105 protein-coding genes, 2 tRNA genes and 1 other RNA gene (2 of these 108 only partly in view) are annotated in these 115343 nt (G+C 55.0%); 55 read left to right on the plus strand and 53 right to left on the minus strand.

Translation table 11 applies throughout. The annotated features are described in order from the left end of the window. Together ACMWKA_RS06245 and ACMWKA_RS06250 are read right to left on the minus strand one after the other, a co-directional pair. On the minus strand, window positions 1-5574 hold the 5' portion of the coding sequence (locus ACMWKA_RS06245; RefSeq protein ID WP_414760080.1) for a hemagglutinin repeat-containing protein. Its footprint begins 4503 nt before the window's first position; 5574 of the gene's 10077 nt are visible here — the first part of the coding sequence; its start codon is at window positions 5572-5574; the stop codon falls past the left edge of the window. A 9-nt stretch (window positions 5575-5583) separates the two neighbouring features. After that, window positions 5584-7218 (minus strand): ShlB/FhaC/HecB family hemolysin secretion/activation protein, encoded by a 1635-nt coding sequence (locus ACMWKA_RS06250; RefSeq protein WP_414760098.1) that lies wholly within the window; start codon window positions 7216-7218, stop codon window positions 5584-5586. A gap of 299 nt (window positions 7219-7517) precedes the next feature. Between ACMWKA_RS06250 and ACMWKA_RS06255 the strand changes: the two genes are divergently transcribed. Further along, window positions 7518-8687 (plus strand): DNA repair ATPase, encoded by a 1170-nt coding sequence (locus ACMWKA_RS06255; protein WP_013098822.1) that lies wholly within the window; start codon window positions 7518-7520, stop codon window positions 8685-8687. On the opposite strand, the gene ACMWKA_RS06260 is transcribed toward ACMWKA_RS06255, so the two are convergent. Then, on the minus strand, window positions 8688-9452 hold the full coding sequence (locus ACMWKA_RS06260; protein ID WP_248048332.1) for a siderophore-interacting protein: 765 nt from the start codon (window positions 9450-9452) through the stop codon (window positions 8688-8690). A 146-nt stretch (window positions 9453-9598) separates the two neighbouring features. On the opposite strand from ACMWKA_RS06260, the gene ACMWKA_RS06265 reads away from it, so the two are divergent. Next, window positions 9599-10093: a PadR family transcriptional regulator gene (locus ACMWKA_RS06265; protein ID WP_148791225.1), complete on the plus strand. Its 495-nt coding sequence runs from the start codon at window positions 9599-9601 to the stop codon at window positions 10091-10093. On the opposite strand, the gene ACMWKA_RS06270 is transcribed toward ACMWKA_RS06265, so the two are convergent. Together ACMWKA_RS06270 and ACMWKA_RS06275 are read right to left on the minus strand one after the other, a co-directional pair. Further along, entirely contained in the window at window positions 10090-11649 is a 1560-nt protein-coding gene (locus tag ACMWKA_RS06270; RefSeq protein ID WP_013098825.1) for a methyl-accepting chemotaxis protein, read from the minus strand. The two genes, ACMWKA_RS06265 and ACMWKA_RS06270, sit on opposite strands and share 4 nt — an antisense overlap. A 336-nt stretch (window positions 11650-11985) precedes the next feature. Further along, window positions 11986-13506, minus strand: coding sequence for a methyl-accepting chemotaxis protein (locus tag ACMWKA_RS06275; protein ID WP_414760081.1), 1521 nt, complete (start codon window positions 13504-13506; stop codon window positions 11986-11988). Between the two features lie 434 nt (window positions 13507-13940). On the opposite strand from ACMWKA_RS06275, the gene ygjG reads away from it, so the two are divergent. Beyond that, window positions 13941-15320, plus strand: a complete 1380-nt coding sequence (gene ygjG, locus ACMWKA_RS06280; protein ID WP_058678728.1) for a putrescine aminotransferase — start codon at window positions 13941-13943, stop codon at window positions 15318-15320. Between the two features lie 74 nt (window positions 15321-15394). On the opposite strand, the gene ACMWKA_RS06285 is transcribed toward ygjG, so the two are convergent. Continuing rightward, window positions 15395-15997, minus strand: coding sequence for a helix-turn-helix domain-containing protein (locus ACMWKA_RS06285; RefSeq protein ID WP_058678727.1), 603 nt, complete (start codon window positions 15995-15997; stop codon window positions 15395-15397). Between the two features lie 42 nt (window positions 15998-16039). Between ACMWKA_RS06285 and ACMWKA_RS06290 the strand changes: the two genes are divergently transcribed. From ACMWKA_RS06290 to pagP, 10 genes are all read left to right on the plus strand, one after another. After that, window positions 16040-16726, plus strand: coding sequence for a B3/4 domain-containing protein (locus ACMWKA_RS06290; protein WP_013098829.1), 687 nt, complete (start codon window positions 16040-16042; stop codon window positions 16724-16726). Window positions 16727-16737: 11 nt separating this feature from the next. Further along, a complete protein-coding gene (locus ACMWKA_RS06295; RefSeq protein WP_100168128.1) occupies window positions 16738-17586 on the plus strand; it encodes a dihydrodipicolinate synthase family protein in 849 nt (282 codons plus the stop codon). Between the two features lie 232 nt (window positions 17587-17818). Continuing rightward, the gene (locus ACMWKA_RS06300) at window positions 17819-18544 is read left to right on the plus strand and encodes a winged helix-turn-helix domain-containing protein (RefSeq protein ID WP_023622408.1); all 726 of its coding nucleotides are present in this window, start codon (window positions 17819-17821) and stop codon (window positions 18542-18544) included. After that, complete coding sequence (locus tag ACMWKA_RS06305; protein WP_038985752.1) at window positions 18507-19007, plus strand: hypothetical protein; 501 nt, start codon at window positions 18507-18509, stop codon at window positions 19005-19007. Before ACMWKA_RS06300 ends, ACMWKA_RS06305 begins: the two co-directional genes overlap by 38 nt. A 440-nt stretch (window positions 19008-19447) precedes the next feature. Continuing rightward, entirely contained in the window at window positions 19448-20125 is a 678-nt protein-coding gene (locus tag ACMWKA_RS06310; protein ID WP_038420666.1) for a winged helix-turn-helix domain-containing protein, read from the plus strand. A gap of 120 nt (window positions 20126-20245) precedes the next feature. Beyond that, window positions 20246-21685, plus strand: coding sequence for a basic amino acid/polyamine antiporter (locus tag ACMWKA_RS06315; protein ID WP_100168129.1), 1440 nt, complete (start codon window positions 20246-20248; stop codon window positions 21683-21685). Window positions 21686-21706: 21 nt separating this feature from the next. Next, window positions 21707-22969 (plus strand): arginine deiminase, encoded by a 1263-nt coding sequence (locus tag ACMWKA_RS06320; RefSeq protein ID WP_045293622.1) that lies wholly within the window; start codon window positions 21707-21709, stop codon window positions 22967-22969. A gap of 9 nt (window positions 22970-22978) precedes the next feature. Then, the gene (locus tag ACMWKA_RS06325) at window positions 22979-23449 is read left to right on the plus strand and encodes a glycine zipper 2TM domain-containing protein (protein WP_038420668.1); all 471 of its coding nucleotides are present in this window, start codon (window positions 22979-22981) and stop codon (window positions 23447-23449) included. A 126-nt stretch (window positions 23450-23575) separates the two neighbouring features. Continuing rightward, a complete protein-coding gene (locus ACMWKA_RS06330; protein WP_029883828.1) occupies window positions 23576-23953 on the plus strand; it encodes a zinc metalloprotease HtpX family protein in 378 nt (125 codons plus the stop codon). Between the two features lie 155 nt (window positions 23954-24108). Beyond that, complete coding sequence (pagP, locus tag ACMWKA_RS06335; RefSeq protein ID WP_020689405.1) at window positions 24109-24750, plus strand: lipid IV(A) palmitoyltransferase PagP; 642 nt, start codon at window positions 24109-24111, stop codon at window positions 24748-24750. A gap of 171 nt (window positions 24751-24921) precedes the next feature. On the opposite strand, the gene ACMWKA_RS06340 is transcribed toward pagP, so the two are convergent. Then, window positions 24922-25467 carry a YfaZ family outer membrane protein gene (locus ACMWKA_RS06340; RefSeq protein ID WP_100168130.1) on the minus strand — a complete coding sequence of 182 codons (546 nt, stop codon included), beginning with the start codon at window positions 25465-25467 and terminating at the stop codon, window positions 24922-24924. 246 nt (window positions 25468-25713) lie between these two features. On the opposite strand from ACMWKA_RS06340, the gene ACMWKA_RS06345 reads away from it, so the two are divergent. The 3 genes from ACMWKA_RS06345 to ACMWKA_RS06355 all read left to right on the plus strand — a co-directional run bounded on the left by ACMWKA_RS06345 (window position 25714) and on the right by ACMWKA_RS06355 (window position 27834). Then, window positions 25714-25971, plus strand: a complete 258-nt coding sequence (locus ACMWKA_RS06345) for a hypothetical protein (RefSeq protein ID WP_023622126.1) — start codon at window positions 25714-25716, stop codon at window positions 25969-25971. 12 nt (window positions 25972-25983) lie between these two features. Continuing rightward, window positions 25984-26277, plus strand: coding sequence for a hypothetical protein (locus ACMWKA_RS06350; protein ID WP_020689402.1), 294 nt, complete (start codon window positions 25984-25986; stop codon window positions 26275-26277). Window positions 26278-26385: 108 nt separating this feature from the next. Then, entirely contained in the window at window positions 26386-27834 is a 1449-nt protein-coding gene (locus ACMWKA_RS06355) for an alpha/beta hydrolase (protein ID WP_414760082.1), read from the plus strand. 139 nt (window positions 27835-27973) lie between these two features. Here the strand turns inward: ACMWKA_RS06355 and lsrG are convergent, their stop codons facing one another. Genes lsrG through lsrA form a run of 6 tightly spaced genes read right to left on the minus strand, consistent with a single transcriptional unit; the run spans window position 27974 to window position 33659 of the window. Next, window positions 27974-28267: a (4S)-4-hydroxy-5-phosphonooxypentane-2,3-dione isomerase gene (gene lsrG / locus ACMWKA_RS06360; RefSeq protein WP_013098845.1), complete on the minus strand. Its 294-nt coding sequence runs from the start codon at window positions 28265-28267 to the stop codon at window positions 27974-27976. After that, window positions 28264-29151, minus strand: a complete 888-nt coding sequence (gene lsrF, locus ACMWKA_RS06365; RefSeq protein WP_029883832.1) for a 3-hydroxy-5-phosphonooxypentane-2,4-dione thiolase — start codon at window positions 29149-29151, stop codon at window positions 28264-28266. Before lsrF ends, lsrG begins: the two co-directional genes overlap by 4 nt. An 11-nt stretch (window positions 29152-29162) precedes the next feature. After that, window positions 29163-30164, minus strand: a complete 1002-nt coding sequence (gene lsrB / locus ACMWKA_RS06370; protein WP_316371718.1) for an autoinducer 2 ABC transporter substrate-binding protein LsrB — start codon at window positions 30162-30164, stop codon at window positions 29163-29165. A 1-nt stretch (window position 30165) separates the two neighbouring features. Further along, entirely contained in the window at window positions 30166-31143 is a 978-nt protein-coding gene (lsrD, locus tag ACMWKA_RS06375) for an autoinducer 2 ABC transporter permease LsrD (protein WP_316371716.1), read from the minus strand. Continuing rightward, entirely contained in the window at window positions 31144-32175 is a 1032-nt protein-coding gene (gene lsrC, locus ACMWKA_RS06380) for an autoinducer 2 ABC transporter permease LsrC (RefSeq protein ID WP_129327523.1), read from the minus strand. Next, window positions 32172-33659 carry an autoinducer 2 ABC transporter ATP-binding protein LsrA gene (lsrA, locus tag ACMWKA_RS06385; protein ID WP_129327549.1) on the minus strand — a complete coding sequence of 496 codons (1488 nt, stop codon included), beginning with the start codon at window positions 33657-33659 and terminating at the stop codon, window positions 32172-32174. Before lsrA ends, lsrC begins: the two co-directional genes overlap by 4 nt. A gap of 215 nt (window positions 33660-33874) precedes the next feature. Between lsrA and lsrR the strand changes: the two genes are divergently transcribed. After that, window positions 33875-34843: a transcriptional regulator LsrR gene (lsrR, locus tag ACMWKA_RS06390; protein WP_013098851.1), complete on the plus strand. Its 969-nt coding sequence runs from the start codon at window positions 33875-33877 to the stop codon at window positions 34841-34843. 35 nt (window positions 34844-34878) lie between these two features. After that, window positions 34879-36471 (plus strand): autoinducer-2 kinase, encoded by a 1593-nt coding sequence (gene lsrK, locus ACMWKA_RS06395; RefSeq protein WP_094084852.1) that lies wholly within the window; start codon window positions 34879-34881, stop codon window positions 36469-36471. 87 nt (window positions 36472-36558) lie between these two features. Here the strand turns inward: lsrK and ACMWKA_RS06400 are convergent, their stop codons facing one another. Beyond that, entirely contained in the window at window positions 36559-37713 is a 1155-nt protein-coding gene (locus ACMWKA_RS06400; RefSeq protein WP_414760083.1) for an IS481 family transposase, read from the minus strand. Between the two features lie 213 nt (window positions 37714-37926). Here ACMWKA_RS06400 and ACMWKA_RS06405 point away from each other — a divergent pair, with 213 nt between their 5' ends. Next, window positions 37927-39948: an FAD-dependent oxidoreductase gene (locus ACMWKA_RS06405; protein WP_414760084.1), complete on the plus strand. Its 2022-nt coding sequence runs from the start codon at window positions 37927-37929 to the stop codon at window positions 39946-39948. Here ACMWKA_RS06405 and rlmG read toward each other — a convergent pair. Beyond that, window positions 39945-41081, minus strand: a complete 1137-nt coding sequence (gene rlmG / locus ACMWKA_RS06410) for a 23S rRNA (guanine(1835)-N(2))-methyltransferase RlmG (RefSeq protein ID WP_013098854.1) — start codon at window positions 41079-41081, stop codon at window positions 39945-39947. The two genes, ACMWKA_RS06405 and rlmG, sit on opposite strands and share 4 nt — an antisense overlap. Before the next feature lie 84 nt (window positions 41082-41165). Between rlmG and ACMWKA_RS06415 the strand changes: the two genes are divergently transcribed. The 4 genes from ACMWKA_RS06415 (at window position 41166) to sstT (ending at window position 45407) form a co-directional block, all read left to right on the plus strand. After that, on the plus strand, window positions 41166-41669 hold the full coding sequence (locus ACMWKA_RS06415; protein WP_013098855.1) for a YgjP-like metallopeptidase domain-containing protein: 504 nt from the start codon (window positions 41166-41168) through the stop codon (window positions 41667-41669). Between the two features lie 70 nt (window positions 41670-41739). Next, the gene (locus ACMWKA_RS06420) at window positions 41740-42738 is read left to right on the plus strand and encodes a Gfo/Idh/MocA family protein (protein ID WP_013098856.1); all 999 of its coding nucleotides are present in this window, start codon (window positions 41740-41742) and stop codon (window positions 42736-42738) included. Window positions 42739-42989: 251 nt separating this feature from the next. Continuing rightward, window positions 42990-43955 carry a TerC family protein gene (locus ACMWKA_RS06425; protein ID WP_013098857.1) on the plus strand — a complete coding sequence of 322 codons (966 nt, stop codon included), beginning with the start codon at window positions 42990-42992 and terminating at the stop codon, window positions 43953-43955. A 210-nt stretch (window positions 43956-44165) separates the two neighbouring features. Continuing rightward, window positions 44166-45407, plus strand: coding sequence for a serine/threonine transporter SstT (gene sstT, locus ACMWKA_RS06430; protein ID WP_038985779.1), 1242 nt, complete (start codon window positions 44166-44168; stop codon window positions 45405-45407). Between the two features lie 93 nt (window positions 45408-45500). On the opposite strand, the gene ACMWKA_RS06435 is transcribed toward sstT, so the two are convergent. After that, window positions 45501-46988, minus strand: coding sequence for a UxaA family hydrolase (locus tag ACMWKA_RS06435; RefSeq protein ID WP_013098859.1), 1488 nt, complete (start codon window positions 46986-46988; stop codon window positions 45501-45503). Between the two features lie 17 nt (window positions 46989-47005). Continuing rightward, the gene (gene uxaC / locus ACMWKA_RS06440; RefSeq protein WP_040021980.1) at window positions 47006-48418 is read right to left on the minus strand and encodes a glucuronate isomerase; all 1413 of its coding nucleotides are present in this window, start codon (window positions 48416-48418) and stop codon (window positions 47006-47008) included. Window positions 48419-48891: 473 nt separating this feature from the next. On the opposite strand from uxaC, the gene ACMWKA_RS06445 reads away from it, so the two are divergent. The 11 genes from ACMWKA_RS06445 to ACMWKA_RS06495 all read left to right on the plus strand — a co-directional run bounded on the left by ACMWKA_RS06445 (window position 48892) and on the right by ACMWKA_RS06495 (window position 56216). Next, complete coding sequence (locus ACMWKA_RS06445) at window positions 48892-50190, plus strand: MFS transporter (protein WP_029883511.1); 1299 nt, start codon at window positions 48892-48894, stop codon at window positions 50188-50190. Window positions 50191-50331: 141 nt separating this feature from the next. Further along, entirely contained in the window at window positions 50332-51108 is a 777-nt protein-coding gene (exuR, locus tag ACMWKA_RS06450) for a transcriptional regulator ExuR (protein ID WP_013098862.1), read from the plus strand. Window positions 51109-51451: 343 nt separating this feature from the next. Continuing rightward, entirely contained in the window at window positions 51452-52114 is a 663-nt protein-coding gene (yqjA, locus tag ACMWKA_RS06455) for a DedA family general envelope maintenance protein YqjA (protein WP_013098863.1), read from the plus strand. A 2-nt stretch (window positions 52115-52116) separates the two neighbouring features. Then, window positions 52117-52500: an EnvZ/OmpR regulon moderator MzrA gene (gene mzrA / locus ACMWKA_RS06460; protein ID WP_020689389.1), complete on the plus strand. Its 384-nt coding sequence runs from the start codon at window positions 52117-52119 to the stop codon at window positions 52498-52500. 142 nt (window positions 52501-52642) lie between these two features. Then, window positions 52643-53011: a DUF1090 domain-containing protein gene (locus ACMWKA_RS06465; protein WP_020689388.1), complete on the plus strand. Its 369-nt coding sequence runs from the start codon at window positions 52643-52645 to the stop codon at window positions 53009-53011. Between the two features lie 29 nt (window positions 53012-53040). Further along, a complete protein-coding gene (locus ACMWKA_RS06470; protein WP_013098866.1) occupies window positions 53041-53346 on the plus strand; it encodes a DUF883 family protein in 306 nt (101 codons plus the stop codon). Window position 53347: 1 nt separating this feature from the next. Further along, window positions 53348-53746, plus strand: a complete 399-nt coding sequence (locus ACMWKA_RS06475) for a phage holin family protein (protein WP_013098867.1) — start codon at window positions 53348-53350, stop codon at window positions 53744-53746. Continuing rightward, a complete protein-coding gene (locus ACMWKA_RS06480; RefSeq protein WP_013098868.1) occupies window positions 53743-54039 on the plus strand; it encodes a YqjK-like family protein in 297 nt (98 codons plus the stop codon). Before ACMWKA_RS06475 ends, ACMWKA_RS06480 begins: the two co-directional genes overlap by 4 nt. A 254-nt stretch (window positions 54040-54293) precedes the next feature. Next, window positions 54294-54686 carry a DoxX family protein gene (locus ACMWKA_RS06485; protein ID WP_013098869.1) on the plus strand — a complete coding sequence of 131 codons (393 nt, stop codon included), beginning with the start codon at window positions 54294-54296 and terminating at the stop codon, window positions 54684-54686. A 72-nt stretch (window positions 54687-54758) separates the two neighbouring features. Further along, entirely contained in the window at window positions 54759-55745 is a 987-nt protein-coding gene (locus tag ACMWKA_RS06490; RefSeq protein WP_029883513.1) for a glutathione S-transferase family protein, read from the plus strand. A gap of 105 nt (window positions 55746-55850) precedes the next feature. Continuing rightward, a complete protein-coding gene (locus tag ACMWKA_RS06495; protein WP_013098871.1) occupies window positions 55851-56216 on the plus strand; it encodes a DUF805 domain-containing protein in 366 nt (121 codons plus the stop codon). Window positions 56217-56257: 41 nt separating this feature from the next. Here the strand turns inward: ACMWKA_RS06495 and ACMWKA_RS06500 are convergent, their stop codons facing one another. Then, on the minus strand, window positions 56258-57160 hold the full coding sequence (locus tag ACMWKA_RS06500; protein WP_014885334.1) for a LysR family transcriptional regulator: 903 nt from the start codon (window positions 57158-57160) through the stop codon (window positions 56258-56260). A gap of 104 nt (window positions 57161-57264) precedes the next feature. On the opposite strand from ACMWKA_RS06500, the gene ACMWKA_RS06505 reads away from it, so the two are divergent. Further along, window positions 57265-57966, plus strand: coding sequence for a pirin family protein (locus tag ACMWKA_RS06505; RefSeq protein WP_013098873.1), 702 nt, complete (start codon window positions 57265-57267; stop codon window positions 57964-57966). 62 nt (window positions 57967-58028) lie between these two features. On the opposite strand, the gene ACMWKA_RS06510 is transcribed toward ACMWKA_RS06505, so the two are convergent. The 11 genes from ACMWKA_RS06510 to garL form a co-directional block, all read right to left on the minus strand. Next, window positions 58029-59330, minus strand: a complete 1302-nt coding sequence (locus ACMWKA_RS06510) for a serine dehydratase subunit alpha family protein (RefSeq protein WP_040021972.1) — start codon at window positions 59328-59330, stop codon at window positions 58029-58031. Window positions 59331-59351: 21 nt separating this feature from the next. Beyond that, window positions 59352-60683: an amino acid permease gene (locus ACMWKA_RS06515; protein WP_062935278.1), complete on the minus strand. Its 1332-nt coding sequence runs from the start codon at window positions 60681-60683 to the stop codon at window positions 59352-59354. A gap of 260 nt (window positions 60684-60943) precedes the next feature. Further along, complete coding sequence (locus tag ACMWKA_RS06520; protein WP_150057404.1) at window positions 60944-61354, minus strand: Spy/CpxP family protein refolding chaperone; 411 nt, start codon at window positions 61352-61354, stop codon at window positions 60944-60946. Between the two features lie 152 nt (window positions 61355-61506). Next, on the minus strand, window positions 61507-63801 hold the full coding sequence (gene pflB, locus ACMWKA_RS06525) for a formate C-acetyltransferase (RefSeq protein WP_250181747.1): 2295 nt from the start codon (window positions 63799-63801) through the stop codon (window positions 61507-61509). 15 nt (window positions 63802-63816) lie between these two features. Further along, a complete protein-coding gene (tdcD, locus tag ACMWKA_RS06530) occupies window positions 63817-65025 on the minus strand; it encodes a propionate kinase (RefSeq protein WP_062935276.1) in 1209 nt (402 codons plus the stop codon). Between the two features lie 30 nt (window positions 65026-65055). After that, the gene (tdcC, locus tag ACMWKA_RS06535; RefSeq protein WP_414760085.1) at window positions 65056-66387 is read right to left on the minus strand and encodes a threonine/serine transporter TdcC; all 1332 of its coding nucleotides are present in this window, start codon (window positions 66385-66387) and stop codon (window positions 65056-65058) included. A 9-nt stretch (window positions 66388-66396) separates the two neighbouring features. Beyond that, entirely contained in the window at window positions 66397-67386 is a 990-nt protein-coding gene (gene tdcB / locus ACMWKA_RS06540; RefSeq protein WP_038983796.1) for a bifunctional threonine ammonia-lyase/L-serine ammonia-lyase TdcB, read from the minus strand. 119 nt (window positions 67387-67505) lie between these two features. Next, the gene (gene tdcA / locus ACMWKA_RS06545; protein ID WP_038420683.1) at window positions 67506-68426 is read right to left on the minus strand and encodes a transcriptional regulator TdcA; all 921 of its coding nucleotides are present in this window, start codon (window positions 68424-68426) and stop codon (window positions 67506-67508) included. 786 nt (window positions 68427-69212) lie between these two features. Beyond that, window positions 69213-69591, minus strand: an RNA gene (gene rnpB, locus ACMWKA_RS06550) — RNase P RNA component class A. Window positions 69592-69650: 59 nt separating this feature from the next. After that, entirely contained in the window at window positions 69651-70541 is an 891-nt protein-coding gene (gene garR, locus ACMWKA_RS06555; RefSeq protein WP_063427179.1) for a 2-hydroxy-3-oxopropionate reductase, read from the minus strand. Window positions 70542-70563: 22 nt separating this feature from the next. After that, window positions 70564-71334 carry a 2-dehydro-3-deoxyglucarate aldolase gene (gene garL / locus ACMWKA_RS06560; protein WP_013098883.1) on the minus strand — a complete coding sequence of 257 codons (771 nt, stop codon included), beginning with the start codon at window positions 71332-71334 and terminating at the stop codon, window positions 70564-70566. 352 nt (window positions 71335-71686) lie between these two features. On the opposite strand from garL, the gene garD reads away from it, so the two are divergent. Then, the gene (garD, locus tag ACMWKA_RS06565) at window positions 71687-73258 is read left to right on the plus strand and encodes a galactarate dehydratase (RefSeq protein ID WP_048972747.1); all 1572 of its coding nucleotides are present in this window, start codon (window positions 71687-71689) and stop codon (window positions 73256-73258) included. A 94-nt stretch (window positions 73259-73352) separates the two neighbouring features. Here the strand turns inward: garD and ACMWKA_RS06570 are convergent, their stop codons facing one another. Continuing rightward, a complete protein-coding gene (locus ACMWKA_RS06570) occupies window positions 73353-74162 on the minus strand; it encodes a DeoR family transcriptional regulator (RefSeq protein ID WP_013098886.1) in 810 nt (269 codons plus the stop codon). Window positions 74163-74401: 239 nt separating this feature from the next. Between ACMWKA_RS06570 and kbaZ the strand changes: the two genes are divergently transcribed. From kbaZ to ACMWKA_RS06615, 9 genes are all read left to right on the plus strand, one after another. Continuing rightward, the gene (gene kbaZ / locus ACMWKA_RS06575) at window positions 74402-75709 is read left to right on the plus strand and encodes a tagatose-bisphosphate aldolase subunit KbaZ (RefSeq protein WP_149896664.1); all 1308 of its coding nucleotides are present in this window, start codon (window positions 74402-74404) and stop codon (window positions 75707-75709) included. A 19-nt stretch (window positions 75710-75728) separates the two neighbouring features. Then, window positions 75729-76202, plus strand: coding sequence for a PTS N-acetylgalactosamine transporter subunit IIB (agaV, locus tag ACMWKA_RS06580; RefSeq protein ID WP_013098888.1), 474 nt, complete (start codon window positions 75729-75731; stop codon window positions 76200-76202). A gap of 10 nt (window positions 76203-76212) precedes the next feature. Continuing rightward, window positions 76213-76992, plus strand: a complete 780-nt coding sequence (gene agaW / locus ACMWKA_RS06585) for a PTS N-acetylgalactosamine transporter subunit IIC (RefSeq protein WP_013098889.1) — start codon at window positions 76213-76215, stop codon at window positions 76990-76992. Continuing rightward, window positions 76982-77860, plus strand: coding sequence for a PTS N-acetylgalactosamine transporter subunit IID (gene agaE, locus ACMWKA_RS06590; protein WP_013098890.1), 879 nt, complete (start codon window positions 76982-76984; stop codon window positions 77858-77860). The genes agaW and agaE overlap by 11 nt, the downstream gene beginning before the upstream one ends. 16 nt (window positions 77861-77876) lie before the next feature. Beyond that, window positions 77877-78311 (plus strand): PTS galactosamine/N-acetylgalactosamine transporter subunit IIA, encoded by a 435-nt coding sequence (agaF, locus tag ACMWKA_RS06595; RefSeq protein WP_095908328.1) that lies wholly within the window; start codon window positions 77877-77879, stop codon window positions 78309-78311. Then, window positions 78308-79441, plus strand: coding sequence for an N-acetylglucosamine-6-phosphate deacetylase (nagA, locus tag ACMWKA_RS06600; RefSeq protein ID WP_414760086.1), 1134 nt, complete (start codon window positions 78308-78310; stop codon window positions 79439-79441). Before agaF ends, nagA begins: the two co-directional genes overlap by 4 nt. A 247-nt stretch (window positions 79442-79688) precedes the next feature. Next, complete coding sequence (locus ACMWKA_RS06605) at window positions 79689-80837, plus strand: SIS domain-containing protein (protein ID WP_045293584.1); 1149 nt, start codon at window positions 79689-79691, stop codon at window positions 80835-80837. 12 nt (window positions 80838-80849) lie between these two features. Beyond that, window positions 80850-81722: a tagatose-bisphosphate aldolase subunit KbaY gene (gene kbaY / locus ACMWKA_RS06610; RefSeq protein WP_013098894.1), complete on the plus strand. Its 873-nt coding sequence runs from the start codon at window positions 80850-80852 to the stop codon at window positions 81720-81722. A gap of 20 nt (window positions 81723-81742) precedes the next feature. Next, the gene (locus ACMWKA_RS06615) at window positions 81743-83632 is read left to right on the plus strand and encodes an enterotoxin (protein WP_414760099.1); all 1890 of its coding nucleotides are present in this window, start codon (window positions 81743-81745) and stop codon (window positions 83630-83632) included. 53 nt (window positions 83633-83685) lie between these two features. Here ACMWKA_RS06615 and rsmI read toward each other — a convergent pair whose 3' ends face one another. After that, window positions 83686-84549, minus strand: coding sequence for a 16S rRNA (cytidine(1402)-2'-O)-methyltransferase (gene rsmI / locus ACMWKA_RS06620; protein ID WP_013098896.1), 864 nt, complete (start codon window positions 84547-84549; stop codon window positions 83686-83688). A gap of 62 nt (window positions 84550-84611) precedes the next feature. Between rsmI and ACMWKA_RS06625 the strand changes: the two genes are divergently transcribed. Genes ACMWKA_RS06625 through dolP form a run of 4 tightly spaced genes read left to right on the plus strand, consistent with a single transcriptional unit; the run spans window position 84612 to window position 88321 of the window. Then, window positions 84612-86771: a penicillin-binding protein activator gene (locus ACMWKA_RS06625; RefSeq protein ID WP_013098897.1), complete on the plus strand. Its 2160-nt coding sequence runs from the start codon at window positions 84612-84614 to the stop codon at window positions 86769-86771. Beyond that, window positions 86729-87124 (plus strand): YraN family protein, encoded by a 396-nt coding sequence (locus tag ACMWKA_RS06630; RefSeq protein WP_013098898.1) that lies wholly within the window; start codon window positions 86729-86731, stop codon window positions 87122-87124. The genes ACMWKA_RS06625 and ACMWKA_RS06630 overlap by 43 nt, the downstream gene beginning before the upstream one ends. 21 nt (window positions 87125-87145) lie before the next feature. Next, a complete protein-coding gene (gene diaA, locus ACMWKA_RS06635; RefSeq protein ID WP_003861754.1) occupies window positions 87146-87736 on the plus strand; it encodes a DnaA initiator-associating protein DiaA in 591 nt (196 codons plus the stop codon). A 9-nt stretch (window positions 87737-87745) separates the two neighbouring features. Then, the gene (dolP, locus tag ACMWKA_RS06640; protein WP_013098899.1) at window positions 87746-88321 is read left to right on the plus strand and encodes a division/outer membrane stress-associated lipid-binding lipoprotein; all 576 of its coding nucleotides are present in this window, start codon (window positions 87746-87748) and stop codon (window positions 88319-88321) included. Between the two features lie 49 nt (window positions 88322-88370). Here dolP and ACMWKA_RS06645 read toward each other — a convergent pair whose 3' ends face one another. Beyond that, window positions 88371-89408, minus strand: coding sequence for a permease (locus tag ACMWKA_RS06645; RefSeq protein WP_044157663.1), 1038 nt, complete (start codon window positions 89406-89408; stop codon window positions 88371-88373). Between the two features lie 40 nt (window positions 89409-89448). After that, a complete protein-coding gene (locus ACMWKA_RS06650; RefSeq protein WP_148791213.1) occupies window positions 89449-90093 on the minus strand; it encodes an NAD(P)H-binding protein in 645 nt (214 codons plus the stop codon). Window positions 90094-90221: 128 nt separating this feature from the next. Here ACMWKA_RS06650 and ACMWKA_RS06655 point away from each other — a divergent pair, with 128 nt between their 5' ends. Continuing rightward, window positions 90222-90740: a type 1 glutamine amidotransferase domain-containing protein gene (locus ACMWKA_RS06655; RefSeq protein WP_013098902.1), complete on the plus strand. Its 519-nt coding sequence runs from the start codon at window positions 90222-90224 to the stop codon at window positions 90738-90740. Here ACMWKA_RS06655 and ACMWKA_RS06660 read toward each other — a convergent pair. Further along, complete coding sequence (locus ACMWKA_RS06660) at window positions 90720-91154, minus strand: YhbP family protein (protein ID WP_284957328.1); 435 nt, start codon at window positions 91152-91154, stop codon at window positions 90720-90722. The genes ACMWKA_RS06655 and ACMWKA_RS06660 overlap by 21 nt on opposite strands. A 14-nt stretch (window positions 91155-91168) precedes the next feature. Here ACMWKA_RS06660 and ACMWKA_RS06665 point away from each other — a divergent pair, with 14 nt between their 5' ends. Further along, window positions 91169-91498 (plus strand): GIY-YIG nuclease family protein, encoded by a 330-nt coding sequence (locus tag ACMWKA_RS06665; protein ID WP_020687335.1) that lies wholly within the window; start codon window positions 91169-91171, stop codon window positions 91496-91498. Here ACMWKA_RS06665 and ACMWKA_RS06670 read toward each other — a convergent pair. Further along, entirely contained in the window at window positions 91485-91988 is a 504-nt protein-coding gene (locus tag ACMWKA_RS06670; protein WP_095908333.1) for a GNAT family N-acetyltransferase, read from the minus strand. The genes ACMWKA_RS06665 and ACMWKA_RS06670 overlap by 14 nt on opposite strands. After that, the gene (ubiT, locus tag ACMWKA_RS06675) at window positions 91982-92506 is read right to left on the minus strand and encodes a ubiquinone anaerobic biosynthesis accessory factor UbiT (protein WP_038420959.1); all 525 of its coding nucleotides are present in this window, start codon (window positions 92504-92506) and stop codon (window positions 91982-91984) included. Before ubiT ends, ACMWKA_RS06670 begins: the two co-directional genes overlap by 7 nt. A gap of 211 nt (window positions 92507-92717) precedes the next feature. Between ubiT and ubiU the strand changes: the two genes are divergently transcribed. The 3 genes from ubiU (at window position 92718) to ACMWKA_RS06690 (ending at window position 95685) form a co-directional block, all read left to right on the plus strand. Next, window positions 92718-93713 carry a ubiquinone anaerobic biosynthesis protein UbiU gene (gene ubiU, locus ACMWKA_RS06680; protein ID WP_062857462.1) on the plus strand — a complete coding sequence of 332 codons (996 nt, stop codon included), beginning with the start codon at window positions 92718-92720 and terminating at the stop codon, window positions 93711-93713. A 7-nt stretch (window positions 93714-93720) separates the two neighbouring features. Further along, entirely contained in the window at window positions 93721-94599 is an 879-nt protein-coding gene (locus ACMWKA_RS06685) for a U32 family peptidase (protein ID WP_095908334.1), read from the plus strand. Between the two features lie 78 nt (window positions 94600-94677). Continuing rightward, the gene (locus tag ACMWKA_RS06690) at window positions 94678-95685 is read left to right on the plus strand and encodes a luciferase-like monooxygenase (RefSeq protein ID WP_414760087.1); all 1008 of its coding nucleotides are present in this window, start codon (window positions 94678-94680) and stop codon (window positions 95683-95685) included. 85 nt (window positions 95686-95770) lie between these two features. Here the strand turns inward: ACMWKA_RS06690 and mtr are convergent, their stop codons facing one another. The 12 genes from mtr to ACMWKA_RS06750 form a co-directional block, all read right to left on the minus strand. After that, the gene (gene mtr / locus ACMWKA_RS06695; protein ID WP_038420695.1) at window positions 95771-97015 is read right to left on the minus strand and encodes a tryptophan permease; all 1245 of its coding nucleotides are present in this window, start codon (window positions 97013-97015) and stop codon (window positions 95771-95773) included. 141 nt (window positions 97016-97156) lie between these two features. After that, window positions 97157-99052 carry a DEAD/DEAH family ATP-dependent RNA helicase gene (locus ACMWKA_RS06700; RefSeq protein ID WP_013098911.1) on the minus strand — a complete coding sequence of 632 codons (1896 nt, stop codon included), beginning with the start codon at window positions 99050-99052 and terminating at the stop codon, window positions 97157-97159. After that, window positions 99045-99125 (minus strand): protein YrbN, encoded by an 81-nt coding sequence (gene yrbN / locus ACMWKA_RS06705; protein ID WP_097533792.1) that lies wholly within the window; start codon window positions 99123-99125, stop codon window positions 99045-99047. The genes ACMWKA_RS06700 and yrbN overlap by 8 nt, the downstream gene beginning before the upstream one ends. Before the next feature lie 108 nt (window positions 99126-99233). Next, window positions 99234-100118, minus strand: coding sequence for a lipoprotein NlpI (gene nlpI / locus ACMWKA_RS06710; protein WP_013098912.1), 885 nt, complete (start codon window positions 100116-100118; stop codon window positions 99234-99236). A 108-nt stretch (window positions 100119-100226) separates the two neighbouring features. Beyond that, window positions 100227-102365: a polyribonucleotide nucleotidyltransferase gene (pnp, locus tag ACMWKA_RS06715; protein ID WP_013098913.1), complete on the minus strand. Its 2139-nt coding sequence runs from the start codon at window positions 102363-102365 to the stop codon at window positions 100227-100229. 242 nt (window positions 102366-102607) lie between these two features. Continuing rightward, window positions 102608-102877 (minus strand): 30S ribosomal protein S15, encoded by a 270-nt coding sequence (rpsO, locus tag ACMWKA_RS06720; protein WP_013098914.1) that lies wholly within the window; start codon window positions 102875-102877, stop codon window positions 102608-102610. 156 nt (window positions 102878-103033) lie between these two features. Continuing rightward, the gene (gene truB / locus ACMWKA_RS06725; protein ID WP_057071237.1) at window positions 103034-103984 is read right to left on the minus strand and encodes a tRNA pseudouridine(55) synthase TruB; all 951 of its coding nucleotides are present in this window, start codon (window positions 103982-103984) and stop codon (window positions 103034-103036) included. Next, window positions 103984-104388, minus strand: a complete 405-nt coding sequence (rbfA, locus tag ACMWKA_RS06730) for a 30S ribosome-binding factor RbfA (protein ID WP_003024988.1) — start codon at window positions 104386-104388, stop codon at window positions 103984-103986. Before rbfA ends, truB begins: the two co-directional genes overlap by 1 nt. A gap of 102 nt (window positions 104389-104490) precedes the next feature. After that, complete coding sequence (gene infB, locus ACMWKA_RS06735) at window positions 104491-107181, minus strand: translation initiation factor IF-2 (protein WP_013098916.1); 2691 nt, start codon at window positions 107179-107181, stop codon at window positions 104491-104493. Window positions 107182-107205: 24 nt separating this feature from the next. Continuing rightward, window positions 107206-108708: a transcription termination factor NusA gene (gene nusA / locus ACMWKA_RS06740; protein ID WP_013098917.1), complete on the minus strand. Its 1503-nt coding sequence runs from the start codon at window positions 108706-108708 to the stop codon at window positions 107206-107208. A 28-nt stretch (window positions 108709-108736) separates the two neighbouring features. Continuing rightward, window positions 108737-109189 carry a ribosome maturation factor RimP gene (gene rimP, locus ACMWKA_RS06745; RefSeq protein WP_014833432.1) on the minus strand — a complete coding sequence of 151 codons (453 nt, stop codon included), beginning with the start codon at window positions 109187-109189 and terminating at the stop codon, window positions 108737-108739. 207 nt (window positions 109190-109396) lie between these two features. After that, window positions 109397-109473 (minus strand) — tRNA-Met (locus tag ACMWKA_RS06750). Window positions 109474-109759: 286 nt separating this feature from the next. On the opposite strand from ACMWKA_RS06750, the gene argG reads away from it, so the two are divergent. Further along, window positions 109760-111106: an argininosuccinate synthase gene (argG, locus tag ACMWKA_RS06755; protein ID WP_029883387.1), complete on the plus strand. Its 1347-nt coding sequence runs from the start codon at window positions 109760-109762 to the stop codon at window positions 111104-111106. Between the two features lie 182 nt (window positions 111107-111288). Here the strand turns inward: argG and ACMWKA_RS06760 are convergent. The 5 genes from ACMWKA_RS06760 to ftsH all read right to left on the minus strand — a co-directional run. Further along, window positions 111289-111375: transfer RNA gene (locus tag ACMWKA_RS06760), tRNA-Leu, on the minus strand. A 9-nt stretch (window positions 111376-111384) separates the two neighbouring features. Beyond that, complete coding sequence (secG, locus tag ACMWKA_RS06765) at window positions 111385-111717, minus strand: preprotein translocase subunit SecG (protein ID WP_003861803.1); 333 nt, start codon at window positions 111715-111717, stop codon at window positions 111385-111387. A 223-nt stretch (window positions 111718-111940) separates the two neighbouring features. Further along, window positions 111941-113278 carry a phosphoglucosamine mutase gene (gene glmM / locus ACMWKA_RS06770; RefSeq protein WP_013098919.1) on the minus strand — a complete coding sequence of 446 codons (1338 nt, stop codon included), beginning with the start codon at window positions 113276-113278 and terminating at the stop codon, window positions 111941-111943. Further along, window positions 113271-114119 carry a dihydropteroate synthase gene (gene folP / locus ACMWKA_RS06775; protein ID WP_020687345.1) on the minus strand — a complete coding sequence of 283 codons (849 nt, stop codon included), beginning with the start codon at window positions 114117-114119 and terminating at the stop codon, window positions 113271-113273. The genes glmM and folP overlap by 8 nt, the downstream gene beginning before the upstream one ends. Window positions 114120-114217: 98 nt before the next feature. Continuing rightward, window positions 114218-115343: the 3' portion of an ATP-dependent zinc metalloprotease FtsH gene (gene ftsH / locus ACMWKA_RS06780; protein ID WP_013098921.1), read on the minus strand. The gene runs 809 nt beyond the window's last position; 1126 of the gene's 1935 nt are visible here — the last part of the coding sequence; its start codon lies off the right edge, out of view — the gene reads right to left on this strand; its stop codon occupies window positions 114218-114220.

The following is a 115343-nucleotide window of genomic DNA, read 5'->3' on the forward strand; positions in this document are numbered from 1 at the left end:
GTTCAGGCCGAGCCTGTCCAGGAAATAGGCCGAGCCAAGGAACTGGTTCCGATCGGTATACGCGCTGTTGGTTTCACGCGGTGTGGCACCGGGTGTTATGCCAAGCAGGTCATACAGTCCATTAAACAGGCTGTCGTCCATGTTGCCGAGGTCATCGAGCTTTGGGTTCACCGTAATCAGATACGGGCTATCGGGATCGGTGGAGGGAACAAAATAGCCGTTGTTGCCGGACGGCAGTGGATAGTTACCGCTGCTGCCGTTTTGGTCGGAGAGCGATGAACCGCCGGAGATATCTTTCAGGGCGTCACTCACCGCATCACGCCATTGCGGGGTGGTGATGTCCTGCGCATCCGCTTCGACAAGGGACTGCGCCTGCTCGCCGCTGGTAATGGACTGGTTGCTGAGCGGGGTCAGCGTAGGGGCGGCAATCGTATTGCTAAAGCCATCCGTGTTGGCGGTGACGAGAGTGTTGCTGATGTCGTTGGTGAAGGTGGCGTGAATATTACCGCCTGCCTGAATAACGGCACGGTAACTCGTTGCTGTTCCCTCGGTTGCAGTGTATCTCTCGCCAGTAGCAAGGTACCGGATGTTATCGTGCACATCCCCTGTTTTTGCCGGGTTAGGCTTCATGCTTCCCAGGCGTCCCTGCGTCTGGGATACATCATAGTGGTAAACCTGATAAGTGATCCGCTTACCCGATTCCCATGACTGATTGTTTAATACGCTCCCGCTTAACGTGGCGTCACGTTGCGCAAGAATAAAACTCGCCTGATTATCAAGTTCTCCCGCAGTAATAAAGAGATCGCGCCCGGAGGCGATCCTGGCGGCTTTGCCCGTCGCGTTTACCCGAACTTCAGACTCAAGAACGGCAAAAGCTTTTTCATAGTATGCTTCGTAAGGTGTCGCCCAGGATTCCGGTTTGAAACCAGGGGCTCCAGTACCACTGCCACCGAAATCTGTCACAAACCAATCATATTCCTCACGGGGCAACCAGCCTGCTGGGATCAACGCTTCCGTCATTGTTACCCACGGCAACGAAGTCACCGCCTGCTCAGGCAGCACTTCCACATCCAACTGCTCCCATTTATTGCTCAGCAGCCCTGTTGCGACGGTCAAATCACCCTTCTGCGTCTCAATATTCCCGGACGTATTCACCACTTCACTGTTCGCTGCACCCGCCGCATTTTTCTGCATCCACAGGCTATTCCCTGCCAGAATATCGCCGTAGACGTTATGAATACGGTCGGCAAAGAGCTGCATATTATTCGCGGCATAAATCAGTGCGGTATTGAGCAAGGTGCCCACAGCATTCATCGTCAGGCTGCCAGCCGTACCGGTAAAGCCATTTACGGTTATGTCACTCAGGCTGTTAAATACCACGTCGCCGCCTGCCGAGAGGCTACCGGCTGCATTGAGCACAATACGTTGCGCGCTGAACGTGCTATCCCCCTTACCTGCAGTGAACTGGCCGTTGTTGGTTAATACTCCACCCGTGCTCAGAACAAGGCTGTTTCCCTGTAAGGTGCCATTATTGGTGATATCCCCCTGAGCGGTGAGAGACAGGGTGTTGCTGGCGGCGAGCGTTCCACTGAACTCAAGCGCATTTAACAGATGAAGCGTGACGTCTCCCAGCGCCACAATCTGCCCGGCGTTTTTCAGCGTGCCGCTGTTGAGCGTGAGGTTACCCGCGCTGAACAACTTACCGCTGATGGTATGGGTAATCTCATCGCCCTTCACCGTAAGCGAACGGGTACCGAGAGCCGTACCGCTGTTACTCAGTTTTTGATAATTAACCAGCAGGTCTGCGCCCTGCAGCATGCCGTCGTTGGTCAGCGTCGTTCCCCGTAGCTCAGCGTTGTCAGTGGCGAGTATCCGCCCACTATTTGCCGCGTTCACCACATCCAGCAGCAACCTCACCGCCTGAACCAGACCACTGCTGCTGTTCTCCAGCTCCGGTGCGGTCAGCGTGAGCTTGCCACCGGAAAGCATTTTGCCGTCGTTCTGTACGCGGGTGGTGGCCTTCACCGAAGATTCCCCACCGCCCTGCAGCGTGCCCTGATTGTTCAGCGTGGCTGTCGATACCGTCAGCGCATTCTCGCTCAGCAGCACACCGCTGGCGGTATTGTTCAGCGCGCCCGAGGCATTCAGCGTCAGCGCTTCTCCCTGAAGCCGTCCGCTGTTAATGAGTTGCCCGGCGGTAATCGTGGTCGCTTTCCCCTGGATTTGCCCGGCATTCGTTGCATTGTCCGCATCAAGCGTCAGCGCGCCTGCGCTGAGCAGTTTTCCTCCGGCCTGGTTATTCAGCTGCGTTAGGGCAACCGAAAGCGCATCAACGCCGGCGATCTCACCGCTGTTGTTCAGGGTACTGCCCCCCAGCGTGAGGTGTTTTGCAATCCACTGCCCGCTGTTTGCCAGCGTCAGTGCTGAGAACGCCAGTTCTCCATTAGAGGTGATTTTGCTGCCCGTTGTCCCGGTAAGGGTGCTGTCGATTTGCGCATCCAGTAAATTTTCTGCCTGGATCGCACCGCCGTTCGTAAGCGCCTGCGCATGAATAAGTACCCGTTTCCCCTGCCATTGTCCTGCGTTACGCAGATCGCCGCCAGTCACGGACAACTCGCCCGCAGTCAGCAACGATCCCGACGCGTCATTCACCAGCGTCAGTAATGGCGCCGCCATCTCCAGGCGGGCGGCCAGCGTCAGGGCGGCAATCCCGGTCAGCGTTCCGCTGTTCGTGATGGTGTCCTGATGCGCGGTGACGCGATTCCCCTGAAGCGTACCGCTGTTGCGCAGCGTCTTTCCGTTAAGCGAAAGGTCACCGGCCGACAACATAGTGCCGCTGTTAACGGTATTGACCGCATTCAGCGTCCCGTTGCCCTGGCTCATCAGTTCGCCGGTATTGCTGAGCGTTCCAGCGGTCGTAACGTCAAGTGAGCCGGTCGCGAGGGAACTTCCGCGGTTAGTCCAGTCGTGGGAACGGATGCTGACATCCTGTCCCTGGAGCTGCCCTGCGGTAGCCAGCGTGGTACCTGAAAGGCCGAGCGCTCCCCCCGTCAGCGTGCGGGAGCCTGTCAGTAAATTCAGGATTCCGGCGGTCAGTGATAATGCGCTATCGCCCTGTAACAGACCGGCACTTTCCAGGCGTTCGGCATTCAGCGTCAGGGTGTTGCCCACCATGCTGCCCGCACTGGACACTGACTGTGCCGTGATGCGGTTTGCTCCTTGAGCCAGCAGCATCCCCTCCGCGCTGTTCTTCAGCGTCTCGTAATCAATTGCCAGTGAAGTCCCGCTCAGCTCGCCGCTGTTGGTCAGATTTGAACCAGAGAGGGAAAGCGCCGCGTCGCTGGTGATAATACCGGCGTTGTTCAGTTCAGAGAGGGAAAGTGACAGTGCCGACGGGCTGTACAGCACGCCGCTGCTGCGGTTATCCAGCAGACGGGTAACCAGCGACAGCGTTTGTCCGGCGTGGATCAGACCACCGTTAATGACCTCAGGGCTGTCGATTGCAAGCGAGGAGGCCGTCAGGGTTCCACTGTTGCTGAGATGGCCGGTTTCAACCTTAAGCCCTGAAGCTGATGATTTTCCCGTGTGGTTGAGACTGCTGTCAGCCTTCAACGTCATGTTGCCTTTGGCAGCCTGAGTTCCTTCAAGTTTTGCGTTTTGCACGGCCACGCCGACGCTGTTGCCCTGTGTCTGTGCCGTGGCCGTGGTGTTGAGGCTGCGGCCCTGCACGGTAACGGCGCCACCGGCACTGGTTTCACCTGCAAGCGTGGTATCGGTGTTGTTCAGCGCCACATCCCCGTCGCTGTGGGTCACTGACGTTGCGCTGGCGGTGAACGTCTTCCCTGAGGTGGTGAGCCCCCGGACACCGGAAAGCGTACCGCTGTTGACGATTTGCGCCGCGTTCAGCGTAAGCGTGTCATCGCTGATAAGCGTGCCGCTGTTGTTCAGATTGCCGCTCGCGGTTACGGTGGTTTTCCCTTTCGCGCCGGTCTCACCGGAAAGCGTGGCATTGTCTGCGCGGATATCCAGCGTGGAGGCGCTCTTCAGCGCGCCGGAGCTGGTGATATCCGTCCCGGAGACGGTCAGGCTGTTGCCCTGAACTGTGCCGGTATTGCTGAATATACCGGTGTTAATCCGGGTATCCGCCACGGCGGCTAATGCGCCATGGTTCGCGAGGCTACCCGCGCTGACGGCGAGAGATTGTCCGGCGGTTGTGCTGCCTTTCAGTTGGCTGTGGCCAGACGTGGTAAGCGTGATGTTCCCGCTGGCATTTGTTGTGCTGCGGCTCTCCTGCGTCAGCGTCTGCGCGTTGAGGGCAATCTCGGAAGCACTGAGATTTCCCTGCTGCACCAGCTCGCCTCCCTTGACCAACAGCTGCTGACCCGCCACAACAGAACCGTTAAGCGCCGCGTTTTTCTCAGCATTTACGGCAAGATGACGACCCGCGCTTGCCTGGGCATCTACGCTCTGGATCAGGGTGGTCGCGGCAAGCGTAGCGTCATTTGCCGCCGTGAACGCACCGCCGTTTTGCGTCAGCGTGCCGCGGGTTGTTAACTGAAGGTTGTTATCGGCGGCAACGTGAGCCTGGTCAAGCGTCAGCGCCGTCTGGCCGGAGACCGTGACGTTGCCACCCGCTTTATGGTCCCCGCGTAACGTTACGTCCGCTGCGCTGACCGTGGTGCTGCCGCTGGCAAGGGTGTTTTTCAGCACCACTTTTCCCGCACTGCTGAGCGCAATATCCCCCTGTCGCGCGTTAAGGTTGCCCAGGTTTACGCCCACCCCCGTTTCACTGGAGACCAGACGGATCCGGTTGGCATACATGCCGCCCAGCGCGCCGGTGTCTACCGCGACCTTCGGGGCTGTACCTTCACCTTTTAACGCACTGACGCTGCCATCCGCCGCTACGCGGTTCGCCCCTGCAACGACACGTAAATCTTTCGCATGCAGTTGCGCGTTGATCTCCGTCGCACGGGAGATGATCGACACCGCATCGCTCTGCGAGCCATTGAGGCCCGCGCCCTCGATGGTGACCGCCCCCTGGGTTACATCAAGAGATTGCAGCTTACCGCTGGCATCAAGCACCGGTTTACCCGTGGTGAGGGTCACATTCGGCGTGTTGATAAATCCGCAGCCGTTACAGGTGATACCGTAGGGATTCGCCACGATGACGTTCGCCGCCTTGCCGGCCACTTCGGTATAGCCCTGCAAATTTGAGCGGTTAGCGCCGGTGACTTCGTTGATGATGCCTTTGGCTTCCTGCCCGGCCTTCAGGTTGGGGTTATTCTGGATAAGCCCGCCAAGCTGAGTCTGGTTAAGCTGCCCGGTCGCGTTATTGAGGATCAGCCCCTCTTTCCCGACGTTGTAGTCGTTGTATTTGTTATGGGAAATACCGGACTGGTTCGGCGTGGCGATGTTCACCACCGGCACGCCGTTAGCCGCCTTATCCATCTGCGTATTGCCGGACGGGGTGATGGATGCCGCCACCGCAGGTAACAGCGGCTGCGTCGCCAGCAGAACGCTCAGTAACGCGCTCAGCGCGCGCTGTGAAAAACGAACCTGATCCTGTTTCATCATCCCTGTCCCTTAGAAAGCCACTGATACGCGGTAGTAAATCGTGAGGTGATCCGGTGCCAGCCAATCCGGATACGCCATCGGTGTGCCAACGGTAAACTGGCTTGAATAGCCGCGATGAGCCGTCGTCAGACCAAACGCGGCGCCCCACAGTGTGCCGGAGGCGTAACGGTCAAATCCGTCCTTCTTCAGCCAGCCACCGTCAACTGCCGCCAGCAGGCCGACATCCCCCACCCACGGCAGCGTAAAGAGCGAATAATTGAGTTCATTTCGCCAGTAACCGCCGTTATCACCGGAGAGGTACTGCTCTTTGAAGCCGCGCACGGAGGCCTCTCCCCCCAGCGTCAGGCGCTCGCTGCCGTACAGCCGGTCCGGCGACCACTGAAAATAGACGCTGGTCAACCACCACAGCCCGTCAGCAACCGGGCGCTGAAAACTGCCGTTGACGCTCCATTTGCGGAACTCGGCTTTCGGCACATCGCCATGTTTGTCGTTATCATCTTCGGCGCCAAACCACGGCACACCCTGAGTGAAGGTCGGGTTCAGGGTCGCCACGCCGGAGGCAATTTTTTGCGTGTGGTTAAGGCCCAGGGAGAAACTTGAAAGTTTGCGGCTGCTGGTAGCCAGCAGAACATCGTCGAGATAGTTATGGTTGATGCGGTGGGTGATGCCCGCCGACAAGCCGGTTTTGATATCGCCATTGCGGAACAGGACCCAGGAGCCATTCAGACGGTAGGTTTCGGTGTCGCCCGTCGAACGCCAGAGCCAGCCGTTATTATCGATGGTGCTGAGGTAGTTGCTCCAGCTGTAGCTGTAGTCCAGCAAGCCGTAGCCATAAGGCACGCTGACCCCGGCGGCAAAATTCTGAGCATCATGGCTGTTCGAAAAATCGCTGCTGCGCCCGCCGCTGATAAACCACTTATCCGCCAGCCCCAGCAGGTTATTGCCGTACAGCGCGCCATTGAGTTGTCCGGTACCGGTACTCTTTTGCCCGCTGTTATCGAAACTCACTGAACCGCTGAGCGGGAATTCAGGCGAAGCCGTCAGATTGACGATTGAATAGCCCTGTCTGTCGCCGGGCAAAATTTCTATTTCAACCGGCGTCTGGCGCACGCGATTAAGCTGCTCCATGCCCTGTTCGATATCGCGCAGGTTAAGAATTTTCCCTTCGAGGCCGGGGAAGGTCATGCTCAGCGTGCGGGCGGGAACCCCTTCAAGCCGGATTTGCTGGAGTTTACCTTCCAGTACCGCGAGATGCAGTACGCCACCAGAGAGATCCTGCTCGGTTAAAAATGCGCGGCTGGTGATATACCCCCGGCTGATATACCAGTCAGAGACGGCGTTGGTCAGGGCGTTGAGACGCGCCATATCAAGACACTGGTTCACCCACGGCGCAACCAGGCGATCTTTGGCTAACGGAGAAAGAAGGGTGGTACCCGTCAGCTCAATGCGCGAGATAACAAAACAGGGACCTTGCGGAGTCGCGGCACTGTCGGGCTGAACAGGACGCGGTAATACCACGCTGCGCTCCAGCTCTTCACGCTGGCGCTGGTTTTCATCCAGCAGCTGCTGCTGTTGCTGCTGAATAGTATTACGGTCGGCCGGAGACAGGGGGGCCGCCTGCGCAGCACCTGCCAGCAAGGCCATGCCAGCCAGCACCTGTAGTATCGACGTTTTCCCTGACATCACTGCCACTCCTTGCTAAAAGTCCGTTTTCAGACTTGCCTGTCAAAAAACGCGCAACTTATGTCAAAAAGTAAACAGTGTAAATACACACATTTAATTTAAGGTCTATTTTGCTGCATTTTCAGAATTTAGCGGGTGACACTGCGTAAATCTAAAGAAATCCCCCATCGCGCCGATCATCATCCGTGTGTATTATTTCCTGTAGCGTTTCCAACAACTAACCTTAACTCAAATACTTAAGCGCCAAAGCGAAAGGCATCATGAGCACACCGATCAAACGGCTAGAAATCATTAAAAATGCCATTGAACTGGAAGATGACGACATCATTCAGAGCCAGCTAACCCGGCTGAAAAATGAAGCGTTTGACGATGAGCTACAGGCAATCGTCGTGGCGCTTGAGCAGAAAAACTACACTGCGGCCATCGCCGCGATCGTCGCGTGGCTACAGAGCCAGCGTGCCGTGACGCCATGGCGCGATCCGCAGGTCGCCGCGAGCAAACTGGAACTGAAAGCGCTGGAAGAGCGACTGCGCGATCTGATTGACCGCCGTAACGCGCGCGTACAGCAGCTTGATGAGTTCAACGATCTCTATTTCTCCCGCCTGGGCCCGCTGATGCAGCAGATCCTCGCCCTGCGTAAAACGCTGGCCGAGCTGAACCTGCGCCGCCAGCAGGCTGAGGCGCGTCGTCGCGAGGAAGACTACCGCCGCTGTCAGCGCTACATGGCCCAGGCCGTGGAGGTGCTGGCAACACTCACCCAGCGCTGGCGCGAACTTCCTGCCGATTCCGTACAGGCAGCCGAGGCGCGTAAGCATCTGCAGCAGCAAAGTAACCTGATTGCCAACCTGCTTGCCGAGGCGCTGGAGCTGGAGAGCGGCTTAACGCGTGAGGAAGAGCCTGCGCGTCAGGCGCGTGACGAGGCCAACGAAGAGTACGAGAAATACCGCGAGCAGCATCAGGATGCCGAAGTGCGTCTGCGTAAAGGGAAAGATCTTTCACAGGAGGATCGGGACGAGCTGAAACGGCTCTGGCGGCAGGCGAGCAAGCTGTGTCACCCGGATCTAGTGGCGGACGATTTGAAAGAAGAAGCCAACGCGATGATGGTGCAGCTCAACCAGGCTAAACAGCGTGGAGACGTCAAAGCCATTCGTTCTCTGGTGGCGCGCCTGCAGCAGGGCTTCGAGCCGCTGATGGCCAGCGACAGGCTGAACGATCTGGAGCGCATCCGCAAAAAAATGGCTCAGGTTCGCGAGCAGATCGACACCTTAGTGAACGAGCTGGCAGAACTGGAGAAAGAAGAATCCTGGCTGCTGGTGTCGTCGCTCAGCAATATGGAAGCGTACTTCGCTCAGCAGGAAAAGGCGCTGAACGAGGTCCGCGCCTCGCTCGAACATCAGGTGAGCGAAGCGCAGCTCGATTCAGCAGCGTAATTATTTCGCGTGCCAGTACGCGCTGGCACGCACCAGCTGCTGATCGATAGCCTCAGTCTCAAACAGTCGGCTCAGGTTTTTAACCACCTTCCCTTCCCCGGTCAGCCAGATAAAGTAATCTTCCGCCGGAACGTTCAGCGACGCCAGCAGCTCAGCCACCGCCTGCTCGCTGTGGCCGATCACCCAGGTGATGTTGAACGCGCTCAGGTGCGCCAGATAATCCTTGTATGATTCATCCCCGACGGTGACTACCGCGTGAATTTCCGGGCGTTTCGGCAAGCTGGCGATGCCTTCCAGGCGGCGACGCAACGCCGGCATCCCGGACTCATCGCACACATACAGCTGCCAGGCGTAATCCTCCGGTACCACCAGCGAACCGCGCGGGCCACCAATCGTCAGCCTGTCGCCCACTTTCGCCTCTAGCGCCCACTGGCTGGCAACGCCACCGTCATGCAGGAAGAAATCGAGCGCCAGCTCATGCTTCGCGGCGTCGTACAGCGGCGTGTAATCCCGGCTTTGCGGGCGCACGCCGTCGCCCCAGTCAATGCCCTCGTCGGTGACCACCGGTGGCACAAACGTCGTTCCCGGGGCCGGGAAAAACACTTTGGTGTGATCGTCGAAACCGCGGGAGCTAAAGCCCTCCAGCGCCTCGCCGCCTAAAACTATGCGCTGAAAACCAGCGCTTACGCGCTCAACACGGAGCACGGTCAGTTCACGAAAACGCAGTTCGTTACGCACGCGTTGTGGATAGCGGGTGGTTGCCATGTTAAGACCCTTCTCAGGTGAATACGATATATCTAAATTGATTTTAAATGATAATGATTGCTAATCAGCAAGAATGCAAGATCTTTTAGATTGCATCTGAATATATCTTAGATATAGTTTAGATATATCAATTTACGAGGCACACTATGCGACACGAACATGATGGCGGCGGACGTCGACCACGCTTTTTTGGTCACGGCGATCTGCGGCTGGTGATTCTGGATATTCTGACCCGCAACGCGAGCCACGGTTACGAGCTGATCAAAGAGATTGAGAACCTGACCCAGGGGAACTACACCCCGAGTCCTGGCGTGATTTACCCGACGCTGGATTATCTTCAGGATCAGGCGTTTATCACCATTACGGAAGAAGAGAATGGGCGTAAGCGCATTGCCATCAATGCGGCAGGACAGCAGTGGCTGGAGGAAAACCAGGAACAGCTTGAGCAGATTCAGGCGCGTATCAAAGCCCGCACGGTTGGTTTCCAGCTACGCAAAAACCCGCAGATGAAGCGGGCACTGGATAACTTCAAAGCGGTGTTAGATCTGAAGGTGAATCAGGGAGCGCTCAGCGACGCGCAGCTTAAGCAGATCGTTGGCGTGATCGACCGCGCGGCGCTGGAGATCTCCCAGCTGGATTAAGCCGGTGCGTGCGCGCTCACGCGGAAGACGCGTACCAGCTCTTTCAGGTGCATCGCCTGCTCGTTGAGGGAGGCCGCCGCGGCAACAGACTCCTCCACCAGCGCGGAGTTTTGCTGGGTGGTGGCATCAATCAGGCCAATCGCGCTGTTAATCTGCGAGATCCCCTCTGTCTGCTCGTGGCTGGCCTGGCGGATCTCACGCAGGATCACATCCATCTCTTCCACGTTGCCCACCATGCCATTGATAAGCTCGCTCGCCTTCTCGACCAGATTCATCCCGTCCTGCGTCTGGCTGGTGGAGCTTTCAATCAGCTCACGGATCTCACTGGCTGACGAAGCACTCTTCTGCGCGAGCTGGCGCACTTCACCAGCCACCACCGCAAAGCCACGACCGTGCTCGCCCGCCCGGGCCGCTTCCACCGCCGCGTTCAGCGCCAGAATATTGGTCTGGAAGGCAATGGCATCGATCAGGTCGATGATGTCGGACATCCGGTTCGAGGTCTCGTTAATCAGGCGCATTTTGCTGGTCACCTGCTTCATCATCTCACCGTTGTTTTTGACCACCTTCGCAGCATCTGCCGACAGGTTGGTCGCTTCTCCGGTATGCGAAGCGGTGTTTTTCACCGTCGCGGTGATCTGCTCCATCGAGGCGGCGGTCTGCTCCACAGAGCTGGCCTGCTCTTCCGTGCGCGCAGCCAGATCCTGGTTCCCGGCGACAATCTGCGCGGCGGCGCTGGAGATATTCTCCGAGCCGGTCTGCACCTGCTGCACAATGTCCAGCAGACGCGTTTTCATCTCCATCAGGGCATGCAGCAACAGGCCGGTTTCGTCTTTACCGTGCGAGGTGATACTGCCGGTGAGATCGCCATCCGCAATCGCCGCCGCAAAATCCACGGCCTGGCCCAGCGGACGGGTAATGGAACGTACGATAAACCAGCCAATCAGGCTGCCTGCCGCCACGCTGAAGAGAGTAATGAGGATGAGCAGCAGACGGTTGCTCCTGAAATCACTTTCCACCTGCACCCCGGCGTTCTGCATCTCAGTGTTCTGAATCGCAATCAGCTGCTGCACTTTGGCTTTATAGGCCTGCTGCAGTTTGAGGGTGTTAGTCATCATCTCCTGAAGCGCCCCGGCGCGATCGTGATTCTGCACCGCCTGCAAAATACGATAGCGCGAGTCCAGATACTGCTGGCGCACGCCGCGTATCTCGGCGAGCACCTGCTGCGATTGCTGATCCTGCAGTACGTTGTTCAGCTCACCGAGGAGCACCGTGATGTGCTCGCTAATCTCTTTAAGATGCTGCTGCGACTGCGCCGTGTACGTTCCCTGTTCATCCAGCAGCATGAGCTGCTGAGTGCTAATAAATTCCTGGAAGTTATCGATTAACTGGTTCGCTTTTACCGTGGTTGGATAATCACTGGTAATAATGGATTGCATCCCGTTGTTTGCCCGGTTCAGACTCATTAAAGACAAACTCGCGCTCACCACCATCAGGACAATAAAGAATCCAAACGCCAGAAATAATTTCGTGCCGATTTTTACGTCATGTAAGAACATATTTACTCCATCGATGTGATTATTTCTCAGACGATCACCGTTATCGGTAACGAAACCGCTAACTTTATGACTTTGATCGTTTTTTTATTTCATAACCATCACAATGGATAGGCAGAGGCTATTAATATAGCCGTATCGATCGTTACTCAACCACCAGACGGGGCATTTATGAAATAGCATCGGGGAAAAATGACTTAGGCAGGGATAAATAACTGAGGTACTTTCTTTAGTTACTTAATATAAAATTAACAATAAATCGCAAGAATAATTACAAATGAAGCGACGAAAGCCGTTTACGCCTGGCAGAATAAACGGCTTTTCTGGAACATTACAGACTCAATGGAGAACCGTCACTGCATCCTGAAGACGTCCGGCCCGGTGTTTTACCATCGCGGAGATCTGCGCACTCTCTTCAACCATATCGGCGTTTTTCTGCGTGATGCTGTCCAGTTCAGCCACCGCGCGGGTTAACTCCGAAAGCCCGGTAGCCTGTTCAGAGGTGGCATGGCTAATCTGCGCGATCAGCTGCGTGACGTTTTTCACCTGCTCAACGATATCATCCATGGTGCGTCCTGCGGCGTGTACCTGCTCGGAGCCGGACTGTACCTTGCTGGCGCTGGCATCAATCAGCTTACGGATATCGTTGGCGGCATTAGCGCTGCGGCTGGCAAGATGACGAACTTCCCCTGCCACCACCGCAAAGCCTTTGCCCTGCTCACCGGCTCGTGCCGCTTCTACCGCCGCATTCAGGGCGAGGATATTGGTCTGGAAGGCAATATCGTTGATCAGGGTGGTAATGGAGCCGATACGCTGGGTACTGTCGGCGATATCGTCCATGGTTTTGACTACCGTCTGCATCGCGTTCCCGCCTTTGGTCGCCGCACTGCTGGCGGCTACGGAGAGCTTATCGACCTCGGTGGCGGTTTCAGAGTTACTCTGAACGGAGGCCGCCATCTGGTTCATCGTCGCCACGGTCTGCTGCACGTTTGCAACGGTCTGACGCGTGCGGTCGTTCAGATCCTCATTACCCTGCGCCAGCTTGTCGCTGCCGTCGCGCACGCTCACCACCTGGCTTGATACGTCATTGATTAGCCAGCGACACATCAGCCCCAGTTGCCCCACCGCGCGAAGGGTCAGCCCCAGTTCGTCGCTGCGGTTCAGGTGCTGCACGCTATTGCGCTCGCCGGTTGCCACCTTCAGCGCCTGTCGCGCCACGTTCTCTACCGGGCGGACAATCTGCTGTTCAAACAACAACGTGCCCAGCAGCATCATTATCGCTGCTGCGGCCAACGACACCCAGCCTGCTGAGGTTGCCACAAGCGTAGCGGCGAGCGCGCCAAAGAGCACCGCCATCACGCCGCGTACCTGCCAGCGCAGCGGCATTGCCGGTAGCTTTCCGAACCAGCCCTGACGCACCACCAGCCCTTTATGGATCCGTTTAGTACAGCGTCCGGCATTCAGGGCCTTATAGAGTGGCTCAACGGTGGCGATCTCTTCTGCCGTCGCTTTGGTGCGAATCGACATATAGCCGGTGACCTTCCCGTGGCGCACCATCGGCACCGCGTTGGCGCGCACCCAGTAGTGATCGCCATTTTTACGGCGGTTTTTGACAATTCCGCTCCACGGCTCGCCCTGTTGCAGGGTGTACCACATATCGGCAAAAGCGGCTTTAGGCATATCAGGATGGCGCACCAGATTATGCGGCTGACCCATCAGCTCATTAAGATGATATCCACTCACCTGAACAAAGGTGTCGTTAGCATGAGTCAGATAGCTGTGGACGTCTGTGGTAGACATTAAGGTGGTGTCATCGTCCAGAAGATATTCATTCTGGGTGACATAGGTTGGAGAGGACATCGTGAGCATCCCTTGCAGGTTATTTGAATGTTAATTTTGTGGTTTATTGTTTTTTCGGCGGTAAACAATTTATCTTTAGTTGTTAAACTTGATGGAGATCGCAGATTTCACTTAAACCTCACTTTTTGTGAGATTTTATAATTGATTGATTTTAAATACTTTCACAATGAAATTACCTGCAAAGGATGATCTGTTAACGCCCACTTAAGTCGCACCGCCTGCCCCCCCCTGGTGCAATTGACCCCATCCACGTCTTCCTGCCCCCGTTTTCCGTACCGCTAAATCCCGTCTGGAAAACATCGGCATGATTAAATATTGCGCAACATTATTTTAACCTGGTGTTTATCCCGATTTTCGTTAAGTCCGCTGAAGTGGCGTAATCCCTGCAATACTTAACGCAGTATCATGTGATACGCGATCCCCGGGAGCATATTTTGAACAGGTTACCTTCCAGCGCCTCGGCTCTTGCCTGTACCGCGCACGCACTGAATCTCATTGAGAAGCGAACGCTTGATCATGAGGAGATGAAACAACTTAACCGAGAGGTCATCGATTACTTTAAAGAGCACGTCAATCCAGGTTTTCTGGAGTATCGCAAATCTGTTACCGCCGGCGGGGATTACGGAGCCGTAGAGTGGCAAGCGGGAAGTCTGAATACGCTTGTCGACACCCAGGGACAGGAGTTTATTGATTGCCTGGGTGGTTTTGGCATTTTCAACGTGGGGCACCGTAATCCAGTAGTGGTTTCCGCCGTACAGAATCAACTCGCGAAACAACCTCTCCATAGCCAGGAACTGCTCGACCCGCTTCGCGCCATGCTCGCGAAAACGCTGGCAGCCTTAACACCCGGCAAACTGAAATACAGCTTCTTCAGCAACAGCGGCACGGAATCGGTCGAAGCGGCGCTTAAGCTCGCCAAAGCGTACCAGTCGCCGCGCGGGAAATTCACTTTTGTCGCCACCAGCGGCGCGTTCCATGGTAAATCCCTGGGCGCCCTGTCTGCGACCGCCAAATCCACCTTCCGCAAACCGTTTATGCCGCTGCTGCCGGGCTTCCGCCACGTGCCGTTCGGCGACATTAATGCCATGCGCACCGTGCTCAGCGAATGCCGTAAAACCGGCGATGACGTAGCCGCGGTGATCCTGGAGCCAATTCAGGGCGAAGGCGGCGTGATCCTGCCTCCACAGGGCTATCTGCCTGCCGTACGTCAGCTGTGCGATGAGTTTGGCGCGCTGCTGATCTTCGACGAAGTGCAGACCGGCATGGGACGTACCGGCAAGATGTTCGCCTGCGAGCATGAGAACGTTCAGCCGGACATTTTGTGTCTGGCGAAAGCGCTCGGCGGCGGCGTAATGCCGATTGGTGCGACGGTTGCTACCGAAGAGGTCTTCTCGGTGCTGTTCAACAACCCGTTCCTGCATACCACCACCTTTGGCGGTAACCCGCTGGCCTGTGCGGCCGCGCTGGCCACCATCAACGTGCTGCTGGAGCAAAACCTGCCTGCGCAGGCAGAGCAGAAAGGCGACATGCTGCTGGACGGTTTCCGTCAGCTGGGACGTGAATACCCGGATCTGATCCAGGAGGCACGAGGTAAAGGGATGCTGATGGCCATTGAGTTTGTTGATAACGAAATCGGCTATAGCTTCGCGAGCGAGATGTTCCGCCAGCGGGTGCTGGTGGCCGGCACGCTCAACAATTCCAAAACCATCCGCATTGAGCCACCGCTGACGCTGACCATTGAGCAGTGTGAGCAGGTACTGAAGGCGGCACGTAAAGCGCTGGCGGCACTGCGCGTGAGTGTGGAAGAGGCGTAAAAAACGCCGGGTGGCGCTGCGCTTACCCGGCCTACAACACCAGCCCGGTAAGCGTTGCGCCACCGGGCTGCTTTTTATCGGTGAAACTCCGCCACCGTCATGGTAAAGCGCAGCACCTTTTTTCCCTCATTGGCATAGCCGTGCGCGGCTTCCGTTTTCGCCACCGCCGATGCCCCGGCAGCAACCTGCGTAACCGTCTCATCCACCGTCAGGGTTAATATGCCTTCGTTCACGTGCAGCAGCTCAAAGGTGCCCGCCGGATGCCCCGAAGAGGTAAAACGCTCTCCCGGCTGCATCTCCCACTGCCATAGCTCAATCATATCCGGGCCCGCGGTTCCTGCCAGCAGTCTGGCGCGTCCGCCCTTTTCCCCCTGCCACAGCACCGGGATCGCGGCTTCTTCGATAACGTGCACCAGCGGCTCGCTGGAGACGTTAACGATATCCGCCACTGAGATACCGAGCGCGGCAGCCAGCTTGCACAAAATGGCGATGCTGGGGTTGGCTGCGCCCTTTTCGATCTCCACCAGCATGCCTTTGCTGACGCTGGCACGCCGCGAGAGCTCATCCAGCGACAGTTTTTTCTCTTTACGCCAGTTGCGTATGCGGTTCGCTACGGCCAGGCTTACCTGGGTGATATCGGCACCCTGCTCAGTCATTATATTGACTTTTTCAGTCATTGGTCACTACCATGGTATAAAACAGTCAATACAGGATTATTTATGTCTCTCGTTACGCCGTCAATAGACCCGCGCCTTGCCGCAATTGCCCCGGGCTTTCGGGCGCTGAGCATTCTGGTGGAAGCTGCGCCGGTTACCCACCCGGAAGTCGCTCCGGCCGTGCTCACGCAAGCCTGCCAGCAGATGCTTAATGATGATGTGCCGTGGGCTGACGCGCACCTTTCCGGCTGGGATGAGGTATTTAAGGCCTTCGGCGCAAAACCGAAACGTACGCCCTGCTCGGCATCCGCCTTACGTAAGCGGGTCTTAAAAGACGGCTCGCTGCCACCGCTCGATCCGGTGGTGGATATCTACAACGCGGTGAGCATTCGCTACGCCATCCCGGTTGGTGGAGAAAATCTTGCGACTTATTCAGGCGCGCCGCGCCTGACGCTGGCGGACGGCAGCGAGCCGTTTGATACCTTCAAAGAGGGGCAGCCGGTGGTGGAATACCCGGAGCCGGGCGAGGTTATCTGGCGCGACGACCTCGGTGTTACCTGCCGTCGCTGGAACTGGCGCCAGGGTATACGGACGCGTCTTGACAGTCAGGCGCAAACCATGTGGTTTATTCTGGAAAGTCTGCCGTCAATGCCGCTTACGGCACTGGAAGAAGCCGGAGCGGATCTGATTGATAACCTGCAACGTCTGATGCCGGGTGCAGTGGTGCACAGGCAGTTACTGACCCTGTAAGAGGATAAACAATGTTTCGTGGAGTCAGCGCATTTCCGTTAACGCCCCTGAAAAACGGCACGTTTGATGAGCAGGCCTTTACGCATCTGCTCTCTCCCGTGGTTGAGGCAGGCGTCGATTCACTGGGCATTCTTGGCTCGACCGGGAGCTATGCCTATCTGACCGTTGAAGAGCGTGCCCGGGTGACACGCTGTGCGGTGGAACATGCCGGTAACATACCGGTTATCGTCAGCATCGGCGCAATGCGGCTGGACGATATTCTGCGTCTGGCTGACGACGCGCAAACGGCCGGAGTCTCCGGCGTGCTGATGGCACCCGTGTCGTACCAGCGATTAACGGATGAGGAAGTATTCAAGCTCTATGAAACGGTGACCCGCCAGCTCTCCGTACCGCTGTGCATTTACGATAACCCTGCCACGACCGGTTTTGCGTTTAGCGATGAATTGCTGTTTGCCGTCGCGTCTCTGCCAAATGTGGGCTCCATCAAGCTTGGCCGCGTGCCGGAGGACCTGTCGCAGGTACGTGCCCGGCTTCCTGATACGGTCACACTGGGTATCGCCGGTGACTGGCGGGCAGCTTCAGCCCTGCAGGCCGGGTTTGACGTCTGGTATTCGGTTCTCGCGGGGTTGTTCCCAAAATCGGCGCTGGCGATAGCGCGTTCGGGGAAAAGTACAGAGTCAGAACGGTTAGAGCCGCTATGGGATCTGTTCCGTCGTTACGGTAGCGTAAGGGTCATCGCGGCAGCGGCGGAAATGAGGGGAAAAGTGGCAACACCCGGCTTGCCGTTCCCGTTGCAGGCAATTCAGGGAGAGCCGCGCGAGGCGCTTTCAGCGATCCTTGCGGAATTGGAACTGGCCTGAAAAACGCCGGGTGACGCTGCGCTTACCCGGCCACACCGCATCATTCATAAAGTAATCCATTCTCAGGGATGGTTGAGAAAGCAACGTCCCCGCCCTCGCAGTTTGTCCTCTGTCTACGTGTAATTAACCCGGTAAAAATACGTCTTCTCAACTCTTAATAGAAATCAGAACATTGAATAATAGTAGCGCTAAAATTATAATGCTTAGATTCATTTGCGAGGACGTTTAAGCTATGCAGTACCTACTTGACGGGATAGTGCATTATAATGATGAATCGCGCATTTTAACCGATAATAAACGCGAAGTTGAGCTTTCACTGGCGACGTCGCGATTATTAAATGCACTTATTGACGCCAATAATTCTCAGGTCAGCCGTACTGAACTCCTTGAAAAAGTCTGGGAAGAACATGGTCTGGTTGCTTCTGATAACAACCTGAACCGAAACATATCTCTGTTGCGAAAAGCATTTCTTGAATTCTCGCTTGAAGACAAAATCGAAACAATACCAAAACAAGGATTTGTACTGCACTGTCAGTGTACTCGTGTTAGTACTACACGTAGTAGCACGTACGAAAAATTTAAAAAAATCTGTTCCTCCCACAAAGGTTTTTACATTAGCACAATAGCATTAACCGTTTTAATGGTGAGCACCATCACTGCCTTTTATTTGTACCATTTAAACGATAGCACTATGCATAAATATAAGTCAGTCGGATTATGCGATGTCTATACTGACGAAAATGGCGTCAAACAAGAGAATATTGACTCATTTTTTAATACAAATTTAGGGCAAAGGATCGCATTAAAATGCCAGCAATATCCCAAAAATATCTATTTTGATGACAACAGAGCGCCTTTAAAAAGCAAGGTGTACTCAACTCACATTGCCCTGTGTGGCAAACAAAATACAGGGAAAGGACATGAATGCGAAAACTTCGTCAATATTAACAACAATTAATATTGTTTTATGCCTGTTGATGCTTCCCTTGCTTGCAATGGGAATATACAAGCTTGTTGGTGTTTATGATTACCTACCGATGAACTGTATGTCGACGGTACATATCAACTATGAAGATTCAAATAATGTCCAGCAAGGGATTAATGGAAATATCAAAATTGTTTTCCACATTACCAACGATGGTCTCGTCACGGTCAGCGAATACGGCACGTTGAACTATTATGGTAAAGAGTACCTTGTCGATCGTACAGGAAACATGACCATTGACACAGACGTGCAAAACGGATTCCATAAAGTTACGAAAGGTAAATTTCTTGCTAATCCGCAGGATAATGCACCTTCTGTGCTGGTTGAGAAACTCACCTCAAGCCAGCCTGTCCTGCACTATAAGATCCAGAAGCTTGACACCAAAACCTGGCGAATAAGCGATTTGCAGCGTGCCATATTTATTTGCCGAAAATGAGTTTATTGACGCAAGCACATGGCTCATTGTGCTAATGTTATGAATGCAAGACAGATGTATAGATTGTTAAATCAAAAAATAAAACTCGCACTTAACTCTTAACAAAAATCCAACCAGAAAGCAATTGGAGCAACCATACGTTCATCTAAACAAACACTCTACACGCCAAAAAAAGCAGAATAAAAACCTTATTAAATGTGATTTTTCTTGATTTAATTCTACTTCCTCTGTTTTTCTCATACTCTTCCCTTCACTTCTTTTATTCTGCATTTTTTTATTTTGTATTTCTAATATCCCTCATAAAAGAATTGTTTGAATTTATTTCGAAAGTATTATTTAGCCAACTTTTGGTGACGATGCTTTTATCTGTAAAGCATAGAAATCCATTTCATAAAATGTCAAAAACCCTAACAGGCGAAGCAACAAAGTGAGAGGAAGATATGCGCGTGTTAATATTAGATCCTAATATTATAAATCAGCATTATTTGAAAACCCAAATTGAAGAGGCAGGTATTTTAACTGATGTATCTTCGAGTATTGAGGAAGTGGAAATGTTTATGTTTTCAAATAAAGCTGAACTCCTGATTATGGCATCTGAAACGCTTTCCACTACTGAGTTACAGGCGATTCGTAAGTGGCGACGCGAAGGGCGCACTATCCGCATCATGATCCTTAACAGCAGCAACGATATTGAACACAAGGTGAAAGCGTTTGAAAGCGGTGCTGACGATTATGTTGTCAAGTCTAGTCATATTGAAGAGATTATCATCAGAATTTGGGTTTTAGTACGCCGGAATTATCTCACCCCTTCCAGCCGTATTACTGCAGGTAATTTAGAACTCGACTTAAACAGCAAGGTACTCTTCATCAACAAGCAAAAAATTCGACTGACCCGTTTTGAATTTGAAATTATGAAGCTACTGGTGAAGAACAAAGGTAAGGCGCTGAGCAAACGTAAAATCATGAAACATCTCTACCACGACTGGATGGGTAAAGAAAACAATACCGTCGAGGTGCTTATTGGTCGTCTGAGAAAGAAACTGGCACCCTACAACAGCGGGCAAATCAGAAATCAAAGAGAAGAGGGTTATTATTACGATCTAAACGGTGCGATCTGAGTAACAGCCAGCTCCTGTGCTGCCTTGATGGCATAAAAATTAACTTCATTTAAGTACGGTATATTTAACGCTTTTAAACTCACACTTCATCAATCACAGCTTCATTGTTAAGAAAATTATATGAACAAATCTACGACCAATACGCTATCGCTTTGGTCTTTAACGACGCTTGTCGTCGGAGCGATGATCGGAGCGGGTATATTTTCATTACCTGCTGCATTCGGACGAGCAACCGGTGGGCTTGGTGCAATTATTGCCTGGGTGATTGCCGGTGGCGGTATGCTGATGCTGGCATTTGTATTCCAGAACCTTGCGCAAAGAAAGCCTGAACTCAATGCGGGCGTCTTTAGCTACGCTAAAGCCGGTTTCGGCGAATATCCGGGCTTCATTTCGGCACTCGGTTTCTGGGCGGGTACATGTATCGGCAACGTATCCTATTTTATTTTAATTAAATCAACATTAGGCGCTTTTTTCCCTGCATTTGGCGAAGGTAATACGCTGCTGGCAATCGCTGTCTCATCAGTTGTTTTATGGTCTTTTCATCTCCTGGTATTGCGGGGTATTAAAGAAGCGGCCTTTATCAATACCCTGGCCACCTGTGCCAAGATCATCCCTATTTTTGTATTTATCGCCATTCTGATAATGGCATTCAAAAAAGAGATGTTTATGCTTAATTTCTGGGGCGGGGCCGCCGGAGAGCCACCTCTCTTCAGATCAATCTTTTCCCAGGTCAGAAGCACCATGTTGGTGACCGTATTCGTATTCCTTGGAATCGAAGGGGCAAGTATTTACTCGCGTTATGCAACTAACCGGAAAGACGTTGGCCTGGCGACCGTATTCGGCTTCATCGGGGTGCTGTGCTTACTGATGTTAGTCACCATGCTTTCTTATGGCGTTATGCCCCAGGCCGAGCTGGGAGCCTTACGGCAACCTTCAATGGCCGGTGTTCTCGAAAGCATAGTGGGACGCTGGGGTATGATTTTCATCAGCGTGGGGTTAATTATCTCTGTCCTCGGAGCCTATCTTTCCTGGTCATTGCTCGCCGCTGAGGTTATTTATTCCGCGGCGTTGAAAAAGAGCATGCCTGCTGTTTTTGCACGCGAGAATCGCTGGCGCGTTCCCTCTTCAGCCGTATGGTTGACGAATATCTCGATACAGCTGTTCTTAATTATCACTTTTTTCAGCGATTACGCATTCCTGTTAGCCCTTGAGCTAACCAGCGCGATGACGCTTATCCCCTATCTTCTGGTTGCCGCGTATAGCCTGAAGCTGGTTATTACACGAGAAACCTACGAACAGTGCACAAAGGGATATTATAAAGACCTGGTGATCTCTGTCATTGCCACTGCCTATGCCTTTTTGATGATTTATGCCGGCGGATTAACGTATGTGCTGCTGTCCGCCGTTATTTATGCGCCTGGCACACTGCTTTATTACATTGCTAAGCGTGAGCAAAACAAAAAAATATTCTCTGGTACGGAACGAATATTATTTACCGCCATCGTGCTCGCGGCTTTGGCCTGTATTTATGGAATTATAAACGGAAATATTACCATTTAATTACTCTCTTAAGGAGACACTATGCAAGATATACCACTGGGTGTTCACTCCGAGGTCGGCCAGTTACGCAAAGTGATGGTGTGCGCCCCTGGGTTAGCACATAGCCGTCTTACACCGGGCAATTGCGACCGCCTGTTATTTGATGATGTCATGTGGGTAGAGCGTGCCCGTCAGGATCATCTCGATTTTATTAACAAAATGCGCGGATGCGGTGTTGACGTTGTTGAGATGCATGATCTGCTCTCCGAAACGCTGGCTAACCGTCAGGCACGCAACTGGCTCATCGAACAGCAGATTACTGCTGATGAAATCCCGTTGGGTTTGCTTAATGAAACACGCTCGTTCCTGGATTCGTTACCCGCAGATCGGCTGGCTGAGTTTATGATCGGCGGGCTTTCAACCTATGATTTGCTGAACAGACACAGGGGCGATAAAGAAGAACTTGAACTCGTCGGAAGAGCGACAGGGCTGCGTGAATATTTGCTCCCGCCGTTACCGAATACGCTTTATACGCGAGATACCACCAGCTGGATTTATAACGGGGTTACGCTTAATCCCCTTTACTGGCAGGCTCGCCGTGAAGAAACGTTACTGACCACTGCTATCTATAAGTTCCATCCGGACTTCACCCGTCAGACGATCAATACATGGTGGGGAGATCCAACGCGTTATCACGGATCCGCCACCCTTGAAGGCGGCGATGTTATGCCTATTGGCAACAAGACCGTTTTAATCGGTATGAGCGAACGAACGTCCTATCAGGCCATTGCCCAGCTTGCATCTGCCCTGTTTTCGAACCCGTTTAGCCATGTCGAGCGCGTTATTATTGCCGCGATGCCGAAGCTCAGAGCGGCGATGCACCTGGATACCGTATTCACCTTTTGTGACAGAGATTTAGTGACGCTTTATCCCGCCATTGTTGATCAAATCGAAGTCTTTTCACTGATTAAGGACGACTCCCCTGGCGGAATGCGTCTGGAGCATTATTCAGAGCCGTTAACAGAGGTGGTAGCCAGGGCACTCAATTTACGCTCGCTCAGGGTCGTTGAAACCGAAGGCAATGTTTACGACACCGAGCGTCAGCAATGGGATAGCGGAAATAACGTGGTCGCCATGTCTCCAGGTGTCGTTATCGCCTATGACCGCAATACCAAAACAAACGACCGTTTGCGTAAAGAAGGCGTTGAGGTCATTGAAATTGTTGGGAGTGAATTAGGGCGTGGACGCGGTGGCGGCCACTGTATGACATGTCCATTAATTCGTGATGCCGTTGATTACTCATAAGGAAGAGAGATGTTTACACGTTCTGTTTTAATTTTGGCCGGTTTGCTGGCATTGGCTGGCTGTACTGAAAAACCCGTTGGTTCTGCCCATCATGCAAGTGCTGCGCTTTCCGGTCAGGTGATGGCACTGTCGCACGGCACAATCACAGGGGTGAGATACATCACAATCCAAAACGACACCGGAAGCAGCGCTGCCGGTACAGTCGGGGGCGCGTTGATTGGCGGTGCTGCCGGTAATGCTATTGGTGGCGGAAGCGGCCGTCTGCTGGCGACGGCTGGCGGTACCGTTGCTGGCGCGATGGCAGGACAGTCGATACAACGAGGAATGGCGCGACATAATGCGGCTGAACTCTTTATTCGTCCTGATAACGGGCAAGAGTTCGTTACCGTGCAGCCCGCCCGTGAAGGTGAATTTGTCGTAGGGCAACGTGTAAATATTACCTCGCATCGCGGTCAGGTAACGATCTCTCCAGCTCAATAACACGCTTTATCATATCTGCCACAATAGGATAATTGTCCTTTTCATTAAGGATGAAAATTTTTTGTGGCAGGTTTTTATGTTTTATTCATTCCATGTGACCATTTATATCCTTAAGAAGGCATCATTGTGACGACTCATCTATTACAATTTTGGAATATGGCAGCCACCCTGTTTTCTATATTCTTTTTTATTGCGTATCTGTTTGTTATTTTCCAGATCGTTACTGATTTATTCCGTGACAATACACTCAACGGCTTCTTTAAATCGCTTTGGATAATGCTGTTACTTTTCATCCCGCTGATCACCTCTGTTTTTTATCTCATTCTGAGAGGTAAGGGAATGGCCAAAAGACAACGTGCTTACAGACTGGATGCGAATGCCGCAGCACAATATAGTCTTTGTAAATCACCAGCGGAACAAATATCAGACGCCAAAAAACTATTAGACCAGGACGTTATTAGCCAGGAGGAGTTCGAACTCCTTAAAAAGAAAGCCATAAATTAAATCACAATGACTAAGGATGGCGTAATATCCAACCTTAGTCATTTCGTTTTAGAAAATCAGTCATCTCTGGCGCTATTAACAATTCGTCTCATGTTTTGTTAATGCGCTGGCCTATTTATTATTTTTAACTACTTTTATCCACTGGAGTGTTCGCAATGAAAAGCACTACCCCCTGGCAGCCCTGTAAGGAAAAAATCGACTTTATCGGCGGCTTTTATCATTTATTTTTGTTGATTTGCTCTGTTTTACTCTGGAGCGGGTTACTTCTTTTTGCCACACGTGCCTATGGCCAGACTCATGCTGATGAAAATGCAGCAAGCTGGGGCAGCAGGATTGTTTCCGATATTACGCAAACCTGGACAGATTATGATAGCCACGATATTTATCTTCCTTTTATCAGCTGGCATAACCGGTTCATGTACGATAAAGAAAAGACCGATCGCTATAATGAAATGCCCTGGGGTGCCGGAGTGGGTGTTTCTCGTCATCACAGCAATGGCAACTGGAGTGCACTGTATGGAATGGTGTTTAAAGACTCACATAATGAGTGGCAACCGGTCACCGGCTATGCATGGGAGAAAGGATGGCATCCAGGCCAACAAAAAGATTTCAGGTTGGGATTAGGGGTGACCGCCGGGATAACGGCGCGTAAAGATATGGGCAACTACATTCCCTTACCGATTATATTCCCGCTTTTTTCAGCGAGTTATAAAAATGTGAACATCCAGTTCACCTATATTCCTGGCACCTATAATAACGGAAACGTACTCTTCGGGTGGTTACGTTACAACCTGTAGCAGGGCTCAGCCCTGCATTACACTCTCGGTCTTTTTACTATCAGCGCAGGAAAGGAAATTTTTTAAGAGAAGAAGGAAGAAGAGTATCTGGATAAAAAGGAGGGTAAAGAAAAATGACTGGATTATATGCAACGACTCACCGCGAGCGTAGGGCTCGCGGTGAGTGTTTGTTTAGAATTGAAGTGCGGCGCCCAGGTAAGCACCATCAAGCAGCGTATGATTAGGCGTACCGGATTTACCATGAACGCTAATATGACGGTAACCCGCTTTGAGTTTCACCTCATCTCGTACCTGCCAGGCCAACCCAGCATCAACTTCAACATAGTTTTCGACGGCATTGTTCAGGCCACGTGGCGCGGTATACCCTTCCCCATAGGCATACACCTCATCGCTAAAATGGACACGAACCCCGCCACCAATCGGTGCCGCAAATCCATTATCACCTTTCTTAGGCGCCATATAGATGGCCTTGGCACCTGCGTAAAGATCGGCTTTACCCAGAGACACCTGATAACCCAGGCCGACACCGCCAGAATTACGGCCATCATTATAATTGTTAGCCCAGTTTGCAGTATAAAAAATACCGGTCGGCTCTGGCGCAATCAGTGCATTTAACTCCGTATGTTGTGTACCTAACTGAGCGCCAATTTCAGCGGCGTTAGCACCAACAGAAAGAGCTGAAAGAATTGCCACTACTGTGAGTGTTTTTTTAAACATTTGTTATCACCTAATCTACATTAAAAAAAGAAGTCAGAACCTTAAACAAGCTCTGTCTGGTGGCTTATTTTAGGGGGCGATGTTATATGAAGTTCAAACAAACAAGAGATCCTCACTCACAATACTCTCATTCATTAATCATCGAGGTGACAGCTGCGTACGCTATAAAATGACGTGTGTTTAAGTTCCATCTATCTTTTCGCACTAGAATGCCTATTTATTTTCACCGAAACCAGTGAGGAAACCATGTTCCCGGAAGAAAATATCAGACGGCCCAAAAAACCAAACTTTATCCGTTATCTTTTTCTGTTCAACCTTTTATTGCTGCCCCTTTTCATGATTGTGGCACGCCTGGTCTGGGGACAGGATTTCTTTTCTGTTTCTCCCAATGGCGCTTTGTTCTGGCCGGGTGCTGTCTCGCACGTTTTGTTGCTGGGCGGGGTTTGGTTGTTTTTAGATGTTCTGTTTATGATTTGGTTTTACCTTACCAACAAAAAAAACTGAGGAGCAACGCTTATGCTGCTATTTATTTCATGGCTATTTGCATTAGTTGGCAGTGAATTACTGCTGTTACAGATCAATTCAGTAAGCATTATCATGCCTCTCTTATATTTATCTATGGGGATAATGTATTTATATCAAAAGAATAAAATAAGGAATATGTTATGGCTGGATGCAAACTTAAAAAAAACACGCATCCTCAACCTCAAGGTTCTGTTTGTGGCAGCGCTTAGTATTATGTTATCTATCGTCGCGCATATCAATTTCGCCATTAACTCCTTGCTGATCATGCAATGGTTAAAAGCATAGTTTATGCGATGTCCATATCTTTATTCTGTGCCCCCATCATCAACCACGCTGCGCTTTAAAACCTAAATACAGCAGATATCAGGTTGAATATCTATGTTTAGAGGATTTATGCGCAAGAAAAGTATTAGAGTGTTGAAGTGTTGTATTTTTATCCTTTTGGGCTTCACGCTTTGTGCAATGACAGGCTTGTTTTATTGGGTACAGCGTAGCGGCGAACTCCAGCCCTGGCATACTTTTGTCCCTAATGAATTACGCGAACACGAGATCGATCGGGCCGACTGGGATGACTATATCAATGCTGAAAACGCCCTCTTCATGGAGGTGCATAACAATGTCGTTATGAAGCAAACCGATCAGGATACAACGAGTTTAAATCGTTATAACCCGTCAAGCCCGGTATTTCCGGACACCCTTCCCACAGACTGGAATCGATCCTACATCATGCGCCCACAGGCGGAACCGAGAGGGGCTGTCGTGTTACTGCACGGACTTACGGACTCCCCTTACAGCCTGCAGCATATTGCCCGGCTCTATCAAAAAGAAGGGTTTGTCGCCATCGGGATCCGTCTACCTGCCCATGGTACCGTACCCGGGGCATTAACGGATGTAAAATGGCAGGACTGGCTGGCAGCAACGCGTCTTGCGGTGCGCGAGGCAACAAAAATGACCCATGCGGATGCGCCGCTGCATATTGTTGGTTTTTCCAATGGTGGGGCGCTGGCCATGAAATATGCCATCGATGCCCTTGATGATGAGAGCCTGAAGAAGCCACAACAAATTGTCCTGATTTCTCCCATGATAGGCATAAGCCGCTTTGCTCAGTTTTCGGGAATGGCCGAATGGACAGCCTTTCTCCCGGCCTTTTCTCGTGCGGCCTGGTTAGGTCTGGTACCAGAATTTAATCCTTTTAAATATAACTCTTTTCCCGTGAATGGTGCGCGGCAGGCTTATCTTCTGACTGAGACATTGAAACGGGACCTTACGCGACGCAAGTCATCGGCTGGCTGGAAAGACCTTCCTCATGTGCTTACGTTTCAGTCCGTTCTTGATTCCACAGTCAGTACCCGGGCAGTGCTGGACGTGCTCCATCATAATCTACCGGATAACGGTAGCGAACTGGTGTTGTTTGATATTAATCGTGCGGTCAATTTTCGTGCACTGTTTCGCCACTCTTCGGATCGCGCGCTATCACACTTACTGGCAACACCACAGCGTACTTACACGACGACTATCGTCAAAAATGCCTCTTCAGAGAGTATGAACATGGTCGCTTCGACGCACTTAGCACACTCAACAACAGCAGACGTGCAGCCCCTTAATGTGCGCTATCCGAGAGATGTTTTTTCTCTATCTCATGTCGCCCTCCCGTTTCCTGTCCATGACTCTTTATATGGAAGTGAACCCTATGAACCGAATCACTATGGTCTGAGTCTGGGTGTTTTACGCGTCAGAGGGGAGCGAGCGGTATTGCTGGCAGATATGGACTCCTTAATGCGTATCACCTCGAATCCGTTCTATCCCTATCTGATTGAAAGGATTGCTGGCGTCATAAGATAAAAGAAGAGGCGTTTTTTAACGTCAGCTCATCGTTGGGGATAGATGAAATAAAAGACAACCGGCGCCAGAGTATAACATCCGTTATTCTTCGCCTCTTTTACCACTATCCCCATTGAATCGCTGGCTGCCGGTTAATTTGTCACTCCGGCAGTAGCCCCACAAAACTGCGTTTTTTGCGCGGCTCCGACATCAGCTCTTCGAGCTTATCCACGCAGGCCAGGTAGTGCGGCGTTTTTTTATGCGCCAGCACCGCCTCTTCGTCTTTATAGGCCTCGTAGATAAAGAACCGGGTTTTCACCCGGGGGTCCTGCAACACGTCAAAACGCAGGTTTCCCGGCTCCTGAATCGCGCCCTCGTGGTTGGCGCGAAACACCTCCAGAAACTCGTCCACCCGCTCGGGTTTGATGTTGATCTCCACTAACGTCACGTTCATTTCGCTTCTCCCTGTTTCTCTTCCTGCCAGAACTGGAACGCCTCCCGGGCGCTCATGTTCTCGTGAACCACTTTCTTCACCGCCTTCAGCATGGCGAGCGGAGCGCTGGACTGGAAGATGTTGCGCCCCATGTCCACGCCGGAGGCTCCCTGGTCAATCGCGCGCCAGCACATCTCCAGTGCCTCGTGCTCCGGCAGCTTTTTCCCCCCGGCGATGACGATCGGCACCGGGCAGCTGGCGGTCACTTTTTCGAATCCTTCATCCACATAGTAGGTTTTGACAAACTGCGCCCCCATTTCGGCGGCAATACGGCTGGCGAGCGAGAAGTAACGCGCATCGCGCGCCATCTCCTTGCCGACGCCCGTCACCGCCAGCACGGGCATCCCGTAGCGTGCCCCCGCATCCACCAGCTTGATGATGTTATTGATCGACTGATGCTCGAATTCACTGCCAATGTACACCTGCGCCGCCACCGCACAGACGTTCAGGCGCAGCGCGTCTTCCATTGCCACTGCCACGCACTCGTTCGACAGCTCGCCCAGAATTGAGTTACCGCCGGAGGCGCGCAGGACCACCGGTTTATTGGTGGCGGCCGGTACGGTGCTACGCAAAATACCGCGGGTACACATCAACACGTCGGTTTCGGCGAACAGCGGCGCGATAGAGAGATCGATACGCTCAAGACCGGTGGTCGGCCCCTGGAAGTAACCGTGGTCAAAGGCCAGCATCACCGTGCGGTTGCTTTTTGGGTTGAAGATGCGCGAAAGCCGGGACTGCATGCCCCAGTCCAGCGAGCCACAGCCCTTCAGGGTGAACGGTACATTTTGCTGCGGTGTACCAATGCCAAAATCCTTACCGTCTTTGATGTCGTCTAAATCAGCCATTTGCTCCCCCGTCAGAAATCGTATTTGTTGATGTTCTCTTTGGTGAACACCACGCGCTCTGGCAGCAGCACGATGCCGTTGCCTTTTGCTTCATACTGGTAGCCCTGGACGCTGTTCGGCTCGACCTTCAGCGTACCGATATCTTTTACCTCCACGCTGTCGCCGACGTTAAGATCGTCTTTTTTCAACAAACGATCGGCGACATTGACCGCAATTTTGCCCTGTTGCACCACATCCCACAGACCGAAGGCTTTAACCGTGCCGCGCTCGACGTACGGACGCATGACGTTAGGCGTACTGAATCCGACAATCGCCACCCCTTCCCGCTTCAGGTTTTCCGCCGCCTGCGCCGCGGCAGGCAGAGCGTTGGCATCCGGGGCGATGATCGCATCCAGATCCGGGTACGCTTTTAAGATCCCTTCAGCGGTTTGCAGGGATTTGGTGGCGTCGTTATAGCCAAACTGGGTGGTCACTATCTGCCACTGGGGATGATCTTTTTCGATTTTGGCCTTCGCCTCTTTCACCCACTGGTTCTGGTCGGTGACGGTCGGGCTGGAGTAGAAGAACGCCACTTTGGCATTCGGTTTTGTCACCTGCTTCCCGGCCATCTCCACCAGCAGGCCACCGAGCTGCTCCGGGGTACCCTGGTTGATGTAAATGCTGCGGCACTCCGGTTTGGTGTCGGAATCCCAGGTCAGCACTTTGACGCCGCGCTGCATGGCGCGCTTTAGCGCCGGGCAGAGGCCATCCGGCGACACGGCGGAGACAATAATGGCGTTATAGCCCTGGTTGACAAAGTTATTGATGAGCTGCACCTGGCCGGAGACGCTCGGCTCGGTGGGGCCGTCGTAGGTGACGTCCACGCCGAGGTCTTTCCCCGCCTCTTTCGCGCCGTTGCCGCCGCTGGTGAAGAAGCCCACCCCCACCAGCTTCGGGATAAAGGCGATGCGGTCCGCCGCCTGCGCCGAGGCGAAGCTGAGGGCCATTGCCAGGACTATCAGTTTTGTTTTCATCTTACGCTCCGGATAGTTTTCTAAAGAGAGAACGCACCCATTCACGGTGCAGACTCAGCGAACGTCCCATCACCACCACAACCAACAGCGCCCCTGACAGCGCGCTCGACACCTGGTTGGGGATGCCGACCATCTGTAACCCCTGCTGCAGGTACCCCACCAGCAGCGCTGCCAGTGCCGTACCGATAACCGAACCTGACCCGCCATAAATATTCGCCCCGCCGAGTACGGCAGCGGTGAGGGCTGGCATCAGCAGATCGCGCCCCAGATCCGAGCGCGCGGAACCGAAATAGGAGACCATCACCAGGGCGGCAATGGCCGAGGCGACGCCCACCAGGCCATACAGCGCGTAGGGCATGCCGTTAACCGACAGCGCCGCATAGCGCGCGGCGCGCGGGTTCTGGCCGATTAAGAACAGATGCCGCCCAAAGCGCCCGCGGTGGGTAATCAGCCAGAAGAAGAGCGTAATGAGCGCAAACAGCACCAGCGGAATGGGCAGACCTGACACGGTCAGGTTAGCGAACGCGGTAAAGCTGTCCGGGAAGCCGCCGATGCCCTCATAGCCCGTCGCGCCCGCCATGCCGGAGAGCAGCAGCGCCCCGCCGCCGTAGAGGTAGAGCGTGCCGAGAGTGATAACTAAAGGGCTGATACCCGTGTAGTGGATCAGCGCCGCATTCACCAGCCCGCACAGCAGGCCCAGCAGCAGCGTCATAGGAATGGCGACCACCATCGGCCAGCCCGATTGCATCATCACCCCCAGCGCAATGGCGCACAGGCCAATGGTTGAACCGAGGGAGATATCGATCCCGCCGCTGATAATCACCAGCGTCAGCGGCAGCGCCACAATGCCGATGCAGATAAAATCGCTGGTGCTGAACAGCAGCATGTTGATGTCGAGCATCCGCGGGTTGATGGCACCAAAGAGCAGGATCTCCAGCACCAGTAAGATCAACAGCGCGCTTTCCCAGTTAAGCTTCATTTACGCCACCTCTTTTTTGCGTTTGGGAAATGGGGTGACGTGCTTTCCCCCTCTGTTACCCGGCTGGAAGCGACCGTATTTCAGCGCCCGCTGATGACGCGCCAGCGCCTGGCGCAGACGCCCGTCGAGCACCAGCACGCCCAGCAGCACCAGCCCGGCGATAAAGTCATTCCACCACGCCGGGAGCTTAAACAGCACCAGTACGGTGTCGATTTGCGTCAGGAAAAAGGCCCCAAGCAGTGCGCCAATCAGCGTGCCCGTCCCGCCCAGCAGCGAAATGCCGCCGAGCACGCAGGCGGCGATGGCTTTCATCTCCAGCCCGCTCCCGGTCTGGTTTGGCACAAAGCCAATCTGCGCGGCAAAGACAATCCCGGCGCAGGCCGCCAGCATGCCGTTGAGAGTAAAGGCGATCATCCGCGTGCGGTTAACCGCCACGCCCAGCTGGCGCGCGGCGGCAAGGTTATCGCCCACGGCATAGAAATCGCGTCCAAACGCGGTACGCGAGAGCGCCCACGCGCCGATGGCGGCCAAAAACAGCACCACCATGCCGAGCGGCGAAATGCCCACGGCTACGGGTTCAGAGAGGGATTTCAGCCCCGGCGGTAACCCTTCAATCCACTTTCCACCGGTCCAGAGCAGCATCGCCCCGCGATACAGCCCCAGCGTGCCGAGGGTGGCGACAATCGCCGGGATGCGCAGCGCCACCACCAGAAACCCGTTGAACGCCCCTGCCAGCGCGCCGACAGACAGCGCGAACAGCATCGATACCGGCAGGCTGTAGCCATTGTTCAGCGCCACGCCGACGGCGATGGCGGAGAGCCCCACGGTGGAGCCCACGGAGACGTCAATATTGCGGGTCAGCATCACCAGCGCGGCGCCAAGCGCCAGCAGGATCAGGATTTGCGCGCTGGCGAAGATCATCCCCAGCGTCTGAAGGCTCAGGTACGCCGGATTAAGCGCCACCAGCACGGCAAACAGCGCCAGAATGGCGAGAAACGCGCTCAGCTCGCGGTTTTTCAGTAACGTCTTCATGATTGTCCTCCGAACGCCAGCGCCATCATCCGCTCGAGGCTGACGGCATGGCGCGGCAACTCGCCGCTGAGCACGCCCTGGTGCATGACCAGCACGCGATCGGCAAGGCCAGGAAACTCATCGAGATCGCTTGAGATCATCAGCACTGCCACGTTCTGCGCGGCCACGCTTTTGATGAGCTGGTAGATATCGGCACGTGCCGACACGTCCACGCCGCGCGTCGGTTCATCGACGATCAGCAGTAACGGGTTGGCTTCCAGACAGCGGGCCAGCAGCACTTTCTGCTGATTCCCGCCGGAGAGGGTGCGCACGGTTTGATCCGCATGGTTGAGTTTGATCCCCAGCGCACGGTGGTAACGCTCCACCACCGCGGACTCCCGCTTGCGCTGCTGCCAGAGAGACGGCTCGTTCAGCGCCACGGTGTTCCAGCGGATGGGTGCATCCAGGAACAGGCCGGACACCTGCCTGTCTTCCGGCAGATAAACCAGGCCTTTGTCCAGCCGGGCGCCCACACTCTCGTGAGTGATCTCCTGATTCTCCAGCCAGACCCGTCCGCCACGCACCGGACGCAGGCCGTAGAGCGTCTCGGCAAATTCGGTGCGCCCGGATCCGACCAGCCCGGCCAGACCGACGATCTCGCCTGCATAGATCTCAAGCGAGAGATCGATAAACCCCTCCCCGGTAAGATCGTCCACGCGCAATACCGGAAAATCCTGCGGCTGGGTGCGACGGTTTCCTGGCAGCGCCAGCCACAGTTTTTGCGCATCGCTTAAGCCTTTCTCCCGGCTCACCGGCGTCATGGCGGCAATCAGCGCGTTATCGTCGAACTGCGCGGTTTCCCCGCTGAGCACTACGGCACCGTCGCGCATCACCGAGACGTGGCTTGCCAGCTGGCGGATCTCCGGCAATTTATGCGAGATAAAGACGATGCCGACGCCCAGATCCTGCAGGGCGCGGATCTGGCGAAACAGACGTTCGGTTTCACCCGGCGTAAGGGAGGCCGTGGGCTCGTCGAGGATCAGGATCGTTGCGTTACGCATCAGACCGCGCAGGATCTCCACCATCTGCTGATCCGCCACTTCCAGCGTGCTGGCGGTGGCGTCGAGATTTAGCTGGCACTGCAGCTGCTGCAGCTTCTCCGTCAGCCGATTCTCTCTTTCCCGTTCACGCGGCAGGCGGAAAAGGATGTTTTCCCGCACCGTCAGATTGGGGAACAGGAGCGGTTCCTGAGGCACCAGATAGATACCTAACTTATGGGCCTGCACGGGCGTGAGCCGCGCATATGAATGACCTGCTACGGAAAGTTCACCGCTGTCCGGCGTCTCCACCCCGGCGATGATCTTCATCAGCGTCGATTTACCCGCGCCGTTCCCGCCCATCAGCGCATGCACCTGGCCCGCAAGCAGCGTGAAATCAATGCCTTTCAAAACCGGCACCCCGGAAAACTGCTTGCAGATGGCTCGTGCTTCGATAAGTGGGGTCATCATCGCTCCGCTATTGAACAAATGATTTTTAGATTTAATAATGTTCAAAAGCGTAGACGGTGAACTATATTTACAACCGTGCAGGGATCACAGTTTTATCGATTAAGATCCATCTGAGAAAGAAACTATCTAAATGATCCGTTTTGCCGCGTGGCTCACACTTTCGACCTGCGCCGTCACGAACATATGATCTAAATTTTTATAAGAGTTCAATTATGAGCGATAAACGCACTGCGGAAGAAGGTCGGTTTGCCGGGCTGGCACTGGCGGAAGAGGAGCTGGTTGCCCGCGTGGCCTGGTGTTACTACCACGACGGATTGACGCAAAACGACATTGGCGAACGGCTCGGCCTGCCGCGCCTGAAGATCTCTCGCCTGCTGGAGAAAGGTCGCCAGTCAGGGGTGATCCGCGTGCAGATCAACTCCCGCTATGAGGGCTGTCTGGCACTGGAAACCGAACTGCAGCAGCGCTTTGGGCTAAAGCTGGTGCGCGTACTGCCAGCACTGAATACCCCGCCAATGAACGTGCGGTTAGGCATTGGTGCCGCGCAGTCGTTAATGGGCGTGCTGGAACCCGGCCAGCTGTTAGCGGTGGGATTTGGTGAAACCACCATGAGCAGCCTGCAACATTTAAGCGGCTTTATCAGCTCGCAGCAGATCCGCCTGGTGACGCTCTCCGGCGGCGTGGGGCCCTATATGACCGGTATCGGCCAGCTGGACGCGGCATGCAGCGTCAGCATGATCCCCGCCCCGCTTCGCGTCTCCTCCGCCGAGGTGGCCGGGATCTTAAAACGTGAAACCAGCGTGCGGGACGTGATCCTCGCCGCAACGGCCGCCGACGTGGCGGTGGTCGGGATTGGGTCCGTGAACCAGCGTCGTGATGCAACGATATTGCGCTCAGGCTACATCAGCGAAGGTGAACAGCTGATGTATGCCCGTAAAGGGGCGGTCGGCGACATTCTCGGTTATTTCCTCACTGCCGAAGGAGAGTGCGTTGAGGAGCTGGAGATCCATAAAGAACTGCTGGGCGTCACGCTTGATGAACTGGCGCAGTTACCTACCATCGTCGGCGTGGCTGGCGGTGTTGAGAAAGCCGATGCGATTTACGCCGCACTGAAAGGTCGCCGTATCAATGGCCTGGTGACGGAAGAGACAACAGCCCGCGCGGTGCTGGCCCTGACGTAACGGGGTAAGCCCTGCGCTAACAACGAGGCAAACTCATGAGTTACCTTTTAGCGTTAGATGCAGGGACAGGCAGCGTGCGTGCCGTTATTTTCGATCTGCTGGGCAACCAGGTTGCCGTGGGTCAGGCCGAGTGGCAGCACCTGAGCGTGGAAAATGTGCCGGGCTCGATGGAGTTCGACCTCAATACCAACTGGCGGCTCACCTGCCAGTGCATCCACCAGGCGCTGGATCGCGCGCACCTGAGCGCGGCGGATATCCAGTCCGTCGCCTGCTGCTCCATGCGCGAAGGGATTGTTCTGTATGACCGCAACGGTGAGGCCATCTGGGCCTGCGCCAACGTCGACGCCCGCGCCAGCCGCGAGGTGGCCGAACTCAAAGAGATCCACGACAACCAGTTTGAATCCGAAGTGTACGACGTTTCCGGCCAGACCCTGGCCCTGAGCGCCATGCCGCGTCTGCTGTGGCTGGCGCACCATCGCCCGGATATCTATCGCAAGGCTGCCACTATTACCATGATCAGCGACTGGCTGGCGGCGAAGCTCTCCGGCGAGCTGGCGGTCGATCCATCAAATGCGGGCACTACGGGGATGCTGGATCTCTTCTCCCGCGACTGGCGGCCAGCACTGCTGGATATGGCCGGGCTGCGCGCCGATATCCTATCTCCGGTGAAAGAGACCGGCACCGTGCTGGGCGCTATCACTAAAGAGGCCGCGCAGCAGAGCGGCCTGCGTGAAGGCACCCCTGTGGTGATGGGCGGAGGCGACGTGCAGCTGGGCTGTCTGGGGCTGGGCGTGGTCCGCGCCGGGCAAACGGCGGTGCTGGGTGGTACCTTCTGGCAGCAGGTGGTCAATCTGCCGCAGGTGCGCACCGATCCTGAGATGAATATTCGCGTAAACCCACACGTCATCCCCGGTATGGCGCAGGCGGAGTCGATCAGCTTCTTCACCGGCCTGACCATGCGCTGGTTCCGCGACGCCTTCTGCGCAGAAGAGAAGCTGATCGCCGAACGTATGGGGATGGACACCTATTCCCTGCTCGAGGAGATGGCGAGCCGGGTGCCCGCGGGTTCGCATGGCGTGATGCCCATCTTCTCCGACGCGATGCATTTTAAGCAGTGGTACCACGCCGCCCCGTCGTTTATTAACCTCTCCATCGACCCGGAAAAGTGCAACAAAGCGACGCTGTTCCGCGCGCTGGAAGAGAACGCAGCGATTGTCTCGGCCTGCAACCTGGCGCAGATCTCACGTTTCTCCGGCGTTAACTTCGAGAGCCTGGTGTTTGCCGGAGGCGGTTCGAAGGGGGCGCTATGGAGCCAGATTTTAAGTGACGTCACCGGTTTGCCGGTGCGCGTACCGGAAGTGAAAGAGGCGACGGCGCTGGGCTGCGCCATTGCCGCCGGAGCCGGGGCAGGACTGTTTGCGGATATGGCCACCACCGGCGAGCGGCTGGTGAAATGGAGCCGCGAGTTTACCCCGAACCCCCAGCACCGGGCGCTGTACGATGGCATGATGCAGAAGTGGCAGGCGGTGTACGCCGACCAGCTCGGTCTGGTGGACAGCGGGCTGACGACGTCGATGTGGCAGGCACCGGGGCTGGTGCGTTCCCCCTCACCCCGCCCCTCTCCCTAAGGGAGAGGGAGATTAAGTCCCCTCTCCCTGTGGGTGTACGGTCCGGGGACATGGTAGACAGGTGTTCGGGGACATGGTGAACACTTTTTAACATCCTTTACCCATGGTGATCGACTTTTTCTTCAGGTCGATCACCCCCACTTTTGTGCTGTACCACCACACCTCGTAGCGGCCGTCTTCCTGCATCTCTTTCAGCCCGACCCGTTCTCCCCTGAATGCCTTGCCTGCGCTCAGACTTACCCCTTTCACGCTCAGCTTTCCGCTGATATCCACTTTCCTGACCATCACGCCCTCGTCATACTCCGGAGGTGTTGTGTTGCCGCTGTACTGCCGTGCAGACGGCTGATACCGCGAGCCCGGTACCGCCATGTCCAGCACCTCATGCGGGCGTTCAAGGTTATAGACCGTCCGCCAGTGGTCGAAGGCGCGCTGCAGTTCGCCCTCGTTCGCGAACCACTTACCCTGCAGCACCTCTGCCTTCAGGCTGCGGTGAAAACGCTCCAGCTTGCCCTGCGTCTGCGGATGATACGGCCGGGAGTGACCCACCCGGATACCGTGGCGCATCAGCCACAGCTCCAGCGCCGTCCAGGTGCCGGTGGTGTCTCCCCACGGTGAGCCGTTATCCATCGTCATCCGGTCCGGCAGGCCGTAGCGTTCAAACACGCTGACCAGCCGCTGCTGCACGGTCTCACGCCGTTCATCGGTACAGTGCGCCAGGCACAGGGAAAAACGGGAGTGGTCATCCAGCAGGGTGAGCGGATGGCAGCGGCCACCGCCAAAGGGAAAGTGGCCCTTAAAATCCATCTGCCAGAGCCGGTTCGGCGCGTCATGTTCGAACCGCCCCGTGGCGGGAATGCCCGGAGAAGTGCCCGGCAGCAGGCCGTGACGGGCCATCAGGTTATGAACGGTGCTGAAGGCGGGCATACGGTGCCCCTGGTCTTCCAGCCAGCGCTTTATCTTGCGTGCGCCCCAGCGTTCATGGCGGTCATGGGCCATACGCAGCAGGGCGGTGATGTCGTCAGATGAATGGTTCGGGGAATGGTGCGGTATGCGCGGGCGGTCCTGAAGGCCAGCGGCCCCTTCCTCCCCCCATCGGCGAAGCCACTTGTAGCCGGTGGCAGGTGAAATGCCGAAGCGACGGCAGAGGGAACGGATGTTCGCCCCGTCCTGCGAGGCGAACAAAACAAACTCGGTACGTAATGACATGGTATCTCTCGCATCCCAGGGCATAAGCGACTCCATAAACGGGTTCTTATGCCTTAGTTGTAAGTGTCTACCATGTCCCCGAACAAGTGTTCACTATGTCCCCGGACCGTACAGTGGGAGAGGGTTAGGGTGAGGGCATTATTTGAATCCCATCACAATCACTGCATTCCCCTTTTCCCTTTTACTTCGTGCTGGCTAAATTAGTAACTCATCCGACCACATAACAATAATTTTACACTGGAAGAGACTATGAGCCGCTACCCGTCGCTATTCGCCCCCCTCGATCTGGGGTTCACAACGCTCAAAAACCGCGTGTTGATGGGCTCAATGCACACCGGGCTGGAGGAGCATCCGGACGGGGCCGAGCGTCTGGCGGCCTTTTATGCCGAACGCGCGCGCCACGGGGTGGCGCTGATCGTCACCGGGGGTGTGGCTCCCGCGCCATCAGGCGTGGGGATGGAAGGCGGAGCGGTGCTTAACGATGCGTCACAACTGCCGCACCATCGCATTGTGACCGATGCCGTTCACAGCGAAGGCGGTAAAATTGCCCTGCAAATCCTGCATACCGGGCGTTATAGCTATCAGCCCAATCTGGTGGCACCGTCGGCCATTCAGGCACCGATTAACCGCTTCAAGCCGCATGCCCTCAGCCACGATGAAGTGCTGGCGCTGATTGACGACTTCGCCCGCTGTGCGGCGCTGGCGCGTGAAGCGGGCTATGACGGTGTCGAGGTAATGGGCTCCGAGGGCTATCTGATTAACGAATTCCTCGCCGCCCGCACTAACCAGCGTGACGACGAATGGGGTGGCGATTATGCGCGACGTATGCGCTTTGCCGTCGAAGTGGTACGCGCCGTGCGCGAACGTGCGGGCGCTGACTTTATTATCATCTTCCGCCTGTCGATGCTGGATCTGGTGGAAGGCGGCGGGACGTTTGACGAGACCGTCCAGCTGGCGCAGGCGATTGAAGCCGCCGGTGCCACCCTCATCAATACCGGGATTGGCTGGCACGAGGCGCGTATCCCGACTATCGCCACGCCGGTACCGCGCGCGGCATTCACGTGGGTTACGCGCAAGCTGAAAGGCAAAGTGTCTGTTCCGCTCGTGACCACTAACCGTATTAACGATCCGCAGGTGGCGGATGATGTCATCTCACGCGGCGATGCCGATATGGTGTCGATGGCGCGTCCGTTCCTGGCAGATGCAGAACTGCTTTCCAAAGCGCAAAACGGGCGTGCGGATGAGATCAACACCTGCATCGGCTGTAATCAGGCCTGTCTGGATCAGATCTTCGTCGGGAAAGTGACCTCCTGCCTGGTTAACCCCCGCGCCTGCCATGAAACCAAAATGCCGGTGCTCCCGGTAGACAAATCAAAACGCCTGGCGGTTGTCGGGGCGGGCCCCGCGGGGCTGGCGTTTGCGGTAAATGCGGCGTCGCGCGGGCACAGCGTGACGCTGTTCGATGCCGCAGGCGAAATTGGCGGGCAGTTTAATATTGCCAAACAGATCCCCGGCAAAGAGGAGTTCTATGAAACGCTGCGCTACTACCGCCGGATGATCGAGCTAACGGGTGTGGATCTGCGGCTCAACCAGTGGGTAAGTGCGCCAGATCTGCTGGATTACGACGAGGTTATCCTGGCGAGCGGGATCGCCCCGCGCACGCCTGCGATCGAGGGTATCGATCATCCTAAAGTGCTGAGCTATCTCGATGTGCTGCGCGATAAAGCGCCGGTTGGGGAAAACGTGGCCATTATCGGCTGCGGTGGGATTGGCTTTGATACCGCCATGTATTTAAGCCAGCCGGGCGAGGCCACCAGCCAGAACATTGCCGAATTTTGCGTGGAATGGGGCATCGACACCAGCCTGAGCCAGCCCGGCGGCCTGCGTCCGGAAGGGCCACAGCTGCCGAAAAGCCCACGGCAGATCGTCATGCTGCAGCGCAAAGCAAGTAAGCCGGGTGAAGGACTGGGGAAAACAACCGGCTGGATCCACCGCGCCACCCTGCTTTCGCGCGGCGTGAAGATGATCCCGGCTGTGAGCTATCAGAAGATCGACGACGACGGCCTGCACGTCACGATCGGCGGTGAGCCACAGCTGCTGCGCGTGGATCATGTGATTTTATGTGCCGGGCAGGAGCCAAAGCGCGATCTGGCGGATCCGCTGCGTGAGGCAGGTAAAACGGTGCATTTGATCGGCGGATGCGATGTGGCAATGGAGCTGGATGCGCGGCGGGCCATTGCGCAGGGCACCCAGCTTGCACTGGTTATTTAGCGACGACGTCCCAGCTTCACCGCTTTCAGCACCACGAACTTGTTGTTGGTGGCGATGGTGACGCAGTTACCGAAAATCTTCTTCAGCTTGTGGAAGTAGTCCAGGTGACGGTTCGCCACAATATACAGTTCGCCGTTGATTTTCAGGCAGCGGCGCGCATGGTGGAACATTTCCCACGCGACGTTATCCGTCAGGGCGTGCTTCTGGTGGAACGGTGGGTTGCAGAATACGGCGTTGAAGCGGAAAGGCTCTACGCCGGACAGCGCGTTATTAATCATAAACTCACAGCGATCCAGCGCCTCTGGCATGTTGGTTTCCACGTTCAGACGGCTCGACGCCACCGCCATTGGCGATTCGTCGCTGAAGACCACGCTGGCTTGTGGGTTCTTTGCCAGCAGCGTCAGGCCAATCACGCCGTTACCGCAGCCGAGATCCACAATCTCCCCTTCCAGATTTTCCGGCAGATGTTCAATAAAGAAACGTGCGCCGATATCAAGGCCGGTACGTGAGAAGACGTTCGCATGGTTGTGGATGGTCCAGTCGGTACCTTCCATCTTCCAGCTCAGCGTCTCTGGCGCGTCAGCCAGTTCCGGCGCGCTGAAGGTACAGTTGATCAGGCGCGCTTTTTTCCAGGCCAGCGTCGTGGTGGTCGGGCCCAGCACTTTCTCGAACAGCTCCAGCGTTGAGGTATGAATATCACGCGCCTTCGCGCCCGCGATGATGCGCGTCTCTGGCGTGACGACTTTCCGTAATGCACGCAGTTGCTGCTCCAGCAACGCCATGGTTTTTGGCACTTTGATCAGCACCACGCCCGGCGCCTGCGGGTAGTCTGCGGTGCTGTCGAGGAACTTCACGCTGGATTCATCGAGATCGTTGTGACGCAGGTTTTCACGCGTCGCCAGCTCGCTTAAGTATGAATCGCCAATGCTGTAAGGCGTGTGCGCCGCCAGGGCGCAGCCCAGCGCTCCGAAGGCATCATTCAGGATCAGAACCGGGCCGCGAATTTCAGTGTCATCCAACTGTTGCAGCAGATATTCATCCGCCGCTTCCCACGCCTGAAGCGGGTTAACGTCGTCCGTCTCCGGGAAACGTTTAAGGTTGAGTGAACGGAAACCGTTGTCTAAGTGGCTCATCGGCCCTCCTGAATGGTAAAATTTGGCGTTATCCCTGAAAAGGGTGCGTGAGTATACCCGTTTTCAACTTATTTTGGGGTTTTGATGAACCAGCTGACTTATCTCCAGGGCTACCCGGAGCATCTGCTCTCCCAGGTACGCACGTTAATTGCCGAGCAAAAACTGGGGGCGGTGCTGGAAAAACGTTATCCCGGCACGCACGATGTCGCGACCGATAAGGCCCTCTGGCAGTATACGCAGGATCTCAAAAACCGGTATCTGAAGAGTGCCCCCCCCATCAATAAAGTGATGTACGACAACAAGATCCACGTGCTGAAAAACGCGCTCGGCCTGCATACGGCCATTTCACGCGTCCAGGGCGGTAAGCTAAAAGCAAAAGCCGAGATCCGCGTCGCCACCGTCTTTCGCAACGCACCGGAAGCCTTTCTGCGGATGATTGTGGTGCACGAGCTGGCGCACCTGAAGGAAAAAGAGCATGACAAGGCGTTCTATTCCCTGTGCTGCCATATGGAGCCACAGTACCATCAGCTGGAGTTTGATACCCGTTTGTGGCTTACGCATTTATCGTTAAAGAGTAATGCGCAGTAGCGCACTGGTTTTGCAACAATCACGTGCTACAGTGGCTAAAGGTTCCCCGCTATGGAGTACGTAAACGTTTATGATACGTTTCGCAGTCATTGGTACGAACTGGATCACGCGCCAGTTCGTCGACGCCGCCCACGAAACCGGCAAACTTAAGCTCACCGCCGTCTATTCCCGCAGCCTTGAACAGGCGCAGGCCTTCGCGAACGATTATCTGGTTGAACATCTGTTCACCTCGCTTGATGAGATGGCGCAAAGCGACGCCATTGACGCGGTCTATATCGCCAGCCCGAACGCCCTGCACTTCCCGCAAACCCGGCTCTTCCTCAGCCACAAAAAACATGTCATTTGCGAGAAGCCGTTGGCCTCGAATATCGAGGAAGTGGAAGCCGCCATTCAGTGCGCCCGCGACAACCAGGTGGTGCTGTTCGAAGCGTTCAAAACCGCCAGCCTGCCGAACTTCCTGCTGCTACAGCAGTCTTTGCCGAAGGTGGGCAAAGTGCGCAAAGCCTTTATTAACTACTGTCAGTACTCGTCGCGCTACCAGCGTTATCTGGACGGCGAGAACCCGAACACCTTTAATCCGGCCTTCTCCAACGGCTCGATTATGGACATCGGTTTCTATTGCCTGGCCTCTGCGGTTGCCCTGTGGGGCGAGCCGCACGGCGTAACGGCCACTGCCAGCCTGCTGGAGAGCGGTGTGGATGCGCACGGTGTCGTGGTGCTGGATTACGGTGATTTCAGCGTCACGCTGCAGCACTCCAAAGTGAGTGACTCCGTCCTGCCAAGTGAAATTCAGGGTGAAAACGGATCGCTGGTTATCGAGAAGATCTCCGAATGCCAGAAACTGAGCTTTGTGCCGCGCGGCGGTAAAGCGCAGGAGCTGACGCAGCCTCAGCATATTAACACTATGCTCTATGAGGCAGAGGTCTTCGCCCGTCTGGTGGAAGACAACGAAGTGAATCACCCTGGGCTTGCGATAAGCCGCACCACGGCGAAGCTGCAAACGGAAATCCGTCGCCAGACCGGCGTGGTTTTCCCGGCAGACGGCGTGAGTACAGAAGCTATCGCGTAAAGCTGTGTAATGAATGGCTGAGGACCATTGACGAAACTGATGGTCTGACATATTTTGTTACGAGCAAAGGGGAGTAACTTCCTTGCCGGTGGATCGTCATTACGATGCGTGCAAAACCGCATCCGGTCGCCGGGCAACCTTCGTGGTTGTAAGTGAGACCTTGCCGGAAGGCGAGGTCTATGCATAAAAAGCTAACGGCTATCGTCTTCTGACCATGGCCGTTTTTGTTTTTTATGTGTAAGGAAAATAGTATGCATTCTGTCGGCACTCCAATGTTGTGGGGCGGATTCGCGGTTGTCGTGCTCATCATGCTGGCAATCGACCTCTTTTTGCAGGGCCGTCGCGGCGAGCACGGTATGAGCGTCAAGCAAGCCGCCGTCTGGTCGCTGGTGTGGGTATCCCTCTCACTCCTTTTCTGCGCCGCCTTCTGGTGGTATCTGGCCTCGACCGAAGGCCGTGCGGTGGCTGATCCTCAGGCGCTCGCCTTCCTCACCGGTTATCTGATTGAAAAAGCGCTGGCGGTTGATAACGTCTTCGTCTGGCTGATGCTGTTCAGCTACTTTGCCGTGCCTGCTGCCCTGCAGCGTCGCGTGCTGGTTTACGGCGTGCTGGGGGCAATCGTCCTGCGTACCATCATGATCTTCGCCGGAAGCTGGCTGATAACCCAGTTCGAATGGCTGCTGTACGTCTTTGGCGCGTTCCTGCTGTTCACCGGGGTTAAAATGGCGCTGGCGAAAGAAGACGAAACCGGTATTGGTGATAAGCCGCTGGTGAAGTGGATCCGTGGTCATCTGCGCATGACGGACAAAATCGAGAGCGAGCATTTCTTTGTCCGCAAGAATGGCCTGCTGTTCGCCACCCCGCTGCTGCTGGTGCTGATTCTGGTGGAGCTGAGCGATGTGATCTTCGCCGTGGACAGTATCCCGGCTATCTTCGCTGTCACCACCGACCCGTTCATTGTGCTGACCTCTAACCTGTTCGCTATTCTCGGTCTGCGTGCAATGTACTTCCTGCTGGCAGGCGCGGCTGAGCGCTTCTCAATGCTGAAGTACGGTCTGTCGGTGATCCTGGTGTTTATCGGTATCAAGATGCTGATTGTTGATTTCTACCATATCCCGATTGCCATCTCGCTCGGCGTGGTGTTTGGCATTCTGCTGGTAACGCTGATTATCAATACCTGGGTTAACCGCCAGCACGATAAAAAGCAGCAGGCGTAGTGCGTTTTGCCGGGTGCCGCAGCGCCACCCGGCACTTTCGTTAACCAATAGTTAAAAAACATGACGCAACACGTAAAATCCAGCATTTTACTCTTCCGCCTTTCCTCGCTTTCCCTGATACTCAACCAGGCAAACAAATACTTACATCCGGACATAAATGTGCCTTAGAGCACAGCCAGGATGGAACGCAATTTCACTCAGGAATAACGTATGAGCACACAATCACGCGGTCTGTTCGCGCGCCTGGCGCAGGGCAGCCTTGTAAAACAAATTCTGGTCGGGTTGGTACTGGGTATTCTGCTGGCTATGGTGTCAAAACCTGCAGCAGAAGCCACGGGACTGCTTGGAACCCTTTTCGTTGGCGCACTGAAAGCCGTGGCACCGGTACTGGTTCTGATGCTGGTCATGGCGTCGATTGCCAACCACCAACACGGACAAAAAACCAACATTCGGCCGATCCTGTTCCTGTATCTTCTGGGCACTTTCTCCGCTGCCTTAACCGCCGTGGTATTTAGCTTCCTGTTCCCGTCTACGCTGCACCTGACCAGCGCGGCCGGTGATGTCACGCCGCCATCCGGGATTGTGGAAGTGCTGCGTGGCCTGCTGATGAGCATGGTCTCCAACCCAATCACGGCGCTGATGAACGCAAACTACATTGGCATCCTGGTCTGGGCAATTGGGCTGGGCTTCGCGCTGCGTCATGGTAATGAGACCACGAAAAACCTGGTTAACGATGTCTCGAACGCCGTGACCTTCATGGTGAAAATCGTTATTCGCTTCGCCCCAATCGGTATTTTTGGTCTGGTCTCCTCTACGCTGGCAACCACCGGTTTTGACGCGCTGTGGGGCTACGCACAGCTGCTGATGGTCCTGGTTGGCTGCATGCTGCTGGTGGCGCTGGTAGTTAACCCCCTGCTGGTGTTCTGGCAGATCCGCCGCAACCCGTATCCACTGGTAATGACCTGCCTGCGTGAAAGCGGCGTGTACGCCTTCTTTACCCGCAGCTCTGCAGCTAACATTCCGGTTAACATGGCGCTGGCGGAGAAGCTGAATCTGGATCGTGATACTTACTCCGTGTCTATCCCGCTGGGTGCAACCGTGAACATGGCGGGCGCGGCGATCACCGTCACCGTGCTGACCCTGGCGGCAGTGCATACGCTGGGTATCGCGGTGGATCTGCCTACGGCGCTGCTGTTGAGCGTGGTGGCCTCGCTGTGTGCCTGTGGCGCATCCGGCGTGGCGGGCGGCTCTCTGCTGTTGATCCCGCTGGCGTGCAATATGTTTGGTATCCCGAACGAAATTGCCATGCAGGTGGTCGCAGTCGGCTTCATTATCGGTGTGCTGCAGGATTCCTGTGAGACGGCGCTGAACTCTTCTACCGACGTGCTGTTCACCGCTGCGGCCTGTCAGGCGGAAGATGCGCGTTTAGCGAAGAACGCATTACGAGGTTAACAGCAAAACGGCAACCCTGAGGTTGCCGTTTTTAGTGTTTGTCCCCTCTCCCGTGGGAGAGGGTCAGGGTGAGGGCACCGGCCCGCACCCAACTTACAACGTCACCCCACTCTTAAAGATCGCCAGCTCACGGAAGTCGTTTTTCTCGTTGCAGGTCTGCTTGCCGTTGGCAAATTCCACAATACTGTCCACAAACTCCGTCAGCAATTCAGGCATTGCTTTACCGTGAATGAGCTGACCGGCATCAAAGTCGATCCAGTGCTTTTTCTTCGCCGCCAGTTCACTGTTGGTGGCAATTTTGACCGTCGGGACAAACCCGCCGTACGGCGTACCGCGGCCGGTGCTGAACAGCACCATGTGGCAGCCGGCACCGGCCAGCGCGCTGGTGGCAACCGCATCGTTCCCCGGGGCGCTCAGCAGGTTCAGTCCGTGGGTTTTCAGGCGTTCGCCGTAGCGCAGGACATCCACCACCTGGCTGGCGCCCGCTTTCTGGGTACAACCCAGTGACTTCTCTTCAAGCGTGGTGATCCCACCCGCTTTGTTACCCGGCGACGGGTTCTCATAAATCGGCTGGTTGTGAGCGATGAAGTACTGTTTGAAATCATTCACCATGGTGACCGTTTTCTCAAACGTCGCTTCATCACGGCAGTGGCTCATCAGGATACGCTCGGCACCGAACATCTCCGGCACTTCCGTCAGCACCGTCGTTCCCCCGTTGGCGATCACATAGTCCGAGAAGCGGCCCAGCATTGGGTTCGCGGTGATGCCGGAAAGACCGTCCGAGCCACCACACTCCAGCCCAAACTTAAGCTCGCTCAGCTTGCCCGGCTCACGTTTATCGTGGCGCATCGCCTCATACAGCTGGTGCAGTTGCTCAACGCCCGCTTCCACTTCATCATCCTGATGCTGACACACCATAAAGTGCACGCGCTCAGGGTCAAACTCGCCCAGCGTCTCCCGGAAGGCATCCACCTGGTTGTTCTCGCAGCCCAGGCCAATCACCAGCACCGCCCCCGCGTTCGGATGACGCACCATGTTTTGCAGCATGGTACGGGTGTTGATGTGATCGTCACCCAGCTGTGAACAGCCGTAGGTGTGGCTGAACAGGTGCACGCCGTCAATGCCTTCGGCATCGTGAGTCTCTTTCAGGAAACGCGTCTGGATTTGACGCGCGATCCCGTTCACGCAACCGACTGTCGGGAGGATCCAGAGTTCGTTGCGGATCCCTACCTCACCGTTGGCGCGGCGGTAGATCTGCACCTCACGATCTGCCGCCTGCTCCTCTTGCGCATGGAAATCAGGTTGATAGCTGTACTCGTCCAGATCGCTCAGATTGGTGCGGGTATTGTGGGAATGAATGTATTCACCCGGCGCAATATCCGCCAGCGCATGGCCAATCGGTAAACCGTACTTCACCACGTTCTCCCCTTTCATAATGGGGATCAGGGCAAACTTATGTCCACGTCCAATGGCCTGGCGCAACGTGACCGATTGATTACCGAAAGTGACCTCTGTTCCTTCGGTCAGATCTGCCAGCGCGACGCCGACGTTATCCAGCGAATGGATTTTGATGTAGTGCATATCAACCTCAAACGGGCTTAGTTCAGTTCTATGGCGAAGTAGTCACGCGCATTGTTAAAGCAGATGTTTCTCACCATCTCGCCAAGCAGCTGGATATCCGCCGGTGCTTCGCCCGCGTGCACCCAGCGGCCAATCATCTGGCACAGAATGCGGCGGAAGTATTCGTGGCGGGTGTAGGAGAGGAAACTGCGGCTGTCGGTCAGCATGCCGACAAAGCGGCTTAACAGACCCAACTGCGCCAGTTGCGTCATCTGACGCTCCATGCCATCTTTCTGGTCATTGAACCACCAGCCGGAGCCGAACTGCATCTTGCCCGGCATCCCTTCACCCTGGAAGTTGCCGATCATGGTGCCCAGCACTTCGTTATCGCGCGGGTTCAGGCAGTAGAGGATGGTTTTGGGCAGCAGGTTTTGCTCGTTCTGTTTGCTCAGCAGTTTAGAGAGCGCTTCGGCCAGCGGACGGTCGTTGATGGAGTCAAAGCCCACGTCCGCGCCCAGCAGTTTGAACTGACGCTGGTTGTTATTACGCAGCGCGCCAATGTGGTACTGCTGCACCCAGCCGCGACGGGCATATTCAGCGCCAAGGAAGACCAGTACCGCAGTTTTGAACTGGGCGACTTCATGCTCGCTCAGGGCTTCACCGGAGAGACGGCGCGCCAGAATGCTATCCAGCTCGGCTTCGTTAGATTCTGCAAACAGCACCACATCCAGGGCATGGTCAGAGACTTTACAGCCGTGTGCCGCAAAGTGATCCAGACGTTTGATCAGCGCACTCTGCAGGTCCGCAAAACGACGGATGTCGGTGTCAGAAACCTCGCCCAGCTTCACCATATAGTCGCTAAAAGTGTCGAGTTCGATGTTAAAGGCTTTATCCGGACGCCAGCTTGGCAGCACTTTGATATCAAATGCGGTGTCTTTTGCAATGACCGCGTGATATTCAAGCGAGTCGATCGGGTCGTCGGTGGTGCCCACCATCTTCACGTTCATCTGCTTCATGATGCCGCGCGCGGAGAAGTTATCCTGTGCCAGCAAGTCGTTGCACTGCTCCCAAATCTCATCCGCCGTAGCCGGTGAAAGCAGCTTACCGGTAATGCCAAACGGACGGCGCAGTTCGAGGTGCGTCCAGTGATAGAGCGGGTTACCGATGGTCTGCGGCACGGTAGCCGCCCAGGCATCAAATTTCTCGCGGTCGCTTGCGTCGCCGGTACACAGGCGTTCAGCGACGCCGTTGGTGCGCATGGCGCGCCATTTATAATGATCGCCCTTCAGCCAGATGTCATACAGGTTTTTGAAACGGTAATTGTCGGCAACCTGCTGCGGCGGTAAATGGCAGTGGTAATCAAAAATGGGCTGGTCTTTTGCGTAGTCGTGATACAGGCGGCGGGCAAATTCAGTGTCTAACAGAAAATCGTCGGTCATAAACGGTGTCATTATCGTCTTCCTCGTAACGGGAGCGGCAGAAAGCTTATGTTCAGATGCTGCAAAGTTATCACACCAATTTCCAGAGCCTGAGGTTTTTTTCGTGAGTTGGATCAATAAACCCGGACAAAAAAATTACCCCGAATGAGGTAAACCCTTCTGCAGGCCGCGTCAGAACTGGCTTCGCCTGCGCCAGATAATGCCCCTACAAAGAATCATACATTTGTGATGTCACTCACCTTTTAAAGTTGTATGACAAGTTATCTTTTCGCCGTCGCAAACACGCAGCCGACGGAATGCATTACCGGTGTCAGACATCGGATTTAACGGTACGGAAACCGACTTATGCACGCTTATTTATGGCAAGGTTCGGGCCGTTCCGGGACGTTCTCCCGGTTACGCCCCTCCCGTTACACAGCCCTCCCCCAAACCGGTGAGAGGTTGCCGTGCCCTGGCACGGAAATAACATAACGATGAGGTTTTAGATGCGTAAAATTAAAGGGTTACGTTGGTATATGATCGCACTGGTGACGCTCGGCACCGTGCTGGGCTACCTCACGCGTAACACCGTGGCAGCCGCCGCGCCCACGTTGATGGAAGAGCTGCACATCTCCACGCAGCAATACTCCTACATCATTGCCGCCTACTCCGCGGCTTATACCATCATGCAGCCTGTTGCAGGCTATGTGCTGGACATTCTCGGTACCAAAATCGGTTATGCCTTCTTCGCCATCGCCTGGGCGGTGTTCTGCGGTGCAACGGCGCTGGCAGGCAGTTGGGGTGGCCTGGCGCTGGCACGCGGCGCGGTAGGTGCGGCGGAAGCGGCGATGATACCGGCAGGGCTGAAAGCCAGCTCTGAGTGGTTCCCGGCAAAAGAGCGTTCTATTGCGGTCGGTTACTTCAACGTCGGCTCGTCCATCGGGGCGATGATTGCCCCCCCACTGGTGGTGTGGGCCATCGTCATGCACAGCTGGCAGATGGCGTTTATTATCTCTGGCGTACTGAGCTTTGCCTGGGCCATGGCGTGGCTGGTGTTCTATAAACACCCGCGTGACCAGAAAAAACTGTCTGAAGAAGAACGCGAGTACATCATTGGCGGTCAGGAAGCGCAGCACCAGACCAACAACGGCAAAAAAATGTCCGTCTGGCAGATCCTGGGGACCCGTCAGTTCTGGGGTATCGCGCTGCCACGCTTCCTGGCTGAACCGGCCTGGGGCACCTTTAACGCCTGGATCCCACTGTTCATGTTTAAGGTCTATGGCTTTAACCTGAAAGAGATCGCCATGTTCGCCTGGATGCCCATGCTGTTCGCTGACCTGGGCTGTATCGTGGGTGGTTACCTGCCGCCACTGTTCCAACGCTGGTTTGGGGTGAACCTGATTGTTTCCCGTAAGATGGTCGTGACCATGGGCGCGCTGCTGATGATTGGCCCGGGGATGATCGGCCTGTTCACCAGCCCGTACGTGGCTATCGCCCTGCTGTGCATCGGTGGTTTTGCACACCAGTCGTTATCCGGTGCGCTGATTACCCTCTCGTCTGACGTGTTCGGCCGTAACGAAGTGGCAACGGCCAACGGCCTGACCGGGATGGCCGCCTGGACCGCAAGTACCCTGTTTGCGCTGGTGGTGGGTGCGCTGGCGGATACCATCGGTTTCAGCCCGCTGTTTGCGGTACTGGCTATCTTCGACCTGATGGGGGCAGTCGTTATCTGGACGGTGCTGAAAAGCAAATCTGCCGACGAACTGGCGAAAGAGTCCCTCGGGAAACCGGCGACGCAGAGTTAGCATTGCTGTGCCGGGTGGCGCTGCGCTTACCCGAGCTATAAAACCAGCCGCCTCCGGGCGGCTTTTTTAATGGCAAAATCTGGAGAGTGGCATGCAAAAGTGGTATAACAAATCATCCGCCGTACCCTGCCTGGAGCGCATATGGAAATCACCGAACCACGTCGTTTATATCAACAACTTGCTGCCGAGCTGAAAGATCGCATCGAGCAAGGGGTCTATCTTGTCGGTGACAAACTCCCCGCTGAGCGCTTCATAGCCGATGAAAAAAACGTGAGCCGCACCGTGGTGCGTGAAGCGATCATCATGCTCGAAGTGGAAGGTTACGTTGAGGTTCGCAAAGGTTCCGGCATTCATGTGATTTCTAATCAGCCTAAACACTCTCCTGTTGCGGACGAAAGCCTGGAATTTGCCAGCTATGGTCCGTTTGAGCTGCTCCAGGCCCGCCAGCTCATTGAAAGCAACATTGCGGAATTTGCGGCAACCCAGGTGACCAAGCAGGACATCATGAAACTGATGGAGATCCAGGAGAACGCCCGCAAGGAAAAATGTTTCCGCGATTCGGAGTGGGATCTGCAGTTCCACGTTCAGGTGGCACTGGCAACGCAAAATACGGCGCTGGCCGCAATTGTAGAAAAAATGTGGACTCAGCGCGTTCACAACCCGTACTGGAAAAAACTGCACGATCATATTGATTCACGTACGGTGGATAACTGGTGTGACGATCACGACCAAATCCTCAAGGCGCTGATTCGTAAAGATCCCCACGCCGCGAAACTGGCCATGTGGCAGCACCTCGAGAACACCAAGCAGATGCTGTTCAATGAGACCAGTGACGACTTCGAATTTAACGCCGACCGTTATCTTTTTGCGGATAATCCTGTCGTTCACCTCGATACCGCGTCAAGTCAGGCAAAATAGTTTGCCTCCGTGCTGGCAGGCGCTTCGCTGCGCCTTCCCGCGCTTATGGGTAAGCAAAACATATATAGTGTCAGCCTTTGTAAATCCCCTCGCTCACTTCCAGGGCTTACGCCAAAATCATCACACCCTGCAAATTCTGTGACGCAGAACGTTGGGCTTTGTTACAATTGGATTCAATTCCTTATTTTGTAAGTTAGTGCTTGCTAACCAGCCAATTAACAGGGAACAGTGTTGGCCACACCGCAATGTGTCCGCGAGCGACCATAATGAAATCACAACAATGTCGCCGTGCTGTTTGTCCCGGATAACAGGCGTGACGTTAACCGATTTCCAGGAACACTGAATGGAACTTTTGACCCAACTACTGAATGCCCTCTGGGCTCAGGATTTCGAAACGCTGGCCAACCCTTCCATGATTGGCATGCTCTATTTTGTCCTGTTTATGATCCTGTTCCTTGAGAACGGTCTGCTGCCTGCGGCCTTTTTGCCTGGCGACAGTTTGCTGGTGCTGGTCGGCGTGCTGTGTGCCAAAGGGGCGATGGCGTTTCCGCAAACCATTTTTTTACTGACCGTCGCTGCCAGCCTCGGCTGCTGGGTGAGCTACATCCAGGGACGATGGCTTGGCAATACGCGGATAGTGCAGAACTGGCTTTCGCACCTTCCGGCGCATTATCACCAGCGGGCGCACCATCTTTTCCATAAGCACGGCCTTTCCGCACTGCTGATTGGCCGCTTTATTGCGTTTGTACGTACTTTGTTGCCGACCATCGCGGGTCTGTCAGGTCTCAGCAGCACTCGCTTCCAGTTCTTTAACTGGATGAGCGGCCTGCTGTGGGTGCTGATCCTCACCACGCTGGGCTATGCGCTGGGTAAAACGCCGGTATTTATGAAGTATGAAGATCAGCTGATGTCATGCCTGATGCTGCTGCCTGTCGTCCTGCTGGTCTTCGGCCTGATCGGTTCGCTGGTTGTCCTGTGGAAGAAAAAATACGGAGCCAGGAGCTAACCATGGTTATCTCAGCGCTCTCCCTGCGTCGTTGTGCGTACGCACTGATCGCCCTGGTGCTTATCAGCGCCATGCTTCTGGTCTGGAGCGCGCTTTCGCATCAGGAATCTACGCTGGCCATTCGCCCGGTTAATCAGGGTGTCAGCGTACCGGATGGGTTTTCTGTCTGGCACCATCTGGATGCCAACGGGATCCGCTTTAAAAGTATCACCCCACAAAACGATGTGTTACTGATCAAGTTTGACTCTCGTGCGCAGAGCGCGGCCGCGAAAGTGGTGCTTGACCGCACGCTGCCGCAGGGATACATCATTGCCCAGCAGGACGATGACAGCCGGCCAGCGGCCTGGCTGTCGCTGATTCGCGATACGTCGCATCGATTTGGATAATTACCAGGATTCCGAATCTTTTCACTCACTTTGGTGAATCCCCCGTTTACTTACTATGCTTAAGTACGCGGAGCACCCCTCAAATGTTCTCCGCTTAGTCTGGATAGCGGCTTATGCCGCAACACAATGGAAGGTTTCGATAATGAAATTCCGCATTACTCTGGCTTTGGCCCTTTTATCTTTAAGCACTGCCTCCTTCGCCACTTCTCTCTGTCAGGAGAAAGAGCAGGATATTCAGCGTGAGATCGGTTATGCCGAAAAGCACAACAATCAGCATCGTGTTGAGGGGCTGAAAAAAGCGCTGAGCGAAGTGAAAGCGAACTGTTCAGACAGCCAACTGCGTGCCGATCACCAGAAAAAAATCGCTGAACAGAAGGACGAGATAGCCGAGCGTCGTCACGACCTGCAGGAAGCGAAAGAGAAAGGGGATGCGGAAAAAATTGCCAAGCGCGAGAGAAAGCTGAAAGAAGCGCAGGACGACCTGAAAGCGCTGGAAGCTCGCGATTATTGAGTTAACGGAAATCTCAACAGGAGAAAATCATGTCAAAAGATACGACGTCTGAACATCTGCGCGCTGAACTGAAATCCCTGGCTGACACCCTTGAAGAGGTGCTGAACTCCTCTGCCGATAAGTCAAAAGAAGAGGTCAGCAAACTGCGCAGTAAAGCGGAGCAAGCGCTGAAAGAGAGCCGCTATCGCCTGGGTGAAACCGGTGATGCGCTGGCAAAACAGACCCGTGAAGCCGCAGCGCGTGCTGACGAATATGTTCGCGATAATCCGTGGACGGGTGTCGGTATTGGTGCCGCAATCGGTGTGGTACTGGGCGTACTGCTGACGCGTCGTTGATATGGAAGATCCTCGTCACGCACAAGGGCCTGCTAACAACGTCCTCGGCATCGGCCAGCGTATCTTAACGACGCTGGTCGGGATTGCCGAAACGCGCGTCCGGCTGGCAGTGGTAGAGCTGGAAGAGGAGAAAGCCAACCTCTTCCAGATGCTGCTGATGCTTGGACTGACCATGCTCTTCGCCGCGTTTGGTCTGATGAGCCTGATGGTACTCATCATCTGGGCCATCGATCCGCAATATCGACTCAACGCGATGATTGCCACCACCGTCGTTTTGCTGGTTGCAGCACTGATTGGCGGTATCTGGACGATGCGCAAAGCGCGTAAGTCCACTTTCCTGCGCCATACGCGCCAGGAGCTGGCGAACGATCGCGCTCTGCTGGAGGATGACAAGCCGTGAGCGATAAAGCCGAACGTGAAAAGCGAAAAGCCTTTCTGTTAAGCCAGATCCAGCAGCAACGGCTGGATCTGTCTGCCAGCCGTCGCGACTGGATTGACGCGACGCGTCGGTTTGACCGTGGCTGGAACACCTTCCTGAGCCTGCGTTCCTGGGCTCTGGTTGGCAGCAGTGTGATGGCAATCTGGACGATCCGTCATCCGAATATGCTGATCCGTTGGGCCCGACGCGGCTTTGGTGCCTGGAGCGCCTGGCGTCTGGTGAAAGCGACGATTCGCCAACAGCAGCTTCGCTAGCCTTCTCGCCGGGTGGCGGCTACGCCTTACCCGGCCTACTTTTGAATCGTAGGCCGGGTAAGCGCAGCGCCACCCGGCAAAATTCCCCCAGCCTCCCTTACTCAATATCTTTGAAAAAGATTGACAGTTTTCCTTGCTAACAATCGCCAACCGTCACGTTTATGATGCTCTCCATCGACAGCAAAGACGCGGTATCTACCCGAATTTGCAGACAAATAATGTTCAGCCGCTGATGTGGTTTCCTGGAGAGTAAAATGAAAAAATTAGAAGATGTTGGTGTACTGGTAGCACGTATTCTGATGCCAATTCTGTTCATCGTTGCAGGTTGGGGCAAAATCACCGGTTATGCAGGTACCCAGCAGTATATGGAAGCCATGGGTGTTCCGGGCTTTATGCTGCCACTGACCATTCTGCTTGAGTTCGGCGGCGGCCTGGCGGTACTGTTCGGCTTCCTGACCCGTACCACGGCGCTGTTTACTGCGGGCTTCACCCTGCTGACGGCGTTCATCTTCCACAGCAATTTTGCTGAAGGCGTGAACTCCCTGATGTTCATGAAAAACCTGACCATTGCGGGTGGCTTCCTGCTGCTGGCTGTCACCGGCCCGGGCGCATACAGCATCGACCGCGTTCTGAATAAGAAATGGTAAGCACGCTATACTGAATAAACACAAAGCGAGGAGACCTCTCCTCGCTTTTGCTATCTGACGGAGGAGAAAAAAATGGGACAACTCGTAGACGGCGTCTGGCAGGATGTCTGGTATGACACCAAATCCACCGGTGGACGCTTCAAGCGCTCTGTTTCGGCCTTCCGTAACTGGCTTACCGCCGATGGTGCTGCCGGCCCGAGTGGCGAAGGTGGCTTTGCGGCCGAGAAAGATCGTTATCACCTCTATGTTTCCCTCGCCTGCCCGTGGGCGCACCGCACGCTGATTGTGCGCAAGCTGAAAGGCCTCGAATCCTTAATTCCGGTGTCGGTGGTGAACCCGCTAATGCTGGAAAACGGCTGGACGTTCGACCGTGATTTCCCTGCTGCGACGGGTGATGAACTGTATCATCACGATTTCCTCTACCAGCTTTATCTGCGCGCCGACCCGCACTACACCGGGCGCGTCACCGTACCGGTTCTGTGGGACAAGAAAAACCAGACGATTGTCAGCAATGAGTCTGCGGAGATCATCCGCATGTTTAACACCGCCTTCGACGCCCATGGCGCGCGCGCCGGGGATTACTATCCGGTTGAGCTGCGAGACAAAATCGATGAGCTGAACAGCTGGATTTACGACAACGTTAATAACGGCGTTTACAAGGCCGGTTTTGCCACCAGCCAGGAAGCCTACGACGAAGCGGTTGGAAAAGTCTTTGAATCTCTTGAGCGTCTGGAGCAGATCCTCGGCCAGCACCGCTATCTGACGGGCGATCGTCTGACGGAAGCGGATATCCGCCTGTGGACGACGCTGGTTCGTTTTGATCCGGTCTATGTCACCCACTTTAAGTGTGACAAACACCGCATCAGCGATTATCTGAACTTGTATGGTTTCCTGCGCGACATCTACCAGATGCCGGGAATTGCCGAAACGGTCGATTTTGACCATATCCGCACCCACTATTTCCGCAGCCACAAAACCATTAACCCGACGGGTATTATCTCCATCGGGCCGTGGCAGGATCTGAATGAACCCCACGGGCGCGACGTTCGTTTTGGATAAATATTAAGGGCATCGTGAGATGCCCTTTTTTAATTCACAATCTCCATCTATCCTTACCTCGATCGCTTAGAAAACAAGTGATTGACTGATAAATGAGGCAAGGAAATGGATTGGTATTTAAACGTACTGCGCAACTACATTGGATTTGGTGGCCGCGCGCGCCGCAAAGAGTACTGGATGTTCATTCTGGTGAACTTCATTTTTGCTCTGGTGCTGAGCATCGTGGATAAAATTCTGGGCTGGGAGTGGGCGAGTGGGGAAGGCGTCCTTACATCGATTTATGCCATCTTTATTCTTCTGCCGTCCTGGGCCGTACAGTTCCGCCGGCTTCACGACACGGATCGTTCCGCCTGGTGGTTACTGCTGCTGTTAATCCCGGTAGTGGGGTGGATTGTGATTTTAATCTTCAACTGTCAGAGCGGGACGCCGGGTGAAAACCGCTTTGGTCCGGATCCGAAGATCGGCGCGTAAATTTATGCCCGATGGCGCTTAGGCACATCGGGCTTACTCTTTTATTTGTTGTGATGCGCAAAGAGCTTTGGAATTTCTCGCAAACACCACGATTTCGCTTCGCCCATGCTGTCGCGACGCCACGCCATAATGATATCCACTTCGCTGGTGTACTCCGGGCTGACGACGCGCAGACGCCCTTCAGCAATATCTTTTTCAACAAACGGATACGGCATGGTCGCCACGCCCAGTCCTGCCAGCAATGCCTGGCGCTTATCTTCCAGCGATGTGACCGTCAGACGCGGCTGTTTATCCAGCAACTGCACCGTTAGCACCGGACGTTCACGCGCGGTATCCGCAACCGCCACGCCCCTGTACTTCACGCGCGTCACTTCAGAAAGCGGCTCCGGCTCCTGGTGAATCGGGTGATTTGGCGCGGCGACGTAAACGTTCATCACGCTGTAGAGTTTACGGGAGTTGATCTCAGACGATGAACGGAAGTGCATATCCGGTGCAATTACGATATCCGCCCTGCCCGTCTCCAGACGCTCCCACGCGCCTGCCAGCACCTCGGTGATGATTGAAAGCTGCGTGTTCGCTTTGTCTGCCAGCCTGTCCACCAGCGGGAATAACGCCTCGGTAGGCACCAGAGCCTCAGTGACCAGCGTCAGGTGAGTTTCCCAGCCGCGTGCCAGCGCCTCGGCGTCCGTCGTCAGTTTATCCGCCGCTTCCAGCAGTACGCGACCACGTTCCAGCAGCATCCGTCCAACGTTCGTGAATTTTGTTCGATGACCGGAACGGTCAAAGAGCACCACGTCCAGCTCTTCCTCCAGCTTTTGCATGGTATAGCTGAGCGCAGACGGAACGCGCCCCAGTTCATCTGCCGCGGCGGCAAAGCTGCCACGCCTGTCAATCGCGTCCATGACGCGAAGCGCCTCAAGCGTCAATGCTCTCTCTTTAGCCATCTCGTTCTCATTCAGGAAATTTGAACATACCGGGCAGAATATCTGGCTAACAATGAAGCGTCCATACCTTTACCATTGTTTTAGTGTAAAGAGAGGTCAAGTTTATGATTACGACAAGAACAGCTAAACAGTGCGGACAAGCCGATTTCGGTTGGCTGCAGGCCCGCTACACCTTTTCCTTTGGACACTACTTTGACCCTAAACTCCTCGGTTACGCTTCACTGCGCGTGTTAAATCAGGAAGTGCTCGCCCCGGGCGCCTCCTTCCAGCCGCGTACGTATCCGAAAGTCGATATCCTGAACCTGATCCTGGAAGGCGAGGCAGAATACCGTGATAGCGAGGGCAATCATGTCCAGGCAAAGGCTGGCGAAGCGCTGTTAATTTCCACGCAGCCGGGCATTAGCTATAGCGAGCATAATCTCAGCAAAGACAAAACGCTGACCCGCATGCAGCTGTGGCTGGATGCCTGCCCTGAGCGGGAAAATCCGCTGGTGCAAAAAATCGATCTGCAGAGCGAAAAGCAACAGCTGATCGCTTCTCCGGACGGGAGCAAAGGCAGCCTGCAACTGCGTCAGCAGGTGTGGCTGCACCATATTGAACTGAAGAAAGGTGAACAGGCGAGCTTCCAGCTTCATGGCCCGCGCGCCTACCTGCAATCGATTCACGGTACGGTGCATGCGGTAACGCACACGGAAGAGAAAGAGGCGCTCACCTGCGGCGACGGGGCGTTTATTCGTGATGAAGCGAATATTACGCTGGTGGCCGATACGCCGCTGCGTGCGCTGCTGATTGATTTGCCGGTGTAGAGAATGCCCTCATCCTAACCCTCTCCCACAGGGAGAGGGAACCGATCGAGCACCTGAACTCGCTACACCTTACTCGCCATAATCTCAATAATCTGCCGGTCCGTTGCCTGCATTGAGCGGCACGCTAACGCGCACAGGTTAGAGATAGACTGCTCCACATCGTGCGCCACAATCCCTTCATTGCCCGTCACGGCAGACTCATCCAGCGCCATCATCACCGCTTTCCAGGCGCTGCTGACGCTGGTTGAGACTTTCATGGCACAACTGTTTGAAGCGCCGTCGCAAATCATCCCACTGACGTCACCGATCATGCTGCTGATGGCCATCGCGATCGTTTGATAGTTTCCCCCCATCAGCCAGGCCATGCCGCCTGCCGCCCCCATCGCTGCGGTTGTCGCAGCGCACAGCGCCGACAGGCGGGGAAGCTGGGCGTGGATATAGATCGCCGAAAGATGGGACAGCATCAGCGCTCTGGCCAGCCGTTCCTCATCAGCCTGAACGTGCTCCGCCACAACCACTACCGGCATGGTGGCGGTGATCCCCTGATTGCCGGACCCTGAATTGCTCATTGCCGGAAGCGTAGCACCGCCCATTCGGGCGTCAGAGGCCGCGCTGGTGCGGATAACAATGTCCGAGCCAACATCCTTCGCCATCCATCCGCGCATACGCTGCTTATTCAGCGTCGCGCCAATATGCAGCCCCCATTTTCCGCTCAGCCCTTCACGAGAAAGGGCATCGTTAAGCTGCCCCGCCTGCAGAATAAAGCGGATCGCCTCACACGGAACCTGCTCCACGAACGTGAGGATCGCCGACAGCGTGGTGTGAGAGAACACCTCCAGCGGATCGTCACCCGCCTCTCCCGGCTGTTCATCACGGGTGAAGCGTGTTTCGCCCTCACAGACCACCTCCACCACGCGAGTATGCCCACCTGCGATGGTCACCATGGCCGAGGCCTCTCCGGCATAAACACAGGCGCGCGAATAGAGGATTTCCTCGCACGGCACCTGCAGTTTCACCAGGACCTGACCCGCATTGAGCAGGGCTTTGGCGCGTTCCAGCGCATCGGCTGACGCCCCTTTTAGCACCTCCAGCCCGGCGCGGGCATTCCCGCCCGTCGCTCCCAGCGCCGCCGCAATGGGTAGCCCGACCATGCCGGTGCCGGGTACCGTTACGCCAAGCCCGTTTTTCATCAGATTGGGCGATACCCATGCTTCAATGCGCGTTACCTCACCGGGCAGGTGCTCAGCGGCTATCGCACAGGCCAGCGCCAGAGAGATAGGTTCAGTGCACCCCAACGCAGGTTTAACCTCTTCCTGCACCGCGCGAATAAAATGATTCCATAAAGGGTTAGTTTGCTCAGACATCGTTACGACCTTAATTGCTCCTCAGGAGAATGCGAGGAAAGGAGAAACACAAAGCAGCAGCCCGGTAATGATGATAATCACCAGTGATACGCCTTTATATTTATGCAGGGCGGGTACCTTGCAGACCAGCCATGCAGGGATCAGACAGCCCACCATGCCGAAGATGGGGCTGCAAATAGACGTGAAGCTCAGCACCGGCGCGTTTAATACAATCGCGCTCCAGGCCAGCAGGATGGCGAACAGCATAATCCCACGCTGGACGGTGTTTTCATTGATTTTCTCTGCCGGCATTTTGCGACGCAGAATGTTCATCACGATGCCCTGCGTGGCCTCGCGAAAGCCAAGATAGACGCCGAAGAAGGCCGTCATAACAGCAAAGATATTGAGGATCACGCTGACGATTTTGACCCAGCCCGCACCCTCTCCGCTGATAAACTGCGCCGCAATCGCCAGGGCAGAGATGTTCTGCTCATAGGCTTTTACCGCTTCATCGTGCCCCATCGCCAGCGTGAAGGAGACGGCGTAGAAGAATACCGTCACAAACAGCACGCCAAAGGCGATATTCATGGCCCGCAGCGCTTTATGACGCGCCACCTCAACGGACTTTTCCCGTGAACGGTAGGAGATCACCATCGGGCTTAAGGTCTGAATAAACAGAATTGAGGTTAAGGTAAAGGGAAGCGTAATGATGGCATTTTTAATCAGCAGCCCCATCGGCGGCAGCATGCCTACGTTGGCTAAATGCCAGAGGCCAATCATCGACAAGCCCAGCGCGGCAACCACAAATAGCTTGGTCAACACCATCAGGCTGGAGACTTTAAACAGCAGCTTTTCGCCGCGGGAAGAGATGGCCACCAGAATACAGATCAGCACTAACCCGTAGAACGGGTTTTCTGAGAGTAGCCCGTCGGTAACGCCAAAGGTCTGCAAATAAGAGGCGCTGTCGTTGGTAATGGCGGTGGAATAGACAAACATCCAGATGACCAGCATCACAAAATAGAGTGCGCCTAATAAGATGCCCCAGTTTTTCCCGAGATATCCACTAATGACGCTCGGATAATCTTTGCATTCCGGTGATTCCGCCAGCGTATTAATAAACAGGCGCTGGAATAAATACATCGCCGGATATCCAATCACGGACGAGAGCAAAAAGACCCACAGCCCCATTAATCCGACCTGCACCGGGAGAAAAACAATCCCCGCGCCGATGGCCATCCCGATACTCATGATGACCCAGCCCGTATCGGTACTGTCGAACTTGATCGCCTCGCGCCATTCGCTCTCACGCATTCCCGCCCGCCTTGCCGCGGGGGAATCATTCACAATCACACTGCTGTTTGTAGCCGTATCCATAAGGCACTCGCTTTTTTGTAGGGTAAGACATTGTTTTTATGTAGTTCTTATCGCCAGCGATAGCGAGTAAGAGGAGTGCAGGTGCGTATTATTGGTGTGGGAAAATAGTAACCGGAGCGAAGGAGAAAAAAGTCACAAGATGAGTAAGGATATTCTTTTTTTAGAGGAAAATTTGCTTCGTGGTGATGGTTTTTAGCGAGGAATTTCTAAAAGTGACGGCGATCAAGAAATAAATACCCGCGTCATGCGCGGGTACGACATTACTCTGCCAGCGCGTTAGCCATATCGGCTCTGATCTGTTTACGCTGTTCTGGCGTCAATACCTGGCTGACGTCGAAGTAATATTTCACGCGGTAATAACGGGTTTGCTCCTCAATTTTGCTGAAAGCGGCAAGCTGGTTTTTCACCGTACTTTCATCCCATTTACCCGCCTGGAACATGTCGATCAGTGCGCCGTTCTTCACGCCGGTCATCGGGATCATGCTGACATTTTGTTCCAGCTGTTTGTGGAGATCGTCAATCTTCTTAACCTGGTCATTGCTGAGCTTCAGGTGCTGTACCAGCGGATCCTGCGATGGTGCAGGTGCAGCCTCCACATTTGCGGCCTGCGCCGTGAAACTGCATGCCACCAGAGACGCAGCAACCAAAGCAATACGGGTCATTTTCATCATCTTACTGTCCTTACATTCTGTTATCGGGAAAAGCAGGAGCATTGTTTTTCAAGAGCGGATGAATATGTGTGAGTAATTATATAAACAAGTTTGTATGTTTAGCGGGCAAAAAAAAGCCCCCTACGGTAAGGGGGCATGAGAACTCACGTTCGTCAGATAGATTGCGTAAACGTCCTTGAAATCACATCCTGCTGCTGCTCGCGCGTCAGGGCATTAAACCGCACCGCATACCCCGAAACGCGGATCGTCAGGTTCGGGTAATTTTCCGGGTGCTCAATGGCGTCCAGCAGCATTTCCCGGTTCATGACGTTGACGTTCAGATGCTGCCCGCCCTCGATGGCTGTTTCGTGGTGGAAGTACCCGTCCAGCAGCCCCACAAGGTTGGTTTTGCGTACCAGCTCGTCCTTGCCCAGCGCCTGCGGCACGATGGAGAAAGTGTAAGAGATCCCGTCCTTGGCGTAGGTGAACGGCAGCTTGGCAACCGAGGTTAACGACGCCACTGCCCCTTTTCTGTCACGTCCGTGCATTGGGTTGGCACCCGGCGCAAACGGCGTGCCGCCCCGGCGTCCGTCTGGCGTGTTGCCGGTCTTCTGGCCGTACACCACGTTCGAGGTGATGGTCAGGATCGACTGGGTCGGCACCGCGTTACGATAGGTTGGTAACGCCTGAATTTTCTTCATAAAGCGCTCCACCAGGTCACAGGCGATGCTGTCCACGCGATCGTCGTTGTTACCGTACTGCGGATAATCCCCTTCAATGACAAAATCGACCGCCAGACCGGTATGGTCGCGCACCGGTTTCACCGTCGCATATTTAATGGCCGACAGGGAATCGGCGGCCACTGACAGTCCGGCGATACCGCAGGCCATGGTGCGGTAGACGTCCCGATCGTGCAGCGCCATCAGCGAGGCTTCGTAGCTGTACTTATCATGCATGTAGTGAATGAGATTCAGCGCGCTGATGTACTGCACCGCCAGCCAGTCCATAAAGTGATCCAGGCTCGCCATCACGGTGTCGTAGTCCAGCACCTCGTCCAGCAGCGGCGCGGTTTTCGGCCCGACCTGGATCTTCAGCTTCTCATCCACCCCGCCGTTGATCGCATACAGCAACGTTTTCGCCAGGTTGGCGCGGGCACCAAAGAACTGCATCTGCTTGCCGATCACCATCGGGCTGACGCAGCAGGCAATAGCGTAGTCGTCGCTGTTGAAGTCGGCACGCATCAGATCGTCGTTCTCATACTGCAGCGACGAGGTGACAATCGAGACCTGCGCGGCGTATTTCTTGAACGCGATCGGCAGTTGTTCAGACCACAGGATCGTCAGGTTTGGCTCTGGCGCAGGCCCCATGGTGTGCAGCGTGTGCAGGTAGCGGAAGCTGTTTTTGGTCACCAGCGTGCGGCCGTCCAGCCCCATTCCGCCGATCACCTCTGTCGCCCAGATCGGATCGCCAGAGAAGAGCGTGTCGAACTCCGGCGTACGCAGGAAGCGCACCATGCGGATCTTCATGATGAAGTGGTCGATCAGCTCCTGTGCCTGAACTTCATTCAGCCGCCCGGCCTGCATGTCGCGCTCAATGTAGATATCGAGGAATGACGCGGTACGCCCCAGCGACATCGCCCCACCGTTCTGGGATTTCACCGCGGCCAGGTAGGCAAAGTACAGCCACTGCACCGCTTCCTGCGCGTTCATCGCCGGACGCGAGATATCAAAGCCGTAGTTCGCCGCCATCTGCTGGATCTGCAGCAGCGCGCGCTTATGCTCCGCCAGCTCTTCGCGCAGGCGGATCGTCGCCTCCAGATCCTCGCCGCGTTCCAGTCTCGGCTGCAGATCCGCGAACTGCAGTTCACGCTCACGCACCAGATAGCTGATGCCGTACAGCGCCACGCGGCGGTAGTCGCCGATGATGCGCCCGCGTCCGTAGCCGTCCGGCAGCCCGGTCAGTACGCCCGATTTACGGCAACGCATCATCTCCGGCGAGTAGACGTCAAACACGCCCTGGTTATGGGTTTTACGCAGGTCGGTAAACAGGTATTCGAACTGCGGATCCATCTCGCGGCCGTAGGCTTCAAACGAGCTGCGGATCATGTTGATCCCACCATACGGATGCAGGGCGCGCTTGAGCGGCTTATCGGTTTGCAGGCCGACGATGGTCTCCAGCTCCCGGTCGATATAGCCCGGTCCGTGAGCGGTAATGGTGGTGGCGATGTTGGTATCGAAATCCACCGGGGCGTGGGTGGCATTTTCCTGGCGAATCCCCACCATCACCTTTTGCCACAGCGCCGTCGTTGCTGGCGCCGCCTGCGCGAGGAAAGTTTCGTCGCCTTCATAAGGGGTGTAGTTATGCTGAATAAAATCGCGCACGTTAACGGCGTCTTTCCATTCTTCACCGCGAAACCCGGCCCATGCGTCGCTGTAAGGCGCAACGCGCGTATCAATCGTTACTTTCATGAGATTCTCGCTCTGTCAGGCGTAAGCCGCAGCCGGGGTAACCTTCCCAAGACGGAGGGCGTCCAGCGCGATCATTTTTTCTTCATTGGTAGGGATCACCGCACACGCCACGCGGGACGTATCGGCGCTGATGATGCGTTCACCCGCGCTGCCAGGCAGGGCGTTGCGGGTCTCGTCGAGGATGAGGCCAAAGACCTTGAGATGTTCTGCTACCAGCCTGCGGATGAGCGTAGAGTTCTCGCCAATCCCTCCGGTAAACACCACCCCGTCCAGGCGATGCAGCGAGGCCGCGTGGCCGGCGATATGCCGTGCAATGCGGTGCACAAAGGTGTTTATCGCCAGCTGCGCCCGCGGATTTCCCTCGCGCCAGGCTTTTTCCAGCGTCCTGAGATCGGCGGAAATCCCGGAGATCCCCAGCAAGCCAGATTCTTTGTTAACCACACGCTCCAGATCCTCGAACGACTGGCCGGTTTGCTGGGCAATCCACGCCATCGCGCCAAAATCCACGTCGCCACAGCGCGTGCCCATCATCAGCCCTTCCAGCGGCGTCATCCCCATCGAGGTATCGACGCTTTTGCCGTTACGAACCGCGCAAATCGACGCGCCATTACCCAGGTGGGCAATCACTAACCCGCTGTCGTCCGGTGAAAGTCCGAGAAGCGCATGCGCCTGCCCGGCAACGTAGCGGTGGGAAGTGCCGTGAAAACCGTAGCGCCGCACGCCCAGCTCCTCAAAATAGCGGTACGGCAACCCGTAAAGATACGCCTGCGGCGGCAGCGTCTGATGGAAACTGGTGTCAAACACCGCCACCTGCTGAACGTTAGGGAACAGGCGTTCCGCCGCTTCTACACCGCTTAAGTTGGCGTAGTTGTGCAGTGGTGCCAGAGAAGAAACCTGGCGGATCTCGTTGATAACCTGCTCCGTGATAAGGGTCGACTCGCTGAAGCGTTCACCGCCGTGGGCTATGCGGTGGCCAATTAAGGCCACGCTGCTCATCAGGTCACGCTTCTCCAGCTCCAGGGCGATGGCAGCCAGCGCCCCTTCGTAGTCATGGTGAGCCAGTGTGGCTGGCTCACCCCCGTTCACGGAAATAAAGGCTTTTTCAGTGTTGATACCGTCGGCAATGCCCGTCATCAGGGCATCGCAGCTGCTGGCATCGAGCACTGAAAACTTAACAGAGGACGAACCGCAGTTAATAACCAGTACAACCGGAAACTCAATCATGGTGTGACTCCGCTCTTCCTGAGCATTGATTTAGAACAGTTTGTAAACGATATTCAGGATGGTCAGCAGGCCGACAACGATGACGAAGATGTTCTCAGGTCTGCCCTTATACTTCGCCATTGCCGGGGCTTTGCGGATGGCATACATCGGCAACAGACACAGCAGAGAAGCGATGATGGGTGCTCCCATGGCCTCAATAAGGTCCAGAATGTTCGGGTTGGCATACGCGACAACCCAGGTGGAGCCCATGATGAAGACCATGCTGATGGTGTTCAGTTTGCCCACCGAGACCTTCTTCTTATCGCCCTTATACCCAAACTTCAGGATCAGGCCGTTCAGCCCTTCCAGCGTGCCCAGATAGTGGCCGAAGAAAGATTTGAAGATTGCGACCAGCGCGATGATAGAGGCGCCGTATTCCAGCACCGTCGCAAACGTCGATTTGGTGCCTGACATCGACGCAAAATGGTTCGCCAGATAAGAGAGCACCGGAATGTTCTGCGCTTTGGCATCAGCCATGTTCTGCGGAGAGAGCGTAAACAGGCAGCTAAAGGCGAAGAACATCACCACGGCGACCATCAGCAGGCTGGCGCGGCCGATGATTCTGGAACATTTCTGCTCGGTGAAGTCTTTACCGAACTCCGGTTCGTACTCTTCGCGCTTGGAGACCACAAACGAGGAGACAATTGGTGAGAAGTTAAAGGAGAAGACCATGATGGAGATCCCCAGCCACACCGTCACCAGTATGCCGTCATGTCCGGTGAAGGCGATATCGCTCAGGTTAACCTGGTCGATCACCGCCGAGTTCCAGTAAGGGATCAGCGACAGGGAAATCAGCACCAGACTGGCGATAAACGGGAACACCAGATAGCTCATGACCTTCACCATCAGGTCTTTACCGAACCAGATCACAAAGGCCATCAGCAGCAGCAGGAACAGCGCCACCACGCCGCGGTTTAGCGCCGGCATCTGGAGCTGGTTTTCCCAGAAGGTCATAAAGGTGTTGGTAATGGTGACGCCGTAAATCCACAGTAGCGGGCAAATGGCGAAGAAGTAGAGGAACGTGATGACCACTCCGCCTGTTTTACCAAAATGCTCCTCCACCGTTTCGGTGATATTGCCGGAAACGTTGCTACCGGACAGGCACAGACGCGCCAGCGCGCGGTGGCAGTAGAACGCAATCGGGAACGCGAGAAGCAGCATCAGCAGGATAGGGATCAAGCCGCCGAAACCTGCACGAATAGGGAAGAACAGCACGCCTGCGCCAATGGCGGTACCAAACAATCCCAGCGTCCAGGTGGTGTCTGACTTACGCCAGGAGGACGTTTTTGTCTGTCCAACGATAATGCTTTCAGTGTTGCTCATAGGTCATCCTTATGCGTCAACGAAGCCGGTAATTTGGGAAACACGAGAGAGATCGATATTGCCGCCGGAAATAATGCAGACGGTTTTGCGCCCCTGAATATAATGGTCGAGCTTGCCGCTTAATAACGCCGCGCAGGCCAGTGCCCCCGCCCCTTCGGTCACCACTTTGTTTCGCTGAATTAACGCAATCATGCTGTTGCGAATATCGTCCTCGCTGACCAGCACAATGTCGTCGACTAATTCACGAACAATTTCGAAGGTTAATTTACCCGGACGAGAAACGTCGCAGCCGTCTGCTAATGTGCCGGTAACCCGATGGTTAATAATTTCACCCGCCTGATACGACGCCGCCATGCCGTGAACGTTTTCAGACTGTACGCCGATAATATTAATGGTCGGGTTAATCGATTTTATTGCCGTTGCGATGCCAGCAATTAACCCGCCACCGCCGATGGGCACAATGACGTTATCCACATCGTATAAATCTTCGAGAATTTCGAGGCCGATCGTGCCCTGGCCGGCGATCACTTTCGGGTCATCGTAAGGCGGGATAAAAATACGCCCTTCCATCTCAACGATTTCGCTCACTTTGGCGATCGTGTCGTTGAAGTTCTCGCCGTGCAGCACCACTTCCGCCGAGTAGTCACGCGTGGCGGCAACTTTGGATTTTGGCGCGCCCATCGGCATCACCACTTTGCCGTCGATGCCGAGCATGGCACAGGAAAGGGAGACGCCCTGCGCATGGTTTCCCGCAGAGCAGGCCACAACCCCTTTACGTCTTTCAGCATCGGTCAGCGAGCTTAATTTATTAAACGCGCCGCGAATTTTGAAGGAGCCGGTACGCTGCATATTTTCAAACTTCAGAAAGATTTCACCCTTACAGCGTTCGCTGAGATAATTCGAGCGCGGCATGCCGGTTTTATATATCTTTCCTGCCAGTCGTTTTCTGGCGTCCTGAATATCTTCAATGGTTACCGGGAGATCGTAGGTAATATGCATAATATCCTCGTTATAATAATTCATTCTTTTCGGGCAAAGTCAGGGTATCAGAGCACAGCTAAAATAAGCTCTGGGGTGTTTTTCAAAAAATAGGCAGTACTTATTTGGAAATTAATTATTCATCGTCGTCGTTCACTGGTCAGTGACGCATATTGTTTCGCCAGCTCAACTAACACTGACGCTGATTTTTTAATTCTGTAATTTTTGGACCACACGGCGGCATAGCGTGCCACCGGTAATTCATCTTCCACTGGCAGCACAATAAACTGGTCTGAACCGAACGGCGCAATCATGTCGCGGGGGATCACCGTCAGGTAGTCGGCATTGAGGACAAGGTTATAAATGGTGACGACGGAATCGGTCTGGACGATGTTTTCAATACTGATGTGGTTGTCTTGCAGGGTGGTCAGAAGTTCTTTGTAGTAGCCCATGTCGGTTTGCGGCATCACCCACTGCTCATAGGTGAGCGATGCCAGTGTCGTCGGGGCGGTGCACGTTCGTGATTTGCTGACCACCAGCACAAATTCAGACTCGAACAGCGGCTCGACATGCAGATCCTGCAGCAGCATTTCATCACTCAGCGTGCCAATGGCAAAGTCCAGCCGCCCGTCACGAATGGCCGGAAGGAAAGAAGAGAGCTGCGCTTCATACATGGAGACCCGCGCTTTCGGGAACACTTCCTTGAATTTTTTGATCATTTCAGAGAGGAACGTGAAGCCAATCAGCGACGGATAACCAAACGAGACGTCCATGACGGTGCTGAAACTGAGGCTGTTAATCTCGCTCACCATGTTTTTCATCTCACGGGTGATCGACTCTGAGTACGAGAGCAGAACCTGGCCCGCCGCCGTCAGTTTTACACCCGTGTTTTTACGTACCATCACTTCCACACCGAAGTAAGATTCGATGTCACTGATAATTTTGCTGACGGCGGGTTGCGTCAGACCCAGTTGTCTTGCTGCAGAACCTATGGAGCCACTTTTAATGACTTCCTGAAATACCACGAGGTGCTGTGTTTTCGGTAGAATAATAGTGTTCATAATATTCTGCGCTTATTTCCCTATGACGGGGTGGATTCTACTCAATATTGTTTCAGGGGGTATGTGCTGTTACTCACAATTTGCCTTTTCGCACCCTTGCCAGGAACTACACAACCCCATTAAAAACCTTTTAAATCAATAAAATACAACCAACCAAATATGCTATTACGCTGATATTGATCAACAAAAATGGCGGTAATAAATTTATTTTATGGCGATAACCCGGATAAATTTCGCTGCGTTTAAAAAATCAATAAAGACTATCTTTCAGGCAATTAAAGAACAATAAATAACCATTATTCATGTGAAACATTCTTTCAGTTTTTCGAAATTTACTGGCGTAATTTGGCAAAGGTTCGGGAAAGAGTGGAATACGTCACACATTCTTAGGGTGAATGTTTTTAATTTCAAAATATACATATCAAATAAGAAAACATTCGGGATCATCCAGTTAACATTCATAACAAATTAATCATACTCAGAATTCAGGATTTTTTAGCGGTAAATTTTGTGATAACGATCGGGATTAGACAGCAGAGCGGAAATGTATGGTTAAAACAGTGAAATGTGCTTAATGTCGCAAATATGAGAATTGGTGTCGTTTGGGGGGTTGCCGGGTGGCGCTGCGTACATACCTCATTAAGCAAAAACCCCGCCGAAGCGGGGTTTTCTAAGAAGTTGAAGCTGACCGATAAGCCGCGTTCTTTCATAGAAAGCGGAGTGGACAGTCATTCATCTCTTTTAGCGCAGTTAGCAAAAACCCCGCCGAAGCGGGGTTTTCTAAGAAGTTGAAGCTGACCGATAAGCCGGGTTCTGTCGTGGACAGTCATTCATCTAGGCCAGCAATCGCTCACTGGCTCAAGCAGCCTACCCGGGTTCAGTACGGGCCGTACCATGTGAACCCCTATTTGGCCTTGCTCCGGGTGGAGTTTACCGTGCCACGGACTGTTACCAGCCGCGCGGTGCGCTCTTACCGCACCCTTTCACCCTTACCTGATCCCACTTGCGTGGGCCATCGGCGGTTTGCTCTCTGTTGCACTGGTCGTGGGTTTCCCCCCCAGGCGTTACCTGGCACCCTGCCCTATGGAGCCCGGACTTTCCTCCCCTCCGCCCGTCTCCACCCGAAGGTGGACGACGACGAAGCGGCGACTGTCTGGTCAGCTTCGGCGCGCAGTATAGTGGGTTTGCACGCCGCTGTCACCCTTGGTTGTAGGGAAGCCGAAATTAGCGGGAGACTTCCACCTTCGCCAGTTTTTCGTAGTAGCACGCAATGGCACTGTGGTCAGCGGTGCCCAGACCATCGGCACGTAGCGCCTGCATCATCTCCATGACGGCGGCGGTCAGCGGCAGTTGGGCCCCTACGCCGTGAGAAGTGTCCAGCGCGTTAGCCAGATCTTTAATGTGCAGGTCGATACGGAAACCGGGTTTGAAGTTACGATCCATCACCATCGGCGCTTTAGCGTCCAGCACCGTGCTACCCGCCAGCCCACCGCGGATCGCCTGGTAAACCAGATCCGGGTTGACGCCCGCTTTGGTGGCCAGAGTGAGCGCCTCCGACATGGCGGCAATATTCAGCGCCACAATCACCTGGTTTGCCAGCTTGGTTACGTTACCCGCGCCAATCTCCCCGGTGTGCACCACGGAACCGGCCATCGCTTTCATCAGATCGTAGTATTTGTCGAAAATCGCCTTATCGCCGCCGACCATGACCGACAACGTACCGTCGATGGCTTTCGGTTCACCGCCGCTCACCGGGGCATCGAGCATCTCGACGCCTTTCGCTTTCAGCGCCTCGCTGATTTCCCGGCTGGCCAGCGGTGCGATAGAGCTCATGTCGATCAACACCAGGCCCGGCTTCGCGCCGTCGATAATGCCGTTCTCACCCAGCGCGACCTCTTTTACATGTGGAGAGTTTGGCAGCATGGTGATAATGACATCGCACTGCTCAGCAATGGCTTTGGCTGTGCTGGCCGTTTCTGCGCCAGCCGCCATCACTTCGGCTACAGCCTGCGAATTATGGTCTGAAACCACCAGTGAGTATCCTGCTTTAATGAGGTTTTTACTCATTGGTTTGCCCATAATGCCCAGGCCAATAAAACCCACTTTCAGCGTCATAATCTGTTTTCCTCAAAGATGGTTATTTTTTAAAAGCGTCCGCTAATTTCTGCGTCGCAGAACGGAATACGCCGAGGTCGCTGCCGACGGCAACGAAGGTCGCGCCCCACTCCAGATAGCGGCGTGCGTCTGCTTCAACCGGCGCCAGAATGCCACACGGTTTGCCGTGCGCTTTGGCGCGGGCAAAGATGTGCTGAATGGCGCGCTGCACATCCGGGTGACCCGCATTGCCCAGGTGCCCAAACGCGGCCGCCAGATCGCTTGGGCCGACGAAAATGCCGTCCACGCCCTCGGTGGCGGCGATGGCATCCACGTTATCGACACCCTGCTGACTCTCAATCTGTACCAGAATGGTGATGTTGCTGTTGGACTGCGCAAAGTAGTCCGGTACGGTGCCAAACATGTTGGCGCGATGCGAAACGGAGACGCCGCGGATCCCTTCCGGCGGATAGCGTGTTGACGCCACGGCCTGTGCCGCCTCCTCCTGCGTTTCGACAAAAGGGATCAGGAAGTTGTAGAAGCCGATATCCAGCAGGCGCTTGATGATCACCGGCTCGTTCGTGGGGACGCGGACCACCGGCGCGCTCTGGCTGCCTTTGAGCGCCATCAGCTGCGGAATAAAGGTGCTGATATCGTTCGGCGCATGCTCGCCATCAAGCACTAGCCAGTCGAACCCCGCCAGACCCAGCACTTCGGTGCTGATTGGGTTTGCCAGTGCGGACCAGCATCCAATTTGAATCTGGTGCGCCGCAAGCGCCGCTTTAAATTTATTTGGGAAGATAGCGTTATTCATCGTATTTACCTTTTTAATTCCGCAGCCCTGGTCAGTATATTTATTACCAGCGTTATATACATTCTCTATTTCGGCGTGATAAAATCGTCATTCAGTATAATCTTCACTTTCCGGCAGCACATTGTTTTAATGCTCAAGTGTTACGCTCTGTTTCAATAATATTTTGAGCATATGCACAACCCACTGGGCGCTGATGCACAGAATCAGCCATTACTGGTTCGGGAGCGATCGCGATCACATTCTCACGCTCTGTCTCCTGACATGCTCTATTTTCGCAAGCTGCGTTTTTATTTTTGCCATAAGAAAATTGGCTGTATTTATTATCAGATTCTTTGCTGGAGAATATTGAACAATGGCCGACATTGAAATTCGACAAGCGTTGCCGACGGCGTTCTATATAAAAGTTCACGACACGGATAATGTGGCAATTATTGTGAACGACAATGGCTTAAAAGCCGGAACCCGCTTCCCGGATGGCCTGGAGCTGATTGAACATATTCCGCAGGGGCATAAAGTGGCGCTGGTGGATATCCCGGCCCAGGGTGAAATCGTGCGTTATGGTGAAGTCATTGGCTATGCCGTCCGTGCCATTCCGCAAGGCAGCTGGATTGATGAGTCTCTGGTTGAGCTGCCAGAAGCCCCACCGTTGAACACCCTGCCGCTGGCAACCCGCGTCCCGGAGCCGCTGCCACCGCTGGAAGGGTACACCTTTGAAGGCTATCGCAACGCAGACGGCAGCGTTGGAACCAAGAATCTGCTCGGTATTACCACCAGCGTTCACTGTGTGGCAGGCGTGGTGGATTATGTGGTGAAACTCATCGAGCGCGATCTGCTGCCAAAGTACCCGAACGTTGATGGCGTGGTGGGGCTGAATCACCTTTACGGCTGCGGCGTGGCGATCAATGCCCCTGCGGCCGTGGTGCCAATCCGAACTATCCACAATATCGCCCTGAACCCGAACTTTGGTGGCGAAGTGATGGTGATAGGCCTGGGTTGTGAAAAGCTACAGCCTGAGCGCCTGCTGCAGGGCACCGAGGATGTAAAAGCCATTCCGGCCGATGAGGCCAGCATTGTACGTCTGCAGGACGAACACCACGTTGGTTTCCGTTCGATGGTTGACGATATCCTTGAGGTTGCAGAGCGTCATCTGGCTAAACTCAATACGCGTCAACGTGAGACCTGCCCGGCTTCCGAGCTGGTGATTGGTACACAATGTGGCGGCAGCGATGCGTTTTCCGGCGTGACCGCCAACCCGGCGGTGGGTTATGCCTCCGACCTGTTTGTTCGCTGCGGGGCCACGGTGATGTTCTCTGAAGTGACAGAAGTGCGAGATGCCATCCATCTACTCACGCCACGCGCCATCAACGAAGAGGTGGGCAAACGCCTGCTCGAAGAGATGGCCTGGTACGATAACTACCTCAATATGGGAAAAACCGACCGCAGCGCCAACCCGTCCCCGGGGAACAAAAAAGGGGGGCTGGCGAACGTGGTGGAAAAAGCGCTCGGCTCTATCGCCAAATCCGGTCAAAGTGCCATTGTAGAAGTCCTCTCGCCGGGCCAGCGCCCAACGAAACGCGGTTTGATCTACGCGGCCACCCCGGCCAGTGACTTTGTTTGCGGCACCCAGCAGGTGGCTTCCGGTATTACGGTGCAGGTCTTTACCACCGGACGCGGTACGCCGTACGGCCTGATGGCGGTGCCTGTGATTAAAATGGCGACCCGCACTGAGCTGGCTAACCGCTGGTATGACCTAATGGACATTAACGCAGGCACCATCGCCACCGGGGAAGAGAGCATAGAAGAGGTAGGCTGGAAGCTGTTCCACTTTATTCTGGATGTGGCGAGCGGCAGGAAGAAAACCTTCTCGGACCAGTGGGGGCTGCACAATCAGCTGGCGGTGTTTAACCCGGCACCGGTGACGTGATAGCCCCTCACCCTGCCCTCTCCACAGTGGAGAGGGTAAAAACCGCACCGAGCAGTCCCCTCTCCCCTTTGGGGGGTTAGGGTGAGGGGAGAAACTACCCTTTCACCAACACCACATCGATCCCGCTTTTACGCAACCCATCCAGGCTCTCCGCCGGAATGCCTTCGTCGACAATAATCATATCAATCCGTTGTGTATCAATGATTTTATGCAGGCTCGAGCGGTTAAATTTGCTGGAGTCGGTCACGACAATAATACGCTCTGCCACTTCGCACATCCGGCGGTTGAGGCGCGCCTCGTCTTCGTTGTGAGTGCTCACACCGCGATCAAGATCGATGGCGTCAACGCCCAGGAACAAAAGATCGAAGTGATAATTCTGCAATGACTGCTCCGCCTGGTCGCCATAGAAGGATTGCGACTGACGGCGCAGATGCCCGCCTGTCATCAGCAGTTCCACTCCTTCCGCTTCCAGCAAAGCGTTCGCGACGTTCATGCCATTGGTCATGGCAATCACATCCGTGTGCTGGCGCAGCATTCGGGCAATTTCAAACGTTGTGGTACCCGAATCCAGAATGATGCGATGCCCTGGCTTTACCAGTTCTGCGGCAACCTTCGCGATGCTGCGCTTCACGGCAGTATTCAGCGAGCTTTTATCTTCAACGGAGGGTTCAACGCCCGGCACATTGCCTTCGCAAATCAACGCGCCGCCATAGGCGCGAACGGCGATACCTTGCTTCTCCAGAAAAGCCAGATCGTTGCGGATCGTGACCGTCGACACGCCGTATAAATGGGAAAGATCGTTAACCTGTACGCTTCCCTGCGCCCGCAACCGCTGAATGATCTGCTCTCGCCTTTCACTGGTGCCGGTGATGCGCTTTTCCGCGGAGGAATCAGTGCTGCTCATACGCGATCCTTTATAAATAAACTTTCGTTTCATTTCGTTTTGCCTATTAAGGCCTTTCTTTTAGGGGAATGCAAGCCCCATCTACCGTTCTTACCCTCCCCTTCCCGACGCTGAAACCTTTCATTGCGTTTCTTTTGTGAAACAGATCGGAAAACTATTATCTTTCGTTTTATTTTTATACCACCATAATGCAGTATCAAATGAAACAAAACGAAAGAAGAATGCCATCACCATCCGAAATGGAGAGGAAAGTGAAACATCTGACTGATATGGTGGAACAACATAAACGGGGGAATACAAACGGGATTTATGCCGTCTGTTCCGCACATCCATTAGTACTTGAAGCTGCAATTCGTTACGCCCATTCGCAACAAACGCCGCTGCTGATTGAAGCAACCTCAAACCAGGTCGATCAGTTTGGCGGTTACACCGGCATGACGCCCGCCGACTTTTACGGGTTCGTCCGCAAACTGGCGGACTCTCTTGGCTTCCCCGCGTCACAGCTGATCCTCGGCGGCGACCACTTAGGGCCAAACCGCTGGCAACACCTGCCCGCGCAGCAAGCGATGGCCAATGCTGACGATCTTATCAAAAGCTATGTCGCAGCGGGGTTCAAAAAGATCCACCTCGACTGCAGTATGTCCTGCGAGGATGATCCGGTTCCTTTGACCGACGCGATCGTCGCCGAACGCGCGGCACGTCTGGCGAAAGTCGCCGAACAGACCTGCCGTGAACAGTCTGGTGAATCCGATCTGGTCTATGTTATTGGCACTGAAGTCCCTGTGCCGGGTGGCGCACACGAAACGCTTACCGAGCTTGAAGTCACCACGCCGGACGCGGCTCGCGCGACGCTTGAGGCGCATCGTCATGCGTTCGAAAAGGAAGGGTTAGGTGACATCTGGCCACGCATTATTGGCCTGGTGGTTCAGCCTGGCGTGGAGTTCGACCATGCGCACGTCTGTGACTACCAGCCGCAAAAAGCCCATGCCCTGAGCACCATGGTTGAAGCCTACGATACGCTGGTTTTTGAAGCGCACTCTACCGACTACCAGACGCCACAGGCGCTTCGCCAGCTGGTAAAGGATCACTTCGCCATTTTAAAAGTCGGCCCGGCCCTTACCTTCGCTCTGCGTGAGGCACTCTTTGCGCTGGCTGCCATAGAAGAAGAGCTGCTGCCAGCGAAAGCCAGCTCGGGCCTGCGTCACGTGCTGGAAAACGTGATGCTCGATCGGCCGGAATACTGGCAAAGCCACTACCATGGCGACAGCAACGCACGCCGCCTGGCGCGTGGCTACAGCTACTCTGACCGCGTACGCTACTACTGGCCGGACAGCCAGATTGACGATGCCTTTGAACGTTTGGTGCGTAACCTGGCGGACGAACCGCTACCGTTGCCGCTGATTAGCCAGTATTTGCCGTTGCAGTACAGCAAAGTTCGCGAGGGGGCTCTCAAGTCAACGCCGCGAGAACTCATCATCAACCACATTCAGGACATACTTCAGCAGTACCACGCCGCCTGCGAAGGCGTAACGACTCAGCATGCATAATTAAAAAGAGGAAAAAGCTATGCCAAACATTGTCTTATGCCGAATTGATGAACGTCTGATCCACGGTCAGGTGGGCGTGCAATGGGTGGGGTTCGCGGGGGCGAACCTGGTACTGGTCGCGAATGACGAGGTGGCAGAGGATCCGGTTCAACAGAACCTGATGGAAATGGTGCTCGCGGAGGGGATCGCCGTGCGTTTCTGGTCATTGCAAAAAGTGATCGACAACATTCATCGCGCCGCTGATCGCCAGAAAATTCTGCTGGTCTGTAAATCTCCCGCTGATTTTCTGAAGCTGGTTGAGGGGGGCGTGCCCATCACCCGTATCAACGTAGGAAACATGCACTACGCCAGTGGCAAACAACAAATTGCCAAAACGGTATCTGTAGACGCGGACGACATAGCCGCCTTCAACGGCCTGAAAGCGGCCGGGGTGGAATGCTTCGTTCAGGGCGTTCCAACAGAGACTGCTTTGGATCTCTTTAAACTGCTTTGAGGGATTCACAATGGAAATCAGTCTGTTGCAGGCTTTCGCGCTGGGGCTTCTCGCCTTTATCGCGGGTCTGGATATGTTTAATGGCTTAACACACATGCACCGTCCGGTCGTACTCGGGCCGCTGGTTGGCCTGATCCTTGGCGATCTGCACACCGGGATTTTAACCGGCGGGACGTTAGAGCTGGTCTGGATGGGTCTGGCACCGCTCGCGGGCGCACAGCCGCCAAACGTCATTATCGGCACCATCGTCGGGACCACGTTTGCCATCACCACAGGCGTGAAACCGGATGTCGCCGTCGGGGTCGCCGTGCCGTTTGCCGTCGCGGTACAGATGGGAATTACTTTCCTCTTCTCGGTAATGTCCGGCGTGATGTCCCGCTGCGATCGCATGGCGGCTAATGCAGATACCAACGGCATTGAACGGGTTAACTATCTGGCTCTGCTGGCACTTGGCCTCTTCTATTTCTTGTGCGCATTTCTGCCCATTTACTTTGGTGCGGAGCACGCGAAAACCGCCATTGATGTGCTGCCGGAGCGCCTGATTGATGGCCTTGGCGTCGCGGGCGGCATCATGCCTGCCATTGGCTTTGCCGTGCTGCTCAAAATCATGATGAAAAACGTCTACATCCCCTACTTCATTATCGGTTTTGTCGCTGCGGCCTGGCTCAAGCTTCCGGTTCTGGCGATTGCCGCTGCCGCGCTGGCCATGGCTTTGATAGACCTGATGCGTAAATCACCTGAACCGGTGGCGCCTGCAGCCCAGAAAGAGGAATTCGAAGATGGCATCTAATCACACAACATTACCGGGCGTGTCTGAAAGCGAAGAGACGCTGCTGACCGGCGTCAATGAAAACGTCTACGAAGACCAGAGCATCGGTGCCGAACTGACCAAAAAGGACATCAACCGCGTCGCCTGGCGTTCTATGCTGCTGCAGGCCTCATTCAACTATGAACGTATGCAGGCCTCCGGCTGGCTTTATGGGTTACTGCCTGCGTTGAAAAAGATCCATACCAACAAGCGCGATCTGGCACGCGCCATGAAAGGTCACATGGGGTTCTTTAATACCCACCCGTTCCTGGTGACCTTTGTTATTGGCATTATTCTGGCGATGGAACGCTCCAAACAGGATGTAAACAGTATTCAGAGCACCAAAATTGCCGTCGGTGCCCCGCTTGGCGGCATTGGTGACGCCATGTTCTGGCTGACCCTGCTGCCTATCTGCGGCGGTATTGGCGCCAGCCTGGCGCTGCAAGGTTCGATTCTGGGTGCGGTGGTGTTTATCGTGCTGTTTAACGTGGTGCATCTCGGCCTGCGTTTTGGCCTGGCGCATTACGCTTACCGGATGGGCGTCGCAGCCATTCCGTTGATCAAAGCCAATACTAAAAAGGTCGGCCATGCGGCTTCCATCGTCGGGATGACGGTAATCGGTGCACTGGTGGCAACCTATGTTCGTCTCAATACCACACTCGAAATCAAAGCCGGGGATGCGGTCGTTAAACTGCAGGCTGACGTTATCGATAAGCTAATGCCTGCGTTTCTGCCGCTGGTCTACACCCTGACCATGTTCTGGTTAGTGCGTCGTGGCTGGAGCCCGCTGCGGCTGATTGGTATCACCGTGGTGCTGGGTGTTGTCGGTAAATTCTGTCACTTCCTGTAAAAACAAAGAGGTTGCGATGTTAGGCATTATTTTGACGGGTCACGGTGGATTTGCCAGCGGGCTTGAGCAGGCTATGAAGCAAATCCTCGGCGAGCAGCCGCAGTTTATCGCCATCGATTTTCCGGAAACCTCCACCACCGCGCGGCTGACCGCGCAGCTTGAGCAGGCGGTGAGCGAGCTCGATGCCCGGCACGATATTGTGTTCCTTACCGATCTGCTGGGCGGGACGCCGTTTCGCGTTGCTTCTACGCTCGCTATGAAAAGACCGGGCAGCGAAGTGATCACCGGCACCAACCTGCAATTGCTGCTGGAGATGGTGCTCGAACGTGAGGGTCTGAGCAGCGAAGCGTTTCGTCTGCAGGCGCTGGAGTGTGGTCACCGCGGTCTGACGAGCCTGGTAGATGAGCTTGGCCGCTGTCGCGAGGAAGCGCCCGCTGAGGAAGGGATATGAGTCAGCTACTGCGCGCGCGGCGGGTACTGACCGAACAGGGCTGGCTGGATGACCACCAGCTTCGTATCGAGAACGGCGTTATCACGGCGATTGAACCTGTCCCGGCGGGGGTTAACGCCCGCGATGCCGGGCAGCTTTGTCCGGCGTACATCGATATTCACGTTCATGGTGGCATGGGTGTGGATGTGATGGATGACGCCCCCGATGCGCTGAACGTTTTGGCTCTTCATAAAGCACGTGAAGCCGTCGGGGCATTTTTGCCCACAACGGTCACCGCGCCGCTGGAGGCGATTCACGGCGCACTCACGCGGATCGCCCGACGCTGTCAGTCAGGCGGCCCTGGCGCGCAGATTCTGGGCAGCTATCTGGAGGGCCCGTACTTTACGCCGCAGAACAAAGGGGCGCATCCGCCTGCACTGTTTCGTGAACTGGATATCGCCGAGCTGGACGCGTTGATTGCGGTATCGCACAACACGCTGAAGGTGGTGGCACTGGCACCGGAAAAGCCCGGCGCGCTACAGGCCATTCGCCACCTGAAGCAGCGGGGTATCCGTGTGATGCTGGGCCACAGTGGCGCCACGTACGAGCAAACCCTCGCCGCCTTTGACGCCGGTGCAGACGGGCTGGTGCACTGCTTTAACGGTATGACGGGGCTGCATCACAGAGCGCCGGGTATGGTCGGTGCCGGGCTGACGGACAAACGGGCGTGGCTGGAGCTTATTGCCGACGGTCATCATGTTCATCCGGGCGCCATGCGTATATGCAGCTGCTGTGCGAAGGACCGCGTGGTGCTGATTACCGATGCCATGCAGGCGGCAGGTATGCCGGACGGGCGGTATATGCTCTGTGGCGAAGAGGTCACAATGCACCACGGCGTGGTGAAAACCGCCTCTGGCGGGCTGGCGGGAAGCACGCTGTCGCTGGATGCCGCCGTCAGGCATATGGTGGAACATGCGGGTGTGACAGCAGAAGAGGCTATTCATATGGCTTCGCTGCATCCTGCCCGCCTGCTGGGCATTGATCATCAGCTTGGCTCCTTAGCGCCAGGGAAACGCGCCAATATTATTGCGCTGGATGACGGTTTACACCTTCAGCAGATCTGGATTCAGGGCCAGGCTCTCCCCCTTTAGCCCTTTTATTGTGTCTCCTTTTGGCTTTACGGCGCCAAACCGTAAGGCCTTTCTTTTCCTTTCCTTAATATTATCCTTTCCTTTCGCGATTACACTTTTCGTTTTATTTCTTTTTTTTCATTGAACTTTCGATTTCTTTTCTATAGATTTTATTTAACTGCTTAAGTGAAAAAAGTGAAACGAAACGAAAGATAGCGACACATTTGCCAGCGTCTGATGTGGAATTCACACGACTAAGGACTGAGTTATGCCACAGATCACTCCCACCGCCACCACCGGCACCTGGACCGAAGAAGAGATCCGCCAGCAGCCTGCCAGCTGGATCCGCTCGCTCCACAACATCGATAATTTGCGCTCCTCGATTGACAGTTTCCTGACGCCACTGCTGCGTAAGCACGATCTGCGGATCGTACTGACCGGCGCGGGCACGTCCGCGTTTATAGGCGATATCATTGCGCCATGGCTTGCGAGCCACACCGGGAAAAACATCTGCGCCGTTCCGACAACCGATCTGGTCACAAACCCGATGGATTACTTCAGCCCTGCACATCCGCTGCTGCTGATCTCATTTGCCCGTTCCGGTAACAGCCCTGAGAGCGTCGCCGCCGTTGAGCTGGCCAATCAGTTCGTGCCGGAGTGCTACCACCTGTCGATCACCTGTAACGAGGCGGGAAACCTGTATCAGAGCGCTATCGACAGTGATAACGCCTGTGCCCTGCTGATGCCTGCCGAAACGCACGATCGCGGTTTCGCGATGACCAGCAGTATCACCACCATGATGGCAAGCTGCCTGGCCGTATTCGCGCCAGAGACGATCAACAGCAACACCTTCCGCGACGTGGCCGATCGCTGTCAGGCGATCCTCACCTCACTTGGTGATTTCCGCCATGGCGTATTTGGTAACGAGCCCTGGAAACGGATCGTCTACCTGGGAAGCGGTGGCCTGCAGGGGGCGGCGCGCGAATCGGCGCTGAAGGTACTGGAACTGACCGCGGGCAAGCTGGCGGCATTCTACGATTCCCCAACGGGGTTCCGTCACGGGCCTAAGTCGCTGGTAGATAACGAAACGCTGGTGGTGGTGTTTATCTCCAGCCATCCGTATACGCGTCAGTACGATCTGGATCTTCTGGCCGAATTGCGTCGCGATCGCCAGGCCCTGCGCGTTGTCGCCATCGCCGCTGAAAACGATCCGGTGATTGAAGCGGGCCCGCACATCCTGCTGCCGCCTTCACGCCCGTTTATTGATATGGAACAGGCGTTCTGCTTCCTGATGTACGCCCAGGTCTTTGCGCTGTCCCAGTCCCTCAGCGTGGGCAATACACCCGATACGCCATCCGCCAGCGGCACGGTCAACCGCGTGGTACAGGGCGTTGTTATTCACCCGTGGCAGGCTTAAGAGGATCGCATCATGAGCATTATCTCAACGAAATATCTTCTGCAGGACGCACAGGCAAAAGGCTACGCCGTGCCGGCGTTTAACATCCACAACGCAGAGACGATCCAGGCGATCCTCGAAGTGTGTAGCGAGATGCGATCGCCAGTGATCCTCGCAGGCACGCCGGGCACGTTCAAACATATTGCCCTGGAAGAGATCTACGCCCTGTGCAGCGCATATTCATTAACTTACGACATGCCGCTGGCGCTGCATCTCGATCATCACGAATCCCTCGACGATATTCGTCGCAAGGTTAACGCTGGCGTGCGTAGCGCGATGATCGACGGCAGCCACTATCCGTTTGAACAAAACGTGAAGCTGGTGAAATCGGTAGTCGATTTCTGCCACCTCAACGACTGTAGCGTCGAGGCTGAGCTGGGCCGTCTGGGCGGCGTGGAAGATGACATGAGCGTCGACGCGGAGAGTGCATTTCTCACCGACCCGCAGGAAGCGAAACGCTTTGTCGAACTGACCGGCGTCGATAGCCTCGCCGTCGCCATCGGCACCGCACATGGCCTGTATACCAAACGCCCTAAAATTGACTTTCAGCGCCTGGCCGAGATCCGCGAAGTGGTCACCGTGCCGCTGGTGCTGCATGGCGCGAGCGATGTGCCGGATGAGGATGTACGTCGCACCATCGCGCTGGGTGTGTGCAAAGTCAACGTGGCGACCGAGCTGAAAATCGCCTTCTCTGACGCAGTGAAAGCCTGGTTTGCTGAAAACCCGCAGGGTAACGATCCGCGTTTTTATATGCGGGTCGGAATGGATGCCATGAAAGAGGTGGTCAGGAGCAAAATTACCGTGTGTGGCTCGGCAAACCGCTTGCTGCTTCCGGCAGAAGCCTGATGAAAAAGGATCTTACCCTGATGAAAAAAATCCTCACCCTATCCATGCTTGCCCTGTGTGTTTCCCATGGCGCGATAGCAGCGAATTACACCCTTAATAACGACAACATTGCCCTGTCATTTGATGACGCGAACTCGACGGTCGTGGTGAAGGACACCAGGGCTAATCATCCGCTGACGCCGCAGGAGCTGTTCTTTCTGACGCTGCCGGACGAGACTAAAATTCACACGGCGGATTTTAAGGTCAAACATGTCGAAAAACAGGACAGTGGAATTGTCGTCGACTTCACCCATCCTGACTATAACGTGACGGTGAAGCTGAACCTGGTGAAGGGCAAATACGCCAGCATCGACTACACCATCGCCGCCGTCGGGCAGCCACGGGATGTGGCGAAAATCACCTTCTTCCCGACCAAAAAGCAGGCTCAGGCACCTTACGTAGATGGGGCAATTAACAGCTCGCCGATTATCGCAGACTCGTTCTTTATCCTGCCGGATAAACCCATCGTTAACACGTACGCCTATGAAGCGACGACCAACCTCAATGTGGAGCTGAAAACCCCCATTCAGCCGGCAACACCGGTCAGCTACACCACCTACTTCGGTACCTTCCCGGAGACCAGCCAACTGCGCCGTAGCGTAAACCAGTTTATCGATGCCGTGCGTCCGCGTCCGTATAAGCCTTACTTACACTACAACAGCTGGATGGACATCGGCTTCTTTACACCGTACTCCGAGCAGGATGTGCTGGGGCGGATGGACGAATGGAACAAGGAGTTTATTGCCGGGCGGGGTGTCGCGCTGGATGCTTTCCTGCTTGACGATGGCTGGGATGACCTGACCGGGCGCTGGCTGTTCGGCCCGGCTTTCAGCAAAGGTTTTGGCAAGGTACGGGAGAAAGCAGACAGCCTGCACAGCTCTGTTGGCCTGTGGCTCTCGCCATGGGGCGGATATAACAAACCGCGCGATACGCGCGTCTCGCATGCAAAAGAGTACGGTTTCGAAACGGTAGACGGGAAGCTGGCGCTGTCAGGCCCGAATTATTTTAAAAATTTTAGTGAGCAGATCGTTAAGCTTATCAAAAACGAGCACATTACCTCGTTCAAGCTCGACGGGATGGGCAATGCCAATTCGCATATTAAGGGCAGCCCGTTCGCCTCGGATTTTGACGCCTCTATTGCACTGCTGCATAACATGCGCAGCGCCAATCCGAATCTGTTTATTAACCTGACGACCGGTACCAATGCCAGCCCATCCTGGCTGTTCTACGCCGATTCCATCTGGCGTCAGGGAGACGACATCAACCTGTACGGCCCCGGCACACCGGTGCAGCAGTGGATGACCTATCGCGATGCGGAGACGTATCGCTCTATTGTGCGTAAAGGTCCGCTATTCCCGCTGAACTCCCTGATGTATCACGGGATCGTCAGCGCGGAGAATGCGTATTACGGTCTGGAGAAGGTGCAAACGGACAGCGATTTTGCTGACCAGGTCTGGAGCTACTTCGCCACCGGCACCCAGTTGCAGGAGCTGTATATCACCCCTTCAATGCTCAACAAGGCGAAGTGGGATACCCTGGCGCAGGCTGCCAAATGGTCCCGGGATAACGCCAGTGTGCTGGTGGATACCCACTGGATTGGCGGAGACCCAACGGCGCTTGAGATCTACGGCTGGGCGTCGTGGAATAAAGACAAAGCCATTTTTGGATTACGAAACCCGTCGGATAAACCGCAAAGCTATTATCTGGATTTGACGAAAGATTTCGAAATCCCGACCGGAGACGCGACGCCGTTTAGCCTGAAAGCGGTCTATGGCAGTAACGCCACGATACCGGCAGAGTATAAAAACGCGGTGGTGATTACCCTCAAACCGCTGGAAACGCTGGTGTTTGAGGCGATGCCTGTTCACTAATCGTAGGCCGGGTAAGGCGCAGCCGTCACCCGGCAAAATAAGCACGCAGGGGCTTACTCCCCCTGCTGCTCCAGCGCATATTTATAGAGCGCATTCTTCTTCACGCCGTGGATTTCTGCCGCCAGTGCTGCCGCTTTCTTAAGCGGCAATTCAGCCTGTAGCAGTGCCAGAGTACGCAGCGCATCGGCAGGCAGTGCGTCCTCCTCCGCTTTATGCCCTTCGACAATCAGCACCATCTCACCCTTGCGACGGTTTTCGTCCTCTTTTACCCACGCCAGCAGTTCGCCGACCGGCGCGCCGTGAATGGTTTCCCAGGTTTTGGTCAGCTCGCGCGCCAGCACCACGTAGCGGCTCTCTCCCCAGACGGTCACCATATCTTCCAGGCTTTCCAGCAGGCGATGCGTGGATTCGTAGAAAATCAGCGTACGCGGTTCAGCTTCCAACTCTTTTAACACGTCACGGCGGCCTTTGGATTTGGCGGGCAGGAAACCTTCATAGCAGAAACGATCGGACGGCAGGCCCGCTGCGCTCAACGCAGCAATCGCAGCACACGGTCCTGGCAGAGGGACCACCCGGATCCCGGCTTCACGGCAGGTACGCACCAGATGGTAGCCCGGATCGTTAATCAGCGGCGTACCGGCGTCAGAGACCAGCGCAATGTTCTGCCCCTCTTTGAGCTTCGCCACCAGCGTTTCTGCTTTTTGCTGCTCATTATGATCGTGCAGGGCGAAGAGACGAGCGTTAATCGCAAAGTGTTGCAGCAATAAACCCGTATGCCGGGTATCTTCAGCAGCAATTAAATCAACAGCTTGCAATACGGTCAGCGCACGTTGGGTAATATCAGACAAATTCCCGATAGGAGTAGGTACAATATAAAGCTGGCCTTGAGAATTCTCTGCCGTTTCGTGTTGTTTCATTGTTTCGTCCGTATTGCCGATTTAATATTGAGCATTGCGTAAAAAAAATCACTGGATACAGTATGGTACCGTTAACGTTTCTTCGAAAAAAAGCCACGCGCAGCGTGCCGCTTCTGCTGGCAGCCCTGATCTTTGCAGGCTGTGGCACCCAGGCACCTGACCAGAGCACGGCCCATCTGCAGGGATCCGCTCAGGCTGATTCTGGCTTTTATCTGCAACAAATGTCGCAAAGCTCAAATGATACCAGGATCAACTGGCAATTACTCGCCATTCGTGCACTGCTGAAAGAGGGCAAAACCCAGCAGGCCGCCGAACTGTTCAACCAGCTTCCGCACGAGCTTAACGATGCCCAGCGTCTTGAGCAGAGCCTGCTCTCTGCCGAGCTGAAAGTCGCGCTGAAAGATTATGCCGCCGCGAAAAAGATCCTTGGCGACATCGACGTAAGCGCACTGGATAAAAATCAGCAGGCCCGTTTCTGGCAGGCGGGTATCACCGCTGAGCAGGGACGTCCTTCCCTGACGCTGCTACGGGCGCTGATCGCCCAGGAGCCGCTGCTCGGCGGTGCGGACAAGCAGAAAAATATCGATTCCACCTGGCAGGCGCTCGCCTCAATGACCCAGGAACAGGCGCAGGCGCTGGTCATCAATGCTGATGAAAACGTGTTGCAGGGGTGGCTGGATCTGCAACAGATGTGGTTTAACAACCGCAGCGATCCAAACATGCTGAAAGCCGGTATTACCGACTGGCAAACGCGCTACCCACAAAACCCGGGCGCGAAAATGCTGCCGACACAGCTGGTGAACGTGCAGAACTTTAAGCCTGCCTCCACCAGCAAAATCGCCCTGCTTCTGCCGTTGAACGGCCAGGCGGCGGTATTTGGCCGCACCATTCAACAAGGTTTTGAAGCGGCGAAGAACGGTACCACGCCAGTGACCGGCAGTGCAGTTCCGGCGCAGGCAGCTCAGGCGGCAAACGTGAACGACGTTGTCAGCCCTTCCGCCGCGGAAACCAGCGACCTGACCACAGCACAAACGCCGCCGCAGGGGACGATGCAGAACCCGGTGACGGCACCGACCACACCTGCGGCCGCAGCACCCGCGCCTGCGACTCCGGTAGAGACACAATCCGCACCGGCGACAGAGCCTGCAACAGCGGAGCAACCTCAACCGCAGACCACTGAGCCCGCAGCACAACCTGCCGCTCAGCCTGCTGCCCAGCCACAGGCCGCAGCCACCACCAGCGCTAACCCGGGCGCTGAGCTGAAAATATACGACACCAGTTCTCAACCGCTCGATCAGGTTCTGGCGCAGGTGCAACAGGACGGTGCCAGCATCGTTGTGGGTCCGCTGCTGAAAAACAACGTCGAAGAGCTGATGAAGAGCAACACTGCGCTGAACGTGCTGGCGCTCAACCAGCCTGAACAGGTTCAGAACCGCGCCAATATCTGCTATTTCGCCCTCTCTCCGGAAGATGAAGCCCGCGATGCGGCGCGTCATATTCACGAGCAAGGGAAACAGTCTCCGCTGCTGCTGATCCCTCGCAGTACGCTGGGCGATCGCGTCGCCAACGCCTTTGCCGAAGAGTGGCAGAAGCTGGGCGGCGGCATCGTGCTGCAGCAGAAATTCGGCTCCGTCTCTGAACTGCGCGCGGGCGTTAACGGCGGCGCGGGTATTGCGCTTAACGGCAGTCCGGTGAGTGCAAGCCTGCCACAGCAGCAGAGCGTGACGATTGGCGGTCTGACCATCCCTGCCCCACCTACCGACGCGCAGATTAGCGGTGGCGGTAAAGTGGATGCGGCCTATATCGTCGCTACGCCGCAAGAGATTGCCTTTATCAAGCCGATGATCGCCATGCGTAACGGCAGCCAGAGCGGCGCCACGCTCTACGCCAGCTCTCGCAGCGCACAAGGCACCGCAGGCCCGGATTTCCGCCTGGAGATGGACGGCCTGCAATACAGCGAAATTCCGATGCTGGCGGGCAGCAATCCGGCCCTGATGCAGCAGGCGCTGAGCGCAGTCCGTAACGACTACTCACTGGCGCGTCTGTACGCGATGGGCGTCGATGCCTGGACGCTGGCGAACCACTTTACCCAAATGCGTCAGGTGCCGGGCTTTGAGCTAAACGGCAATACCGGCGATCTGACGGCCACTCAGGATTGCGTGATTAACAGGAAGTTATCATGGCTCAAATACCAGCAGGGACAAATCGTCCCGGCCAGTTAAGCCGTAAAGAGACCGGCGACGCCTGGGAATTAAAAGCGCGTCGCTGGCTTGAGGGCAAGGGACTGCGCTTTATCGCCGCTAACGTTCGCGGACGTGGCGGCGAAATCGATCTGATCATGAAAGAGGGTCAGGTCATTGTGTTTGTAGAAGTACGCTACCGACAGTCTTCCCGTTTTGGCGGTGCTGCCGCCAGCGTGACGCCCGCCAAACAACATAAATTATTACAGACTGCCCACTTGTGGCTTGCCCGCCATAATGGGAGTTTTGATACTGTGGATTGCCGGTTCGATGTGTTAGCCTTCACCGGAAACGAGATCGAATGGCTGAAAAACGCTTTTGGCGAAGACGCATAATTAAGATTTAAAAGGGATAACGTGCTCGAAAGAATTAAAGTGTGCTTCACAGAAAGCATTCAGACTCAGATTGCCGCGGCAGAAGCCCTCCCTGACGCAATCTCTCGCGCCGCCATGACGCTGGTGCAGTCCCTGCTCAATGGCAACAAAATCCTCTGTTGTGGCAATGGCACGTCCGCTGCCAACGCACAGCATTTTGCTGCCAGTATGATCAATCGTTTTGAAACAGAACGCCCCAGTTTACCTGCCATTGCACTTAATACCGATAATGTGGTCTTAACAGCGATTGCTAACGATCGTCTGCATGACGAGATTTACGCTAAGCAGGTGCGTGCCCTGGGCCATGCGGGCGATGTGCTGCTGGCCATCTCCACGCGCGGCAATAGCCGTGACATTGTCAAAGCCGTCGAAGCCGCCGTTACCCGCGATATGACTATCGTTGCCTTAACCGGCTATGACGGGGGCGAGCTGGCGGGCCTGCTGGGGCCGCAGGATGTGGAAATCCGCATTCCGTCTCACCGTAGTGCACGCATTCAGGAGATGCATATGCTCACGGTGAACTGCTTATGTGATTTGATCGATAACACGCTTTTCCCTCACCAGGATGATTAAGGAGTTCTCATGAAGGCTTTATCGACCCTCGCAGTCCTTATGTCTGCATTACTGCTGCAGGGATGTATCGCTGCGGCTGTCGTGGGTACCGCTGCCGTCGGCACCAAAGCAGCGACCGATCCGCGCACCGTTGGCACCCAGGTAGATGACGGCACGCTGGAGCTGCGCGTCAACAGTGCGCTGTCGAAAGACGAGCAAATTAAGAAAGAAGCGCGCATCAACGTGACGGCTTACCAGGGCAAAGTGCTGCTGACAGGCCAGGCGCCAAATAGCGAACTCTCCAGCCGCGCAAAACAGATCGCGATGGGCGTAGAGGGCACTGCGGAAGTCTTCAACGAAGTCCGTCAGGGGCAGCCAATCAGCCTTGGTACCGCCTCCAATGACACGTGGATCACCACGAAAGTCCGTTCCCAACTGCTGGGTTCAGACCAGGTGAAATCATCCAACGTGAAAGTGACGACCGAAAACGGCGAAGTGTTCCTGCTGGGCCTGGTTACCGATCGTGAAGGGAAAGCGGCGGCCGATATCGCCAGCCGGGTGAGCGGCGTGAAACACGTCACCACCGCATTTACTTACATTAAGTAATTCCCACCTGACTGTAAGCCCGGTGCGTGCTCGCGCCACCGGGCTTTTTTCACAGAAGCGCAATCCCCCCCACAATCACCCCACTCAACGCCACCAGTCCTGCAGTGAGCCACAGCGCTTTAGCGGGGAATGACTTACGCAGCATGATAAGCGACGGCAGGCTGATGGCAGGCAAGGTAATGAGCAACGCCAGTGCCGGTGCGGTGCCCATGCCGGCCAACATCATGGTCTGAACAATCGGAATTTCAGCCGCCGTTGGGATCACAAACAGACAACCGGCAACGGCCATCGCAATGACCCACATCAGGGTATTGTCGATGGCGCCGTCGGCATGCGGGAATAGCCAGACGCGTGCGGCCCCGAGCACCAACACCGCCAGGATATACACAGGAATGGTGCTCCAGAAAAGCTGCCACAGAGCATTCCCCCAGCGCGCAAAGAAGCTTCCCTGCGGCTCGCTGACATCAAGCTCAATGGCGGCCGGTTCAACGGCGTTATCTTTCACCCATTTCTGCACCAGCGTTGCCACCACCAGCACCGTCATCAGACCGGCCACCAGGCGGATAAAGGCGAAATGCCAGCCCAGCACAAAGCCCATAAACACCAGCGTTGCCGGGTTTAACAGCGGGTTGCCCATCCAGAACGCCAGCGCACCGCCCATAGAGACTCGCTGACGGCGCATACCGGCAGCAACAGGCGCGGCACAGCACGAACACATCATGCCCGGCAAGGAGAAAATGGTCCCCAGCAGGGTGCCCTGAAAACGTGGCTGCCCCAGGGTTTTCACCAGCCAGTGACGCGGGATAAGCACCTGGATCAACGAGCCCAGAATGACGCCTAATACGGCGGCTTTCCAGACGGCAAGGAAATAGACCATGGCATAATCCCACGCCGCGCGAAGCGGGCTGGAATCAGCGTGAGCGAGAATAGATTTACCGATGCTGTGCGTTTCAGCGGCAGTGAAGGCTTTACCGTAGTACGGCTGCCATTTCACATACCAGAGGCCGATAATGACCACGAGAAAGAAGAGCGCGGGCTTCCACCATTGGACAGGTGTTGCCGCCTGAGATGAAGACTGACCAGTCATAGCATTCCCCGGAGAGTGTTATTTAATTAGCCGGGGGAGTTTACGCCTCGCCCTGCGCGATTTCACGCAGTTTCGCCGAAGGGATGATATTCACTCCCTCCTGCGATGGTGACAGCCCCTCTTTTAACATCGCACGCGCCACATCGCGCGCCTCGATGGATTTCCAGTTACCGGGGAGAATGCGGAACAACGGGGCAAACATCGACTCGTTAAAACGACGCTCGTCGCGATGCCCCAGCAGCATGGAGGGACGGACTATTGTCAACCGCTCCCACTTCTGGGCAATCAGGGCCTCTTCCATCTCGCCCTTCACCTTGCTGTAAAAGAACGGCGAATGGGCGCTGGCGCCCAGCGAGCTGACCACCACAAAATGGGTGGCACCCAGCTTTTTCGCCGTTAGCGCCGTATCAACCACCAGCGTATAGTCAGCATGAACAAACGCCTCTTTACTGCCCGCCTCACGCCGCGTTGTCCCGAGGCAGCAAAAGGCGATATCGATGGGATCCTGCACCTGCGCCAGTGCGTCGGTCAGCTGTGGATCGTGAGGATTAAAAACGCCAGAAATGTCCGCCAGCGGTCGACGTGTCGGGGCCGCAATGTAGTTCACCCTGCGATCCTGGATCAGCAGCCGCAGCAGATGATCGCCCACCAGCCCGGTTGCCCCCGTAATCAGTACCTGACTCATTTCATCCCCTTTACAGAATAGTCCGTTTGCGAACTCAGCATGGTCAACCACACTTAGAAGTCTGTTACCGGTAAGTATTTACCACAAACGGGAAAAAAACAGTCTGAAGCGAAAACAACGGAGGAAGCATGGGTAAAAAAATCGCAGTCCTGATTACCGACGAGTTTGAAGATTCAGAATTCACCTCACCTGCTGAGGCGTTCCGCAAGGCGGGACATGAGGTCATCACCATTGAGAAAGAGGCGGGAAAAACGGTGAAAGGCCATAAGGGCGAGGCCAGCGTGACCATCGATGAGACCATCGATAACGTCAGCCCGTCTGATTTTGATGCCCTGCTGTTACCCGGCGGTCATTCACCGGACTCCCTGCGCGGCGACGAGCGCTTCGTAACGTTCACCCGCGATTTTGTCTCCACCGGAAAACCGGTCTTTGCTATCTGCCATGGTCCGCAACTGCTTATCAGCGCGGATGTGGTGCGCGGGCGTAAACTCACTGCCGTGAAACCGATCGTTGTCGATCTGAAAAACGCGGGGGCCGAGTTTTACGATCAGGAGGTGGTCAACGACAAAGACCAGCTGATCACCAGCCGAACCCCGGACGATCTGCCGGCGTTCAACCGCGAAGCGCTACGCCTGCTCGGCGCGTAGCCAGTGCAGCTTTTTGCCAAAGCCCAGCGTGTTGTCGGTAAATTTCAGCTCATCAAGGCGGATTTCCCACACCGGGGCTTTTAAGGCGGCGGCTACCGGAAAGCGGCGCGTGTAGTGCTTACGGCGCGCGTCGCTCTCTTCACCATCCAGACGACGGATCTCCCCTTTAAACTGCACCCCACGGATCAGTGCCACCGTTTTAGGCTGACCGTTAACTGTCCCTGCCACCTTCGCCTGCTGACCGGTCATCTGCGCATGGCGCGTTTTATCTTCACTCATCACATAAAACGCAACGCGCTCAGGGTCATAATAGTAAAACGCATTCGCGCACCACATTTCACCGTCGTCATACACGCACCAGGTGACAACATGCTGTTTCGCCAGCCAGCTGTTAATGGCAGCCAGAGTTTCCATTTTCGTTCTCTCTCATGCTATGGTGCGTTCACCTTAACATACTGAATCTGTTTACCGTGTGCTGGTTTCTCTATCTTGTCCGTACCGCCGATAACGCTCTCTACACCGGGATCACGACCGATGTGGCGCGGCGTTTTCTTCAGCATCAAACGGGAAAAGGGGCAAAAGCGCTGCGGGGGAAAGGAGAATTAACGCTCGCCTTTTCTGCCCCCGTGGGTGACAGATCGCTGGCGTTAAGAGTGGAATACCGCATTAAGCAGTTGACGAAGCGCCAGAAAGAGCGCCTCGTCACCGGAGACGGATCGTTTGAGGCGCTGTGTGAAAGCCTGATTAGAAGCGATTAAAATGGTCGTGATACTCCACGAGGCCATTTACGCCGTTGAGCGCGTCATCCGCCAGACGGTGCACCTGGAAGGCAGTTTCGGTGCCCGGCCAGCGACAGCGGAGATCATACTGCGCCGCCGGCTCGAAGCCCAGGCGACCATAGAAAGCAGGATCGCCCAGCGTCACCACCGCGGCATAGCCAAACTCATTGAGCGAGTCCAGCCCTTCATACACCAGCTGACGTGCCAGCCCTTGTCCACGATAGTTTTCATCTACCGCCAGCGGCGCCATTCCTACCCACTGTAATTCTTCACCCTGAACGGTTACCGGGCTGAAGGCAACGTAGCCCACCACCTGACCTTCGTCATCGGTGGCAACCAGCCCCAGCGTGATCAGGCCGTCTTCGCGGAGATCGTGGACCAGTTGGGCTTCTGCGTCGCTCGCAAAAGAGCGGCGTAACAACGCATCGATACCCGGTGCATCAATCCCAATTTCGACTCGAATCAGCATGGCTCACCTACTGAAGTGTGTTTACTGTCAGGCGGGGTTTTCAGCCCGGCCTCAACGAAATCTGCCATTTGCATTAACATCACGCGCAGCGCTTTTGGCATCTGCTCCAGCTCAATGGCATCCATTAAATTTTTGACGTACAGACCCAGTTCCGTATCGCCTTCAATGACCAGACGGCGCTGGAAAAAGAGGGTATCCGGATCCTGCTTACGCGCGGCGATCATCAGCAGATCGCAGGCGTCGGCGCTAAAGCTCACATCCGCGTCGGCGGACTGGCGCACAATCAGCTGGTCATTCTCGACGGAGGTAAACCAGCGCAGACCGATATCACGCACTTCAATGCTTAACCAGCGGCCTTCCAGGAACGCCAGTTCGCCTTCCTGCAGCGCCTGGCGGAACTGCCAGCTCAGGAGCTGCTCCAGCACCTGACGTTTAAGCGCGAACGGCGCCAGTTTTACCGGCACGCTCAGCATTGATGGACCAAATTGTACGAGACGTGAACGCAGTTTATCCAGCACGAGCTTTACTCCCTGATAGCGATAGTCCGGGTATTTTGCCATATCCGGAGGAGAACATAGCGGCGTAAATCAACAAACCGACGTCCGGTGTACCTCATTATTGGTGCCATCAATACGCCATTAGCTGCCTTAAATCAAAAATTGTCGCGTATGGGTTAATTAAAATCCCAGCTCGTTAACATTTTTGCTCTCGACGACATCAGGATAAATTATGGAGCTGCTCTGCCCTGCCGGAAACCTTCCGGCGCTTAAGGCGGCCATCGAAAATGGGGCCGATGCGGTCTATATCGGGCTGAAAGATGATACTAACGCCCGCCATTTTGCTGGCCTCAACTTTACGGAGAAAAAGCTTCAGGAAGCCGTTAACTTCGTACATCAGCACCGCCGCAAATTGCATATTGCCATCAATACCTTTGCCCATCCTGATGGCTATGCCCGCTGGCAGCGCGCGGTGGATATGGCAGCACAGCTGGGTGCCGATGCGCTGATTCTGGCCGACCTCGCCATGCTAGAGTATGCGGCAGAACGCTATCCTCATATTGAGCGCCATGTCTCTGTTCAGGCCTCTGCCACCAACGAAGAGGCGGTACGTTTTTATCATCAAAATTTTGACGTGGCCCGGGTGGTTTTACCGCGCGTGCTCTCTATTCATCAGGTTAAGCAACTCGCGCGCGTCACGCCAGTGCCGCTGGAAGTTTTTGCCTTTGGTAGCCTGTGCATCATGGCTGAAGGCCGCTGCTATCTCTCCTCGTATTTAACCGGTGAATCCCCTAATACCGTTGGTGCCTGCTCACCTGCCCGCTTTGTTCGCTGGCAGCAAACCCCGCAGGGGCTGGAATCTCGCCTGAATGAGGTACTGATTGACCGCTATCAGGACGGTGAAAACGCTGGCTACCCGACGCTGTGCAAAGGCCGCTATCTGGTTGACGGCGAGCGTTATCACGCGCTGGAAGAACCCACCAGCCTCAACACGCTGGAACTGCTGCCGGAACTGCTGGCCGCTAATATTGCCTCGGTGAAGATTGAAGGTCGCCAGCGCAGCCCGGCCTACGTCAGTCAGGTGGCGAAAGTCTGGCGTCAGGCCATTGACCGCTGCATGGCAGACCCGCAGAACTACGCCCCGCAATCGGCCTGGATGGAGACGCTCGGCGCAATGTCTGAAGGCACCCAAACCACGCTTGGCGCGTATCACCGTAAATGGCAGTGAGATAACCATGAAATATTCATTAGGACCGGTGCTCTACTACTGGCCAAAAGAGACGCTGGAAGATTTTTATCAACAGGCCGCGACCAGCAGCGCCGATGTGATTTACCTTGGCGAAGCGGTATGCAGCAAGCGCCGTGCCAGCAAAGTGGGCGACTGGCTGGAGATGGCGAAAAGCCTGGCCGGGAGCGGCAAACAGGTGGTGCTCTCTACGCTGGCGCTGGTACAAGCCTCATCTGAACTGGGTGAGTTGAAGCGCTACGTGGAGAACGGCGAGTTTCTGCTGGAGGCCAGCGATCTGGGCGTGGTGAATATGTGCGCCGAACGCAAGCTGCCGTTTGTCGCGGGCCATGCATTGAACTGCTATAACGCCGTGACCCTGCGCCTGCTGCTGAAACAGGGGATGACGCGCTGGTGCATGCCGGTAGAGCTGTCGCGTGACTGGCTGGTAAACCTCCTGAACCAGTGTGACGAGCTGGGTATTCGCAACCAGTTTGAAGTGGAAGTGTTGAGCTATGGCCATCTGCCGCTGGCGTACTCTGCCCGCTGCTTCACTGCCCGCTCTGAAGATCGCCCGAAAGACGAGTGCGAAACCTGCTGCATCAAGTACCCGAACGGGCGCAGCATGCTGTCGCAGGAGAATCAGCAGGTGTTTGTCCTGAACGGCATTCAGACCATGAGTGGTTATGTGTATAACCTTGGTAACGAGCTGGCGTCGATGGACGGACTGGTGGACATGGTACGTCTGTCCCCGCTGGACACCAGCGTGTTTGCCATGCTGGATGCTTTTCGCGCCAATGAAAACGGCGCATCGCCGCTGCCGCTGACGGCAAACAGTGACTGTAACGGCTACTGGAAGCGGCTGGCCGGACTGGAGCTGCAGGCCTGAAAAAGGCTCACTTTGTTAACAACGGTTATCATTATTTAATGCAGTATTAAAGATTGACCGTCGACAAAGTGAGCTGTTATGACTGACAAAACCCTTCCGTTTTCGGTGCTGGATCTGGCGCCGATCCCACAAGGCTCCTCGGCAAGAGAAGCTTTTTCGCACTCTCTCGATCTGGCTCAACTGGCCGAAAAGCGTGGCTATCACCGTTACTGGCTGGCGGAGCATCACAACATGGTCGGCATCGCCAGCGCTGCCACCTCGGTGCTGATTGGCTATCTGGCCGCGAACACCACTACCCTGCACCTGGGATCCGGTGGCGTGATGCTGCCAAACCATTCTCCTCTGGTGATCGCCGAGCAGTTTGGTACGCTGAATACCCTCTACCCGGGCCGTATTGATTTAGGCCTTGGCCGTGCGCCGGGCAGCGACCAGCCCACCATGCGCGCCCTGCGTCGCCATATGAGCGGTGACATCGACAATTTCCCGCGTGATGTGGCTGAACTGGTGGACTGGTTCGATGCGCGTGACCCGAACCCGCACGTGCGCCCGGTGCCGGGCTATGGCGAGAAGATCCCGGTATGGCTGTTAGGCTCAAGTCTTTATAGCGCGCAGCTTGCTGCACAGCTGGGGCTGCCCTTCGCGTTCGCCTCCCACTTCGCACCGGATATGCTGCATCAGGCGCTGCATCTCTACCGCACGAACTTCAAACCTTCTGAAAGGCTGGAGAAACCGTACGCGATGGTGTGTATCAACATCATTGCCGCCGACAGCAATCGCGATGCGGAATTCCTGTTTACCTCCATGCAGCAGGCGTTTGTGAAGCTGCGTCGCGGTGAGACCGGCCAGCTTCCACCGCCGGTGGAGAATATGCATCAGCTGTGGTCAGCTTCCGAGCAGTATGGTGTTCAACAGGCGCTGAGCATGTCGCTGGTGGGAGATAAAGCGAAGGTGCGTCACGGGCTTGAAGCGGTGCTGCGCGAGACGCAGGCTGATGAGATTATGGTTAACGGCCAGATTTTCGATCATCAGGCGCGTTTGCACTCGTTTGAACTGGCGATGCAGGTGAAAGAGGAGTTGGTGGGGTAGTTTTTTTGCCCGGTGGCGCTTCGCTTACCGGGCCTACGGGATCGCGTAGGCCGGATAAGGCGTAGCCGCCATCCGGCACAAAAACTTACTGATATACCGGCAACAGATTAAAGCTCGACAGCACGTGGACCAGCGCGTTACCAACACCAAACACCAGAATCAGTGCAATCATCGGTTTACCGCCCCAGACGCGGAATTTCGGGCTACCGAAGCGCTGACGGGATTTACGCGCCAGAAGCGCCGGCACAATTGCCGCCCAGATGGTAGCCGCCAGACCGGCATAACCAATGGCGTACAGGAAGCCGTTCGGCCACAGCAGGCCGCCCACCATCGGTGGCAGGAAGGTCAGCAGTGCGGTTTTGAAGCGCCCCATAGCGGAGTCATCAAAGCCAAACAGGTCCGCCAGATAGTCAAACAGGCCGAGCGTCACGCCGAGGAAAGAGCTCGCAACCGCAAAGTTGGAGAATACCACCAGCAGCAGATCCAGACTGCGGCTGTTCAGTACACCGCTCAGCGCCTGCACCAGCACATCTATATTCCCGCCCTTCTGCGCAATGCCGATAAACTCAGGACGCGGGATGTTGCCCATCGTCCCCAGCAGCCAAATCACATACAGCCCCAGCGCCAGCAGCGTACCGTAAACCAGGCACTTGACGATTGTCCGCGGGTCTTTGCCGTAGTACTTCATCAGGCTCGGTACGTTGCCGTGGTAGCCAAACGACGCCAGACAGAACGGCAGGGTCATCAGCAGATACGGCGTATACGACGTATTGGTTTCAGCCACGTTAAACAGTGTTGACGGGGTAACGTGCCCCAGCAGGCTACCGAAGGTCAGAAAGAAAGTGATGACCTTTGCGCCCAGTACGATGGCCGTCATCCGGCTCACCGCTTTGGTACTCATCCAGACGATAAACGCGACACCCAGCGCAAAGCACAACCCGGCCAGACGCGCCGGAACGTTCAGCGACATCTCCGAAAAGGTGTGATGCAGAATCGAGCCGCTTGCTGAGATGTACGCGTAGGTCAGGATGTAGAGCACAAACGCGATGGAAAGGCCGTTCACCAGGTTCCAGCCTTTACCCAGCAGATCTTTCGTGATGGTGTCGAAGCTGGAGCCAATGCGGTAGTTCAGGTTGGCTTCAAGGATCATCAGCCCTGAATGGAGCATACAGAACCAGGTGAAGACCAGCGCAGCCAGCGACCAGAAGAACCACGCACCGGACATGACCACTGGCAGGGAGAACATCCCGGCACCAATAATGGTTCCGCCGATGATCACCACGCCGCCAAGCAGCGAAGGTGACGTTTGGGTGGTGGTTAGTGTCGCCATACAGCCATATCTCCAGTCAAAAATGTGGTTTGCATTTTAATGTGCTGCACTGTACCAGTACAAGAGTACAAAGGGAATAAAAAAAGCCCCGATAGTCTTTATCGGGGCTGTATATATTACTTTACGTCAGAAACGAAAGGCTTACGCGTCACCAAAACGACGACGGCTGGTGCCTTCTTCACGACGTGGGCCACGGCTATCACGGCGTTCACCGGAGAAACGACGACCTTCACCACCGCGACCTTCGCTGCGACCGCCTTCACGACGCTCGCCACCGAAACCGCGACCACCGCCACGACGTTCGCCGCCACGGTCAGGACGTGGCTGTGCATCGCCCAGCAGCTGCATGTTCATCGGCTTGTTCAGGATGCGGGTGCGAGTAAAGTGCTGCAGTACTTCGCCCGGCATGCCTTTTGGCAGCTCGATGGTGGAGTGAGATGCGAACAGCTTGATGTTACCGATGTAACGGCTGCTGATGTCGCCTTCGTTCGCGATCGCGCCAACGATATGACGAACTTCAACACCATCATCACGGCCCACTTCAATGCGGTACAGTTCCATTTCGCCAGCGTCACGACGCTCACGACGTGGACGGTCTTCACCACCACGCTCTGAACGGTCACCACGTGGGCCACGATCGTTACGGTCACCACGGCGTTCGAAGCGATCGTCACGATCGCGGAACTCACGACGAGGACGCATCGGTGCATCTGGTGGCACGATCAGGGTACGTTCGCCCTGTGCCATCTTCAGCAGTGCTGCAGCCAGCGTTTCGATATCCAGCTCTTCGCCTTCAGCGGTTGGCTGAATCTGCGCCAGCAGCGCACGGTACTGATCCAGATCGCTGCTTTCCAGCTGCTGCTGGACTTTCGCGGCGAATTTTTCCAGACGGCGTTTGCCCAGCAGTTCCGCGTTTGGCAGCTCCGCTTCCGGAATGGTCAGCTTCATGGTGCGTTCAATGTTACGCAGCAGACGACGCTCGCGGTTCTCAACGAACAGCAGGGCACGACCCGCACGACCTGCACGACCGGTACGGCCGATACGGTGAACGTAAGACTCAGAGTCCATTGGGATGTCGTAGTTTACAACCAGGCTGATACGCTCAACGTCCAGACCACGTGCTGCCACGTCGGTTGCAATCAGGATATCCAGACGACCGTCTTTCAGACGCTCCAGCGTCTGCTCACGCAGAGCCTGGTTCATGTCGCCATTCAGCGCTGCGCTGTTGTAGCCGTTACGCTCCAGGGCTTCAGCCACTTCCAGGGTCGCGTTTTTGGTACGAACGAAGATAATCGCCGCATCAAAATCTTCCGCTTCCAGGAAACGCACCAGCGCTTCGTTTTTGCGCATGCCGTACACAGACCAGTAGCTCTGGCTGATGTCCGGGCGAGTGGTAACGCTGGACTGAATGCGCACTTCCTGCGGCTCTTTCATGAAGCGGCGGGTAATGCGACGGATTGCTTCTGGCATGGTGGCAGAGAACAGAGCGGTCTGGTGACCTTCCGGGATCTGCGCCATGATGGTTTCTACGTCTTCGATGAAGCCCATACGCAGCATTTCGTCGGCTTCATCCAGTACCAGACCGCTCAGTTTAGAGAGATCCAGTGTACCGCGCTTCAGGTGATCCAGCAGACGGCCCGGCGTACCGACCACAATCTGTGGGCCCTGGCGCAGGGCGCGTAACTGCACGTCATAACGCTGGCCGCCGTACAGGGCTACCACGTTTACGCCGCGCATGTGTTTAGAGAATTCCGTCATCGCTTCCGCAACCTGAACCGCCAGTTCACGGGTTGGAGCCAGGACGAGGATCTGCGGTGCACGCAGGTCCGGATCAATGTTGTTCAGCAGCGGCAGCGAGAATGCTGCGGTTTTGCCGCTACCAGTCTGGGCCATGCCCAGCACGTCACGACCAGAGAGCAGATGTGGGATACATTCTGCCTGGATCGGAGATGGTTTTTCGTAACCGAGATCGTTAAGAGCTTCAAGGATAGGAGCCTTCAGGCCCAGATCTGCAAAAGTGGTTTCGAATTCAGCCATGTAGTACGAGTGCCTCAATGTCAATGGCGGCCAGTCTACTTAGCTCATCGTGAAAATGATCTGCAATTTTCATTGAAAAGTGTGAACCGGCTCAAATTAGGTGTATTGACGAACAACAACGCCCTCACCAGTGAAGGTGATGGCAATCAAAAAGATTACGGGCTGATGTTTATGTCGTCAGCTATTGCTGGTCCGATTCTGCCAGGTCATCTTGCTCCTGGCCCAAGAGCGATAATTCCAACAATGCATAACGGTGCTCAACGAAGTTGTGTACGTTGTTAGCAACCGCTAATTTGAACAGTGCCGTAGCGCTGTCCTTATCCCCCAGACTTAGGTAGTACTTACCTAAATAGAAGTTGGTTTCACTGAGATGCTCAGCGAGCGAGGTGTTATCCGTTGCGTCCGCCTTGAGGCGTTCCATCAGCGTTGCTTCGCTAATGTTGCCCAGGTAGAACTCGACAATGTTCCATCCCCACTGTTCCTTGTCCGATTTGTCGAAGCGCTGTTTCAGTGCCTCTTTTGCCTGCTTCTCATCGAGCTTCTGCTCAACGATGTAAAGCCACAGGCTACGGAAAGGATCATTAGGATCGTCTTGATAAAACGCCAGCAGATCATCTTGCGCTAACTTATCACGACCGCCGTAATACAATGCGATACCGCGATTCAAGTGCGCGTAGTTGTAAGTTGGATCAAGCTCAAGTACAGAATCAAACGCTTCATAGGCAGCATCAAAATTGCCTGCCTGCGTTAAATAAATGCCTAAGTAATTGAATACTTCAGGCATATCAGGTCGGATAGCCAGCGCTTGTGAGAAATCATTTCGCGCTAATGCCCTCAGACCGAGACTATCATACAACACTCCGCGCTCATATAAAAGCTGTGCGCGTTCGTCATCGGTTAAAGCCCGACTGGCAAGAATTTGTTCCATGCGTGCCAGAATCACTTCCTGCTGCAAAGTCGGTTGCAATGGCACTGCGAGGACTTCGCTCTTACGCCAGGCAGAGTTGCTGCATCCTGCCAGCGTTAAAGCTGTCGCAACGAAACACCAGCGCAAAAAAGGCTTCATTTCCCACTCCCGAAGACAACTATTGGATGAACGTCCTGTCCCCCGGCGGCTTAACAAGGCGTCCTGCCTGATAATGGCCCTCCGCGATGCAGAGGGCAAATGGCAACCTTACTCGCCTTGCTGTTCTGCTGCCGGTGCTTCTGGCGCAGCAGCTGGCTGAGACTGCTCGGTTGCTTCTTTAATGCTCAGACGGATACGGCCCTGGCGGTCAACTTCCAGAACTTTAACCGGTACTTCCTGACCCATCTGCAGGTAATCGGTCACTTTCTCAACGCGCTTGTCAGCGATTTGAGAGATGTGTACCAGACCTTCTTTACCGCCACCGATGGCAACGAACGCGCCAAAGTCAACGATACGGGTCACTTTACCATTGTAGATACGGCCCACTTCGATTTCTGCAGTGATTTCTTCGATGCGACGAATCGCGAATTTCGCTTTTTCGCCGTCGGTCGCTGCGATCTTCACCGTACCGTCATCTTCGATTTCAATGGTGGTGCCGGTCTCTTCGGTCAGCGCACGGATCACGGAACCGCCCTTACCGATAACATCTTTGATTTTGTCTGGATTGATCTTGATGGTGTGAATACGCGGAGCGAATTCGGAGATATCACCGCGTGGCGCGTTGATAGCCTGTTCCATCACGCCCAGGATGTGCAGACGCGCACCTTTTGCCTGGTTCAGAGCAACCTGCATGATCTCTTTGGTGATACCTTCAATTTTGATATCCATCTGCAGTGCAGAGATACCGTCGCGGGAACCCGCCACTTTGAAGTCCATATCGCCCAGGTGGTCTTCGTCGCCCAGAATGTCAGACAGAACAACAAAGTTGTCGCCCTCTTTCACCAGCCCCATTGCGATACCCGCAACGGCGGCTTTGATTGGCACGCCTGCATCCATCAGCGCCAGAGAGGCACCACACACGGAAGCCATGGAAGAAGAACCGTTGGATTCGGTGATTTCAGAAACCACACGAACGGTGTACGGGAATTTGTCTGCGTCTGGCATCACTGCCAGCACGCCGCGCTTCGCCAGACGACCGTGACCAATTTCACGACGCTTAGGCGAACCCACCATACCGGTTTCCCCTACGGAGTACGGAGGGAAGTTATAGTGGAACAGGAAGCTGTCAGTGCGCTCGCCCATCAGCTCGTCGATGATCTGTGCGTCACGTGCAGTACCCAGGGTCGCGGTAACCAGCGCCTGCGTTTCGCCACGGGTGAACAGCGCAGAACCGTGAGTACGTGGCAGTACGCCAGTACGCACGTCCAGACCACGGATCATGTCTTTTTCACGGCCATCGATACGCGGCTCGCCAGCCAGTACGCGGCTACGAACAACGTTTTTCTCGATTGCGTGCAGAATTTCGCTCAGCTCGTTAGCGTCCAGCGTTTCGTCTTCAGCAACCAGCGTGGCGATGGTTTCGTCTTTGATCACGTCAACCTGAGCATAACGCTCCTGCTTGTCGGTGATACGGTACGCATCGCTCAGACGCGCTTCAGCCAGTGCAGCAACGCGTGCGTTCAGCGCGTCGTTAGCGGCTTCAGGCTGCCAGTCCCAACGTGGTTTACCGGCTTCTTTCACCAGCTCGTTGATGTTCTGGATAACAACCTGCTGTTGGTCGTGGCCGAAGACCACAGCGCCCAGCATCTGGTCTTCGCTCAGCAGCTCTGCTTCAGACTCAACCATCAGAACGGCGGCTTCCGTACCGGCAACAACCAGGTCCAGCTTACTTTCTTTCAGCTCTTCCTGAGTCGGGTTCAGCACGTACTGGTCGTTGATGTAACCAACGCGCGCGGCACCGATAGGACCATTGAATGGAATACCGGACAGAGACAGCGCAGCGGAGGCACCGATCATCGCAACGATATCCGGGTTAACCTGTGGGTTAACGGAAACCACGGTCGCGATAACCTGCACTTCGTTTACGAAGCCTTCCGGGAACAGCGGACGAACCGGGCGGTCAATCAGACGCGCGATCAGGGTTTCGCCTTCGCTTGGACGGCCTTCACGACGGAAGAAGCCACCCGGGATTTTACCGGCAGCGTAAGTACGCTCCTGGTAGTTAACGGTCAGTGGGAAGAAGTCCTGACCTGGTTTAGCTTTTTTCTGGCCAACAACGGTCACGAATACCGCGGTGTCATCCATGCTTACCATAACGGCAGCAGTAGCCTGACGTGCCATCATGCCGGTTTCCAGCGTGACGGTATGCTGACCATACTGGAATTTACGAACGATCGGATTCAGCAAAATTCTGTCCTTTCTTAAATGTTTGACAGCACACCACAGGTGTGCTGACGATTTAACCCGACCTTCTTCGCATCCTCGCGACTAATGACAACCAACACCCCCATGGGTGAAGCCTCTCATTAGCCGCGCGAACCTCTGCAAGGAAGATCATTTATAGCAACAATACAATAGTTTCCAGTGAATTGCTGCGGTCCGGTTGAAAAAAGGGGCCATCAGGCCCCCTTTTCTGAAACTCGCAAGACTTAGCGACGCAGACCCAGACGCTCGATCAGCGCGGAGTAACGTGCAACATCTTTACGTTTCAGGTAGTCGAGCAGTTTACGACGCTGAGAAACCATACGCAGCAGACCACGACGGCTGTGGTGATCTTTTTTGTGCTCTGCAAAGTGACCCTGCAGGTGGTTAATCTGTGCAGTCAGCAGTGCAACCTGAACTTCGGTAGAACCGCTGTCGTTAGTACCACGACCAAACTCAGAAACGATTTTAGCTTTAGCTTCAACGCTTAGAGACATTTTCAAACTCCAAAGTATAAAGAATGTAAGGATGCCGATCTCTAATTCAGCAATCCCCGTATACGCCCCGCAAAATTGTTAAACAATTTGCCGGACGTTAAGCCGCGATATTCTACTCGCCTCACCGGTTTACCGCAAGGTGAGCTGATATCGCCGTCAGCCTTCGACCGGGTATTCCACCACCAGACGGCGGGGCGCAACGCGTCCTTCACCGTCCATTTCACCCATGCCGATAAACTTACCGTCATCCCCTTCGGTCACGCGTACCAGGCCTTCCAGCGGTGCATTCGTGGTCCGAACCGGGTTTCCGTTCTTAAAGTAAACGGACGATGTTAAAGGAAGATTAACAACCGGGAAGTCGGCCGCCGGGCTGTCCATAGGCATCAGCAGCGGGTCAAGCAAATCTGCCGCGGCAACACCCTGCGCTTGCGCCTGTTCAACCAGCGCGTGCAGATGCTCAAGGGTCACCATCCGCTCAACCGGATATTTACTGACGGCCAGGCGACGCAGGTAGATAACATGCGCACCGCAGCCCAGCTTCTCGCCCAGGTCATCGATAATAGTGCGAATATAGGTGCCTTTCGAACAGTGCACTTCCAGCTCCAGTTCGTCACCCTCGTGGCGAATAAAGAGCAGTTCATACACGGTAATCGGGCGGCCTTCACGCGGCACTTCAATACCCTGGCGCGCATATTCGTAGAGCTTTTTACCCTGATATTTCAGTGCAGAATACATCGACGGCACCTGCAGCGTATCGCCACGGAAGCTCTCCAGCGCCGCATCCAGTTGCTCTGCGCTAAACGTCACAGGACGCTCTTCCACCACCTGACCATCGGCATCGGAGGTGTCCGTGCGCTGGCCCAGCCTGGCGATAACGCGATAACGCTTATCGGAATCCAGCAGGTACTGAGAAAACTTTGTTGCCTCCCCCAGGCAGATGGGCAGCATGCCCGTCGCCAGGGGGTCCAGCGCGCCTGTATGGCCCGCACGGTTGGCATTATAAATACGCTTCACTTTTTGCAGCACGTCGTTGCTGGATGCGCCCTGGGGTTTATCCAGCAGCAGCACACCATGCACGTCGCGGCCACGACGACGAGGACGACTCATCAGTCCTCCTTGCTGTCGTCCGCCGGGTTAACACGACGTTCGTCGTCATGTTTCACCACGCTGGTCACCAGGTTGGACATACGCATACCTTCGACCAGGGAGTTGTCGTAGAAGAAGGTCAGCTCAGGCACGATACGCAGACGCATCGCTTTGCCGAGCAGAGAGCGGATGAAACCAGAGGCTTCCTGCAACGCTTTAATGCCATTTTTCACTGCCGCTTCGTCCTGATCGTTCAGGAACGTCACGAACACTTTGGCATACGCGAGGTCACGGGACATCTCCACGCCGGACACGGTGGTCATCATGCCCACACGCGGATCTTTAATTTCGCGTTGCAGAATGAGTGCGATCTCTTTCTGCATTTCCTGCGCTACGCGCTGCGGGCGACCAAATTCTTTCGCCATAATAAATTCTCCAGACAAAAAAGGGGCTAAAGCCCCTTTTTAAAATTATTGCCGGGTGGCACGAGGCGATCCCGGCCGACATATGGACCTATCCCAACAGGATTAGTCGATGCTGCGTTGGATCTCGATGATTTCGAACACTTCGATCATATCGCCAACGCGAACGTCGTTGTAGTTCTTCACGCCGATACCACATTCCATGCCGTTACGGACTTCGTTAACGTCATCTTTGAAGCGGCGCAGAGATTCCAGCTCGCCTTCGTAGATAACCACGTTGTCACGCAGTACGCGGATTGGGTTGTGACGCTTGATGGTACCTTCGGTAACCATACAGCCCGCGATCGCACCGAATTTCGGCGATTTGAACACATCGCGCACTTCGGCCAGACCGATGATCTGCTGTTTCAGCTCTGGAGACAGCATACCGCTCATCGCTGCTTTCACTTCGTCGATCAGGTTATAGATGACGGAGTAGTAACGCAGATCCAGGCTTTCTGCTTCGATCACGCGGCGAGCAGACGCATCAGCACGCACGTTGAAGCCAACCAGAATGGCGTTAGAGGCAGCCGCCAGGGTTGCGTCGGTTTCGGTGATACCACCTACGCCAGAACCGATGATCTTCACTTTAACTTCGTCAGTAGACAGTTTCAGCAAGGAGTCGGAGATCGCTTCCACAGAACCCTGAACGTCAGCTTTCAGTACGACGTTCACTTCGTGAACTTCGCCTTCAGCCATGTTCGCGAACATGTTCTCGAGTTTAGATTTCTGCTGACGAGCCAGTTTAACTTCACGGAATTTGCCCTGACGGTACAGTGCAACTTCACGCGCTTTCTTCTCGTCACGCACAACGGTCACTTCGTCACCAGCAGCCGGCACACCGGACAGACCGAGGATTTCCACTGGAATGGACGGACCTGCTTCCAGCACTTCCTGACCCAGTTCGTTACGCATCGCACGAACACGACCGTATTCGAAACCACACAGGACGATATCGCCTTTATGCAGTGTACCTTCGCGAACCAGAACGGTAGCCACCGGGCCACGGCCTTTATCCAGGAAGGATTCGATAACCGCGCCGCTCGCCATACCGTTACGGATCGCTTTCAGTTCCAGAACTTCAGCCTGCAGCAGGATCGCGTCCAGCAGCTCGTCGATACCAGTACCTGCTTTCGCAGACACGTGTACGAACTGGCTTTCACCGCCCCACTCTTCTGGCAGGATGCCGTACTGGGACAGTTCGTTTTTAACACGATCTGGATCCGCTTCTGGCTTATCGATCTTGTTCACTGCAACCACAACCGGCACACCCGCCGCTTTCGCGTGCTGGATAGCTTCGATGGTCTGTGGCATGACGCCATCGTCTGCAGCAACAACCAGAACAACGATATCTGTCGCCTGAGCACCACGAGCACGCATTGAGGTAAACGCGGCGTGGCCTGGGGTATCCAGGAAGGTGATCATACCGTTGTCGGTTTCTACGTGATATGCACCGATGTGCTGGGTAATACCACCCGCTTCACCGGAAGCCACTTTTGTAGAACGAATGTAGTCGAGCAGAGAGGTTTTACCGTGGTCAACGTGACCCATGATGGTCACAACTGGCGCACGCGGTTCTGCCGCAGCACCGGTATCACGGTCGCTCATTACTGCTTCTTCCAGCTCGTTTTCACGACGCAGGATAACTTTGTGGCCCATCTCTTCGGCAACCAGCTGTGCGGTTTCCTGGTCGATCACCTGGTTGATGGTCGCCATTGCGCCCAGTTTCATCATCGCTTTGATGACCTGAGAGCCTTTAACCGCCATTTTGTTCGCCAGATCGCCAACGGTGATGGTTTCGCCGATCACAACGTCACGGTTAACGGCCTGAGCTGGCTTCTGGAAGCCCTGCTGCAGGGAAGAACCTTTACGCTGTTTGCCGCCTTTACCGCCACGCACGGCTGCACGCGCTTCTTCACGGTCAGCTTTAGACTCGGCGTGTTTGTTGCCTTTTTTCGCCGGACGCGCTGCTTTCGCATTGCGACCACGGCCACGGCCGCCTTCTACTTCACGGTCGTTATCATCTTCAGCCTGACGCGCGTGCTGAGAAGTGGTCACGTGATAGTCGCTGGTATCTTCAGACTGCTCAGCGGTATCAATACCGTTCTTCTCGTTTTCTTCTGCCATACGGCGCGCTTCTTCAGCCACACGACGCGCTTCTTCTTCAAGCTTGCGGCGTGCTTCTTCTTCGGCTTTACGCTTCAGTTCGGCAGCTTCATTTTCACGACGGGCTTTTTCAGCCTGGGCGGTTTTGGTCATTTCGTCTGTCTGTTGATTGCTCACTTTGTCTTTTTCCGCAGCTTCACGCTTCACTTTTTCACTTGCGTCGCGTTTCGCTTTTTCTGCGGCCTCACGTTCAGCTTTTAATTCTGCCTCACGTTTGGCAGTTGCTTCTGCCTCACGCTGAGCTTGTTCTTCCGCTTCACGCTGTGCCTGCTCTTCCGCGGCAAGGCGCTCTGCCTCTTGCGGATCACGTTTTACAAAGGTGCGCGTCTTGCGGACTTCAATTTGTACCGATTTACTTTTGCCACCGGTACCTGGAATATTCAACGTGCTGCGCGTTTTGCGCTGCAGCGTCAGCTTGTCAGGCGCAGAGCCGTGTTCACGGTTGAGGTGCGCTAACAAGGTTTGTTTTTCGTTTGCCGTCACTGAGTCATCAGCGGTCTTCGGGATCCCTGCATCAGCAAATTGCTGTACCAGGCGGTCCACGGAGGTCTGAATCTCAGCAGCCAGCGATTTTACAGTTACATCAGTCATGCTGTTCCTTCCTGCTACAGTTTATTACGCTTCGTCGCCGAACCAGCAAATATTACGTGCGGCCATGATGAGTTCGCCGGCTTTCTCGTCGGTTAAACCTTCGATATCAGCCAGGTCATCAACGCCTTGCTCAGCGAGATCTTCCAGCGTACAAACACCACGGGCAGCCAGCTTGAACGCAATCGCACGATCAAGACCTTCCAGATTCAGCAGGTCATCAGCCGGCTTTTTATCGCCAAGGCTTTCTTCCTGAGCCAGTGCCAGGGTGGTCAGTGCGTTTTTAGCGCGTTCACGCAGGGCTTCAACGGTTGGTTCATCCAGACCGTCAATTTCCAGCAGCTCTTTCATTGGCACATAGGCCAGTTCTTCCAGCGTAGAGAAACCTTCTTCTACCAGAACCGTGGCGAACTCTTCGTCAATGTCCAGGTATTTCGTGAAGGTATCGATCGCCGCATGGGCTTCAGCCTGATGCTTGGCCTGCAGGTCATCAACGGTCATCACGTTGAGTTCCCAGCCGCTCAGCTGTGACGCCAGGCGTACGTTCTGACCGTTACGGCCGATTGCCTGCGCCAGGTTACCCGCTTCAACAGCGATATCCATGGTGTGTTTGTCTTCGTCAACAACGATAGACGCCACATCCGCCGGAGCCATTGCGTTGATCACGAACTGCGCCGGGTTGTCATCCCACAGAACGATATCGATACGTTCGCCGCCCAGCTCGGTAGAGACCGCCTGAACACGCGCACCACGCATACCGACGCAAGCACCGACCGGGTCGATACGCTTGTCGTTGGTTTTCACCGCAATTTTCGCACGGGAGCCCGGATCGCGAGCCGCCGCTTTAATTTCGATAACTTCTTCACCGATTTCCGGCACTTCGATACGGAACAGTTCAACCAGCATTTCTGGTTTAGAACGGGTCACGAACAGCTGTGCACCACGCGCTTCAGGGCGAACGGCATACAGCACACCACGGATACGGTCGCCAGGGCGGAAGTTTTCACGCGGCAGCATGTCTTCACGGAGAATCACAGCTTCAGCGTTGCCCGGCATCCCTTCGGATTTGATCTCCAGAGAGATGTTGTCGCGGTTCACTTTCTTCACCACACCAGTGATGATTTCGCCTTCCTGATCGCGGAACTGATCGACAACCAGCGCACGCTCGGCTTCGCGAACTTTCTGCACGATAACCTGTTTTGCGGTCTGGGTGGTGATACGGTCGAAGGTCACAGATTCAATCTGATCTTCAACATAGTCACCAACATTCAGGCTTTCGTCTTCAAAACGCGCCGCTTCCAGGGTGATCTCTTTGGTTGGCTGGGTCACTTCTTCAACGATTACCCAACGACGGAATGTATCGAAGTCACCGCTTTTACGATCGATTTCTACGCGAACATCGATCTCTTGTTCGTATTTTTTCTTGGTTGCTGTAGCCAGTGCACTTTCCAGCGCTTCGAAAATCTTTTCACGCGGCAGTGATTTCTCGTTGGAGACGGCTTCAACAACAGCCAAAATTTCTTTGTTCATCGCGGGCTTTTCACCTCAATCCAGACTGTTAAAAGTGGGGAACCAGGTTCGCCTTCTGGATATTACTCAGCGCGAACACTTCATCTTTGCCTTCGACTGTTACCGTGATCATTTCACCATCAACGGCTTTGATAATTCCCTGCCATTTACGGCGGTTCTGTACGGCCATACGCAGAACGAGAGCCACTTCTTCACCGGTAAAGCGCACATAGTGCTCGGCCGTGAACATCGGGCGATCGAGGCCAGGTGAGGAAACTTCCAGGTTGTACGCAACGGTAATTGGGTCTTCAACATCAAGAACCGCACTCACCTGGTGGCTAACATCAGCACAATCATCAACATTGATGCCATCTTCACTATCAATATAGATGCGCAGCGTCGATGTGCGGCCGCGAACGAATTCGATGCCGACCAGTTCGTAGCCCAGTGCTTCGACCGGTGCAGTAATCATCTCTGTTAATTTTTGCTCTAATGTGGACAAGCCCACCCCCAAGACATAAAAAAAGGGCGTAAAGCCCAGTTATTCTGTAGTCAGATAACAAAAAACCCCGATAAATCGGGGCTTTAGATAACTGAACCCTATAGCCACAACTGTGGCCTGGAGCACTCTCCGAAAGAATTTTTTCAAATCCAGCTACGAAGGCTCTAAGTCTTCACAGTATATTTGAAAAATGACTTTATGGGAAAGTGGTTGCGGGGGCCGGATTTGAACCGACGACCTTCGGGTTATGAGCCCGACGAGCTACCAGGCTGCTCCACCCCGCGCCTGAAACGTGGCAAATTCTACGCGTTTTGGACAGAATTTGCAAATAATGCTGGGATTTGGTACCGAAGACGGGACGTAAAACCGGCGTTTAGTATATTGATAGTGAGCCCCATCTGTCAACTCAGTTTCCGCCAGGGCATACGGAGGGAAATTTTTACAAAAAACGCACGAGTCTCTTCCGGTCATCGACAAAAGATGATTAAATGAATACTCACTTATTTTGCATAAACATGCATCGAGAGCGAAAGCGGTCTTTAATCAGTCAATCACGCAGGGTTTTATTTTATGACGACGATTCTCAAGCATCTTCCGGTAGGACAACGTATTGGCATCGCTTTTTCAGGCGGCCTGGATACCAGCGCTGCACTGCTGTGGATGCGCCAAAAGGGAGCGGTTCCGTATGCATATACTGCGAACCTGGGTCAGCCGGATGAGGACGACTATGATGCCATTCCTCGTCGTGCTAAAGAGTATGGCGCAGAGAACGCACGTCTGATTGATTGTCGTAAGCAGCTGGTCGCCGAAGGTATTGCCGCTATCCAGTGTGGCGCGTTCCATAATACCACCGGCGGTCTGACCTATTTCAACACCACCCCACTGGGCCGTGCCGTGACCGGCACCATGCTGGTTGCCGCCATGAAAGAAGATGGCGTGAACATCTGGGGTGACGGCAGTACCTATAAAGGCAACGACATTGAACGTTTCTATCGTTATGGCCTGCTGACCAACGCCGAGCTGCAGATTTACAAACCGTGGCTGGACACCGATTTTATCGATGAGCTGGGCGGCCGTCATGAAATGTCTGAATTTATGATCGCCTGCGGCTTCGACTATAAAATGTCCGTCGAAAAAGCCTACTCCACTGACTCCAACATGCTGGGCGCAACGCACGAAGCAAAAGATCTGGAGTTCCTGAACTCCAGCGTGAAAATCGTTAACCCAATCATGGGCGTGAAATTCTGGGATGAAAGCGTCAAAATCCCGGCAGAAGAAGTGACCGTGCGTTTCGAGCGTGGCCACCCGGTAGCCCTGAACGGCAAGACCTTCTCTGATGATGTGGAACTGATGCTGGAAGCGAACCGCATCGGCGGTCGTCACGGCCTGGGTATGAGCGATCAGATCGAAAACCGTATCATCGAAGCGAAAAGCCGTGGCATCTATGAAGCCCCGGGGATGGCGCTGCTGCATATTGCCTATGAGCGTCTGCTGACCGGCATTCACAACGAAGATACCATCGAGCAGTATCACTCTCATGGCCGTCAGTTGGGTAAACTGCTGTATCAGGGCCGCTGGTTCGATCCACAGGCACTGATGCTGCGTGATGCCCTGCAGCGTTGGGTGGCAAGCGCTATCACTGGCGAAGTCACTCTGGAACTGCGTCGCGGGAATGACTACTCCATTCTAAACACTGTGTCTGACAACCTGACCTACAAAGCAGAACGTCTGACCATGGAAAAAGGTGAATCCGTGTTCTCACCTGATGACCGTATCGGCCAGCTGACCATGCGTAATCTGGATATCACCGATACCCGTGAGAAGCTGTTCAACTACGTTGAGAATGGCCTGCTGTCAGCCAGTTCCGGTAACGGCCTGCCGCAGGTTGAAAACCTGGAGCACAGCGATAAGAAGTAATCGAGAGAAGACATCCAAAAGGCGCCCAACAGGCGCCTTTTTTATAGCCTTCGTAGGCCCGGTAAGCGCAGCGCCACCGGGCAATGGCGGGTGGCGCTGCGCTTACCCGCCCTACAAAAGATCAGATCCACAGAATACAGACGAAAAAAAAGACGTCTTTCGACGTCTTTTTTCTGGAATATTGGTACCGAGGATGGGACTCGAACCCACAAGCCCGTTAGGGCACTACCACCTCAAGGTAGCGTGTCTACCAATTCCACCACCTCGGTACGGAATACTTACTGCGGGATATCGCTGGTTGGCTTAGCCGGTGCAGCTGGCTGAGTCTGCTCAGTTTTCGCTGGCGCGCTCAGGTTTTCCCACTCGCTTCCTTTGCTGGTCTTGTTGCTGTTGATATTGCCAAGCACCAGGCTGATGATGAAGAACAGCGTAGCCAGAATCGCTGTGGTACGGGTCATGAAGTTCGCAGAACCACTTGAACCGAACAGCGTACCGGAAGCGCCTGCTCCGAAGGAGGCTCCCATATCAGCGCCTTTACCTTGCTGCAGCATAATCAGCGCTACGAGAGCGATGGCTACAATAAGGAAAATAACTAAAAGAGCTTCGTACATAATCAACCTGTTCCTTGCGGATTTGCCGCATACCAATGCTTCGACCAATTAGCAGGATTTTTGTTTCCCACTGAAGCGGGTGTGAATACTAACCAAAGCGAATGACCTTCGCAAGGGCAATTTTGACGCATTGTATCAACTGCAGAAAAAAACAGCAAAAAGCCATTAAATGCTTAAAACTAAGGCGGCAAGCGCCGCCTTTTTAAACACTTACTGTGAAAAGTTATGCAGCTTTTACAGCATCTGCAATACGGTGCGCAAATTCAGTCACCTGCGCTTCGTCTTCGCCTTCCACCATTACGCGGATCAGCGGTTCAGTACCTGACTTGCGCAGCAGAACACGACCACGGTTGCCAAGCGCAGCTTCAACGTCTGCCATCACCGCTTTGACGTTATCATTTTCCAGCGGATCGCCTTTGCCTGCGGTGAAGCGCACGTTCACAAGGATCTGCGGGAACATTTTCATGCCGCTGCACAGATCGTGCAGACTCATATGGTTACGTGCCATCGCGGCAACAACCTGAAGCGCTGCCACAATGCCGTCACCGGTGGTGGTTTTGTCGAGCAGGATCACATGACCGGAGTTTTCAGCGCCAATACGCCACCCTTTCTCCTGCAGTTTTTCCAGCACGTAGCGGTCACCCACCTTCGCGCGAACAAACGGGATCCCCAGCTGTTTCAATGCCAGCTCCAGACCCATGTTGCTCATCAGCGTGCCAACCGCACCGCCGCGCAGCTGTCCCTGACGCAGACCTTCACGCGCAATAATGTAGAGGATCTGGTCGCCATCGACCTTGTTCCCTTCGTGGTCAACCATGATCACACGGTCGCCGTCGCCGTCCAGGGCAATACCCAGGTCCGCTTTTTCTGCCAGCACGCGTGCCTGCAGGGCACGAACGTCCGTCGCACCAACCTGTTCGTTAATGTTCAGACCATCGGGCTCACAGCCAATAGTGATCACCTTCGCCCCCAGCTCGCGGAAAACATTCGGCGCAATGTGATACGTCGCGCCGTTTGCACAGTCCACCACAATTTTGAGGTGAGCCAGGCTTAGCTCGTTCGGGAAGGTCCCTTTGCAGAATTCAATGTAACGGCCAGCCGCATCGACAATACGGTTTGCTTTGCCCAGCTCAGCGGAATCGACACAGGTGATCTCTTTTTCCATTTCGGCTTCGATCGCCTCTTCCACATCATCCGGCAGCTTGGTGCCATCGATGGAGAAGAACTTGATACCGTTATCATAGAACGGGTTATGTGAGGCTGAAATCACGATGCCGGCTTCCGCGCGGAAGGTACGCGTCAGATAGGCGACAGCAGGTGTTGGCATTGGGCCAGTAAAGGATGCTGAAAGCCCGGCAGCGGCGAGACCGGCTTCCAGCGCAGACTCCAGCATATAGCCGGAAATGCGGGTGTCTTTGCCAATGATGATCTTACGCGAGCCATGACGTGCCAGAACCTTGCCAGCAGCCCAGCCAAGCTTAAGCACAAAATCAGGGGTGATTGGAGCATCGCCTACGCGCCCACGGATACCATCGGTACCAAAATATTTACGATTACTCATAGCGTTTCTTTTCCTTCGCTGCCAGTGTGGCTTCCACCACACGCATGGCTTCTACTGTTTCTTTAACATCATGGACACGGATAATATGCGCGCCTTGCATTGCTGCAATCACCGCGCAGGCCAGACTGCCGCTCAGGCGTTCACTCGGCCCGACATTCAGCAACTGCCCAATCATCGACTTTCTCGACATGCCAACCAGCAACGGCAGGCCGAAATGATGAAACTCTGACAGGCGCGCAAGCAACGCATAATTGTGGGAGAGATTTTTACCGAAACCGAACCCCGGGTCGAGCAGCAATTTCTCTTTTGCGATACCTGCACGCTCACAGCGTGCAATATGCTCAATAAAGAAGCGATTCACATCCGCAAAGACATCCTCATACTTAGGCGCATCCTGCATCGTTTTCGGTTTTCCCTGCATATGCATCAGACAAACCGGCAGCCCGGTTTCCGCAGCCGCTTCAATCGCCCCCGGCTCGGTCAGAGAGCGGATATCATTGATGATGTGAGCACCCACTCGCGCCACTTCACGAATCACCTCTGGCTTAGACGTGTCCACGGATATCCACACCTCAAAACGTTGTGCGATGGCTTCAACCACCGGCACCACACGCGCCAGTTCTTCCTCCACTGAAACCTCTGCCGCCCCCGGACGCGTCGACTCACCGCCAACGTCAATGATGGTAGCGCCCGCGTTGATCATCAGATTGGCGTGCTTAACCGCCTCAATAAGCGTGTTATGCGTACCGCCATCTGAGAAGGAGTCAGGGGTAACATTCAGGATCCCCATCACATGCGGATGTGAGAGATCGAGATGCGAGTCCTGGGCGAAAAGTTTCATGGCTAAATCCCTGGTATTAATGTGGTTAAACAGAAAAGAAAAACCCCGGAGCAAGCTCCAGGGTTTGAGGTACAGACACACTCGCCAACAGCAGTGACTTACTTGTCGCCCAACTGTTCTGACATGGTGTTACCCGGGTTCGGCGTACGCGGTTCATCAACCGGACGCGGCGCACGCGGGGTGCCATTGTTGTCAGAATTGTTGGAAGCGCCTGGGTCTTCCCAGCCTGCTGGCGGACGCACTTCGCGGCGAGCCATCAGGTCGTCAATCTGCGGAGCATCGATGGTCTCGTATTTCATGAGCGCATCTTTCATCGAATGCAGGATGTCCATATTGTCGTTCAGGATCTGACGTGCGCGACCGTAGTTACGTTCAATCAGCGCTTTCACTTCCTGGTCGATGATACGAGCCGTTTCATCAGACATATGTTTCGCTTTCGCCACAGAACGGCCCAGGAATACTTCGCCCTCTTCCTCTGCATAGAGCAGTGGACCGAGTTTGTCGGAGAAGCCCCACTGAGTCACCATGTTACGCGCCAGGTTTGTCGCCACTTTAATATCGTTGGACGCACCAGTAGAAACATGTTCCGGACCGTAGATAATCTCTTCCGCCAGACGACCGCCGTACAGGGTTGAAATCTGGCTTTCCAGCTTCTGACGGCTGGCGCTGATCGCGTCGCCTTCAGGCAGGAAGAAGGTCACACCCAGCGCACGACCGCGCGGAATGATCGTCACTTTATGCACCGGATCGTGTTCCGGCACCAGGCGACCGATAATCGCGTGGCCCGCTTCGTGGTATGCTGTGGACTCTTTTTGCGCTTCCGTCATCACCATGGAGCGACGTTCCGCACCCATCATGATTTTGTCTTTCGCTTTTTCGAATTCCACCATCGACACTACACGTTTGTTACCGCGAGCGGCAAACAGTGCAGCTTCGTTGACCAGGTTAGCCAGGTCCGCACCGGAGAAGCCCGGAGTACCGCGCGCAATGATTGCCGCGTCGATATCTGGCGCCAGCGGTACGCGACGCATGTGCACTTTCAGAATCTGTTCACGACCACGAACATCCGGCAGACCGACCACAACCTGACGGTCGAAACGGCCTGGACGCAGCAGCGCAGGGTCAAGAACGTCCGGACGGTTAGTTGCCGCGATAACGATAATACCCTCGTTACCTTCGAAGCCGTCCATCTCAACCAGCATCTGGTTCAGGGTCTGCTCACGT

It is taken from the genome of Enterobacter sp. 03-F-07-AD-ECC (assembly GCF_047530935.1).
Taxonomy (GTDB): domain Bacteria; phylum Pseudomonadota; class Gammaproteobacteria; order Enterobacterales; family Enterobacteriaceae; genus Enterobacter; species Enterobacter cloacae.

What these genes read in the sequence shown, in the direction of transcription:
- ACMWKA_RS06250 (WP_414760098.1), bottom strand. Translation starts at nt 7,218, where the DNA reads ATGGCCTTGCTGGCAGGTGCTGCGCAGGCGGCCCCCCTGTCTCCGGCC.
- ACMWKA_RS06255 (WP_013098822.1), top strand. Translation starts at nt 7,518, where the DNA reads ATGAGCACACCGATCAAACGGCTAGAAATCATTAAAAATGCCATTGAA.
- ACMWKA_RS06260 (WP_248048332.1), bottom strand. Translation starts at nt 9,452, where the DNA reads ATGGCAACCACCCGCTATCCACAACGCGTGCGTAACGAACTGCGTTTT.
- ACMWKA_RS06265 (WP_148791225.1), top strand. Translation starts at nt 9,599, where the DNA reads ATGCGACACGAACATGATGGCGGCGGACGTCGACCACGCTTTTTTGGT.
- ACMWKA_RS06270 (WP_013098825.1), bottom strand. Translation starts at nt 11,649, where the DNA reads ATGTTCTTACATGACGTAAAAATCGGCACGAAATTATTTCTGGCGTTT.
- ACMWKA_RS06275 (WP_414760081.1), bottom strand. Translation starts at nt 13,506, where the DNA reads ATGTCCTCTCCAACCTATGTCACCCAGAATGAATATCTTCTGGACGAT.
- ACMWKA_RS06285 (WP_058678727.1), bottom strand. Translation starts at nt 15,997, where the DNA reads ATGACTGAAAAAGTCAATATAATGACTGAGCAGGGTGCCGATATCACC.
- ACMWKA_RS06290 (WP_013098829.1), top strand. Translation starts at nt 16,040, where the DNA reads ATGTCTCTCGTTACGCCGTCAATAGACCCGCGCCTTGCCGCAATTGCC.
- ACMWKA_RS06295 (WP_100168128.1), top strand. Translation starts at nt 16,738, where the DNA reads ATGTTTCGTGGAGTCAGCGCATTTCCGTTAACGCCCCTGAAAAACGGC.
- ACMWKA_RS06300 (WP_023622408.1), top strand. Translation starts at nt 17,819, where the DNA reads ATGCAGTACCTACTTGACGGGATAGTGCATTATAATGATGAATCGCGC.
- ACMWKA_RS06305 (WP_038985752.1), top strand. Translation starts at nt 18,507, where the DNA reads ATGAATGCGAAAACTTCGTCAATATTAACAACAATTAATATTGTTTTA.
- ACMWKA_RS06310 (WP_038420666.1), top strand. Translation starts at nt 19,448, where the DNA reads ATGCGCGTGTTAATATTAGATCCTAATATTATAAATCAGCATTATTTG.
- ACMWKA_RS06315 (WP_100168129.1), top strand. Translation starts at nt 20,246, where the DNA reads ATGAACAAATCTACGACCAATACGCTATCGCTTTGGTCTTTAACGACG.
- ACMWKA_RS06320 (WP_045293622.1), top strand. Translation starts at nt 21,707, where the DNA reads ATGCAAGATATACCACTGGGTGTTCACTCCGAGGTCGGCCAGTTACGC.
- ACMWKA_RS06325 (WP_038420668.1), top strand. Translation starts at nt 22,979, where the DNA reads ATGTTTACACGTTCTGTTTTAATTTTGGCCGGTTTGCTGGCATTGGCT.
- pagP (WP_020689405.1), top strand. Translation starts at nt 24,109, where the DNA reads ATGAAAAGCACTACCCCCTGGCAGCCCTGTAAGGAAAAAATCGACTTT.
- ACMWKA_RS06340 (WP_100168130.1), bottom strand. Translation starts at nt 25,467, where the DNA reads ATGTTTAAAAAAACACTCACAGTAGTGGCAATTCTTTCAGCTCTTTCT.
- ACMWKA_RS06345 (WP_023622126.1), top strand. Translation starts at nt 25,714, where the DNA reads ATGTTCCCGGAAGAAAATATCAGACGGCCCAAAAAACCAAACTTTATC.
- ACMWKA_RS06350 (WP_020689402.1), top strand. Translation starts at nt 25,984, where the DNA reads ATGCTGCTATTTATTTCATGGCTATTTGCATTAGTTGGCAGTGAATTA.
- ACMWKA_RS06355 (WP_414760082.1), top strand. Translation starts at nt 26,386, where the DNA reads ATGCGCAAGAAAAGTATTAGAGTGTTGAAGTGTTGTATTTTTATCCTT.
- lsrG (WP_013098845.1), bottom strand. Translation starts at nt 28,267, where the DNA reads ATGAACGTGACGTTAGTGGAGATCAACATCAAACCCGAGCGGGTGGAC.
- lsrF (WP_029883832.1), bottom strand. Translation starts at nt 29,151, where the DNA reads ATGGCTGATTTAGACGACATCAAAGACGGTAAGGATTTTGGCATTGGT.
- lsrB (WP_316371718.1), bottom strand. Translation starts at nt 30,164, where the DNA reads ATGAAAACAAAACTGATAGTCCTGGCAATGGCCCTCAGCTTCGCCTCG.
- lsrD (WP_316371716.1), bottom strand. Translation starts at nt 31,143, where the DNA reads ATGAAGCTTAACTGGGAAAGCGCGCTGTTGATCTTACTGGTGCTGGAG.
- lsrC (WP_129327523.1), bottom strand. Translation starts at nt 32,175, where the DNA reads ATGAAGACGTTACTGAAAAACCGCGAGCTGAGCGCGTTTCTCGCCATT.
- lsrA (WP_129327549.1), bottom strand. Translation starts at nt 33,659, where the DNA reads ATGACCCCACTTATCGAAGCACGAGCCATCTGCAAGCAGTTTTCCGGG.
- lsrR (WP_013098851.1), top strand. Translation starts at nt 33,875, where the DNA reads ATGAGCGATAAACGCACTGCGGAAGAAGGTCGGTTTGCCGGGCTGGCA.
- lsrK (WP_094084852.1), top strand. Translation starts at nt 34,879, where the DNA reads ATGAGTTACCTTTTAGCGTTAGATGCAGGGACAGGCAGCGTGCGTGCC.
- ACMWKA_RS06400 (WP_414760083.1), bottom strand. Translation starts at nt 37,713, where the DNA reads ATGGAGTCGCTTATGCCCTGGGATGCGAGAGATACCATGTCATTACGT.
- ACMWKA_RS06405 (WP_414760084.1), top strand. Translation starts at nt 37,927, where the DNA reads ATGAGCCGCTACCCGTCGCTATTCGCCCCCCTCGATCTGGGGTTCACA.
- rlmG (WP_013098854.1), bottom strand. Translation starts at nt 41,081, where the DNA reads ATGAGCCACTTAGACAACGGTTTCCGTTCACTCAACCTTAAACGTTTC.
- ACMWKA_RS06415 (WP_013098855.1), top strand. Translation starts at nt 41,166, where the DNA reads ATGAACCAGCTGACTTATCTCCAGGGCTACCCGGAGCATCTGCTCTCC.
- ACMWKA_RS06420 (WP_013098856.1), top strand. Translation starts at nt 41,740, where the DNA reads ATGATACGTTTCGCAGTCATTGGTACGAACTGGATCACGCGCCAGTTC.
- ACMWKA_RS06425 (WP_013098857.1), top strand. Translation starts at nt 42,990, where the DNA reads ATGCATTCTGTCGGCACTCCAATGTTGTGGGGCGGATTCGCGGTTGTC.
- sstT (WP_038985779.1), top strand. Translation starts at nt 44,166, where the DNA reads ATGAGCACACAATCACGCGGTCTGTTCGCGCGCCTGGCGCAGGGCAGC.
- ACMWKA_RS06435 (WP_013098859.1), bottom strand. Translation starts at nt 46,988, where the DNA reads ATGCACTACATCAAAATCCATTCGCTGGATAACGTCGGCGTCGCGCTG.
- uxaC (WP_040021980.1), bottom strand. Translation starts at nt 48,418, where the DNA reads ATGACACCGTTTATGACCGACGATTTTCTGTTAGACACTGAATTTGCC.
- ACMWKA_RS06445 (WP_029883511.1), top strand. Translation starts at nt 48,892, where the DNA reads ATGCGTAAAATTAAAGGGTTACGTTGGTATATGATCGCACTGGTGACG.
- exuR (WP_013098862.1), top strand. Translation starts at nt 50,332, where the DNA reads ATGGAAATCACCGAACCACGTCGTTTATATCAACAACTTGCTGCCGAG.
- yqjA (WP_013098863.1), top strand. Translation starts at nt 51,452, where the DNA reads ATGGAACTTTTGACCCAACTACTGAATGCCCTCTGGGCTCAGGATTTC.
- mzrA (WP_020689389.1), top strand. Translation starts at nt 52,117, where the DNA reads ATGGTTATCTCAGCGCTCTCCCTGCGTCGTTGTGCGTACGCACTGATC.
- ACMWKA_RS06465 (WP_020689388.1), top strand. Translation starts at nt 52,643, where the DNA reads ATGAAATTCCGCATTACTCTGGCTTTGGCCCTTTTATCTTTAAGCACT.
- ACMWKA_RS06470 (WP_013098866.1), top strand. Translation starts at nt 53,041, where the DNA reads ATGTCAAAAGATACGACGTCTGAACATCTGCGCGCTGAACTGAAATCC.
- ACMWKA_RS06475 (WP_013098867.1), top strand. Translation starts at nt 53,348, where the DNA reads ATGGAAGATCCTCGTCACGCACAAGGGCCTGCTAACAACGTCCTCGGC.
- ACMWKA_RS06485 (WP_013098869.1), top strand. Translation starts at nt 54,294, where the DNA reads ATGAAAAAATTAGAAGATGTTGGTGTACTGGTAGCACGTATTCTGATG.
- ACMWKA_RS06490 (WP_029883513.1), top strand. Translation starts at nt 54,759, where the DNA reads ATGGGACAACTCGTAGACGGCGTCTGGCAGGATGTCTGGTATGACACC.
- ACMWKA_RS06495 (WP_013098871.1), top strand. Translation starts at nt 55,851, where the DNA reads ATGGATTGGTATTTAAACGTACTGCGCAACTACATTGGATTTGGTGGC.
- ACMWKA_RS06500 (WP_014885334.1), bottom strand. Translation starts at nt 57,160, where the DNA reads ATGGCTAAAGAGAGAGCATTGACGCTTGAGGCGCTTCGCGTCATGGAC.
- ACMWKA_RS06505 (WP_013098873.1), top strand. Translation starts at nt 57,265, where the DNA reads ATGATTACGACAAGAACAGCTAAACAGTGCGGACAAGCCGATTTCGGT.
- ACMWKA_RS06510 (WP_040021972.1), bottom strand. Translation starts at nt 59,330, where the DNA reads ATGTCTGAGCAAACTAACCCTTTATGGAATCATTTTATTCGCGCGGTG.
- ACMWKA_RS06515 (WP_062935278.1), bottom strand. Translation starts at nt 60,683, where the DNA reads ATGGATACGGCTACAAACAGCAGTGTGATTGTGAATGATTCCCCCGCG.
- ACMWKA_RS06520 (WP_150057404.1), bottom strand. Translation starts at nt 61,354, where the DNA reads ATGATGAAAATGACCCGTATTGCTTTGGTTGCTGCGTCTCTGGTGGCA.
- pflB (WP_250181747.1), bottom strand. Translation starts at nt 63,801, where the DNA reads ATGAAAGTAACGATTGATACGCGCGTTGCGCCTTACAGCGACGCATGG.
- tdcD (WP_062935276.1), bottom strand. Translation starts at nt 65,025, where the DNA reads ATGATTGAGTTTCCGGTTGTACTGGTTATTAACTGCGGTTCGTCCTCT.
- tdcC (WP_414760085.1), bottom strand. Translation starts at nt 66,387, where the DNA reads ATGAGCAACACTGAAAGCATTATCGTTGGACAGACAAAAACGTCCTCC.
- tdcB (WP_038983796.1), bottom strand. Translation starts at nt 67,386, where the DNA reads ATGCATATTACCTACGATCTCCCGGTAACCATTGAAGATATTCAGGAC.
- tdcA (WP_038420683.1), bottom strand. Translation starts at nt 68,426, where the DNA reads ATGAACACTATTATTCTACCGAAAACACAGCACCTCGTGGTATTTCAG.
- garR (WP_063427179.1), bottom strand. Translation starts at nt 70,541, where the DNA reads ATGACGCTGAAAGTGGGTTTTATTGGCCTGGGCATTATGGGCAAACCA.
- garL (WP_013098883.1), bottom strand. Translation starts at nt 71,334, where the DNA reads ATGAATAACGCTATCTTCCCAAATAAATTTAAAGCGGCGCTTGCGGCG.
- garD (WP_048972747.1), top strand. Translation starts at nt 71,687, where the DNA reads ATGGCCGACATTGAAATTCGACAAGCGTTGCCGACGGCGTTCTATATA.
- ACMWKA_RS06570 (WP_013098886.1), bottom strand. Translation starts at nt 74,162, where the DNA reads ATGAGCAGCACTGATTCCTCCGCGGAAAAGCGCATCACCGGCACCAGT.
- kbaZ (WP_149896664.1), top strand. Translation starts at nt 74,402, where the DNA reads ATGGAGAGGAAAGTGAAACATCTGACTGATATGGTGGAACAACATAAA.
- agaV (WP_013098888.1), top strand. Translation starts at nt 75,729, where the DNA reads ATGCCAAACATTGTCTTATGCCGAATTGATGAACGTCTGATCCACGGT.
- agaW (WP_013098889.1), top strand. Translation starts at nt 76,213, where the DNA reads ATGGAAATCAGTCTGTTGCAGGCTTTCGCGCTGGGGCTTCTCGCCTTT.
- agaE (WP_013098890.1), top strand. Translation starts at nt 76,982, where the DNA reads ATGGCATCTAATCACACAACATTACCGGGCGTGTCTGAAAGCGAAGAG.
- agaF (WP_095908328.1), top strand. Translation starts at nt 77,877, where the DNA reads ATGTTAGGCATTATTTTGACGGGTCACGGTGGATTTGCCAGCGGGCTT.
- nagA (WP_414760086.1), top strand. Translation starts at nt 78,308, where the DNA reads ATGAGTCAGCTACTGCGCGCGCGGCGGGTACTGACCGAACAGGGCTGG.
- ACMWKA_RS06605 (WP_045293584.1), top strand. Translation starts at nt 79,689, where the DNA reads ATGCCACAGATCACTCCCACCGCCACCACCGGCACCTGGACCGAAGAA.
- kbaY (WP_013098894.1), top strand. Translation starts at nt 80,850, where the DNA reads ATGAGCATTATCTCAACGAAATATCTTCTGCAGGACGCACAGGCAAAA.
- ACMWKA_RS06615 (WP_414760099.1), top strand. Translation starts at nt 81,743, where the DNA reads ATGAAAAAAATCCTCACCCTATCCATGCTTGCCCTGTGTGTTTCCCAT.
- rsmI (WP_013098896.1), bottom strand. Translation starts at nt 84,549, where the DNA reads ATGAAACAACACGAAACGGCAGAGAATTCTCAAGGCCAGCTTTATATT.
- ACMWKA_RS06625 (WP_013098897.1), top strand. Translation starts at nt 84,612, where the DNA reads ATGGTACCGTTAACGTTTCTTCGAAAAAAAGCCACGCGCAGCGTGCCG.
- ACMWKA_RS06630 (WP_013098898.1), top strand. Translation starts at nt 86,729, where the DNA reads ATGGCTCAAATACCAGCAGGGACAAATCGTCCCGGCCAGTTAAGCCGT.
- dolP (WP_013098899.1), top strand. Translation starts at nt 87,746, where the DNA reads ATGAAGGCTTTATCGACCCTCGCAGTCCTTATGTCTGCATTACTGCTG.
- ACMWKA_RS06645 (WP_044157663.1), bottom strand. Translation starts at nt 89,408, where the DNA reads ATGACTGGTCAGTCTTCATCTCAGGCGGCAACACCTGTCCAATGGTGG.
- ACMWKA_RS06650 (WP_148791213.1), bottom strand. Translation starts at nt 90,093, where the DNA reads ATGAGTCAGGTACTGATTACGGGGGCAACCGGGCTGGTGGGCGATCAT.
- ACMWKA_RS06655 (WP_013098902.1), top strand. Translation starts at nt 90,222, where the DNA reads ATGGGTAAAAAAATCGCAGTCCTGATTACCGACGAGTTTGAAGATTCA.
- ACMWKA_RS06660 (WP_284957328.1), bottom strand. Translation starts at nt 91,154, where the DNA reads ATGGAAACTCTGGCTGCCATTAACAGCTGGCTGGCGAAACAGCATGTT.
- ACMWKA_RS06665 (WP_020687335.1), top strand. Translation starts at nt 91,169, where the DNA reads ATGCTATGGTGCGTTCACCTTAACATACTGAATCTGTTTACCGTGTGC.
- ACMWKA_RS06670 (WP_095908333.1), bottom strand. Translation starts at nt 91,988, where the DNA reads ATGCTGATTCGAGTCGAAATTGGGATTGATGCACCGGGTATCGATGCG.
- ubiU (WP_062857462.1), top strand. Translation starts at nt 92,718, where the DNA reads ATGGAGCTGCTCTGCCCTGCCGGAAACCTTCCGGCGCTTAAGGCGGCC.
- ACMWKA_RS06685 (WP_095908334.1), top strand. Translation starts at nt 93,721, where the DNA reads ATGAAATATTCATTAGGACCGGTGCTCTACTACTGGCCAAAAGAGACG.
- ACMWKA_RS06690 (WP_414760087.1), top strand. Translation starts at nt 94,678, where the DNA reads ATGACTGACAAAACCCTTCCGTTTTCGGTGCTGGATCTGGCGCCGATC.
- mtr (WP_038420695.1), bottom strand. Translation starts at nt 97,015, where the DNA reads ATGGCGACACTAACCACCACCCAAACGTCACCTTCGCTGCTTGGCGGC.
- ACMWKA_RS06700 (WP_013098911.1), bottom strand. Translation starts at nt 99,052, where the DNA reads ATGGCTGAATTCGAAACCACTTTTGCAGATCTGGGCCTGAAGGCTCCT.
- yrbN (WP_097533792.1), bottom strand. Translation starts at nt 99,125, where the DNA reads ATGAAAATTGCAGATCATTTTCACGATGAGCTAAGTAGACTGGCCGCC.
- nlpI (WP_013098912.1), bottom strand. Translation starts at nt 100,118, where the DNA reads ATGAAGCCTTTTTTGCGCTGGTGTTTCGTTGCGACAGCTTTAACGCTG.
- rpsO (WP_013098914.1), bottom strand. Translation starts at nt 102,877, where the DNA reads ATGTCTCTAAGCGTTGAAGCTAAAGCTAAAATCGTTTCTGAGTTTGGT.
- truB (WP_057071237.1), bottom strand. Translation starts at nt 103,984, where the DNA reads ATGAGTCGTCCTCGTCGTCGTGGCCGCGACGTGCATGGTGTGCTGCTG.
- rbfA (WP_003024988.1), bottom strand. Translation starts at nt 104,388, where the DNA reads ATGGCGAAAGAATTTGGTCGCCCGCAGCGCGTAGCGCAGGAAATGCAG.
- infB (WP_013098916.1), bottom strand. Translation starts at nt 107,181, where the DNA reads ATGACTGATGTAACTGTAAAATCGCTGGCTGCTGAGATTCAGACCTCC.
- nusA (WP_013098917.1), bottom strand. Translation starts at nt 108,708, where the DNA reads ATGAACAAAGAAATTTTGGCTGTTGTTGAAGCCGTCTCCAACGAGAAA.
- argG (WP_029883387.1), top strand. Translation starts at nt 109,760, where the DNA reads ATGACGACGATTCTCAAGCATCTTCCGGTAGGACAACGTATTGGCATC.
- secG (WP_003861803.1), bottom strand. Translation starts at nt 111,717, where the DNA reads ATGTACGAAGCTCTTTTAGTTATTTTCCTTATTGTAGCCATCGCTCTC.
- glmM (WP_013098919.1), bottom strand. Translation starts at nt 113,278, where the DNA reads ATGAGTAATCGTAAATATTTTGGTACCGATGGTATCCGTGGGCGCGTA.
- folP (WP_020687345.1), bottom strand. Translation starts at nt 114,119, where the DNA reads ATGAAACTTTTCGCCCAGGACTCGCATCTCGATCTCTCACATCCGCAT.